The sequence below is a fragment of the Acidobacteriota bacterium genome, from assembly GCA_026393675.1.
Lineage (GTDB): Bacteria > Acidobacteriota > Vicinamibacteria > Vicinamibacterales > JAKQTR01 > JBAXOX01.
Window position 1 is genome coordinate 1 of the sequence record JAPKZQ010000014.1, and the last position, 91,402, is coordinate 91,402.

64 protein-coding genes and 1 pseudogene are annotated in these 91,402 nt (G+C 64.7%); 28 read left to right on the forward strand and 37 right to left on the reverse strand.

Going from position 1 to position 91,402, the window contains the following annotated elements; genetic code table 11:
* Window positions 1–347 precede the first annotated feature (347 nt).
* Window positions 348–1,322, forward strand: a complete 975-nt coding sequence (locus NT151_04415; protein MCX6538164.1) for a threonine/serine dehydratase — start codon at window positions 348–350, stop codon at window positions 1,320–1,322.
* Window positions 1,323–1,471: 149 nt separating this feature from the next.
* Here the strand turns inward: NT151_04415 and NT151_04420 are convergent, their stop codons facing one another.
* From NT151_04420 to lpdA, 5 genes are all read right to left on the reverse strand, one after another.
* On the reverse strand, window positions 1,472–4,048 hold the full coding sequence (locus tag NT151_04420; protein ID MCX6538165.1) for a protein kinase: 2,577 nt from the start codon (window positions 4,046–4,048) through the stop codon (window positions 1,472–1,474).
* Window positions 4,049–4,163: 115 nt separating this feature from the next.
* On the reverse strand, window positions 4,164–4,814 hold the full coding sequence (locus tag NT151_04425) for a sigma-70 family RNA polymerase sigma factor (protein ID MCX6538166.1): 651 nt from the start codon (window positions 4,812–4,814) through the stop codon (window positions 4,164–4,166).
* A gap of 161 nt (window positions 4,815–4,975) precedes the next feature.
* Window positions 4,976–5,638: a lipoyl(octanoyl) transferase LipB gene (gene lipB, locus NT151_04430; GenBank protein MCX6538167.1), complete on the reverse strand. Its 663-nt coding sequence runs from the start codon at window positions 5,636–5,638 to the stop codon at window positions 4,976–4,978.
* A gap of 83 nt (window positions 5,639–5,721) precedes the next feature.
* Window positions 5,722–7,032 (reverse strand): dihydrolipoamide acetyltransferase family protein, encoded by a 1,311-nt coding sequence (locus tag NT151_04435; GenBank protein ID MCX6538168.1) that lies wholly within the window; start codon window positions 7,030–7,032, stop codon window positions 5,722–5,724.
* A 51-nt stretch (window positions 7,033–7,083) separates the two neighbouring features.
* Entirely contained in the window at window positions 7,084–8,499 is a 1,416-nt protein-coding gene (gene lpdA, locus NT151_04440; protein ID MCX6538169.1) for a dihydrolipoyl dehydrogenase, read from the reverse strand.
* 415 nt (window positions 8,500–8,914) lie between these two features.
* Here lpdA and NT151_04445 point away from each other — a divergent pair, with 415 nt between their 5' ends.
* The 4 genes from NT151_04445 to NT151_04460 all read left to right on the forward strand — a co-directional run bounded on the left by NT151_04445 (window position 8,915) and on the right by NT151_04460 (window position 15,515).
* On the forward strand, window positions 8,915–10,303 hold the full coding sequence (locus tag NT151_04445; protein ID MCX6538170.1) for a sigma-54 dependent transcriptional regulator: 1,389 nt from the start codon (window positions 8,915–8,917) through the stop codon (window positions 10,301–10,303).
* A 289-nt stretch (window positions 10,304–10,592) separates the two neighbouring features.
* The gene (locus NT151_04450; protein ID MCX6538171.1) at window positions 10,593–12,020 is read left to right on the forward strand and encodes a radical SAM protein; all 1,428 of its coding nucleotides are present in this window, start codon (window positions 10,593–10,595) and stop codon (window positions 12,018–12,020) included.
* A 49-nt stretch (window positions 12,021–12,069) separates the two neighbouring features.
* The gene (locus NT151_04455; GenBank protein MCX6538172.1) at window positions 12,070–13,695 is read left to right on the forward strand and encodes an ABC transporter substrate-binding protein; all 1,626 of its coding nucleotides are present in this window, start codon (window positions 12,070–12,072) and stop codon (window positions 13,693–13,695) included.
* Complete coding sequence (locus tag NT151_04460; GenBank protein ID MCX6538173.1) at window positions 13,692–15,515, forward strand: sensor histidine kinase; 1,824 nt, start codon at window positions 13,692–13,694, stop codon at window positions 15,513–15,515. The genes NT151_04455 and NT151_04460 overlap by 4 nt, the downstream gene beginning before the upstream one ends.
* Window positions 15,516–15,620: 105 nt before the next feature.
* Here NT151_04460 and NT151_04465 read toward each other — a convergent pair whose 3' ends face one another.
* Window positions 15,621–15,920: an HU family DNA-binding protein gene (locus NT151_04465; protein ID MCX6538174.1), complete on the reverse strand. Its 300-nt coding sequence runs from the start codon at window positions 15,918–15,920 to the stop codon at window positions 15,621–15,623.
* Between the two features lie 185 nt (window positions 15,921–16,105).
* On the opposite strand from NT151_04465, the gene queF reads away from it, so the two are divergent.
* The 3 genes from queF to NT151_04480 all read left to right on the forward strand — a co-directional run bounded on the left by queF (window position 16,106) and on the right by NT151_04480 (window position 17,631).
* Entirely contained in the window at window positions 16,106–16,453 is a 348-nt protein-coding gene (gene queF, locus NT151_04470; GenBank protein MCX6538175.1) for a preQ(1) synthase, read from the forward strand.
* Complete coding sequence (locus NT151_04475) at window positions 16,450–16,725, forward strand: Smr/MutS family protein (protein MCX6538176.1); 276 nt, start codon at window positions 16,450–16,452, stop codon at window positions 16,723–16,725. Before queF ends, NT151_04475 begins: the two co-directional genes overlap by 4 nt.
* Before the next feature lie 354 nt (window positions 16,726–17,079).
* Complete coding sequence (locus NT151_04480) at window positions 17,080–17,631, forward strand: hemerythrin domain-containing protein (GenBank protein ID MCX6538177.1); 552 nt, start codon at window positions 17,080–17,082, stop codon at window positions 17,629–17,631.
* Here the strand turns inward: NT151_04480 and NT151_04485 are convergent.
* From NT151_04485 to NT151_04505, 5 genes are all read right to left on the reverse strand, one after another.
* Window positions 17,597–18,538 carry a hypothetical protein gene (locus NT151_04485; protein ID MCX6538178.1) on the reverse strand — a complete coding sequence of 314 codons (942 nt, stop codon included), beginning with the start codon at window positions 18,536–18,538 and terminating at the stop codon, window positions 17,597–17,599. The genes NT151_04480 and NT151_04485 overlap by 35 nt on opposite strands.
* A gap of 65 nt (window positions 18,539–18,603) precedes the next feature.
* A complete protein-coding gene (locus NT151_04490; protein MCX6538179.1) occupies window positions 18,604–20,607 on the reverse strand; it encodes a TonB family protein in 2,004 nt (667 codons plus the stop codon).
* Window positions 20,604–20,996, reverse strand: coding sequence for a BlaI/MecI/CopY family transcriptional regulator (locus NT151_04495; protein MCX6538180.1), 393 nt, complete (start codon window positions 20,994–20,996; stop codon window positions 20,604–20,606). Before NT151_04495 ends, NT151_04490 begins: the two co-directional genes overlap by 4 nt.
* 454 nt (window positions 20,997–21,450) lie before the next feature.
* Window positions 21,451–22,107 (reverse strand): peptidylprolyl isomerase, encoded by a 657-nt coding sequence (locus NT151_04500; protein MCX6538181.1) that lies wholly within the window; start codon window positions 22,105–22,107, stop codon window positions 21,451–21,453.
* Between the two features lie 125 nt (window positions 22,108–22,232).
* Window positions 22,233–24,269 (reverse strand): S9 family peptidase, encoded by a 2,037-nt coding sequence (locus tag NT151_04505; GenBank protein ID MCX6538182.1) that lies wholly within the window; start codon window positions 24,267–24,269, stop codon window positions 22,233–22,235.
* Between the two features lie 231 nt (window positions 24,270–24,500).
* Here NT151_04505 and NT151_04510 point away from each other — a divergent pair, with 231 nt between their 5' ends.
* From NT151_04510 to bfr, 3 genes are all read left to right on the forward strand, one after another.
* Entirely contained in the window at window positions 24,501–27,236 is a 2,736-nt protein-coding gene (locus NT151_04510; GenBank protein ID MCX6538183.1) for a helicase-related protein, read from the forward strand.
* The gene (locus tag NT151_04515) at window positions 27,233–30,625 is read left to right on the forward strand and encodes an N-6 DNA methylase (protein ID MCX6538184.1); all 3,393 of its coding nucleotides are present in this window, start codon (window positions 27,233–27,235) and stop codon (window positions 30,623–30,625) included. The genes NT151_04510 and NT151_04515 overlap by 4 nt, the downstream gene beginning before the upstream one ends.
* Window positions 30,626–30,857: 232 nt before the next feature.
* Complete coding sequence (bfr, locus tag NT151_04520) at window positions 30,858–31,322, forward strand: bacterioferritin (GenBank protein MCX6538185.1); 465 nt, start codon at window positions 30,858–30,860, stop codon at window positions 31,320–31,322.
* Between the two features lie 28 nt (window positions 31,323–31,350).
* Here the strand turns inward: bfr and NT151_04525 are convergent, their stop codons facing one another.
* Window positions 31,351–31,656 carry a DUF1634 domain-containing protein gene (locus tag NT151_04525; GenBank protein MCX6538186.1) on the reverse strand — a complete coding sequence of 102 codons (306 nt, stop codon included), beginning with the start codon at window positions 31,654–31,656 and terminating at the stop codon, window positions 31,351–31,353.
* A complete protein-coding gene (locus NT151_04530) occupies window positions 31,653–32,477 on the reverse strand; it encodes a sulfite exporter TauE/SafE family protein (protein MCX6538187.1) in 825 nt (274 codons plus the stop codon). Before NT151_04530 ends, NT151_04525 begins: the two co-directional genes overlap by 4 nt.
* Before the next feature lie 45 nt (window positions 32,478–32,522).
* On the opposite strand from NT151_04530, the gene NT151_04535 reads away from it, so the two are divergent.
* Window positions 32,523–33,917 carry an amidohydrolase family protein gene (locus tag NT151_04535; GenBank protein MCX6538188.1) on the forward strand — a complete coding sequence of 465 codons (1,395 nt, stop codon included), beginning with the start codon at window positions 32,523–32,525 and terminating at the stop codon, window positions 33,915–33,917.
* Window positions 33,918–33,936: 19 nt separating this feature from the next.
* Here the strand turns inward: NT151_04535 and NT151_04540 are convergent, their stop codons facing one another.
* The 3 genes from NT151_04540 to NT151_04550 all read right to left on the reverse strand — a co-directional run bounded on the left by NT151_04540 (window position 33,937) and on the right by NT151_04550 (window position 37,031).
* On the reverse strand, window positions 33,937–34,878 hold the full coding sequence (locus NT151_04540) for a 2-dehydropantoate 2-reductase (GenBank protein MCX6538189.1): 942 nt from the start codon (window positions 34,876–34,878) through the stop codon (window positions 33,937–33,939).
* Between the two features lie 113 nt (window positions 34,879–34,991).
* Window positions 34,992–35,651 carry an HAD-IB family hydrolase gene (locus tag NT151_04545; protein MCX6538190.1) on the reverse strand — a complete coding sequence of 220 codons (660 nt, stop codon included), beginning with the start codon at window positions 35,649–35,651 and terminating at the stop codon, window positions 34,992–34,994.
* Between the two features lie 315 nt (window positions 35,652–35,966).
* Window positions 35,967–37,031, reverse strand: a complete 1,065-nt coding sequence (locus NT151_04550; GenBank protein MCX6538191.1) for a M14 family metallopeptidase — start codon at window positions 37,029–37,031, stop codon at window positions 35,967–35,969.
* A 112-nt stretch (window positions 37,032–37,143) separates the two neighbouring features.
* On the opposite strand from NT151_04550, the gene NT151_04555 reads away from it, so the two are divergent.
* Window positions 37,144–37,878 (forward strand): response regulator transcription factor, encoded by a 735-nt coding sequence (locus NT151_04555; protein ID MCX6538192.1) that lies wholly within the window; start codon window positions 37,144–37,146, stop codon window positions 37,876–37,878.
* Window positions 37,875–39,650 (forward strand): ATP-binding protein, encoded by a 1,776-nt coding sequence (locus NT151_04560; GenBank protein ID MCX6538193.1) that lies wholly within the window; start codon window positions 37,875–37,877, stop codon window positions 39,648–39,650. Before NT151_04555 ends, NT151_04560 begins: the two co-directional genes overlap by 4 nt.
* A gap of 63 nt (window positions 39,651–39,713) precedes the next feature.
* Here the strand turns inward: NT151_04560 and phoU are convergent, their stop codons facing one another.
* The 8 genes from phoU to NT151_04600 form a co-directional block, all read right to left on the reverse strand.
* A complete protein-coding gene (gene phoU / locus NT151_04565; GenBank protein ID MCX6538194.1) occupies window positions 39,714–40,415 on the reverse strand; it encodes a phosphate signaling complex protein PhoU in 702 nt (233 codons plus the stop codon).
* Window positions 40,415–41,287: a phosphate ABC transporter ATP-binding protein PstB gene (gene pstB, locus NT151_04570; GenBank protein ID MCX6538195.1), complete on the reverse strand. Its 873-nt coding sequence runs from the start codon at window positions 41,285–41,287 to the stop codon at window positions 40,415–40,417. Before pstB ends, phoU begins: the two co-directional genes overlap by 1 nt.
* Before the next feature lie 57 nt (window positions 41,288–41,344).
* Complete coding sequence (gene pstA, locus NT151_04575) at window positions 41,345–42,952, reverse strand: phosphate ABC transporter permease PstA (GenBank protein MCX6538196.1); 1,608 nt, start codon at window positions 42,950–42,952, stop codon at window positions 41,345–41,347.
* The gene (locus NT151_04580) at window positions 42,952–45,183 is read right to left on the reverse strand and encodes an ABC transporter permease subunit (protein MCX6538197.1); all 2,232 of its coding nucleotides are present in this window, start codon (window positions 45,181–45,183) and stop codon (window positions 42,952–42,954) included. Before NT151_04580 ends, pstA begins: the two co-directional genes overlap by 1 nt.
* Window positions 45,184–45,193: 10 nt before the next feature.
* The gene (locus NT151_04585) at window positions 45,194–46,171 is read right to left on the reverse strand and encodes a PstS family phosphate ABC transporter substrate-binding protein (protein MCX6538198.1); all 978 of its coding nucleotides are present in this window, start codon (window positions 46,169–46,171) and stop codon (window positions 45,194–45,196) included.
* A 155-nt stretch (window positions 46,172–46,326) separates the two neighbouring features.
* Window positions 46,327–47,631 (reverse strand): hypothetical protein, encoded by a 1,305-nt coding sequence (locus NT151_04590; protein MCX6538199.1) that lies wholly within the window; start codon window positions 47,629–47,631, stop codon window positions 46,327–46,329.
* Between the two features lie 120 nt (window positions 47,632–47,751).
* On the reverse strand, window positions 47,752–48,873 hold the full coding sequence (locus tag NT151_04595) for a hypothetical protein (protein MCX6538200.1): 1,122 nt from the start codon (window positions 48,871–48,873) through the stop codon (window positions 47,752–47,754).
* A 134-nt stretch (window positions 48,874–49,007) separates the two neighbouring features.
* A complete protein-coding gene (locus tag NT151_04600; protein ID MCX6538201.1) occupies window positions 49,008–50,378 on the reverse strand; it encodes a M14 family metallopeptidase in 1,371 nt (456 codons plus the stop codon).
* Window positions 50,379–50,478: 100 nt separating this feature from the next.
* On the opposite strand from NT151_04600, the gene NT151_04605 reads away from it, so the two are divergent.
* Window positions 50,479–51,885, forward strand: coding sequence for a glutamine synthetase family protein (locus tag NT151_04605; protein ID MCX6538202.1), 1,407 nt, complete (start codon window positions 50,479–50,481; stop codon window positions 51,883–51,885).
* Between the two features lie 40 nt (window positions 51,886–51,925).
* Here NT151_04605 and NT151_04610 read toward each other — a convergent pair whose 3' ends face one another.
* Window positions 51,926–52,771 (reverse strand): class I SAM-dependent methyltransferase, encoded by an 846-nt coding sequence (locus tag NT151_04610; protein MCX6538203.1) that lies wholly within the window; start codon window positions 52,769–52,771, stop codon window positions 51,926–51,928.
* A gap of 169 nt (window positions 52,772–52,940) precedes the next feature.
* On the opposite strand from NT151_04610, the gene NT151_04615 reads away from it, so the two are divergent.
* The 6 genes and pseudogenes from NT151_04615 to bcp all read left to right on the forward strand — a co-directional run bounded on the left by NT151_04615 (window position 52,941) and on the right by bcp (window position 58,325).
* Entirely contained in the window at window positions 52,941–55,148 is a 2,208-nt protein-coding gene (locus tag NT151_04615; protein MCX6538204.1) for an aldehyde:ferredoxin oxidoreductase, read from the forward strand.
* Window positions 55,149–55,167: 19 nt separating this feature from the next.
* Window positions 55,168–55,365, forward strand: coding sequence for a sulfur carrier protein ThiS (thiS, locus tag NT151_04620; protein ID MCX6538205.1), 198 nt, complete (start codon window positions 55,168–55,170; stop codon window positions 55,363–55,365).
* A gap of 168 nt (window positions 55,366–55,533) precedes the next feature.
* The gene (locus NT151_04625) at window positions 55,534–56,862 is read left to right on the forward strand and encodes a sensor histidine kinase (protein MCX6538206.1); all 1,329 of its coding nucleotides are present in this window, start codon (window positions 55,534–55,536) and stop codon (window positions 56,860–56,862) included.
* Entirely contained in the window at window positions 56,859–57,497 is a 639-nt protein-coding gene (locus NT151_04630; GenBank protein ID MCX6538207.1) for a response regulator transcription factor, read from the forward strand. The genes NT151_04625 and NT151_04630 overlap by 4 nt, the downstream gene beginning before the upstream one ends.
* Before the next feature lie 139 nt (window positions 57,498–57,636).
* Window positions 57,637–57,768 (forward strand): annotated as a pseudogene (locus tag NT151_04635) (DNA-binding protein).
* A gap of 89 nt (window positions 57,769–57,857) precedes the next feature.
* Window positions 57,858–58,325, forward strand: a complete 468-nt coding sequence (gene bcp, locus NT151_04640) for a thioredoxin-dependent thiol peroxidase (protein MCX6538208.1) — start codon at window positions 57,858–57,860, stop codon at window positions 58,323–58,325.
* A gap of 6 nt (window positions 58,326–58,331) precedes the next feature.
* Here bcp and NT151_04645 read toward each other — a convergent pair whose 3' ends face one another.
* Window positions 58,332–61,142 (reverse strand): DPP IV N-terminal domain-containing protein, encoded by a 2,811-nt coding sequence (locus NT151_04645; protein ID MCX6538209.1) that lies wholly within the window; start codon window positions 61,140–61,142, stop codon window positions 58,332–58,334.
* A 174-nt stretch (window positions 61,143–61,316) separates the two neighbouring features.
* Window positions 61,317–61,814, reverse strand: coding sequence for a rubrerythrin family protein (locus NT151_04650; GenBank protein MCX6538210.1), 498 nt, complete (start codon window positions 61,812–61,814; stop codon window positions 61,317–61,319).
* 242 nt (window positions 61,815–62,056) lie between these two features.
* Between NT151_04650 and NT151_04655 the strand changes: the two genes are divergently transcribed.
* Entirely contained in the window at window positions 62,057–62,719 is a 663-nt protein-coding gene (locus NT151_04655) for a hypothetical protein (protein MCX6538211.1), read from the forward strand.
* Window positions 62,720–62,737: 18 nt separating this feature from the next.
* Here the strand turns inward: NT151_04655 and NT151_04660 are convergent, their stop codons facing one another.
* Genes NT151_04660 through NT151_04675 form a run of 4 tightly spaced genes read right to left on the reverse strand, consistent with a single transcriptional unit; the run spans window position 62,738 to window position 67,371 of the window.
* Window positions 62,738–63,508, reverse strand: a complete 771-nt coding sequence (locus NT151_04660; protein ID MCX6538212.1) for a dimethylargininase — start codon at window positions 63,506–63,508, stop codon at window positions 62,738–62,740.
* 4 nt (window positions 63,509–63,512) lie between these two features.
* Window positions 63,513–65,471 carry an acetate--CoA ligase gene (gene acs, locus NT151_04665; GenBank protein MCX6538213.1) on the reverse strand — a complete coding sequence of 653 codons (1,959 nt, stop codon included), beginning with the start codon at window positions 65,469–65,471 and terminating at the stop codon, window positions 63,513–63,515.
* A 10-nt stretch (window positions 65,472–65,481) separates the two neighbouring features.
* On the reverse strand, window positions 65,482–67,020 hold the full coding sequence (locus NT151_04670) for a sodium/solute symporter (protein ID MCX6538214.1): 1,539 nt from the start codon (window positions 67,018–67,020) through the stop codon (window positions 65,482–65,484).
* A 51-nt stretch (window positions 67,021–67,071) separates the two neighbouring features.
* Window positions 67,072–67,371 (reverse strand): DUF485 domain-containing protein, encoded by a 300-nt coding sequence (locus NT151_04675; protein MCX6538215.1) that lies wholly within the window; start codon window positions 67,369–67,371, stop codon window positions 67,072–67,074.
* A 170-nt stretch (window positions 67,372–67,541) separates the two neighbouring features.
* Between NT151_04675 and NT151_04680 the strand changes: the two genes are divergently transcribed.
* From NT151_04680 to NT151_04690, 3 genes are all read left to right on the forward strand, one after another.
* On the forward strand, window positions 67,542–70,067 hold the full coding sequence (locus NT151_04680; GenBank protein ID MCX6538216.1) for a zinc-dependent metalloprotease: 2,526 nt from the start codon (window positions 67,542–67,544) through the stop codon (window positions 70,065–70,067).
* Between the two features lie 221 nt (window positions 70,068–70,288).
* Window positions 70,289–75,565: a DNA/RNA non-specific endonuclease gene (locus NT151_04685; protein MCX6538217.1), complete on the forward strand. Its 5,277-nt coding sequence runs from the start codon at window positions 70,289–70,291 to the stop codon at window positions 75,563–75,565.
* Window positions 75,566–75,787: 222 nt separating this feature from the next.
* A complete protein-coding gene (locus NT151_04690; protein MCX6538218.1) occupies window positions 75,788–76,636 on the forward strand; it encodes a chemotaxis protein CheW in 849 nt (282 codons plus the stop codon).
* Between the two features lie 145 nt (window positions 76,637–76,781).
* On the opposite strand, the gene NT151_04695 is transcribed toward NT151_04690, so the two are convergent.
* A complete protein-coding gene (locus NT151_04695) occupies window positions 76,782–80,018 on the reverse strand; it encodes a glycoside hydrolase (protein ID MCX6538219.1) in 3,237 nt (1,078 codons plus the stop codon).
* A 125-nt stretch (window positions 80,019–80,143) separates the two neighbouring features.
* Window positions 80,144–80,578, reverse strand: a complete 435-nt coding sequence (locus NT151_04700) for a hypothetical protein (GenBank protein MCX6538220.1) — start codon at window positions 80,576–80,578, stop codon at window positions 80,144–80,146.
* Between the two features lie 189 nt (window positions 80,579–80,767).
* Here NT151_04700 and NT151_04705 point away from each other — a divergent pair, with 189 nt between their 5' ends.
* On the forward strand, window positions 80,768–81,850 hold the full coding sequence (locus NT151_04705) for a DUF5671 domain-containing protein (protein ID MCX6538221.1): 1,083 nt from the start codon (window positions 80,768–80,770) through the stop codon (window positions 81,848–81,850).
* Window positions 81,851–81,854: 4 nt separating this feature from the next.
* Here NT151_04705 and NT151_04710 read toward each other — a convergent pair whose 3' ends face one another.
* The 4 genes from NT151_04710 to NT151_04725 form a co-directional block, all read right to left on the reverse strand.
* Window positions 81,855–83,324, reverse strand: a complete 1,470-nt coding sequence (locus NT151_04710; protein ID MCX6538222.1) for a serine hydrolase — start codon at window positions 83,322–83,324, stop codon at window positions 81,855–81,857.
* A gap of 83 nt (window positions 83,325–83,407) precedes the next feature.
* Window positions 83,408–83,629, reverse strand: a complete 222-nt coding sequence (locus NT151_04715; protein ID MCX6538223.1) for a DNA-binding protein — start codon at window positions 83,627–83,629, stop codon at window positions 83,408–83,410.
* A gap of 40 nt (window positions 83,630–83,669) precedes the next feature.
* Window positions 83,670–85,748 carry a S46 family peptidase gene (locus tag NT151_04720; GenBank protein ID MCX6538224.1) on the reverse strand — a complete coding sequence of 693 codons (2,079 nt, stop codon included), beginning with the start codon at window positions 85,746–85,748 and terminating at the stop codon, window positions 83,670–83,672.
* Between the two features lie 44 nt (window positions 85,749–85,792).
* Window positions 85,793–88,708 carry a M14 family zinc carboxypeptidase gene (locus NT151_04725; GenBank protein MCX6538225.1) on the reverse strand — a complete coding sequence of 972 codons (2,916 nt, stop codon included), beginning with the start codon at window positions 88,706–88,708 and terminating at the stop codon, window positions 85,793–85,795.
* 136 nt (window positions 88,709–88,844) lie between these two features.
* Between NT151_04725 and NT151_04730 the strand changes: the two genes are divergently transcribed.
* Window positions 88,845–90,335, forward strand: a complete 1,491-nt coding sequence (locus NT151_04730) for a tetratricopeptide repeat protein (GenBank protein MCX6538226.1) — start codon at window positions 88,845–88,847, stop codon at window positions 90,333–90,335.
* On the forward strand, window positions 90,332–91,192 hold the full coding sequence (locus NT151_04735) for a VWA domain-containing protein (GenBank protein MCX6538227.1): 861 nt from the start codon (window positions 90,332–90,334) through the stop codon (window positions 91,190–91,192). The genes NT151_04730 and NT151_04735 overlap by 4 nt, the downstream gene beginning before the upstream one ends.
* Window positions 91,193–91,402: the final 210 nt, after the last annotated feature.

The following is a 91,402-nucleotide window of genomic DNA, read 5'->3' on the forward strand; positions in this document are numbered from 1 at the left end:
GCCCGGCATACAGGTCCCGCTTCTGCTGGAGGTCTCACGACCTCACGCAGGGGACCGCGCTACCCTACTGCTCAGCGGTTCATAGGGGTGGGCTCCTTTCATCCCACGAGGAACACGCCGCTTCACGGCGCACCAAAATGCACCTTCCGGGACGTGTCGCCGAACGCGCGTGTGGGCCCTACCCCACGCCTGTCCCGGCCCTCACGGTGCGTTTTGCAGACTGACGCCCTTCGACTTCGCTCAGGACTTCGCAGTCGGCTTGGTTCGAGGGGCCGCTTCGGAAACCGTCTCCCCGTCAACCTATCGCAGGGCGCGATTTGTTCGCGCCCCGGGTACAATACTGGCGCATGAGGTTGACGCACGTCTTCGCGGCGCGGCAGCGCATCGCGCCGCACATCAGGCGCACGCCGCTGGTCCACTCGCCGTGGCTCTCGTCGCAGGCGGGGGCGACTGTCAGGCTGAAACTCGAGTCGCTCCAGGTGACCAACTCGTTCAAGGCCCGTGGCGCGGTCAACGTCGCCGCGGCACGACTCGAACGGGAGGCCGGCGACGTCGAGCGATCACGACTGCTCGTGACGGCGTCGGCCGGCAATCACGGCCGGGCGATGGCGTATGCGTGCGAGCGCCTGGGCTTGCGGCTGGTTGTCTTCACGCCGAAAGACGCACCGCGCGCCAAGCTGGATCCCATCACGCGGCATGGCGCCGATTTGCGTGCCGAAGCGTCGAGTTACGAAGAGGCTGAACTGCTGGCAAAGCGTTTCGCCGAAGCCTCGCGCGTCACCTACATTTCGCCCTACAGCCACCCGGACGTGATTGCTGGCGCGGCCACGATCGCGCTGGAAATTCTCGAGGACTGGCCGGAGGTCGATACGATCCTGGTCCCGGTCGGCGGCGGCGGACTGGTGAGCGGCATCGCGCTCGCCATCAAGGCTGTGTCATCGCACGTTCAGGTTGTCGGGGTCGAAGCAGAGGCCTCGCCGGCCTTCTCCACCTCGCTCGCCGCTGGACGCATCACCAAAGTGACCGTGAGGCCGACCATTGCCGACGGGCTCGCGGGAAACATGGATCCCGACACGATCACGTTCGATCTGGTCCAGCGCCACGTCGACCGGGTCGTCGTCGCGTCGGAACGGGCAATCGAGGATGCGGTACGCGGGTTGATGACGCACGAACATCTCGTGGCGGAGGGAGCCGGGGCGGCCGCGGTGGCTGCGCTCGCCGAAGGCCTTCACGTCAAGGGCCGGCATATCGCGGTTGTGCTGTCGGGATCCAATATCGATTCGGCGCGGCTGGGTGCGCTGCTTACTGATCGCCGGGTCTGACCGCCTCCACCAAGGTTACGGCGGTCCGCCGAAGCTTCACGCGAAGGCGGAAGACCCGGCCTCCAGTTCTAAAGACCCGGCCCACTTCCGAACCCCGAACCCCGAATCCCGCACCCCGACTCCTGACTCCTGACTACCGTCTACAGCCCCTACCGGGCAGGTGATTGTTCGAGGAGTCCTTCGAGAATCCTGGTCGCCTCACCCCTGGCACGGGCGTAGCTGGCCTCGAGTGCCGCCACTGATGAGATGACACCGGGATTGGCGGTGACGTTCCGCCATGGGAAGAGTCGCTGCTGAATTGCCGCGCGTGGGCTCATCACGCCGTTTGTGGCTCCCCACATCCGCAGCACTCGATCAGAGGCTGCGGCACGCGCGATCCATGTCGCTGCCCGTACTGCATCGCCAACGGCCGCCGCAGTCATGGCGGCGCAGCGTGCCCATGGCGCCTGATCATCAGCCTTGTCGGCCTGCGTCACGATCTGCTGTTCGAGCCTGAGGCCTTCGGCGCGATCCGCGCCGACCATGTGGATCCCGGCCAACATCGCCCACGCGTCGCAGGCGGCCGGATACAACCGTGTAATACCAGTGAGGGCGGTCGCCGCATCGGCCGTGCGGCGATCGAGCATCAGCGAGGACGCGAGCATCAGCGCGGCCGGAGGCAGATCGGCGTCACGCCTTTCCGAGCGCGGCGCTGTTGCATCGCCGCCGAGCGGGCGCACAATCCGCACGCGGGCCCGCAGGGTGTCCCACCACGGCAGTGACGGCGCCAGCGCCTGACCCCGCGCGGTTTCGACCATCGCCTGGTCGAACTCGCCGAGCGCGATATAGCCGGTGGCAAGTTGATAGCGCGCCAGCGGCGACACGGGATCCAGCTCGATGACGCGCCTGGTGAACCTCATCGATTTGGCCGGATCGACATCTCTCAGGAGCTCCGCGATCGCCCAGTACGCGGCGACGTACGATCGGTCGATCTCGATCGCGCCACGCAACCTGATCAGCGCTTCGCGCAGCGTTGGTGATGACAGACCGAGCGCGAGCTGAACGGGCGCGGCATCCGGGTCGGCTGTCGCGGCTTGCTCCGCAGCCTCGCGCATCCGTCTCGACACGTCCGCGAAAGCGAGGCGACCCTCGAAGGCGGCGCCAATCGACAGCGCCTCCACCAGTCCGGTCTGCGCTTCGAGCATAGAGGAATCGGCGGCGATCGCGCTTTCGAACAACTGCACGGCGCGGCTGGCATCCTGGGCTGCCATTGCGTCACGCGCCTGCAGGTAGGCGTCGAAGGCCGCCGGATCCACGATCCGGAGGGCGGCGCGGCTGGTGGCGGCAGACTGTTTGAAGGGAATGCCTAAACGTTCCGAAACGTCCCGGGCTATACGCGTTTCAAGGGCAATGATGTCGGCGGCCTGCGCGGTGTAGTCCCGATTCCAGATCGTCTGGCCATCGGCCCGATCCACGAGGCTGAGTCTCACGTTCAGCTTCTTCCAGTCCGGATCGGCTGGCGTGACCATGCCCGCCAGCGCCACGCTGGCCTGAACGTCCTGGGCCACTGACTGGGGCGAGCGGCCGGCAAATGCCCGGATCGACAATCGCCCGAGGGTCGTCACGCCGGTCATCTGACCGAGTCGCATCACCAGGTCTTCCGCCAGTCCAGGCCCGAAGTACGGCCGCGTGGCTTCTCCGCCGCCAATGGTGAAGGGCAGCACGACGACGAGCGGGGTCGGCCGTGGACCGATGTTGCGGTGCCAGGTCTGCCGCAGAACATCCTGCCAGTGCCAGGCGGCCAGCGCCGAGGCGGCAACCAGCAGCAGACTCAACAGTCCCGTTCGGACCCATCGTGCGCCCGCTTGTCGGGCGGGCACGGGCCGATCGATCGAGGCATCGTGGGCGCGCACGGTGTCGGATGCAGCGCGCAACTCCGCGGCCATCGCCGCCACGCTCTGGTACCGATCAGCAGGGTTCTTCGCCAGCGCCCTGGCGACGATGGCGTCAAGCGCGATCGGTACGGCTGGGTTGATCATGCTCGGAGTTGTCGGTGTCGACTGCACGACATTGAGACCGATGTCGCTGGCGTTTGATCCGCCAAACGGCTCACGTCCCGTGAGCATCTCGTGGATGATCGCGCCGAGCGCGAAGATGTCCGTCCGATCGTCGATCGCCTGACCCAGGACCTGCTCGGGCGACATGTAGCCGACCGCACCAATTCCCAGCGCGCTGCCCCGTTCGGCCAGGCGCGCCGATGTCTGGCGGGTGTCGCCACTGTCCCGTTCCCATGCCGTCAGGCCAAAATCCAGAACCTTCGCGTGGCCCTTCGGTGTGACAAAGACGGCAGTGGGCGTCAGTGCGCCGTGGATGAGTTGGCAGGCATGCGCCTCGGCGAGCGCGTCGGCCAACTGCAGGGCCAGGTCGAGCGCGCGCCGGATGTTGAGCGCGTGGCCGGATCCCAGGGCCGACAGCTTCTCGCCCGACACGAACTCGTACACCAGGTAGACATGGCCTTCATGTTCGCCGACATCGAACAGCGTGGCGATGTTGGAATGGGAAAGCGTGGTATACGGCCGGATGCTGTCAATGAAGCGCGTGCGGTGCAGCGGGTCGGGCGTGACATCGCCCAGCACGCGGACCGCCACCGTGCGGCCGATGCGCGTGTCGCGCGCGCGGTAGACGGTTCCCAGCCCGCCGGTGCCGACAACGCCGAGGATGTCGTAATGGCCGATTGCCTGGCTCATGGATGGTCCACGAGATTGCAAGTTCCAAAAAGTGCGCACCCGCGCGCTTCTTCGGACGTGTATCGGCCGATCCGGCCTGATTGATTAATTCCGGGAAGGGGAAAAAGACGCCGCACTATGCCGCGAACATGGCCGACCGGTTCGCCCGGTGCATCTCGAGCCCGCCCTGGAATTCCGCCAGGCGCGCCCGGAGAAACGCGCGGCCACGGTGCAGCCGCGACTTGAGGGTCTGTTCCTTGATGCCGAGCCTCGCGCTCGCCTCTTCGGTCGAGAGCCCCTGGATGTCGCGCAGAATGACCGGCACGCGATAGATGCTGGGCAGTTCGGGCAACGCGCGCGCCAGCTGTCGGCGCACCTGGCCGCGCAGCAGGGCCTCATCGGCCATGTGCGACCAATCCGGGGTTTCACGACGAATCTGGCCGCCGTTCTCTTCGACATCGGCCATCAGATCGTGTTCGGATACTTCGAAATAGGACGCACTTCGCCTGGACCTGAGCCTCGACATCGCGGTGTTGAACGTGATGCGGTAGATCCACGACGACAAGGCGGCATCTCCGCGAAACGCGTCGATGCGGCTGTAGACCTTCATCAGCACGTCCTGCGCGATCTCTTCAGCATCCTCCGGCGTCTTGACGTAACGCATGGCCAAATGCTGGATCCGCGACCGGTAGATCGCGTCGAGTTCGGCCACTGCCGATTCGTCGCGCGCACGCATGCGCGTGACCAACTGGGCATCCTTCACGTTCTGAGCAGGGACGGCGGTCATGGTTCTCTTCCTCGAAGTGAGGACCTGGTCAGCAATAGATTCGCCATCCTGGTCCTAGGTTCCTGATTACGCCCACCCCATTATCGCCCCTTATTCCGACCAATTCAATCGTATTTTAAGAGGGCCTGTAACACGCTGAATACACACTGTTTATTGGACACTCAATTTGTCGGCGTGCGCTGAAAGACGTCGCAGAATGCCGCGATCAAATGATCTTCCGCCTCACCAATCGGGAGGTCGCGCCCGGTGAGGCGCCGCAGCGAGGTCACACCACGGTCAGAGATTCCGCACGGGACAATCAGTTTGAAGAAGTCGAGATCGGTATTCACGTTGAAAGCAAATCCGTGGCTGGTCACCCAGCGCTGGATGCGGACGCCGATCGCCCCGATCTTCTCCGCTCCCACCCACGCTCCAGTCAGCCCCTGGATTCGCCTGGCCTCGAATCCGTAGTCGGCTGTCACCCGAATCATCACCTCTTCGAGATCTCGCACGTAGCGATGCACGTCGCACCGGTCCGGCTTGAGGCTCAGAATCGGGTAGCCGACGATCTGACCCGGGCCGTGGTAGGTCACATCGCCGCCGCGACCCGTCTCATGGAGTTCGACGCCCAGTTCGGCAAGTCTCTCAGGCGTGGCCAACACGTGCTGCCGGCTCTCCCCTGCTTTCACGCCCAGCGTCAGAACGTGCGGATGCTGCAGCAGGAGCAGTTCGTCACCGATCTCGTCAGCGATTCGCCTGGCGACCAGCGCCCGCTGAAGCTCGAGGCCTTCGGCGTAGGAAACGAGTCCCAGGCGTCTGATGGTGAGCGGACGGACGGAAGACATGGGTCAGGGATTGGGGATTGGGGATTGGGGATTGGAGCAGTCTGGTAGCTAACCCCTAATCCCTAACCCCTAGTCCCTGGTTTTCACACCGCGCTCGAATCGAAACTCTCGAGCGCCTTCTTCACGTAAGACATGTACTCATCCGCCACCGCGCCGTCGATGATGCGGTGGTCGTACCCAAGCGACAGGTACCCTTTGGTCCGGATGGCAATCATGTCGTCGACGACGGCGACGCGTTTCTCGATGTGGCCCACGCCCATGATGGCCACCTGCGGCTGGCTGATGATGGGCATCCCGAACTGCGCGCCAAACACACCGGGGTTGGTGATGGTGAACGTCCCGCCCTGCACCTCTTCGGGCTTGAGTTGTTTTGCTCGCGCGCGGGACGCGAGGTCCTGGATGGCGCGGCTCAGGTCCAGCACGTTTATTTCCCCGGCCCGTTTGATGACCGGCACGATCAGACCCCGATCAAGCGCGACGGCAATGCCGAGGTTGATCTCTTTCTTGTAGACGATCGTGTCACCGTCAACCGAACTGTTGACGACGGGTACGGCCTTGAGCGCGTCGACCGCCGCCTTCATCAGAAACGACATGAAGGTGAGCTTGACGCCCTGCCGCTCGTACTCGGCTTTCTTCGCCTCCCGGATCTTCACGATGCGCGTGTAGTCGACCTCGAACACCGAGTGCACGTGCGCTGAGGTCCGCTTGCTGTACACCATGTGCTCGGCGATCTTCTTGCGCATCACCGACATCGGGACAACCTGGACGTTGTCGCCTGGCTTGAATGCCGGCAAGTGAGGCGTGGCCGGCGCCGCGCGTGGCGCGGCGGCCGGTGCGACGCCGGTCGCGTCGCCAGGCGCCTTACTGATGTGCGCGAGGATGTCCTGCTTGGTGACGCGGCCGCCAAGTCCGGTGCCGGGAATCGTCGTGATGTCAACGTTGTGCTCGCCGGCGATCTTGCGCACGAGCGGAGACGACTTTATGCGCCGCAACTCGTCGCCAGACAGCCCGGCACCAGTCGACGCGGCCGGCTCGGCCGCAACGACCGCGGGCGCCACCGTCGCAGCGGGCCCGGGTGCAGCAGCGGGTACCGGAGCCGGGGCGGGCGACGGCGGCGGAACTTGCGTCGCCTTGACCGGGGCGGTTGCGACAACCGCCCCCACCTCGCCAATCACCGCAACGACCGCATTCACCGGGACGGTCTCGCCTTCCTTCGCCCGCACTTCCAGCAGCACGCCCGCCGACGGCGATGGGATTTCGGCATCGACCTTGTCGGTTGAAATCTCGAACAACGGCTCGTCGCGATCGACCCTATCGCCGACCTTCTTGATCCACCTGACGATGGTGCCTTCGGCGATCGACTCGCCCATCTGGGGCATTACGACGTCGGACATGAGGGACCTCGCATGGACAGCAGCTCGGAAGAAGAAGCCAGTGAAACCCCATCACGCATGAATCGCCGCCCCGTGCGTCGCGTGCGCGGCCTCGCCGACCGCCTCGGACATCGTCGGGTGCGCGTGAATCGTGCGAATCAGTTCCTCGACCGTGCTCTCGAGCCGGAGCGCCAGCGTGGCTTCGGCCACCAACTCCGTTGCCCGCGGTCCAATGATGTGCACGCCGAGCACTTCGTCGTACTTCTTGTCGGCCACGATCTTGACGAGGCCATCGGTCTCGTTGGCGATCCGGGCTCGCCCCAGCGCGCCAAACGGGAACGTCCCGACCCGCACATCATAGCCTCGTTCAACCGCCTGCTTTTCGGTGAGGCCGACGCTGCTGATCTCGGGATCGCAATACGTGCACTTGGGCACCTGGTCGTAGTTGATCGCGTGAAACGGCTGGCCTGCCAGCCGCTCGGCCAGCGCGATGCCCTCGGCCGTCGACAGGTGGGCGAGTTGCAGATGTCCGGGCGTGCCAAACGTGATCACATCACCGATGGCCGACACGTCGGCGACGCTCGTGCGGAACTGCTCGTCGACCCACACGTAGCCCTTTTCGAGCTTCACGCCGGCTTCCTCGGCGCCAAGCCCGGCGGTGACGGGACCGCGTCCGGTCGCCACCAGCAGATACTCGGCCGACAGTTTCTGCGTCGAGCCATCCGGCATCTTCATGTCGAGATCCACGCCATCGGCCTTCGCCCGGGCGGCGGTGACGGTGGTCGACGTATGAAACGTGATGCCCTGCTTCTTGAACGCCTTCTCCAGTTCGACCGAAATGGTCTCGTCTTCGAGCGGCACCAGGTGCGGCAGCAGTTCGACGATGGTGACGTCGCTGCCGAACCGCTTGAAGACAGTCGCGAACTCGACGCCAATCGGTCCGCTGCCCATCACGACGATGGACTTCGGCACCTCGCGCATGAAGATGGCCTCGTCGCTCGTGATGATGCGCTTCCGGTCGAGCTCGATGCCCGGCACGCTCCGTGCGCTCGACCCGGTGGCCACGACGATCTGGCGCGCAGTGAGCACCTGGGTCTCGCCGCCGGTTACCTCGACTTTGCCGGAGCCCGCCAGCCGCCCGCTGCCCTTGATCCAGTCGATCCCGTTCTTCTTGAAGAGGTACTCGATGCCGCGCGTCAGGACCGTCACGATCTTGTCCTTCCGCGTCTGCACCTGGTTCATGTCGATGCGGGGCGGCTCGGGGCCGAGCACCAGTCCCCATTCCTTTGCGCCCTGCGCGATCTTGAGCGCATGGGCATGCTCGAGGAGCGCTTTCGTGGGGATACAGCCCCAGTTCAGGCAGGTGCCGCCGAGCGTCTTCTGCCGCTCGATGACGGCGGCCTTGAGGCCGAGCTGCGCGGCACGGATCGCGGTCGGGTATCCGCCGGTGCCGGCACCGATGATGATGACGTCGTACTGGTTGGCCACGGATGGCTACTCCTCAGGTAGATCGCGAGCGGCACGAACGACACGGCGTCGGGCGCGGGCGAGGCTTCATCAAATCTGTTTCCGGAGGCTTCAGAAGTTCACGTTACTGGGAGGCTTGCGGCACTGTCAAGCAAGCCACGGTGATGATTGTGGCGACACGCAAGACGGGTTTCCCGGACATGGGGAGGGGGGCGCTGGCACCCAGCACTCCCGGGCCCGCGTTGGACGAAGACGGGACCCCTACCGCGCGATCTAGCACACTGAGTGCGGCGGCGCGCATTTATGTGTGGCATTCACGCACAGCCCGGCTCTTCTTGACGAACTGTGCGCCGGGTCACGACGACGGTGCGATAATGGCGCGGTCGGAATGGTCGGTTCCGTCCCGCTCTGGCCCTGGAGATGGAGGGAGTTACGCGTGGCGTCCAGCATGAAAACGGTCCTCATCGTCGACGATGACGAAGGGATGCGCGACACACTGACGGCGATCCTGCACCGCGACTACCGCGTGCTGCGGGCATCGACCGGCGAGCACGGGCTGGGCGTCCTTAATCGCGAAACCGTCGACGTGATCCTGCTGGACGTCAGGATGCCAGGCATCAACGGGCTGGATGTGCTGCGGCAGGTAAAGGAGACGCAGCGGCTGGTCGAAGTCATCATGATCTCGGCCATCAATGAAATCGAGACCGCCGTCCAGGCGATGAAGCTGGGCGCGTACCACTACATCACCAAGGATTTCGAGTACGACGCCGTCCTGTCTCTCGTGCGGAACGCGTGTGAGCGGCTCGATCTGAGCCGCAAGGTGATGACGCTCTCCGCGCAGGTGGCCGACGAGCGCGAGCGCCAGTTCGTCCAGGGCCCGAGCGTCAAGATGCGCGAGATTGCGGAACTGGTGCGCAAGGTGGCGGGGCTGTCTGCCACGGTCCTGATCCTCGGCGAGAGCGGCACCGGCAAGGAACTGATCGCGCGGATGATTCATCGCGAATCCGACCGGTCCGACGCGCCGTTCCTGCCGGTGAACCTCGCTGCGATTCCGGGCGAGCTGGTCGAGTCGGCGCTCTTCGGCCACGAGAAGGGGTCATTTACCGGGGCGGTCAGGCAGCAACTGGGCAAATTCGAAATCGCCTCTGGCGGAACGTTGTTTCTCGACGAAATTGGCGAACTGAAGCCCGACGTGCAGGCGAAGCTGCTGCGTGCCATCCAGGAATCCGAAATCGAACGCGTCGGCGGCACCAGATCGATCAAGGTGGATCTGCGAATCATCGCCGCGACCAACGTCGATCTCGAGAAGGCTGTACGGGAAGGCCGGTTCCGCGAGGATCTCTACTACCGGATCAACGTCATTCCGTTGAAGGTCCCGCCTCTGCGGGAGCGCATCGAGGATATCCCGGAGCTGGCGCTCTTCTTCCTCTCGCGCTACAACGCGAAATTCAGGAAATCGATCCGCGGGATCAGCGACTCGGCGCTGGCGGTGCTGCAGGCGTATCGATGGCCTGGCAACATCCGCGAACTCGAGAACCTCGTCGAGCGGCTGGTCGCGGTCTGTGATCAGGATGTGATCGAGAGCGAGAATCTGCCCTACGAGTACCACCTGGAGTCGCTCGTGAAGCCGGAGACCGCCACCGAGGCGCTGCTCGACAAGGCCTGTGAGACCTTCGAGCGCAATTTCGTCCTCCGGGCGCTGGAGCAGTCCGGCTGGAACGTGACCGCCACGGCCAGGACCCTCGGCGTGCCGCTGAGCACGCTCAAACACAAGATGGACCGCCTCGACATCCGCCAGATTGCCAGGAAACTGCGCAGCATCTAGCCGCCTGGACCGCATCCTCAGGTTGCAAAAATTGTAATCGTCCTGACGGTTCTGGTATCGCAATTTCTGCAACCGCCCGGAGCGCCGGTTGCGGCTGACAAATCCGTCATCTGCACACAACGGCACAGCCGCTCCCCGGCATGATGCCGCGACCTTCGATAAACACGCCTAATTGTAGGGAATCGCCGGATCCTGCTGCCCGCCGTTGCAGACCGATGCGCAGGGGTGCTGATCGGCCGGTTGTTGGCCCAACGGTTGCATTTATAATACGGGTGGAGATTGATTGAACATGCAGCCCTCCGCGTTCAACGTTCGAGTGCCCCTGCCGACGGGCGACGTGTTCCTGATGAACACCTTGACCGACGCGCAGTTGGTCGTCTCGAGCGACGCGGCGCGACTGGTCGAACAGCCGAGCGACGCCGACGCGAATGCGGCGAACTCTGGCGAGGACGTGCGCGATGCGCTCGCGACGTTTACCGAACACGGATTCCTCGTCCAGGATCACGCCTCCGAGCAGGCGGCCCTGGCGTTGCGCTTCAGAGAGTTCCGCGAAGACACCTCGCAGTTGCGCATCACGATTCTGACCACGCTGCAGTGCAACTTCGCCTGTGAATACTGCTACCAGGGCGACCGCGTGGATGCCGGACGTCCGGCCCCGACGATGTCGATCGAGACCTCGGCCCAGGTTGCGGCGTGGATCGCCAGCCAGCTAGATGCGGTCGGTCCCCGCCGGCTGGTGCTCACCTTCTTCGGCGGCGAACCGCTGCTGAACACCGCCGCGATGTTCGACCTCGCCGAGCGCTGCTGGCAGGCGACTCAGGCGAGAGGCGTGCAGCAACTGGTCAACATCATCACCAACGGCCTGCTTCTGTCTCCCGAGATCGTCGACCGGATGCTGCCGTTCAGGCTGAACGGCGTCAAGGTGACACTCGACGGCGACCGCGCCACCCACGATCGGGTGCGACCGACACGCGGGGGCCACGGCACCTTCGATCGCATCATCGCCAACATCCGGCGCGTGGCCGACAAGACGCCGATCGCGATTGGCGGCAACTTCGACGCCGCCACGGCTGAGCGCTATCCCGCGCTGCTCGACTTCCTCAAGGACCAGGAGTTCGCCGGCCGCATCTCGAAGGTCGCGTTCAAGCCGGTGATTGCGCCAAAGTCCGCGCAGACGCCGACAGGGTTGATTCCGCTGACGGCCGTGGGACCAGATCGCCAGCCGCTCAACGGCTCATGTATGAGCGTTGCGGGCAGCGGCAGCGCCGGGGTTTCGGCGTGCGACAGCTGCCACTTCGCCGACGAGCAGATGGCGATGCTGCGCGAAGAGACCAAGCGGCGCGGCTTCCCCACCGCCGACGGCGTGCACATGGGCCCGTGCGAGCTGTACCGGCGGCACTCTCACACGATCGGACCGGACGGATCACTCTACGCGTGCCCCGGCTTTACCGGCGACAACGCGTTGGCGGTTGGCCACATCAGCGCCGGAACCGACGGCGTGCAGTCCGAGGTGGCCTCACGTTTTGAGCGGCTCGCGCCCTGGCGCCAGTGCGGCGACTGCTCGTTCATTCCGGTGTGCGGAGGCGGTTGCGCGGTCGCCTCCCACGCGGAACTTGGTGACATGGAAGCGCCGTCGTGTCACAAGCGTGCGTTTGAATCGGCGTTGGTTTCGCTGGCGGAAGATGCCGTCAGCGCTTTGGCTGGAGGGGTACAATGAGGATCACTGTTGTGAAGCGCGGCGAAAAGCCCCCGATCGATTTCTGCCCTTGGATGATCAGCGTCCCACCAGAGGACAGCAAGTAGCGCGGCGACCACGCACACCCTGGGAGGGGGCAGGCAGTTGCTACGCCCGCGCGATTTGCATCGCCTCGGGCATCGTCTGGGCACTGTCTGCCCTCGCGTGCGTATCCGCCACGCCGCCCCCGCCGGCTGCGGGGCCGGCCACCATCGTCATCGGCATTCCGCAAAGCCGCCAGCTCGATCCCTTGCACGGCGTTCGCTCCCTCGCCAACTGGCTCGCACTCGAACGACTCACCGGCAACGATGCCAGCGGCAGAACGTCTCCGCGACTCGTCGAGAGCTGGTCGGAAGTCGACAACGGCCTGACCTGGCGTCTCGTACTCAAGTCGCAACTGCGGTATCAGGACGGTACGCCGCTCGTGGCCGCCGACGTCAAGCGCCAGATCGATGAGGCGCGCGGTGTTCCAGCCGGTCAGACACTCAGGGTGTGCGTGCCCGATATCAGGGACATCTCGGTCGCTGGCGATCGCGAGGTCGTGATTCGGCTGAACCGCCGATGCGCGTTCCTGCTCGACGATCTGGACATGACCATCACCCGGCCGGCCGTCGAGAACCGCCCGGATGTCGGGACGGGCCCGTTTGCGATCACCTCGTCGACCAGGGACGAGATCGTGCTGGGGGCGAACCCGTACTACTATCTCGGCAAGCCTGCGATCAGCCGGGTTGTCGTCAAGGCGTATGACACGCTGAGAACCGCATGGGCCGAAATGATGCGCGGCCATGTCGATTTCCTGTGGGAGGTCGGGCCGGACACGGCCGAGTTCCTGCGTGACCAGTCGAGCGTCCAGGTGCGTTCGTATCTCAGCTACTACGCCTACACGATCATCATGAACTCGGCGCGGCCAATCTTCCGCGATCCCACGGTGCGACGGGCGCTGAACATCGGCGTCAACCGCGCGGAACTGCTGCAGCAGGCGCTCAAGGGCCAGGGCCTGGCCGGCGACGATGCCGTCTGGCCTTCGTTCTGGGCGCGCGATAGCAGCGTGCCGACATGGCGGTACGACCCGGCCAAAGCGGCCGGCCTGCTTGAAACCGCCCGCCGCGGCAGTGGCATTCGGACCAGCGGGTTGAAAGCCGGAGCGCCGGCGCTCGAGTTTACATGCCTGTTGCCGGCGAACTTCGCGATCTATGAACGCCTGGCGTTGCTGGTTCAACGCCAACTGCGGTTGGTCAACGTCGAGATGCGGATTGAGGCGCTGCCCGCAGATGTCTACAACCGGCGCATCGCGATCGGCGATTTCGACGCGGTGCTGACCAACCTGGTCGGTGGGCCATACCGGACGATTCACTACTGGTTCTGGCATTCGCCGGGGGTTTCGAAGCGCTGGAACTTCTGGGGCTATCAGGATGCAGCCGTCGACGCGGCGCTCGAGCAGATGCGCGATGCGCCAGACGATAATGGCACACGCACCGCGATGAGGGCGTTGAGTCTCGCGCTTCGTGAGAACCCGCCGGCAATCGTGCTGGCATGGGGCGACACGGTTCAGGCCGTCAGCCGCCGGTTCGCACTACCGGACGGCGCGGCGGGCCGGGATGCGCTTCACAGCCTGAGCCGGTGGCGAATGCGGAATCCCGGGGGCGTGCTGCCATGAGGACGCTGCGCGTCAGATTTGCCGTCATGCTGGCGACGGCGGCCGTGGTGCCGCTGCTCACGTACGGCGCGGTGTCGCTTTATTCGCTCAGCAAAGGCACGCGGCTCACCGTGGAAGCGGGCAACCTCAACGTCGCGCGCCAGGTCGCCGAACAGGTGCGGCGCTACATCTCCACGAACCTCCAGATTCTCCAGGCGCTGGCCGCAGACCTGGAGAACACGAACCTCACTCCCGAGCAGACCGATCGCATCCTGAAGAACTACGTCCTGCGTTTTCCGGAGTTCCGCGAACTCACGGTGGTCGACGGCTCCGGAAGCGCCATGGCGACCAGCCGCCTGGGTCCGCCAGATGTCCTGAAGGCCCCGGAGTTCAAGGAACTCACATCGGTTCGATCCAGGCTGGGTGCGGCGGCCGGCGGGACGATCGTGGATGGCGTCCGGATGTCGCCCGTATTCGTCGACGGCGACATGTTGCCGACCACGCTTGTGGCCGCGCCGTTAGGCCGCGGTCAGCAACAGGCCGGATGGCTTGTCGGCGAGTTCAGCATAGAAGAACTCTGGCGGATGGTCGGCCGCATCCGCATCGGCACATGGGGCTACGCGCTGGTCCTCGGTCCCGGCGGCGAATTGCTCGCGCATGGCAATCCCGAGGAGCGGTCGAGGGTCGCCACCGACGCTCTCGCACGGACACAGGGCGGCGGGCCACGCGGCAGCGATCCAACCACCAACGCGATCGTCGATCAATTACGCACGGCTGGCCGGGATCAGGCGGTCGTGCGGGAAGACGAACGACCCACCGGCGGGCGCCTGCTCGCGGTCGGCGTCGGCATTCCCGATCTCGGCTGGACGGTCGTCGTCTCGCAGCCGACGCGGGAGGCGAACGCGGTGGCCGAACGCTATCGAGACACGCTGGTGGCCGCCATCAGCCTGGCGCTGGTGATCATGATTCTGGTCGGCTCGGTGTGGGGCCGATCGCTCATCACGCCGATCACCGCCCTCATCAAGGGCACGCAGGCCATCGCCGAGGGACGACTCGACGAGCGGGTCGCGATCGAGTCGAAGTCGGAACTCGGGAGTCTGGGTGCCGCGTTCAACGGGATGGCCGATCGCCTCGTGGAACTGCAGGACAACGTCCGCAAGCAGGAGCGCCATGCGATGTTCGGACGCGTGGCTGCCGGTTTGGTGCATGACCTGTCGCACCCGTTCAAGAACGTCCAGAACAACTGTCGGCTGATGCTCAAGATGCACGACGACCCGGAGTACCGGGAGATGTTCCGCCGGACCGTCGATCGCGAGTTCGGCACGATCAAGCGCGTGTTCGAGGATCTCCGCAACATCGCGCGGCCGATGCCGCTCGAGCACTTCCCGCTCGACGTCAACACCCTGGTGGCCGACATCGGTGAGTCGATGCGCGCCAACGCCGACACGGCGGGCGTAGCGCTCAGTGTGGAACTGGGCAGCACGCGCCTGTACATCCTGGGCGACATGTTCGCGCTCGGCCGCGTCTGCCGGAATCTGGTGTTGAATGCGATCGAAGCCACCCCGCCACAGGGCAGCATCGTGATGACAACGGCTGCCCTCGACGGAAAGGTCCAGATACGCGTGGCCGACACCGGATGTGGCATCCCGCCTGAGCGGATCGTCACCATGTTCGAGGATTTCGCGACCACCAAGCGTCAAGGCCTCGGTCTCGGCCTGGCCATCGTCAAGAAGATCGTCGAGCAGTTGGGAGGAACGGTCAGCGCGTCGAGCGAGGTCGGGCGGGGAACGACGTTCGTGCTGGAGTTCGGGCGAATCTCACCGCCGGAGGCGGCAGGATAGGATTGGCCGGATGATCGGTCGCGTGGCACGGTCTGGCACCAGACCAGACCGCAGCCACACGACGATCAATTGCGAAACGCAGGCCTGACGGCCATGCGTTCCTTGTTACTTGCGCGGAAGAACGGCGTCCTTCAGCTTCTTGGCAATGCGCGCCTTGACCACGGTCTTGGCCGGGATCTTGATGGGCTCACCCGTCGCCGGGTTGCGCCCCAGGCGGGCCTTGCGCTTCTGGATCACCAACTTCACCATGTCGGGGAGCACGAACTCGCCCGAGCGCTTCAGTTCCTTCTCCGAGAGCATGGTCAGCTCTTCGAAGAACTCGCGCGCCATTACCCGCTTCACTTCGAAGCGCTCGGCAAAGTGCGCAAACAGTTCCGACTTGCCCATCCTACGGGCCTCAGCCATTGCTTCTCTCCTCGTCAAAGCGTGCGCGCATTGTCCTGCTGGATGGTCTGCCGTGCGCGCTGCCAGCGACCTCAGGAGTCGTCTCGAATGTCGTTGCATGCTAACGCGCACGATCGGCCAGTGTCAATCGCTCAAATCGCAGATGTGGCCCTGATTTCGGCCTCCAAGTGATAAAATCCGCTCCGATGTCAAGTGTCACTATCGATACATTCCCGAATCCCCGGCCGGGCCGCGACTACGAAATTGCGATCAGCGCGCCGGAGTTCACGTCGGTCTGCCCGATGACCGGACTGCCCGATTTCGGGGAAATCCGGATTACCTACGTGCCCGACCAACGCTGCATCGAGTTGAAGGCATTGAAGTACTACCTGCTCGACTATCGAAACCGGGGCATCTTCTACGAGGCGGCCACCAACCAGATTCTCGACGACCTGGTGGCGGTCTGCCAGCCGCGCCGGATGACCGTGGTGGGCGACTTCACCGCACGGGGCGGCATCAAGACGTCGGTGTCCGCGACGTTCGTCAAGCCGTGACCGAAGACGACCCGTTCATTCTCCCAATTGACGGTACGCTCGACTTGCACGCGTTCAAACCGGAGGATGCCCGATCGCTGGTCGACGACTACGTGCGCGCCGCCCACGAGGCCGGTGTGCTGGAGATCCGCGTCGTGCATGGGCGCGGCAAGGGCGTGTTGCGCGGGATTGTGCAGGCCACGCTCGACACGCACCCGCTGGTCGAGGCGTTCTGGGACGATACGGCCTCTCACCTGGGGGCTACGCTCGCGAGATTGGTTGAGCGAGCGTAGGGAGTCGGGATTAGGGGGTCGGGATTCGGGATTCGGGAAACACGCGGCCTGAGCGCTCGTGCCCCGGGGGGACGGCTTCCGCAGCGGCCCCTCGAACCAAGCCGACAGCGAAGTCCTGAGCGAAGTCGAAGGGCGCCAGTCTGCAAAAAGCGCCGTTAGGGCCAGGACCGGCTGCGCGATTAGCGCGACCGTGAGGTCGGCGACGAGACCCGGTAAGGCGCGTTTTGCCGGCTTGAGTGAGCGGGGACGCGGAGGAACCGTCGTCCCGCAGGCACGAAGCTGAGAACCCAATCCCGAATCCCGAGATGATCCGCGTCATACCATCGCCTCGACGCCGGTGGTTCAATGGAGTGTATGAAAGCCACCGAAGTCCTGATGCACGAACACGAGCTCATCATGCGCGGCGTGGCCGTGCTCGATCGCATGGCCGAAAATGCCGAGTCCGGTCAACCGGTCCCGGCCGATCATGCCGAGGCCATCATCGAGTTCATCCGGAAGTTCGCCGACGGGTGTCATCATGCCAAGGAAGAAGGGGTATTGTTTCCGGCGATGGAAGCAGCTGGCATGCCCCGCGACGGCGGCCCAATTGCCGTGATGCTCGCCGAGCATGACGAGGGCCGCGCGGCGGTCAAGGCCATGTCGGCGGCGGTTTCCGCCTTCGGCACCGCTCCGGATGCCCCGGCGCAGTTCGCGCGCGCGGCACGCGCCTACGCCAACCTGCTCACCAATCACATCTACAAAGAGAACAACATCCTGTTCCGGATGGCCGACAACGTGATTGGGTCCCACAAGGATGCCGAGATGCTGCAGGCCTACGACGAGCACGAAGCCAGGGTGACAGGCCCTGGCGAGCACGAGCGCTTCCACAAGGTTATCGAGGGGCTCGAAGCCGCATACTCGCGATAGATAGGGGTTCCCGCCTTCGCCGGCCCATGCCGACACCGGCTTCGGCGTGGCGAGCTGGAGTCAGGGTTCGGGGGGCGGTTCCCTCACCTTGTTTTTCGAAGTCAGCTTGACTGATGCCTTCGTTGACACGAATCGACGTGAACTGCAGGGACGCCCTAATAGCGCGGCCGTCTGCAGTCGTGATCGTATCGGTCATTCGCGTTGGGAAGCGGATTCCCGCAACCTGCCGATACTCATCGTAGACCACGCGCCTTGACGCGGTACTTTCGATCGGCGGTTCGGCGCAGTCCCCCTCAGTGAGATTGTCGACGTAGCTGTATGCCTTGGGCAGAAAGCTGGACGAATCGACTTCCAGCAGGATTGCGAACCCGCCTTCGGTGGTGAACACGACGGGCATGCTTCCGGTCTTGTCTGGCTTCCGAAGCGTGGCACGTACTTTCAGCGCGGACGGCACACGAATGAGCGTCGTCAGAGAAATCGTGACAAACGTCTTCGTTGCGTTCTTCCGCGACATCGCCTTCGTCGCGTCGCTCGCGTCGGGTCTCTGCACATAACCGGACGGTCCGTCGATCGTAAACGTCGGGCCATTGTTGTTCCACTGGAAGCGATCCGGCAGGAGGATGCGGTATGTGAATGAGGCATCTCCCCGAGATCCCTCAATGAGTAGGGACTTCACCTCCAATAGCGTCTTCTGTCCACCCAACGCAGCACGAACCTTTTCGAGAACGTCATGAACAGGCTTCGTGGCTTCTATCCCCGCGACAACCTGCATCTCCTCGGTCGGCGTGATGGGAGACTGTCGGCAGGATCCCGTTGATGGCGAACCGAACAAGTCTGATGGCCCGGACCAGGCGAGGGGAAGCGCAGCGCTGAGGGCCAGGGCGATGACCACGGCGATTGATTTCATGAGCCTCCTTCAGTCGGGGGACAAGATAAACCTGATGGCGACGTGATTCGTTTCTGACAGCGGCTTCAGGCAGTTGTGTCGCCCGGTCGAACCATTGTGTTCGTCAATGCACCCAGAACACGCTCTTGCTGGGCTCCGGCGACGAACTTGACCGTCACCTCGATCCGGCACTCCTGCGGGATGCCGTTCAACCGCACCGGCGAGAACTGCCATTGCCGGACCGCCTCGAACGCTGATGCAGCGAATGCCGGGTCGGCCCCGTCGTTTGCCCGCATGTCTTTCAGGAATCCGTCGGTGCCCAGGCGGGCCTCCACCACCACTGTGCCGGAAGCGCCGTCGGTCGCGTGCGCCGATGGAAACACCGGCTTCATGTCGACCAGCTTGGTTGGCGGCGTGACGCACCCGCCGGTCGTGGACTGACTGCAGGGGTCGGCGTCGGACGCGGCCGGCTTGCGAAGTTGAAGACGGACAGGCGGCATCGCGGCTCGCGTCGAGGCTGGCGTACCAGCACCGCCGCCCTGGACGACGACCGTCTCGGAGAGCGACCCGATCTGCGCAACCACGTCTTGCGTCACTTGCTGTCCGGCTGCGAGGACGATTCGCCCCTGTTTCGTGAGGAAGCCTGGCTTCTTCACTTCCACCTGATACTCGCCTGCTGGCAGGCCGGTGATCGAAAACTGGCCTCCTTCGTCGGTCCGCACGTCAACTCTCTGCGCCGTGGCACTGTTGACCAGCGCGATCGTTACGCCGGACATCGCGCGTCCCGTCGCATCCATCAATGTCCCGGAGCAGCCCGCCGGCGGTGTCTGCCCGGCGATTGGCAGTGTCTTGGGAACGACGGCCAGGGAGACATCGCTAACACGCAGTTGTGTCTGCACGCTCGCTACTGGCTTCAGCTGATAAGCCACCGTCGCTGGTGCATGGGAGTCGTCGCTGCCACGCAGTTGCGTCTGCATGCTCGCGACCGGCGTCAGCCGATAAGTCGCCATGGCCGGTTGATCGGCTGGCAGCAATTGATCGCCGGATATGGATCGGGTGGTGGCCGCGACGTTCGACGGCGATAGCGCGGAGCCAGGATCATTCGAAGCCGCGACGACGCCCGCGATTGGGATCGTCACTCCGAGCAGTCCGACGGCGACCGCGATGCCGGCCATCCGGGTCAGGGGCGCGTGGTTCAACCTTGTATTCAGCATGACGCGTACTCTCCTTTCGAGGTGGGACGGCCGCGCCATGGCAGGCGCGGGAAACACTGAACGGCGCGTATGGGTGTGCCTGAAGGCACGCGCCACGTCCAACAGGTGCGTCGCGTACTCAGCCGCGTTGGTTCCCATACCCAACACCGCATCGTCACAGGCCTTCTCGCTCTCGTGCCGAAGACGTCGGCAGGCGATCCAGATCAGCGGGTTGAACCAATAGATGCATCGGAGGAACTCGGCGGCCATCTGCACGGCCCAGTCGCGACGCTCAACGTGCGCCAATTCGTGGCCGAGCACGGCGAGAACCCGATCCGTGGGCCATTTGCGAGCGGTTCTGGGCAGGATGACCTTCGGGTGCGCGAGTCCCCAAGTCACCAGCAGAGTGGGGTGGTCGGTTTGGAGCAGGCGCACGGGAGTTCTTGGCTTCCGCCGGTCCGACAGGGCGGTGACGATGTCGAACCAGGTGCCGTCCACGACCTGACGCGACCGCCATGTCACCCATGCCAGCCGGCCGAATCCCACGAGAAGCAAGGCAAGGCTGACCAGGACACCCGCGAGCCAGATTCGCTGTAGCGACGGCAGGGTGACGGTTCGCGGCCCGCTGGTTGAACCAAGACGGTTCTCTGTTGCCGGGCCATCGATCAGCCATTCAGAGTTCATCGGGCCGGCCGCGCCCGAGACGTCGCGCTGATGGGTCGTCAAAAACGCCGTCATCGGCATCTGCCACGCTGGCGCGATCAGTTGCACGACAGGTATCGCCGATGCGCACGCGATGGCCAAGGCGAGCACACAGTGGCGGAGCGCAGCCGATTGCCTTCGCAGGGCGGCCGCGGTCAGGAGCCCGACGAGGAGAACGGCGGACACCTTGATCATTGCGAGTCTGCTTTCCTGGCCTTGGCGACCAGTTCGGCAATCCTCGCGAGGTCGTCCTCAGACAGCCGCGTGGCTTCGCCCCCCAACACTGCGGCAACCACCTGCTCCGACGAGCCCTCGAAGAAGGTGTGCACGAGGTGCTTGAGCGCCGACTTTCTGGCTGCGTGGCGGGACACCGCCGGCATGTAGACGTACCGAAGGCCTTCTTCGTCGTGCCTGACGTGCCCTTTCTCCTCGAGCACGCGCAATTGGGTGCGCACCGTGGAGTAGTTGGGATCACCCGAGAGGTCCTTCATGACGTCGGCCGCGATGGCGCGTCCGCGACGGTACAGGATGTCCATGATTTGGCGTTCGCGGCGTGTCAGAACGAGGTGTGTGGCTGTGGTCATATGCTATTTTTGTAACACTTCTGCTATACATATAACACCACGTCCTGGCAGTGTCAACCGTCACGTGGACCGCGACATTCCACGGAAGTCCGGACGTTTGCCGGGCTGGAGCCCGGCGATCCCAGGCGTGTCGCGCTATCAGGACCACAGGCCGGGCTGTCCGCCTCCGCGCCGAAGCGCTACGGCGAGCCCTTGACGTAGCTCAACGAGCGAAGTCGGGGAGCCCGGCAATCCCGGGCGTGTCGCGCTATCAGAACCACAGGCCGGGCTGTCCGCCTCCGCGCCGAAGCGCTACGGCGAGCCCTTGATGTAGCTCAACGAGCGAAGTCGGGGAGCGTGGCGATCTTGGGGAAATGCCATAGGGGCACGGCATGCCGTGCCCCTACACAAACCAAGCGAGCGGAATTGCGGAGTCGGGAATCGGATCCGCCCCGAATCCCGGAGAGGTGCGGGGTTACTGCTCGATCGTCGCCTTCTTGATGTAGTCCTGCTTCGGGAACTCTTTCGTCAGGTACGTATTGCCCTCCATCTGGATTCGGCCCTGATCGGGACCTGTGCCCCTCGGCGCGCCTTCGCCGTACTCGGCGTAGAGTTTCTCGACGACGTCCATGCCAGACGTGATCTTGCCAAAGGGCGCGAATCCCTGCGAATCAAGGCCGGCGTTGTCGCGGTAGTTGATGAACACCTGCGTCGTCCGCGTGTCGGGAGATCCGCCCATCGCGTAGGTGAGATAGCCGCGCTTGTTGCTCTCTTTGACCGGATCGACGCCGATCGTCGCGCCGCGCCAGACAGATGACACGGCCGGATTGCCGTTGATCCCGAACTGGGCCATAAAGCCCGAGAGCACGCGGAAGAAGCGGCAGTCGTCGTAGAACCCGTTCTTGACGAGGTTGTAGAACCGGTCGGCGCCGAGCGGCGCCCAGTCACGGTGCACCTCGACGACAAATGAGCCGGCGCTGGTCTCGAACTTCGCCTTATAGACCGTTGGCGCTGTTTCCTTGAGGGCGCCCGGCGTCTTCAGGCCACCCGTTGCGGGCTGCGCACACGCCACGGCAGCCACGGCCAGCATCATCATCACAGACATGAACACGGCAAACGGTCGAACTCTCATGATTGACTCCTCCAGAACCCAATTCCATAACCCGTTCTTGCCGCCTTCGCCCCAAGATTCGCGCTTTGGGCTACGGCGAGCCAAGGCTTCGAGGTGAGACGCTCACGCAGGTTATGGAATCGTCTCTATTTAGTCCAGCGTCCCATCCAGTCCAGAAACGTGTGATACCACAAGGCGCTGTTCTGCGGCTTGTTGATCCAGTGCCCTTCGTCGGGGAAGTACAGCAGACGCGACGGCACGCCCTGGCGCTGCAGCGTCGTGAACAACTGAAGACCTTCGCCGATGGGCACGCGGAAATCAAGCTCGCCGTGCGAGACGAGCGTCGGGGTCTTGAAGTTCTTCGCGTAAGTATGGGGCGACCACTTCGCGTAACTCTCCGGGTTGGTCCACGGCATCCCTCCCAGGTCCCACTCGGGGAACCAGAGTTCCTCGGTGACGCCGTACATGCTCGTCAGGTTGAACACGCCGGCGTGTGAGACGATCGCTTTGAAGCGATCGGTGTGGCCGAGAAACCAGTTCATCATGTAGCCGCCGTAGGAGGCGCCCGCCGCGACCTTCCGCGTGGCATCCACGTAGGGCAGCTTCTCGGCGGCGTCGACGCCCTTCATCAGGTCGTCGAACGGCTTGCCGCCCCAGTCGTTGCTGATCTCGTCGGTGAACTTCTGGCCGAAGCCCGTCGACCCGCGCGGATTCGGCATGAAGACGACGTAGCCCGCCGAAGCGAACACCTGCGCATTCCACCGGTAGGTCCAACCGTCGTTCCATGCGCTCTGCGGGCCGCCGTGCACGAGATAGAGCAGCGGGTACTTCTGTCCCTCCTTGAAGGTGTTCGGCTTGACGATCCAGGCCTGCACTTTCGCGCCGCCCGCGCCCTCGAACGTCACGGCTTCTCCGGCCTTCAGGCTGAACTTCGCGAGAAACTCCTTATTGATTGCGGTGACCGCCGTCACGGCTGTGCCATCGACAGCGGCCCTGTAGATCTCGGCCGGCGCGGTCAGCGATTGACGTGTGAAGACCAGCGTCTTTCCGTCGGCCGACACCTGCACGTCGCCGTTCGAGCCGTCCTTGAGGATGAGCCTGGGCGCGCCGCCAGTCAGTTCGGCCCGATAGACTTGCACGCCGCCATCGTTCTCAACCGTCAGGTAGACGGCCTTTGAGTCGGGCGTCCAGGCCCAGCCGTCGACCGGCCGATCGAAGTCCCCGGCCACAATCTTCCGCTCGCCGGTCGTGCGATCGACGAGGGTCAGCGTCCACTTGTCGGCCTCGAATCCGGCTCGCTGTTGCGATCGCCACGACAGGTACTTCCCGTCTGGCGAGTATTGCGGCCCGGAATCGGCACCTTTGCCGGTTGTGATCTGTTTCGGTTGCGCGCCCGGCGTCTGAAAATCAAGCGTGAAGATATCGCTGTTGGTGCTGACGGCCTCGACGGGATCGGTCTTGGTCGCGTACGCGATCTCCCTGGAGTCGGGCGAGAAGGCGTAGTCGTCGGGTCCGCCGAGCGAGAAGGGCGGCACGTCTGATCGACCGGGCGTCAGATCGCGCGGCGGCGCCGAACCGTCGGCTGGCATAACAAGCAGGTGGCTGTAGCGTCCATCTTTCCAACTGGTCCAGTGGCGGAACAGCAGGTTGTCGACGACGCGCGCCTTCGTCTTGGCGGCCTGCTGCTTCTTCAACAGCGAATCGTTGCACGTGGCTTCGCCGACGACATTACCGTTGCATTCCGGAAAGACGTCCGACACAAACGCGATCCACTTGCCATCGGGCGACCACGTCACGCCGGATGCGCCGGTCGACAACGTGCCGAGTGCACGCACAGTGCCCGTGCCGAGCGTGTAGATGACGATTCTGGAATCGGTCGTGTCGTAGGCCAGTTGCTTGCCGTCCGGCGACCAGCGAGGCCGGCTTCCCTGGATGGTCAGCGCTTGTGCCGAGACGGGCGGCACGAATGAGATCTGAGTACGTCGGCTGTTGCCATCCAGGTTGACCTCGATGGCGACGTACGCGATCCGCGTGCCATCAGGCGAGAGCTGCGGGTCGGAGATACGCTTCAACTTCAGCATCTCCTCTACCGTGAATGGTGGAGGGGCCTGCGCCCACACGACTGGCACTGAGGCCAGGACGATGGCAGCGAGAACGAGAAGAAACAACGCGCGGCGATTCATGAGTGCCTCCTGCGTCGATCGAGAACCTGAGTGCCGGGTCTGACAGCCTCCGCCAAGGCTACGGCGGTCAGACCCGGCACCTGGCGAGAGCGTTCTGCCCCGTCCGGCCGAGGATAGCACGGGGATTGCGTAGGCAAACCACGCCACGCCGCGAATGCCCGCAGATCGGGCACATATGGCCAGGGACGTTGCAATTTCTGTAACGCGGATGGCGCGCGGTGATGGCAGAAAATGCCACGTCACATTCCGGGCGAACTCCTTGCGGTGCGGGGCGCCATCTGGCGGCTTCGCAGCCAGACCCTCCACGCCGATTGCACCGAGCTGGAACTCGAGCCTATCGAGCCGGACAGTCGCGCCGACATGACAGCCGACCTGCCGTTCGAACCCGCCGACCCGGGTCGCGCCCCGGCCACGCTGGAGCGTGGCGATCCCAGGGAAGCCCATGTGGGCATCTCGGCACAGCAGCCGGGAGTGGGGATTCGGGCGAACCGTGTCGGGAATGAACTCCTGGGAACGCCGGGCTCCAGCCCGGCCCGCGCCCACCAGGCAGCGCCTGGGTCCGGCCTGCCGGTCAGGCCGGCCGGCTGCCCGGACACACGAACACGTGTGCTGCTCGAACCGTTCGACCGGCCCGAGTCGATCGCCCGGGTGCCTGCCCCGGTCGTCGTCACGCGGCGCGCCTGGATGGTGGCGCTGCTCGACGCGCTCTCTGGTGAGCGCCGGTGCGACCAGCTCTCGGCACCAGTCGCGGCCGCCATCGACATCCTCCCCTACCAGCTCGAGCCCGCGCTCGCGATGACGGTGCGCGGTGTGCCGCGCGTGCTCCTGGCTGATGCGGTCGGCCTCGGCAAGACGATCCAGGCGGCGCTGGTCATAGCCGAACTGCTCGCGCGCCGCGCGTTGCAGCGCGCGCTCGTGCTCACGCCGTCCGGGCTGCGCGACCAGTGGGCCGGGGAACTCCGCGACCGGTTCGGCCTCGAACCGACCGTCGCCGACGCGGCCTGGTTGCGCGCCGCGCGCGCGGATCTGCCGGCGTCGGTCAATCCATGGTCCGTCGGCAACCTGATCATCGCGTCGATTGACTTCGTGAAACGCCCAGACGTTCTCCGAGGTCTCGATCATCTTAACTGGGACATCGTCGTCATAGACGAGGCGCATGCCGCATCAAGCGACAGCCTGAGGCGCGCAGCCGCGCATGCGCTTGCACGCCGGGCTCGCCGGGTACTGCTGTTGACCGCCACGCCCCACTCCGGCGACCAGTCGGCCTTCGATGCGTTGTGCCGGATTGGCGCGGCCGCGGATGACGAGCCCATTGTTCTGTTCAGGCGATCGAGAACAGACGTCGGCTTCAAGATCCCGCGGCGTGTGCATTTACTGCCCGTGCGGCGGACCGACGCGGAGCGCGAGTTGCACAGACGGCTGCTGGCGTACGTGAGGAGAATCTGGCGCGAGCGCAGAGGCGAGGCCGGATCAGACGCGAGGCTGGCCACAATCGTCCTCCTCAAACGCGCGTTCTCGAGTATGGCGTCTTTGGCCGAGTCGCTCGAATTCCGGCTGGCACATCTGGCCGACCCCGTCTCGGCGCTCGTCGCGCAACTCGACCTGCCACTCGACGCAGACGCTTCGTCGCTCGACGACACGCCGATGGTGTCGCTGGTCTCGCCAGGGTTTGACGACGAGCCTGAAGAACGGCGTGTGCTGGCGTCGCTTGTCGAGTTGGCGCGTGCAGCTGTCGAGACCGACAGCAAGATGCGTGTCCTTGCCCGACTGTTTCACCGGGTGTCGGAGCCCTGCATCGTGTTCACGGAGTACCGCGACACGCTGACGGCGATCGAACGCGCACTGCCGGCTGGCGTCTCGCGCGCGATCCTGCACGGCGGGCTGGATCGATTGTCGCGGGCCGAGGCGGTTCGGCAGTTCGTCAGTGGTGCCGCGCGTGTGCTGCTCGCGACCGACGCCGGCGGCGAAGGCCTCAACCTCCAGGCCACGTGCCGCCTGGTCATCAATCTCGAACTGCCCTGGAATCCCATCCGGCTCGAACAGCGCATCGGTCGCGTCGACCGGATTGGCCAGCGGCGCACGGTGCACGCCATCAATCTGGTCGCAGCCGGCACCCACGAAGCGAGCCTGCTCGCCCGCCTGGTCCATCGACTCGAGTGCATTCGCGACACACTGGGTTCGGTAGACGAGGTGCTCGGACCGGGCGGCGACATGACCATCGCATGCGTCCTGGCTGACGACCCAGGCGCTACGGCACCCTGGTCGCAGCAGCCAGCCCTGACGCCGGCGCCGCCGTTTTCGCAGGTTGAGCGCATGTCGCTTGACGAGGAGGCCCGGCATCAACGCATCAACCTGATCGAGCATCGCGCGGTCCGGGCAGCCCTCGCACGCCGCACGCGTCCCCGGACTCGTGGTCGCGGCATGGCGTCCGGGCGATGCGCGTTGCCGAAGGTCGCGGCCGTTTCCGTGCGCCGCCTGCGCGGTCGGTTTGCGCAACCTGGCGCACTCGCCGTGTACCGCGCCACGACGGTTGACGGGGCGGGCCGGCTGGTGGACGAAGCACTTCTGCCTCTCTTTACGCCGTTCATGCTTCCGCACCTGCGCCGCCGGAGCGACATCGTGGCGATGGCGCGGGAGTGGCTGTCGGCGTTTCGCCCGGGATCCGATGCGCTGGCCCTGCGGTGCGCTACTGAACGCCTCGACAGGACGCGCGACATGCACGCGCAGGAGATGGCCGCCGGTCTCTCGCGGTCACGCGCGCAAGGACTTGTCTCGATCGGCGAGGGGCTGATGATCCAGGGCGGTCTCTTCGATCGCCGGACCGAGCGCGAAGCCGGCGAACGACAGCGCGAAACAGAAAAGGAAGACACATCGACATCAGTTCCGGCGATGACGCCCGGAGCACGAAACGACATCGCCCTGGCGCAGCGCCCCGAACTTCAGTTCATCCTGATGGTGACGCCGTGACGCCGCGCAGCCACCTCGGCCTGCCCGGTGTCACCGGCACGCTCGTATCGGGGGTCTTCGCGGAACGCCGGCTCACCGACATGTTCGCCGGACAACTCGGCGAGTCGACTCGCCAACGCGCATGTCACGCCATCGGCTCGTGGTTCAGACGACACGGAAGCCGGCTCGGCCCAGCGTCGAGCCTGCGCACGCTGGCCGGTTCGGGAGCCGGTCCGCTCGTCCAGGCGCTGGGATTTCACCTGTGCGAAAGCCGGGACCAGACACGCGGGAGGATGCTGCCCGCCGTGGCACATGCGACTGGTGCAACGCTGCCGGTGGCGATCTTCCAGTGGGGCGAGCCGATGGATCGAAGCTGGACTGACATCGCGAGGCTTGCTGTGCACGCCGGCACGGAATGGGTCGCTTGCTTCAACGGCCGCAGCCTCCGACTCTGCGACGCCCGTCGCACCTACGCCCGGGACTTCATCGACTTCGACCTCGAAGTGGTCGCGGCCGCTCCGGCGTCGTTCGCGCTGTTCTGGGGACTGCTGCGACCAGAGGCGCTCGGCGAACTCACGCGGCGCATCACTGTGGAATCAGCCCGCCACGGCGTGGCGGTCTGCGCGTCGCTGCGCGACGGCGTGCGCGAGGCGCTGGCGCTGTTGCTGCAGGCATTACTCAATGCCAGCCGCGAAGACCCTTACCGTTCCGCCAGTTCGGCGCATCGGGACGCAGTCCTCGAACAGGCGCTCACGATCATCTACCGCATGTTGTTCCTGTTGTTTGCCGAATCGCGGGGCCTGGTGCCCGTGTGGCATCCGGTGTATCGCGCCAGCTACACCATCGAAGCGCTGCGCACGCAAGCCGAGCGCCCCGGGGGCCGGCGGGGTCTGTGGGAAGCGTTCCAGGCGCTCTCGCGTCTCGCACATTCCGGCTGCCATGCAGGCACGCTGCGCGTCACGCCCTTCAACGGCCGTCTGTTCGCACCGGCTCGGACGCCGCTCGCCGAACGACGCCGGCTCGACGACGACCTGGTCGGGAACGCCCTTGTCGCGTTGACGACGAATCCGGGTGCCAATGGCCGCGAACGGATCTCGTTCCGCGATCTGGGAGTCGAGCAACTGGGCGCCGTCTACGAAAGCGTGCTCGACTACGAGCCCGTCATCGCACGCGCACCGCACGGGTCATCGACCGGCGGGCGTGGTCCAACGACTGCGGTCGGCGTGACGCTGGTCGCCCAGCGCGATCGACGAAAGGCGAGCGGGACGTTCTATACACCGCAGAGCATGACGGACTACCTGGTCCGGCAGACGCTTCATCCGTTGGTGTCGAGCGCCACCGCGGAGCAGATTCTCTCGCTGCGCGTGCTCGATCCCGCCATGGGCAGCGGAGCGTTCCTCGTCTCCGCGTGTCGGTACATGGCCTCGGCATACGAGCAGGCCCTCGTACGCGAACGGGGTTGGCTACCGGCCGACGTCACCGAAGCCGATCGCGCCGGATTCCGCAGGCTCGTCGCACGGCGCTGTCTCTACGGCATTGATCTGAATCCGATGGCCGTGCAGGTCGCTCGCCTGTCGTTGTGGCTGGCCACGCTCGCATCCGATCGGCCGCTGACCTTTCTTGATCATCATCTGGCGGTCGGAGACAGCCTGCTGGGCGCATCGCTCGACGATCTGGCGCGGCAACCGCCCGGCGCGGGGCGATCGCTGCGAGGTTCATCCACGCTGCCGCTGTTTGATGAAAGTGACGTCGGCTCGACACTCGAACGGGTGCTGCCCGTGAGGAACCAACTCGAAAGCGTCGAAGACGATACGGCCGAGGCTGTCCACGACAAGGAACGGCTGCTGGCCGGGTTGTGGTCGGCGTCGAGTCCGCTCGTCCCGCTCAAGCGAGCGGCCGACCTCTGGTGTGCGTGCTGGTTCTGGGACGCGGGCGAACCCACGGCACCCGACGGGCGCGAGTACGCGGACCTGCTGGCAGCCGCGCTGCACGGCCAGTCGGCGCTGCCGAAACGGCTTGTCGAATCACGCCTCGCGCGGGCGAGGCGCATCGCCGAGGGGCGGCGCTTCTTTCACTGGACCCTCGAATTCCCCGAGGTCTTCTTCGACGGCGACGGCCGGCCCGCCCGCAACGGAGGGTTCGACGCAATCGTGGGGAACCCTCCGTGGGAAATGCTCAGGGGTGATAGCGGTCCCGACGACCAGCGCGAGAATCGGCGCGTCTTCGCCGCACAGGTCACGCGATTCGCCCGCGCGGCCGGCGTCTACGGGTCTGTCAATCACGGCCACGCGAATCAGTACCAGTTGTTCATCGAACGCAGCCTGCGCCTGGTCCGTCGGGGCGGACGGGTGGGCCTTGTCGTGCCATGGGGACTGGCATCGGACCACGGATGCGCCGATCTTCGGCGCCTGCTATTCGAACAGTGCAACACGGATCGACTCGTCGGCCTGGAGAACGCTGCCGGGATCTTTCCTATCCATCGGGGTGTGCGCTTCCTGCTGTTGTCCACAACGGCCGGCACACCAACGCGGCGAACGCGTTGCCGATTCGGCGCACGTGATCCGTCCGAACTGGACACGATTGTGTCTGGCGCCGCGCGGCGCCTCAGTCGCGACTCCGCCGTCACCATTACGCCGGAGTTCTTGAAGCGCGTGTCCGGACCCGGCATGGCCATCCCCCATCTGCGTACCCGGCAGGACATGCGCCTCGTCGAACAACTGGTCGAACGCTTCCCGCCGCTTGCGGACCGTCGCGGATGGGGTGCAACGTTCGGGCGGGAACTGAACGCCACCGACGATCGCGGCCTCTTCACGACCAGCCCCGGCGACATCCCCATCGTCGAAGGCAAGCACGTGGATCCGTTCGTCGTGCACGTCTCGGAGTGCGACCAGTGGATCGCCAGCCCGGAAGCGCTCATGCCCCGAACTGTCTGGCGCGCCGCCAGGCGTCCGCGACTCGCGTATCGTGATGTCGCTTCGTCTTCAAACCGCCTGACGCTTATCGCCGCGATTCTGCCGCGCCATACGATGGCCGTCCACACGGTGTTCTGCCTGAAAACGCGGATGTCGCTTCGGGATCAGACCTTTCTGTGCGGCATGCTCAACAGCCTCGTCGCCAATTACCTGGCGCGGCTGTGGGTGACGACCCATCTGGGCACAACGACAGTGGAGCGATTACCGATGCCTCGACCCGACGCGCTTTCGGATGAGTACGCGCGCATGGCCGCACTCGCACAACAGCTTGGGCGACCCAACCGCGACTGGAACGCGGTCTACGCCAGGCTCCAGGCCGTGGCGGCACGGCTGTATGGCCTGTCGCCAGAGGATTTGCAGCTGGTGCTTGGTTCCTTTCCGTTGGTGGATGACGCTATTCGGCGGGCCGTCGTTTCGGCTTTCGTGGAGTTGGGATGATGCCGTTCGGCGGGCCGTTATGGCAGCCGTCCCGGAGTTGGATGGGACCTCCATAGAGAGGTAAACTTACGGGAGACGGTTTCAATAGCTGCGTAAGCGGCCCGTACTGCGGCCGCCTTCGCTGGCGGCTTCGGCGAGCCAAGGCCGCGAGAACGGGTTTTGAAACCGGTTCTTAGCAGTTGTCGTCCTATTTCCCACCGGATGCCGGTGGTTCATACCGCAGGAGACCGCCATGAAAGGGAACCCGCAGATTCTCAAGGTGTTGAACGAGCGACTCGCCGAAGAGTTGACGGCCATCAGCATGTACATGGTGCACTCCGAGATGTGCGCCAACTGGGGCTTCGAGAAGTTGCACCAGGCCTTCGAGAAGCAGGCCATCGACGAAATGAAGCATGCCGAGATGCTGATCGGGCGCATCCTCTTCCTCGAGGGCACGCCCACCGTGTCGAAGCTCAATCACATGAAGATCGGCGCGAACGTCACCGACATGATCGTCGCCGACGAGGACGCCGAGTCTGGCGCCATCAAGAACTACAACGACACGATTGCCGCGGCCGTCAAGGCCGACGACAACGGCACGCGTGAACTCATCGCCAAGATCCTGCTCGACGAAGAGCGGCACATCGACTGGGCCGAAACCCAGCGCGAACTGATTGCCCAGATGGGGCTGCAGAACTACCTGGCGAATCAGGCGTAACGGCGCCGATCGCCGAACGCACCCTCGGCTAGCGCCACGCGACCAGGAGGCTGCCGGCGAGTACCAGCAAGACCGTCGCTGTCAGGCCGGCAAACAGCCAGTCGCGGCGCCCGGTGTACTCGATGACGGATACGAGTACGCGCAGCGCGGGCGTGGCCATCAGAATGACAAGGCCGGCGCGCAACAGCCAGTCACCGGCTGAGTGCGCCGGCCACAGCACCGCGAGCGTCAGTCCCAGCGCGAGCACGATCGTGCTCAACCCGCTTCCGATCAGGAGCACGCGGCCGAGAATCCGTTCCAGTTCCTGTGTCGACGCTGCCGGCGAGTGGGTCATTTCGCCGCCCTCACAATCATCAACACCGCTACGACCAACAGGATGCCGCTCATGATGAGCTTGAGCCTTCGAGCGCGCAGCCGCATGGCGAGCCGCAGACCCAGTCGCGATCCCGCGAGCACACCGAGGACGGTCGCGGCCGCCAGCGTCGGAAGGATGTAGCCTTGCCCGTAGTAGATCACCGCCCCGGCCGTGGCGGTGACGCCAATCATGAAAGCGCTTGTCGCCGCCGCAGCCCGAAGCGGCACCCCGCACCACGCGTTGAGCACCGGCACCTTGATGATGCCCCCGCCCAGGCCGAGCAGCGTCGAGACATTCCCCGCCACGAGCGATGCCAGTAGCGCCAGCCGCAACCGCTTCACGCGGTAGATCACCGTGCGGCCAGCCTCGGCGTCGTAGAACCTGCCGCCAAGCATGCCCGGATCCGCATCGGGCTCGGTAATCACGTTGCGGCGATCGAGCCTCGTCAGCATGACGCCCGCGACGGCGCAGGCCACGACCGCGAACAACCACTCGATCGTCCGTTCTGAGAGATACCGTGCCGTCAGGCCGCCCATCAGACCTCCAACGGCGGTCGCGATTTCCAGCACCAGTCCGAGGCGGAGGTTGATGAGCTGTCGTCCAGCCGAGTGCGCCGACACCGTGCTCGATGTGGCAATCACCGTGATGAGGCTGATGCCGACGGCGGTCTTGATGGGCAACCCCGCCGCCAGCACGAGGAACGGCACCAAAAACACGCCGCCCCCAAGGCCGAGCAGCGCGCCCATCGTGCCTGCAACGGCACCCATCACGATCATCAATCCCAGGAACAATGGCGACATCGCTTGACTCGCATCACCCCAGATACTACCCTCGCCCCGGTTTACGTGAAACAGACACGTCACATCGTGGCTCGGCGATTCTCCCTTGCGCGAGGCGCGCTGTTGATGGTCGCGTCAGTTGCGCTGTTCCATCTTACCCACATGTCCGCACAAGCACTTCCTAGCGCCGATCTCGTGGTTCGCAACGCCCGTGTCGTCGTCGGTGATGGCCGCATCATCGTCGCGGCTGACGTTGGGATGCGAGCCGGGATCATCACCTTCATCGAACCAGCCGGTGCGAGGGATTCTGGCGCAGGATCCGCCAGGGTCGACATCTCTGGCGCACGGGTGGTCGACGCCGCGGGCCGCACGGTGATCCCGGGACTGATCGACGCGCACGTACACGCCGAAGGATGGACGCTGCCGGTCTTCCTCAAGTACGGCGTCACCAGCGTCCGCGACCTGCATAGTGACGGCCCCTTCATCTTCCCGCTCGCTAAGGACGACAGTCCTGCGCACCCGCGCATCGTGACGTCGGGACCGTTGATTGATGGCGTGGGCAGCTTCCGGAAGAACGCCGTCCAGGTGGCGAGTCTCGGCGAGGCGCGAGCCGCCGTGCGCCGGCTCGTCGACCAGGGCGCGGCCGTCATCAAGGTCTACACGCGGCTCGACCCGGTCCTGATTGCGGCGGTCGCATCCGAGGCACGAGCCCGCGGGGTGCCAGTAGCCGCGCACCTCGGCTTTGCCACCGCGACGCAGGCGGCCGACGCCGGCGTCACCAGCATCGAGCACCTGAGCGGCATTGCCGATGCCGCTTTCGATGACCCGCAGCGACTGCTGGCCGCGCATCAGGACTTTCTCGGCGGCTGGACGGCCTTCGAACTCGAGTGGCAGCGCATTCCGTTCGCGCGCCTCGAATCGGTCGCAAAGCAACTGGTCGCTCACGGCATCGTCATCGTCCCCACGCTGGCGCTCCACGAAGCATTTGCCCGCATGGCCGATGCCGACTTGATGAAGGATCCCGCGCTCTCGGAGGTGCCAGAGAGCGTCCTCAAGGTCGGATGGAATCCGGCCGACATCATGGGACGCGCGAAGTGGACGGCGGCCACGCTCGCGGCGTTCAAGCAGACGCTGCCCATCCTCCAGCGCTTCGTAGGTGTGTACGCGCACCTCGGTGGCCGGATCGCAGCTGGTACCGACACGCCGCAGCAGTTCGTCGTCCCAGGCGTGAGCCTGCACCGCGAGCTGGAACTCTACGTGGCATCAGGACTGACGCCGGCGCAGGCACTCAGGACCGCGACGGTCGAGGCGGCCACACTGCTCGGTATTCAGGATCGGGTCGGGCTGGTCGCGGTTGGCAAAGCGGCGGATCTCGTCATCCTCGACGCCGACCCGCTCGCCGACATCCGAAATACGCGCAGGATCTGGATGGTCGTCAAAGGGGGGCACGTCATTCCGTAGGGGCGACGCATGCGTCGCCCTATGGTCTGCTTCCCCCGGCCCAAGGCTTCAGAACCGAGTAGAGCGCGCTCATGATTGGCGTGGGAACACCTGCCGCGCGGCTGCGGCGAACGACCGATCCGGCCAGCGCCTCGAGTTCGATGCGCTTCCCCATCTGTAAGTCAATCAGCAACGACGAACGCGTGGCCGCCGGTAGCGCGGTGACGTAGTTGGCGACGTACTCCATCAGGCTGGCGTGATCGCGAATGCCGACACCCTCGGCCCGCGCGACGCCCTCGACCTCGCATACCGCCGCCATGATCTGCTCGTAGATGAACGGATCGTCTCTGAGCGGACCGATGGGCAGACGCGCCGCGCCGGTAAACGCGGCAAACGGCGACAGGTAGATAAACTTCTCCCACATCGCGACGCGCGCATCGGCCACGGCTTCGGCCTGAATGTCGGCCGCAGTCATCACGGTGGCTATCCGCTTCACGCGCTCGGTCACGGTCGCGCGCTCACCGAACGCCTCACCAAACACGATGCGCCTGTGTACGCCGGTCTGTTCAATGAGCCCAGGCAGCGAAAGGGCCGTGGCAATGTAGGTCGGGCCGCCGAGGACGCGCTCCTCGCCGACCACGGTGGCCACCTCGTCTATGGAGTCCACCCCGTTCTGCAGCGAAAGGACCACGGTAGCCGGGCCGAGCAGGGGCTTGAGCCGCGGAAGCACCGTCTCGTTGTCGTACGTTTTGACGGCCAGCAGGACGACGTCGACCGGCCCGACCTTCGCCGGGTCGTCTTCGGCCTGCGCCCGCACCGTAAAGTCGCCCAGCGGACTCCAGACCATCAGGCCCCGCTCCCGGATGGCCCTGAGATGCGCACCTCGCGCAAGAAAGCTCACTTTTTGACCTGAAACAGCGAGTTTCGCCCCGTAATACCCGCCAACGGCTCCGGCCCCAACGACCGCAAAATGTATCGACATATCGGCAACTTACCATACGTCCGATCACAGGTCGTCATTCCGGCGAACGCCGGAATCCAGTCAGCGTACCTCTCTGGATGCCGGCTTCCGCCGACATGACGAAGAACCGGTCGTCAGTCGAGCGAGATGATGGGCCAGCCGCGCGCTTCGGCCTGCGCGCGGAGCTGCTCATCCGGATCCACGGCGACCGGGTTGGTCACCTTCTGCAGAAGCGGCAGGTCGTTAATGGAGTCGGTGTAGAACCAGCTCTCGCTGTAGTCAGACAATCTCTCGCCTCGGGAAGCGAGCCACTCCTCGAGCCTCATCACCTTGCCCTCGCGGAAGCACGGCGTTCCCCGCTCCCGTCCGGTGAAGCGCCCATCAACTTCCTCAAGTTCGGTCGCCAGCAGATTCTTTACGCCGAGCATCTCCGCGATCGGTCCCGTGATGAACCGGTTGGTCGCCGTGATGATCACCTCGACGTCTTCGCGGTAGCGTTCGATGAGCGCCCTGGCGCCAGGGCGGATCATCGGCAGCACCTTTGACGTCATGAACTGCGCGTGCCACGCGTCGAGCTGGCTGCGCGAGTGGTCCGCCAGCGGCTTCAACTGGAACGCGAGAAACTCGGAAAGGTTGAGCACGCCCGCCTTGTACCGCTCATAGAACTCGAGGTTGCGCGCCTCGTAGGTGGTGCGATCGAGCACGCCCACGTCGATGAGCATCTGGCCCCACTCATAGTCGCTGTCGCCGGCGAGCAGCGTGTCGTCGAGATCGAACAGCACGAGGCGTTTCATCCGGGCTTCCGTCTCCTGCCGGGACGCGGGACTTGAGGTTCCCGCCTTCGCCGGCCCCAGTGGCGAAATGCGGGAGGACGGTTTCCGGAACGGCCCCTCGAACCAAGCCGACAGCGAAGTCCTGAGCGAAGTCGAAGGGCGTCAGTCTGCAAAACGTGCCGTGAGGGCCAGGACAGGCTCGGGGCTAGGGGCCCCGATCGTAAGGTCGGCGACACGTCCCGGTAAGGCTCGTTTTGCCGGCTTGTGTGAGCGGGGCCGCGGAGGAAACCGCCGTCCCGCTCACGCCGGCGCGATTCGTCGCGCCCTGTCTGAGGGTCAGCGTTTGACGACGCCGATGTTGGCGATGGTCTCGCCTTTCGTCATCGACGGCACGGCGCGGATGAAGAGCACCTCGCCTGCAACCGGCGCGCGTGCCTCGAGAATCACCTTGCCAACGTAGTCGGTCACGTAACCGATCTTCATCCCGGCTTCGACCGTCATGCCACGTTTCACGAGCGGGTAGAAGATGCCCGTCTGATCGCTGGTCACCGCCGCGATCTTCTCGACCCACACAGGATTCTCGACGACGGCGGCCACCCCCGAGAGCATCTTCAGGTGCCGCATGACGTTGACCGAACCGTTGACGAGCGCGGCGATGTCGTCGGTGTCGGTCGTGCCGGCGTGCCCGGCCTCGGCAGTGATGGAGGGTTTGCCGCGCGTTGATGCGGTGTTCTCCAGGTAGCGCGAGGCTGCGGGGTCTTTCGGTCTGTCGGCGGAGATGATGATGTGATCGAGGCCAAAGGCGAGCACCATCTCCTTTGAGATGGCGTCCTGGCGCGCGTTGCCCGTGACAGTCCAGTAGGAATATGGCCGCAGGCTCTCGTCGATGTCGCCGCCGTGCAGATCGATCAGGTGGTCGCACTGCTCGACCACTTCCTTCGTCATCAGGAACGACGCTCGCTCGGTTTGCGTCCCGTCCATCTTCCCGGGATAGAACCGGTTCATGCTCTTGCCGTCAACCGGGTTGACATGCGCGACCTTCTGCTCGAACGACGCGACATTGACCAGTGGGACAAGGATGACGGTCCCGGTGATCTCGGCCGGATTGAGCGTCTGGATGAGGCGCTCGACGGCAATGATCGAGCTGTACTCGGTACCGTGGGCGCCGGCAACAATGGCGAGAACAGGGCCAGGCTTCGCGCCGTGCACGATGGCGACAGCAATGTTGGTGGCGGCATCGACGCCGGCCGGCACCACGATGGCGCCGGTTGCCTTCTGCCCGCGCGTGGCGGTGGCCGTGCCGACCTTCATGGTCGGGTGAGGATCCACGGCTGGAGCGGGTGCCTTCTGCCCCGGCGCCAGCGTGATCGTGAGTGCCAAGAGTGTGGTTGTCAGCATCATGCGCCCCCTGATCCCGGAATTTTCTTGAGCCGTTGGCCGTGACCGGCATGAGCATACCAGTTCCAGCCTGGGCTGGAGCCCCGGAGGGGCTGCGCCCTTGTATACTCTTCGCATGAGTCGCATCCTCATCGTCGAAGATGATGACGATATCGCCCAGCTCGTGCACCGGTATCTGACCAGGGCCGGCCATATCGCGGACGTGGTCCGGGCTGGAGACGAGGCCCTGTCGCGTGTGCGGGAACGCACTCCAGATCTCATCATCCTGGATCTGATGCTGCCGGGTCTCGACGGACTCGAGGTCTGCCGCGCGCTCCGCGCGTCGCCCGGCACCCGGGCCCTGCCCATCATTATGTTGACGGCTCGGTCGGAGGAATCGGATCGCGTCGTCGGCCTCGAACTGGGCGCTGATGATTACGTCACCAAGCCGTTCAGCCCCAACGAGCTTGTTGCGCGGGTTGGTGCGCTGCTCAGGCGCGCCCAGCGATGGGCCGAGTCGGGCGAGCCCACGCTCAGCTTCGGCTCGATCGTCCTTGACCGCGATCGCCATCGGGTCACCGACGAGAACCGCGACGTACGGCTGACGGCCAAGGAATTCCTGCTGCTTGAGTACCTGCTGCAGCACCGGGGCCGCGTCCTCTCGCGCGACCTGCTCCTGACCGATGTCTGGGGGTACAGGTACACGGGCGGCACCCGCACCGTCGATGTTCACGTCCGACGCCTCCGCGAAAAGCTCCCGTTGCTTTCCGATGCCATCGAGACGGTCAAGCAGTTCGGTTATCGCCTGATCGAGCCAATCGGTCTTCACGACGAAGACGCCGTGCCCGGCACGGGGGGATCAGGGCGGTGACATTCAGGGGCCTGCGCGGACGCACGTTCCTGGCGGTGTTCGGGGTCGCCGCCATCGCACTCGTTGTTGCGACGGCCCTCATCCTGTCGTCGCTTCGCACGCAATTGCTTCGCGCCATCGAGCGCAGCCTTGTCGCCGAGGCCCGGATGGCCGCCACACTGCTCAGCGAGCATCAGACCGACGGGTCGGTCGCTGCGCTCGATGGCGAGGCTGATCGCGTCGGGGCGATGACCTCCGCACGGGTCACCTTCGTGGCGCCCGACGGCCGGGTGGTCGGCGATTCCGCCGAAGATCTCGCCGGCCTGGCCAAGCTGGACAACCACAACGCACGTCCCGAGATCGTGACGGCGCGACATGTCGGGTTGGGAATCGAGCGGCGGCACAGCGCCACGCTCGGGATTGACCTCCTCTATGTGGCGGTCGCCGTCAGGCACCCGGTCGTGTCGATCGTGCGGCTTGCACTGCCATTGACCGATGTAGATGAACAGGTCAATGCGATTCGCCGCGGACTGCTGCTGGCGCTTGGCGTCGCGCTCGCCTGTGCCCTGGGACTGGCGTGGCTGTCGTCGTTGCTGGTCGCCCGCCGGGTCGACGCGATTGCGGTGGTGGCCCGTCGCTACGCCGGGGGCGATTTCTCTCATCCGTCGCGCGACTACGGCAGTGACGAACTCGGCACCGTGGCCCGCGTGCTGGATGCCACCGCCCGTGAACTGGGAGGCCGGATTTCGGAACTGGCCCAGGACCACGCCCGCATGGAGACCATGCTGGCCGGCATGCTCGAAGGCGTCGTGGTCGTGAACGAGCAGGGCCACGTGCATCTGGTGAACAACGCCGCGAAGCGACTGCTGCGCATCGAGGGGCAGGTGACAGGTCAGCCCTATCTGGACGTTGTTCGGCTGCCCAGTCTCGGCGACCTCATCGCGAGCGGCCTCGAAGGCCGCACGCCGGATGGGCTCGAGTTTTCGCCTCCGCGTGACGTCAATCGCACGGTCGTCGCGCGCGTGGCTCCCATCGGGACGTCGGGTTCGAACGGCGCCGTGCTCGTCCTCCACGACATTACCGATCTGCGCCAGGCTGATCGGATTCGACGCGATTTCGTCGCCAACGTCTCTCACGAACTGCGCACGCCGCTCACGGCTATCCAGGGCTATGTTGAGGCGTTGCAGGACGAAGACGCGCCGGAACCAGACGAGGCCCGCCGCTTCCTGGAGATCATCGCGCGCCACGCCAGGAGAATGGAGCGGCTCGTGCACGACCTCCTGCGGCTGGCGCGGCTCGAGGCCGGTCAGGAGCCGGTTGAACGGGCGCCGGTCTGGATGACGTCGATATTCAACGAAGTCGTCACGGAGCTGGAGCCCGCCATCGCCGCCAAGCGGCAGCGGGTCATCACCCATGTCGATGCGGCGGCAGCCACGCTGCTGACCGACACCGCCAAACTCCACGACGCTATTCGGAATCTCGTTGAGAACGCGGTGGCCTACGCGCCGTTCGACACGACGATCGAACTGACGGCGGCCCCCGATTCCGGCGGGACACCGGAGGCGCCCCGCACGGTCGTCACGGTGGCCGACGATGGCCCCGGAATCCCGGAGGTCGATCTAGTCCGTATCTTCGAGAGGTTCTACCGCGTGGACAAGGCCCGCTCGCGCGAATCAGGCGGCACGGGCCTCGGCCTGTCCATCGTCAAGCACCTCGTGGAGGTGCTGGATGGGGATGTGCGCGCGGCGAATCGCCCGGATGGCGGCGCCATCTTTACGATTACCCTGCCATAACGGGATCGAAGTGCTTCGCGCAACATCGACTACCGACGGCGGGCCCCTGTGGCCGCCCGGCCCTCAAGATTCCTGGCCGGCCGCTCCCGTCCCGGGTTCTCCGGCATCCCCCCGGCGGTGACGGACGTCCAGGGCCTCGACAAGGAAGATCGCGTCTTCGGCCATGTTGGTCGCGTGGTCGGCAATCCGCTCGAGGCTGCGGCTCACAATCACCAGTTCCATGCCGCGCTCAATCGTGCCGGGATCCCAGGTCATGTGATCGAGCACGATGCGCAGCACGCGGCTCTTCATGGCATCCACCTCATCGTCCTGCCGCAGCACCTCGCGCGCGATGGCGGCGTCCCGGTCGAGAAACGCCGTGAGGCCGTCGCGGACCATGGCCAGTGCCCGCTGGGCCATCGTCCCAACCTGGATCATCTGCGGAAGCGCTGGTTTGTTTATCAGACGCAGCGCGGCCTCGGCGATGTTGACGGCTTGGTCCCCCAGTCGCTCGAGATCTCCGTTTGCCTTGATGGTGGCTACGACAAATCGCAGGTCGCCGGCCTCCGGGTTCTGGAGGGCCAGCAGGAGCAGCGCGCGCTCGTCGACCTGGATCTGCAGCTCGTCGATGTCACGATCGCGATCGATCACGAAACGCGCCGAGTCCGCATCACGATCCACGAGCGATCGGACGGCCAATGCCAGCCGTTCCAGCACGAGATCGCCCATCCACGAGACCGTGCGGCGCAGTACGGCCAGATCTACGTCGCGTTGAAGGCGTAGCATTAACCGAACCTCCCGGTGATGTAGTCTTCGGTGTGTTTTTCGCGCGGGTTGGTAAACAGGTCCGCGGTCCTGCTGTACTCGACGAGCCTGCCCAGCCAGAAAAATGCCGTAGAATCCGACACGCGAGCGGCCTGCTGCAGGTTGTGGGTCACGATCACGATCGTATAGTCCCGCTTCAGCTCGAAGATCAACTCCTCAATCTTGAGCGTCGCGATCGGATCGAGCGCCGAACAGGGTTCATCCATCAGAATGATCTCGGGCTCGATGGCAATCGCGCGGGCAATGCACAAGCGCTGCTGCTGACCGCCCGACAGTGAGAGGCCACTGGTATGCAACCGGTCCTTGACTTCGTCCCAGAGCGCTGCGCCCTGGAGTGAGCGCTCGCAGGCCTCGTCGAGCGTCGCTCTGTCTTTGATCCCTGCAATGCGCAGCCCATAGACGACGTTCTCGAATATGGACTTCGGCAACGGGTTGGACTTCTGAAAGACCATACCGACGCGCCGCCTGACCTCGATGACATCCGTCGTCGCCGCATTGATGTCCTGCCCGCGCACCAGGATGCGTCCCGTCACGTGGACGTTGTCGATAAGGTCGTTCATCCGGTTGAAGCAACGCAGCAGCGTGGATTTGCCGCACCCGGATGGCCCGATCAAGGCGGTCGCCTGCTTCTCCGGCAGGTTCATGGTGACATCGAAGAGCGCCTGGTTGGTTCCGTACCAGAGGTTCGCGTGATCGACCACGATGGCCGGCGTGCCGGCCGCCTTCGCGCCCGGGTGCTGCCGGTTCGCCTCGGCTTGCACGACGGCCTCGGCGCCGACCGTGACGCGCATCCGGAAGCCGGGGCTTTCAGTTGGTGTCTGCACGTCAGTCATGCCGTGTCCTGAGTCCTCAGTGAATGAAGTCGTTGTCATGTTCATGAATCGAAGGACTTAGAACGCCGACGTCTGGTACTTCCGCCGCAGCTTCGTTCGGACGATGATGGCTGTCAGGTTCAGCAGCACGACAATCACCAGGAGGAGCACGGCGGTGGCATAGACCATCGGTTTGGCCGCTTCGACGTTGGGACTCTGGAAACCGACGTCGTAGATGTGAAAGCCAAGGTGCATGAACTTGCGCTCGAGGTGCAGGAACGGGAACGTCCCATCGAGCGGCAGGTCTGGCGCCAGTTTGACGACGCCGGTGATCATCAGCGGCGCAACCTCGCCCGCGCCGCGCGCCATGGCGAGGATGAGACCAGTGAGGATGCCTGGCGCCGCGGCAGGCAGAACCACACGCAGGATTGTCTGAAACTTCGTGGCGCCAGTCGCAAGTGATGCCTCGCGCATCGATCGCGGCACGGCTGCCAGCGCTTCCTCGGCTGCGACAATCACGACGGGCACGGTGAGCAGCCCGAGGGTAAGCGAGGCCCAGAGGATCCCGCCGGTGCCGAACGTCGGAGTCGGCAGGCGTTCGGCGTAGAACATCTGGTCGATCGTGCCACCGACGAAATAGATGAAGAACCCGAGACCGAATACGCCGAAGACGATTGAGGGCACACCGGCGAGATTGTTGACGGCGATGCGGACGATTCGGACGAGCAGTCCCTGCTTCGCGTATTCGCGCAGGTAGAGCGCGGCCACCACGCCAAACGGCACGGCGACGCCGCTCATCAGGAGCACCATCATCAGGGTGCCGAAGATGGCCGGGAAGATGCCACCCTCGGTGTTCGATTCGCGCGGGTCGCCGCTCAGGAACTCCCACAATCGGCTGGCGTACAGGCGGGCCCGATCGATCCTGGTCAACTGGTTGGCCCGGTAGGCGCGGAACACGTCGAGGGTGGCGAGGTCCTTCTCGCGGCCATCGGCGACCTTGACGGTGACGCGTGTGCGCGCAGCTTCCTCGGTCTGCTGCCCGAGACGCTGCTCGAGCAGCGTGTACTGACCTGTCAGCGCGGCGGTCTCGCGCTCGAGGCGCTCGCGGGCGGCTGGGTCCTTCTTGAGCGCCAGCCTGGCCTGCTCGATGCCGGCATCGACGGCGCCAATCTCGTCTCGCTCGAGGCGACGGATGGCGGCCCGGTCCCGTTCGGCCTTGTCGATGAGCGGTACCAGCGCGTCCCATCCGGGACCGGCCCCCTGCCCGATCGTGCGATCGCCATCGGTGACCTTGACGACTCGCCCAAGGAGCGGCCCGTATTCGCGCCGCTCGAGATAGACCGCATCGGCCGGCCACGCGCGCGCCTCGATCTCGGCCTCGTCCACCCACCGGTAATCGGCACCGAAGAGATCGCGATTCCCCAGCTTCAACTGGATCCTGAAGCGCGGCAACGGCTCTGGCGCTCCGGGCGTGGGGATGATCTCACGCCCCGACATCTCGCCAAGGAGCACGGTGCCGTTCTTGAGCGTGAGCTCGATCAGCCGGCCCGGCCAGAAGTAGCCGAGGCCGCTTGTCAGGATGAGCGCGATCATCCCGCTGATCATCAGCAGGCAGACGCCCAGGCCCGTGCCGGCCAGCCAGATGGCGGGGTCGCCGCGCCGGATGAGGTCGCGCAGGGCGCTCATCACACCGCCTTGTACCGCTCGCGCAACCGCTGCCGGATCACCTCTGCCACGGTGTTGACGAGGAACGTCAACACAAACAGGAGCGACGCGGTGAGAAACAGCGTGCGATAGAGCGTGCCAGCCTGCGGCGACTCGGGAATCTCGACGGCAATGTTGGCGACGAGCGTGCGCATGCCGTTGAAGATCGACCAGTCCATCAGCGGCGTGTTGCCTGTGGCCATGAGCACGATCATCGTTTCGCCCACCGCGCGGCCGAAGCCCACCATGATGGCCGAGAAGATCCCAGGGCTTGCCGTCGGCATCACGACCCGGACCGCCGTCTGCCACCGGCTCGCGCCGAGGGCCAGCGACGCGGCCGTCAGGTTCGACGGCACGCTCGAGAAGGCGTCCTCCGAGATCGTGAAGATGATCGGGATCACCGCGAACCCCATTGCGAGGCCAACGACGATGCAGTTGCGCTGGTCGTAGGTGAGGCCCAAGGTTTCCTTCAGCCAGAAACGGGCGTCGCCGGTGAACAGCCACCGCTCGAGCGACGGCCCCATCTCATGCGTCAGCCATACGGCGGCCAACAGCATGGGCACAATGACGGCCAACTCGGTGCCGGGGCGGAGGCGCGCCAGGATCCTGCGCGGAAGCACGCGCCACACCAGGACGCCCACCGTACCGAACAGGGGCGCGACAACAAACAGCGCGGCCATGGCCACGAGGTTCTTTTCAACAATCGAGGCGAGGTAGAGGCCGGCCAGAAAACCGATCACGACACTGGGCAGAGCGGCCATGATCTCGACGGTTGGCTTGATCTTCGCGCGGATGGACGGGTGCACGAACTGTGACGTGTAGAGCGCGCTGAGCACCGAGAGCGGCACGGCGAAGAGCATCGCGTACAGCGTGCCCTTGATGGTGCCGAAGATGAGCGGCACCAGGCTCAACTTCGCTTCCACGTCGTCGGTGGCGCCGGTGGACTGCCAGACGTACTCGGGCTTCGCGTAGCCCTCGTACCACACCTTGCCGAACAGGACCGTCCAGCTGGTTTCCGGGTGCGGATTCACAATGGCGAAGCGGTCGACAAGGCCACCTCGTGCGGCAAGCAACCCATCGGCCTTCGGCGTGATCAGGAGCGCGCGAACCACCTCACCAACAGAGACGTCGGCCAGCACGCGCTCTGACGTGAAATGGCGCAGGATAATCGTGCCGTCGCGCCCGGCCGTGGCGAAACTGCGCTCGCGCCCCGACATCGCGATGGCGACAACCGCGCTCGACTGCCGCTCGTAGGTATGAGCCCGGACCATGACCGACGCATTTTCCGCGCCCAGCGGAGCACGGAACCAAGCGGACACACTGCCGTCCTCAGTGCCTGCCACCCACGACTTGCCGCCGAGCACCCATTCGAGGGCCGTGATGCCCCCGCCGCCAACTGGCGACACGTCGGTCAGCCGCATGTCTGGTTGAGGGATCCAGTGGTAGACATTGCCGCGATCGGTGCCCGCAATGAGTGCGCCGTTGCGGCCGAGGCGAATCGCCGTCACGCGCTGGGGTGCGGGAACGGTGAGGATGGCACGCCACTCTTTAGCGTCGGTGTCGGTCCACCAGTAAGCGATCTCGCGGTCGGTCAGCAGGGCCGCCACGAACTTCTGCCCCTCCTGCTCGAGGTACGACACATCTCGGACGGGACGCTTCCCCGGATCAATCTCGACCAGCCCGCGTTCCCGAAGATCGATGGCGAGATCGACCATCTTCTGCCCTTGGTACTGCGGGGTGAAGCGGATCTGCATCAACGACACGCAACCGTCGCTGGTGCCGGCAGCCACGAAGTTGCCGAGCAGTGTTTTCGATGAGGCGGTGATCGTCGCCGCACCGAGCCCTGGAACCGGCAGTTCGCGGGCAGCCGCTCCAGAGTCGTAGCGGTAAAACACCAACCGACCGTCCGGCTCCACCGTGTAGATGTACTTCCGGTATTCGTCCGTACCGAAAACGGGAAGGCTGGCCGCTCCGACGGCGTACGGCCGGCTGTCGAGACGTACCTGTCCGGAAGTGGAAAGCGTCGCCGGCTTGAAGAGCGGCACAGCCTGCGCGGCAATGAAGACGAGAATGCCGAGCACCGCGATGATGACACTGACGCCACCGAGCGTAATCACGCCCACGGCCGCGCGGTCGATGCGCTTGAGGCGGCCGATCCGCCTGGCGGCACCGGCCATTCTCGCGCGCACGCTCGGAATCGAAGCGTCCATCATGAGATGGAAATTACTTACTGATCTTGGCGATTTCCTGCTGGCACTGGGGGGCAGAGAGCGGCATATAACCGTCCTTGACCACCACCTCCTGGCCTTCCCTGCTGAAGATGAGCTTCACGAATTCGCCGACGATCGGGTCGAGGGCCCTGCCCGGGGCCTTGTTGACGTAAATGTACAGCAAGCGCCAGAGCGGGTACTTTCCGCTCTTCACATCCTCGTAGCTCCCATCCGAGGTCGCCGACGTCGCGGTTTCCGACAGCGGGACCGCGCGCACGCCAGACGTCTTGTAGCCGATGCCGCTATAGCCCATGCCGAAGCGATCCTCGGTGACGCCCTGGACAACCGACGCGGAGCCAGGTTGCTCTTTCACCGTGTCCTTGTAGTCGCCGTTCTTGAGCACGTGCTCCTTGAAGAAGCCATAGGTGCCGCTGGCCGAATTGCGCCCATACAGGCTGATCGGCCGATTGGCCCAGTCGCCGGTCAGGCCCAACTGGCCCCAGGTGGTGATGTTCTCCTTGTAGCCGCGGGTGCGGTTCTTCCCGAAAATGGCTTCCACCTGCGCGAGGGTGAGCGACTTGATGGGATTGTCCTTGTTCACATAGACGGCGAGGGCGTCGTAGCTGGTCTTGAGTTCGGTCGGCTTGTAACCGTACTTCGCCTCGAACGAGTCGATCTCGGCGGTCTTCATCTGGCGCGACATCGGGCCGAACTGCGACGTGCCAGCGATCAGCGCGGGTGGCGCCGTGCCGGACCCCTTGCCTTCGACCTGGATCTTGACGCTCGGGTAGAACTTCCGGTACGTCTCGGCCCACAGCGTCATCATGTTGTTCATCGTGTCGGAGCCAACGCTGGTCAGGCTGCCCGAGACGCCGCTGACTTTCTGGTAGGACGGCAGCATCGACGTCAGCATCCCCGAGCCGGCCTGGGCGCCGAGCAGCGTCATGCTGGCAGCGGCAAGTACGAGAGCCATCAGTGCACGTTTCATCAATCGTTCCTCCACAAACCTCCGGCCCGATCTCCGTCGATGTCCACCTCCGATGCTATCGGGCGGCCTGGACGGGGAGATTGCGCCGTTGTTAAATCCGGGTAAATTCGTGCGGTGGGGCGGGCCTCACCGACCCGCCCCGTCCGCATCGCATGCCTCTACCAAGTCCAGAACCACGTCACGCGGAACACCATGTCGTTCCTGGCAGGAGCGGTCGCGCCCGCCAGCGGGGTCCCGTAGTTGACCCACTCGATGTTGGGGCTGAAGCGGACCGACGGGTGGATGTAGTACTCGATGCCCGCGATGCCAAGGTTGAACGGCGCACTCTTGTAGATGGGCAGATAGTCGATGCCGGCGGCATCGGGGTTCGCGTTCGAGTGGTCGAACCTGCCGAACACGCTGAACTTGCTAGGCTTGACGATCCACACGCCGAAACCCGATACCACGTTGATTGTAACGACGGGGTTTGTCGTGCCTTCATTGGGCTGGCGGGTGTGGTGGAGATACTGGATGCCCACCCGGCCCTGGGGCGTCTGGTACCCCGCGATCGCCTGCAGCGTCAGGCGGTTCGCCGAGAGCGGCTTGTAGTAGTAGCCGTAGAACCCTTCGGCGACAAAGCCGGGGTTGGTGACGTACCGCACGGCGAAGCGGACGGCCTTGTACTTGTCGATCTCGGAGTTGTTGCCCGAGTCGTTCGCGAATTGGGCCGTGTACTGCAGGGTGTTGTCCTGATTGAGCGGGCCGGAGAGGCTGACGCCGAAATCGCGCGACGAATCGATGCGGTAAAGGTCCTCCGGCGTCTTCTCGATGTGGCGCAGGCCGAACAACGTCTCGTTGAAATCAACGTTCGGTGTCGGCTGGATGCCCACGGTCACCTGGTGCTTGCCGTGGTAGGCCCACTTCACCCACGCGTCCTTGATGTACGGGTTGATGCCGGCTGTCGGCGATGTCAGCTTCCCGTTGCTGTCGGCTTCGAGCCGGAACCGCATTGAGACGGCCGGGCTGAACGTCCGGTCGTAGGTGAAGTACATCCGGCGGAACCAGAAGCCCTGCTGCGTGTTGAACGCTGCCACATTGTCATTCTTGAAGTAGTAGTAGTCGCCGAACATCAGGCCGCTGAACTTATCCGGCGACGGCGCGGGCGGCGGTGGGGGCGGTGGCTCGGGCACGGCCTCCGACATTCCATGCTTGAAGAAGAAGAGCTGCAGCGCACGCTCGCTGTCGCCGATGACCGTCTCGCCGTTTGGACCGGCGTTGAGCTTCGTGATGCCGACGCCCATCTCGCCGCTCGTCTCAAAAGCGTCGGCGCGGGCCGCCGAATTGAAGACGTAGATGCGGCCGTCCTTGGCGATTTCCTTGTAGTACAGACCTTGCGCAAGCAGGGGGCTGGCGGCCAGGACGACAACTGCCACGACGAGCAGTGCCAGGATGGCGACGCGGCCGGGACGAAGAAGACGACTCATGCGTTCATGCCTCCATGCAGGTGACGTGTCCTGCGTTCGGACACCAGCATATGCATGACGTGTTGCTGCCACGTCGCACCGGTGTTACGACGGGGTTAATTCAACGGAGGGAGCGGAGAGCTACCAGGTCCAGAACCACGTCAGGCGGAGCACCAAGTCGTTGCTGGCAGGGGCCGCCGCGCCCGCCGTCGGCGTCCCGTACTTCACCCACTCGACGTTCGGGCTGAAGCGCACCGACGGGTGGATGTAATACTCGATGCCCGCCACGCCCAGGTTGAACGGCGCGCTCTTGTAGATGGGCAGGTAGTCGATGCCGGCGGCGTCTGGGTTCGCGTCCGAATGGTCGAACCGGCCGAACACCGTGAACTTGCTCGGCTTGACGATCCACACGCCGAAACCCGACGTCACGTTGATCGTTGTCACCGGGTTCGTCGTTCCCGCATTGGGCTGGCGGGTGTGGTGGACATACTGGATGCCCACGCGGCCCTGCGGGTTCTGGTACCCCGCGAGCGCCTGCAGCGTGAGGCGGTTCGCAGCGAGCGGCTTGTAGTAGTAGCCGTAGAAGCCCTCGGCCACAAACCCGGGGTTGGTGACGTAGCGCAGCGCGAACCGGACGGCCTTGTACTTGTCGAGCTCCGAGTTGTTGCCGGAATCGTTGGCCACTTGAGCCGTGTACTGGACGGTGTTGTCCTGGTTGAGCGGGCCTGAGAAGCTGACGCCGAAGTCGCGCGTCGAGTCGATCCGGTAGAGGTCACCCGCTGTTTTCTCGATGTGGCGCAGGCCAAAGAACGCGTCGACGAAGTCAAGCGTCGCGGTCGGCTGGATGCCAATCGTCACGTGGTGCTTGCCGCGGTAGGCCCATTTCACCCAGGCGTCCTTGATGTTCGGATTGATCGCGACTGTCGGCGATGTCATCTTCCCGTTGCTGCTCGCCTCGAGCCGAAACCGGGTGGAGATGGCCGGGCTAAACGCGTGGTCGTAGGTGAAGTAGATGCGGCGGAACCAGAAGCCCTGCTGCGTGTTGAACGCCGCCACGTTGTCATTCTTGAAGTAGTAGTAATCGCCGAACATGACCCCGCTGAACTTGTCGGGCGACGGCGCGGGTGGAGGCGGTGGGGGCGGCGGCTCGGGCACCGCTTGGGGAATTCCCTGCGCGACAAGCGAGCTGGCCGCCAGGACGACAACTGCCACGACGAGCAGTGCCAGGATGGCGACGCGGCCGAAACGAAGAAGACCACTCATGCGTTCATGCCTCCATGCAGGTGAGATGTCCCGCGAACGAAAACCAGCACATGCAGGGCATGTTGCCGTCACGTCGCACGGATGTTACGGCAGAGTTAATTCCTGGGGGCGGCGGGCCGGGCGGCCCGCCAGGGTCAGTATCGGATCACCTTCTCCACCTTGTACCGATCCTCCTCCGGCCTCAGCAGGACCAGTTCGGCCGGCTCTCCCTGCGCGACGACGCGCGGGGCGCGCTTCGCCTTCCAGTCGGGCAACGACACGACATCGCCCGTCTTGAGGGCAGGGTCCCACAAGGGTGCCACCACAAGACCCGTCGCATCGATCGACTCGAGGGCGCCCATCGTGTGCAGGTCACCCAGATCCTCGATGCGCGCGGAGAGCCTCGTCACACGCTGGCCGTCCGCCATCCGGACGCCGCGCGTGGCGACAATGCCGACATCCGCCACAAACGGCGCGACGCCCGTTCCGGGTGCCACCGTTGCGTTGCGAATCAACACATAGAAGAGATTCGTCTCGTTGATGGGCAGGGTCTCATAGCGCCGCTTGTCGGCCTGCTCGACACGTTTGGTCGCGAGCGCATCGAGCGCCGTCATGATAGCCACGAAGTTGAGCCGAACCAGGTGCGGATCGGGCTCGGCCGCCGGCCACGCGCCGGTCTCGATCAACACGACGCTCGTCCCCCACTTCGTCAGGTTGTCGCCAAACGCTCTCACCTCAAACTCATCGTCATATCGGGCGACGCGGCCCGGAGCGAGCGGTTCAAGCGCGTCGCGAATCACCGCGCAGATCTTCTTGGTGAGCAGGCGCCCGACTGATTCGGTCCGCGCCTCGTCAAACGCCACCGAGAGCAGTGAAATCGACGCCGGCTGGCCGGTCTTGCCGGCCTCGGTGCGCCAGTTCTGGTTGTGCAGGTTGAAGCCGATTGGGGCCTTCACCCGATCCCGGAGCGCCTTCAGCGCCTGGCCTTCGGGAGTCTGGAGTCGCAGCCCGTCGCGGTTGATGTCGATGCCTTGTGCGTTGCGGCGCTGGAACCGCTCGGCGCCGTCCGGGTTAAGCATCGGCACGACGTGGAGCGTCAGGGCGCTCAGTATTCGGGCGATCGCGGGATCGTCCCGGTGGCGCCGCGTGTATTCGAAGATGTCGAACAGGGCCGCCGTGGCCGTTGGCTCATCGCCGTGCATCTGCGACCAGAGCATCACGTGGAGCGGCCCGGTGCCGAACCAGATGTGATTGATGGAACGTCCCTCAACCGAGCGGCCGATTTCCTCGAGTTGAAACAGGTCCGATCCGATGCGTTGCACGTCGCGGAGCTGGACCTCGACGTCGGCATGACGGATCAGTGGCGGCACCGACCACGAGACGTGTTCCTTGTCCCAGGCATCGACCAACTGCTGTGGCGTGAACGACGGCGGGATGGGTCGTGGCGTTACCTGTGCGTTGGCGTGAGACCAGGCTCCCGCCACCACGATGATCAGGGCACCGGCAGCAAGTTTGACGCGATTCATGAGTGAGCCTCGCGGATGGTGGTGGTTGACGTGGAACAGCATAGCCGATCGAGTGCGGGTCACGGGTGTCCGGGGTAAGATAGCGGCCCGGAGTGCCATCATGACGCATCATCCTTCTTCCGCCGCCACGTCACCGGAGCGGTCCGATCCAACGCAGACGCTTCGCCGCCAGATCGGAAAATCCCCGGCGTCGTGGGCCGTTGACGATCTTGTCGCGTTTGTCCGCGATCGCCGTATTCGCGTGCTGTCGCTGATGCACGTGGGGGGAGACGGATGGCTGAAGACGCTCGACTTCGTCCCGCGCGATGCCGAACACCTGGCGGACGTGTTGGCCGGCGGCGAACGGGCCGACGGGTCGAGCCTCTTTGGAGATCTCGGAATCCCAATTGGCGCATCCGACATCGTGATGCGGCCGCGGTTGTCGACAGCATTCATCGATCCGTTCTCGCCGGAACCGACGCTCGCCGTCCTCTGCAGCCACTACAACCGCCAGGGCGAGCCCCTGGCCGAATCGCCGGACACGCTGGTTCGGGCGGCCTACAAACGCCTGGTTGAGAACACTGGCGTCGAGTGGCAGGCGCTCGGCGAGATCGAGTTCTTCCTGGGCCAGCGCGGCGAAGACGCCCAGGTCTACGGCGCGAACGAACGCGGGTACCACGCCAGTTCGCCCTTCGTGTTTGGCGAGGCACTCCGGCGGCAGGCCCTGACGCACCTGGCCGAGATGGGTGTGCCTGTGAAGTACGGCCACTCGGAAGTGGGCTACGTCGAAGCCGATGCCACCGATTCGCGCGTGTGGGAACAGCACGAGATCGAGCTATGGCTCCAGCCGCTGCCCGAAGCCGCCGACGCCGTCGTGCTGACCGAATGGGTGCTGCGCAACCTGGCGCAGCGCAATGGGATGCTCTGCAGTTTCGCGCCGATGGCGCGCCAGGGTCACGCCGGCAGCGGCATGCACTTCCACTTCGCGCCATGCTCCAACGGCACCTTCCTGCCGCACACGGGACCGGACGGCCGCCTCACCAGTGAGGCCAAGTGGCTCATCTGCGGCCTGGTCACTCACGGCGGCGCGCTGATGGCGTTCGGCAACCGCAGCCGCGACTCGTTCATCCGGTTGAGCCAGGGCAAGGAAGCCCCAAGCGTGCTGACATGGGGACGCTACAATCGCCGGGCGCTTATCCGGATCCCGATCGTGCCCACCGATGCGCAGGGACGGCCGACCAGCGCTGAGACGATTGAATTCCGCCTCCCCGACGGATCCACCCATCCGCACCTGCTGCTGGCCGGCGTGGCGCAGGCAGTGGTCGCGGGCAAGTCGACCCCGGATCCGGATGGATTGCTCGATCGCACGGCCGTCACGGCGCACGGGGCCGCATCGGTGGCGAACCGCGTGCCGCTGACGTTTGCCGAGATCGCCGATCATCTCGTCGGAAGCCGCGCGGTGCTCGAGGCCGGCGGCGTGTTCACGTCGAACCTGCTCGATCGGGTCATCGCGCTGCTCAGAGCGTAATAGGGCGGCCACAGGGGGCCGCCCCTGCGAGATCGGGGCACTAAGTCTGGGCGACGATGATGGGATGATCTTCCATCGCGTTGCGCAGCAGCCTGACGAGGTCGCGCGCCATGGCGTCCTCGGCGAGTGGCCCCGTTTTTCCAAGTCCGAAGATCTCGAGCAAAGCCCGCCACATCTTCGATAGCGCCTTCAGCGGCCGTTTCGAGTGCGCAGCCCGTCCCCACGCGGCCCAGCCATCGCCATCCAGATCGAACCAGGGAATGGCGTACGCGATGGGCTTGATGCGCACATCCGTGAACCCGGCGTCCACACACCAGCGCATGAAGTCAGTGGCGACAATCTCCTGCTCGGTGACGCCAAATTCGCCCGTCGCGCGCGTCGAATGACCGGCGTCGGCATGTCCCCGGCCTGGCTCCGAGAAGGCCACCTTGCCGCCAGGTTTCAACACCCGTCGGATTTCAGCGAGCCCCTTCACCATGTCAGGAACGTGGTGGAACGCATTGAGGCACACTGCCTTGTCGAAGCTCGCGTCCCGAAACGGCAGGTGCTCCAGATCTCCGGCGACCAGCCCTGGTTTCGCGCCCATCCGATCGCGCCCGAGCTTGAGCATGTCGAGTGCGATGTCGATGCTCACCGTGTCAATGTTCAGGCGTCGCAGCCATTCCGACACCCAGCACGAACCGGCGGCCAGATCGAGCACGCGCTCGCCCGGAACGGGCGCCAGACACCCGATCGCGACGGCGAAATCATGGATGAGCGACAGGCTCTCGCCGACCATGTTGTGGCCGGGCGGGGCAAACGGCTTGGCACGCTCCCAGGGCTCCGAACCCGATCGGGACAGGTAGGCCTTCTCGGCGCCTTTCGTCCCGCGAGTGTCGTCTGACATGTCTGGCCATTATAGGGCCGCCGGGGTGGCTGAATCTGGGGCGATCAAGCCGGCGGGAACCCCGTGATAGACTGGCCCTTGCCTCACTGGTGAGGTTCGGTTGGCCACGCTTCGCCCCCCATCGCCGGCCGTCTCGCCGCCCGCCGACCCCACCGGAGGAGAGAACTCCATGTCTGTGACCTACGACTACAAAGTCCGAACCAACTATACCGAAGACGTGCCGAGGCTTCGCGCCGCGCATCGGATCCTGGCTGAGTTTCCGTTCACGCCAAGCCTGCCCGAGAAGGGCTACACCAACCGGACGCTCTTCATCGACCTCGACACGATGACCATCAAGGAGAAGGCGGTCACCAGGGAGATGGTGGACATCTTCACAGGGGGGCGCGGTTTCGGTCTCTACTACCTCTGGCATGCGACGACACCGACGACGAAGTGGAATGATCCGGACAACGAAATCATCATCAGCCCTGGTCCGCTGGCTGGCAACACGCAATACGCGGGATCGGGCAAGTCGATCGTCGTGACGATTTCTCCCGAAACCGACCTGCCGATCGACTGCAACGTGGGTGGCTACTTTGGGCCGCTCGTCAAGTTCTGCGGCTTCGACGCGGTCGAGATTCGCGGCAAGGCAAGAAGCGAGACCGTCGTCGTCATCGACGGCCCGCGCGGGATCATCCGCTTCGAAGAGGCGGAGGAAGAGACGCCGGATAGTCATATTGCCGGCGAGATCTTCACGCACATGTACGCCGACGATGTGAAGGACATGCAGAACGTGTCGGTCGTCTCGGCCGGCAAGGCGGCGGAATCCGCGTATATCGGGTGCCTCAACTTTTCATGGTACGACCCGAAGCGCGCCGCCGTGCGCCTCAAGCAGGCGGGGCGCGGCGGCACCGGCACGGTGTTCCGCGACAAGAAGCTGAAGGCGCTCGTCGTGCGGGGCTTCAAGATGAAGGCCGACCTGAATCGCGCGGCCGACTTCCCCGTCACCGTCCAGGTCGGCAAGAAGATCAACAAGGAGATCCACGACCACGACGACGAGCAGTGCCACATGCGGCGGCAGGGCACGGCGCATCTGATCGAGGTGATGGACGCGTACGACCTGCTCCCGGTGCACAATTTCCAGTACGGCAAGCACCCGGACACGCCGAAGATCGACTCGCAGGTGTGGGACAAGCGCTTTACGCAGGGCATTCCCGATCATTGCTGGTACGGCTGCGGCATGGGTTGTTCCAAGGGCGCCGATGGTCATCACGTCCGCACGGGCCCCTACAAGGGCCACATCGTCACGGTGGACGGCCCCGAGTACGAGAACGCTGCCGGTCTCGGATCGAACTGCGGGCTGTTCGATCCCGACTGGATGCTCGAGGTGAACTTTTACTGCGACACGTACGGGATCGATACGATTTCGTACGGCACGGCGTGCGCGTTCGTCATGGAATGCTATGAAAGAGGCATCCTGAACAAGGAGCGCACCGGCGGTGTCGAACTCACGTGGGGCAACGGCGAGGCCGAGGTGGAGCTGCTCCATCACATGTGGCGCGGCGAGGGCTTTGGCGTCATCGTCGGCAAGGGTGTGCGCTACATGCAGAACCTGTTCATCAAGAACGGGTGGGGCGACCCGCAGCTCATTCGCGACATCGGCATGCAAAACAAGGGCCTCGAGTTTTCACAGTACATGTCGAAGGAGTCGCTGGCGCAGCAGGGCGGGTACTGCATGACCAACAAGGGCCCGCAGCATGATGAGGCGTGGCTCATCTTCATGGACATGGTGAACAACCAGATCCCGACCTTCGAGGACAAGGCCGAGGCGCTCTACTACTTCCCGCTCTTCCGCACATGGTTCAGTTTGCAGGGCCTCTGCAAGCTGCCCTGGAACGACATCGAACCGCCGGATAATCACGAGAAATATCCGGGACCCGAGGCCGCGAAAGTCCCGGAGCACGTGGACAACTACCTGGCGCTCTACACGGGCATCACGGGCAAGCCGCTCGACAGGGCGTCGCTGATTGATCAGTCGGCGAGGGTATACAACTTCCAGCGCGTCTTCAATATCCGCAGGGGATCAGGGCTCCGCGAGCACGACATGCCGCCGTACCGGGCGATGGGGCCAGTGACGAAGGAAGAGTACGAGTCGCGCGCCGATCGCTACGACAAGCAGCTCAAAGAGATCGTCGGCGTCGATCCCGCCGGCAAAACGACCGAGGAGAAGATGAAGCTGCACCGCGAGTGGCGGATGGATCGCTACAACAAGCTGCTCGACGCGGTATACAAGCGCCGCGGCTGGACGTCCGGCGGTGTCCCGACACTGGAGCGGCTGAAAAGCCTCGGGATCGATTTCCCGGAAGTTGTGGAGTTGGTCAAGCCGCATTTGGGATAACAGTGGATTTTTGCGACCGATGCTGACCGTCAATGACGAACCGCTCGAGTACGACGCAGGGATGACCGTCGCCGACATCCTCAGGAAGCGCAACTACATCTGGCGCATGCTGGCGGTGTTCGTCAACGGCACGTTCGTCCGGCGCGGCACGTACGACAAGACGCCGGTGCCCGACGGCGCCGAGGTCAAAGTCATCCACCAGATCGCGGGGGGCTGAGCCCGGACACCATTTTGATTGAGGGCGGCCGGGCGTCTCTCCTGACGGATCCCGGGGTCTCTTCGGCCGTGCATCTTGATCTGGAGGCCGGGTCTTCAGACCAGGCGCAAAGGCATATCCCCCTTTCCGGGGATGCGGGGCCTCGCCGCCGGGCGTAGACTCCGCATCATGATCTCCATCGTCAATCCCGTCCGCATCAACACCCGCGTCGTTCTGCGCGTCTACGCGGCGGTCGCCATCGTGCTGGGCGTCGTGCTGGTCGGCTGGGGGCCTGCCTGGTTTGGCATTGATCTCGGCACGTTCCTCTTCTACAAGGCGGCGCTGGTGCGAGTTGTCGGAGCGGTCATCGTGGCCGCGGGCTGTGTGGCGATCGCGCTCGGTCGCGTGGAGGATCCGGAATCGCGCCGGCGAGGACTTGGTTGGATGGCGCTGGGCCATGGCGTAGTCGCCGCCGTGGTTCTCAGTCAGCATGTCGCCATCTGGGGCAGTGCCTGGTCGGGTTCAGCGACAGCAATACTGACCACAGTGGCGGGGCTGCTCTTCTACGTGTGGCAGTTCGGCGAAGGAGCCGGCCCGCAGATCTGGGGGCGGATGGTCTCCCTGTTTGGCGACGACGACGTCTCCGCCACCTACCGCCTTCGTTCGGGGTACGAGCAGAGCATCCGTCAGGCCGCCGCGCAAGAGGAACGGAACCGCCTTGCCCGCGATCTTCACGACTCGATCAAACAACAACTGTTCGCCATCCACACGGCCGCTGCGACGGCTCAGGCGCGATTCGATGGCGAGCCGACTGGAGCCCGTGTGGCCATCGATCAGATTCGCGACTCCGCCCGTGCGGCCATGAGCGAGATGGATGCCATGCTCCAGGGCCTGCGTGCCGCGCCCCTCGAAAACGTCGGTCTGGTCGAGGCTCTCAAACAGGCATGCGAGGCCCTCGCCTTCAGAACTGGCGCCCATGTTGAATTCACACCAGGCGAAATGCCGTCCAGTTTGACGTTGCCGCCGGGCGCACAGAACGCCATCTTCCGAATCGCCCAGGAGGCGCTTGCCAACATCGCACGTCACGCTCGAGCCAGTCACGTCCGGGTCGCGCTGGGTGGCAGCCAGGGCGACATCGAATTGATGGTCAAAGACGATGGGTCGGGATTCGACCAAAGCCGGCCGGCACACGGCCTGGGCATCTCCAATATGCGCGCCCGGGCAGCACAGCACGGAGGACGCATAGAAATGATCAGTCAGCCTGGCGTCGGCACCCGTGTCCGCCTCACAATGCGTGGCGCTGGACCTGACGCGGGTGATGCAAAGTACTACGGGAGACGGGCGGCGATGTTCGGCATGATCGCGTTCATCAATCTCATGATCGGGCTGGGGCTATCACGTAGCGAGAATGATCTTCTGATCATGAACATCCCGGTGTCGATCTTCATGCTCGCCGGGTGCGCGCACGATCTGCTCGCGTACCGACGCGTGCGCAAGGCCCCCGAGACCCGCCGATGAGCACGATCACCGTCGCCCTCGTCGACGATCACCGCGTCGTCACGCGCAGCCTCAAGAGCTACCTCGAGTCATTCCCGGACTTTCGCGTGGTGGGCATTGCGGCAAGCGGAGAGGAACTGCTGGAGCACCTGTCGGAGTGGCGGCCGCAGGTTGTCGTCCAGGACCTGCTCCTGCCTGGCGGCATCGACGGCATCGAAACAACCCGCCGCGCACTTGCCCGGGAACCCTCGGTACGGGTCGTAGCGCTCACGGCGTCGATCGACGAGGGACGCATGATGGCCGCGTTGCGGGCGGGTGCGACGGGCTATGTCCGTAAGGATGCGGAGCCGGAGACGTTGCTCGCGGCCATCCGCGCCGTCGCCCGTGGCAAGACGTTCATCGATCCATTCGTGGCTCGCCGTATTGCCGAGGATGCGACTGCCCACGAGGAGTTGACCGCCCGTGAGCGCGAAGTGCTGCGGCATGTGGCGTTGGGCCTGTCGAACAAGGACATCGCAGAAGCGCTGTCGGTCAGCGAGGAGACCATCAAGACGCACGTCGGTCACTTGCTCGGTAAGCTGGGCGTGGAGAATCGTGCACAGGCCATCGTGCAGGCGCTGAAGCGCAGCCTGATCTCGCTCGACGAACTCGATTAGCGGACAGGACTGTTGTTGGCGAAACTCCCCTCTCGTTCAGGGATTGGCCGTCGGTGTCTTGATTCGGATGGATCCTCCGAAGGTGGCAGAGCGTCTCTAATGAGACGCCATTACACGGAGAGAAACCGCTATGAAGAAGTTCGGGTGGGAGGGCGCCGACATGGGCACGGCAACGGCCGCGCGTGCCATTGAGCCTCTGTGTCAGCTCTGGTGCATTCCGGGATTCCGCGAGAACCGATGGACGCACGCCTTCAAATTGCTGACGCTCTGAATCGTGAGCCCGGCCGGCCTGGAGACACCCGCGACCACGGATGTCTTCCCCGCCCCTGCTAGCATCATCATGCACCCTTGGAGATCACCATGCCGCAACTGAAACCTGGCGATAAGGCCCCCGCGTTCTCGCTCAAGGACCAGCAGGGGAAATCCGTGAAGCTCTCTGCATTCAAGGGTCAGAAGGTCCTGATCTACTTCTATCCGAAGGCCGACACACCGGGCTGCACGAAGCAGTCGTGCAATGTGCGCGACGCGAGGCCAACCTTCGGCAAACTGGGCGTCGCCGCCATCGGCATCAGCCCTGACAAACCCGAGGCCCAGCAGAAGTTCGACACCAAGTTCAGCTTGGGTTTCCCGCTGCTGGCCGACACGGATCACGCGGTGGCGGAGGCATACGGTGTGTGGGGCGAGAAGTCGATGTACGGACGGAAGTACTTCGGCATCGTCCGCTCGTCGTTCCTGATCGACGAGAAGGGGAAGATCGCGCAGGCGTGGTACACGGTCTCGCCCGACGAGACCGTGCCACTGGCCATCGCGGCGCTGAAAGGCGCCTGAGTACGTCTACTGCCTCACTACACGTTTGTCGCCGACCTGCTCCCGTTCGCGGTTCAACTCGACGATATCCACGCTCTCCGACGCTTCGCCGAGCAACCATCGGCAGAAGTAGTCGGCGCGCACCATGTTGAAGTACGCGCCGGCCGTCGCGTAGCCGTGCCGCTGGCCGGGCAGCACGACGAAGTCGAACCGCTTGTTCGCCTTGATCAGAGCATCGATCAGCCGGTAGGTGTTCGCCGGGTGCACGTTGTTGTCAATATCACCGGTCGACAACATCAGGTGGCCTTTGAGGTTTTTCGCCAGCTCCGAGTTCTTCTCGATGTTGTACTCAAACGTGATGTTGCCGTCCTTGTCGACGACTTCCTTGACGCCTTGGTGCTTCTCGCTCCACGTGTTGTTGTAGATGTTGTTTTCGTGGTTGCCTGATTCCGACACCGCCACCTTGAAGAAGTCCGGGTACACCAGCATCGCAGCCGTGGACATAAACCCACCGCCCGAGTGGCCCCAGATGCCGACCTTGTTGATGTCGATGAACGTGTTCTTGCGGGCGAGTTGCTCGACCGCCGCCTTCTTGTCGGCCAGGCCGTAGTCGCGCAGGTTGCCGTAGCCGTAGTTGTGGTACCACTTCGAGCGCTGCGGGCTGCCACCCCGGTTCCCCACTTCGACGACGATGAAACCGAACTGCGCCAGCGACATGCTGCCGCTGCGCGGGTTGAACGTCTTGGTCACGCTCTCCTGCTGCGGGCCAGGATACACGTAGAGGATGACCGGGTACTTCTTCGCCGGATCGAAGTCGAACGGCTTGTACATCACCCCGAACAGGTCCGTGATCCCATCGTCGGCCTTCACCTTGAACGGCTCCGGGTACTTGAAGCCCGCGTCGACAAGCGCGCTCACGTCCGTGGTCTCGAGTGGCGTGACCAGCGTGCCCATCGCGTCGTAGAGCGAGGATGTCGGCGCCATGTTGATGCGCGAGGCGTTGTCGACGAAGTACCGGTTGGAGTCCGCCATGTTCGCCGCGTGCGACGCATCGCCGGGGTTGAGCAGCTTGAGGCCCGTGCCGTCGAGATTCACGCGGTAGAGATGGGGGTAGTAGGGATCCTCGCCGGCCTCCCGGCCAAGCGCGGAGAAGAAGGCGACGCGGAGTTTCTCGTCGATGCCATCGACACTGGTCGTCACGAACTCGCCAGACGTGATGGCATTCTTGAGGGCGCCTGTGGCGGCGTCGTAGAGGTAATAGTGCCCCCACCCGGTCCGCTCGGACCAGTGCACCAACTCGATGCCCTTGTTGATGAGGCGCAGCGGCTTGGTGTCGATGTACGTGTTGAGGCGCTCCTCGATGAGGACCTTGACGTCTCCCGTCTCCGGATTGGCAACGCAGATGTCGACTCTCTTCAGATCTCGACTCGTGCGGGTGAAATAGAGCTTGTCGGCGGTTTCGCTCAGCCACTGCGGTGGCGGAGGCGCATCCGGTCCGGCGGCGGCACCGCCGCCCTGGCCACCGCGGCCGCCGCCGCCACGCGTCGGCATGTTGGCGATCGACACGGTCTGGTCCTTGAACTTCTCGATCTTCGTCTTGACCATCGCCTTGGTGTCGCGATCGAACACATTGAGTTCGGACTGCGGCACGTTGGCTTCGCCGGGCATGGCGTAGCGGTAGGTCTCGAGCTTGGGCCTTGGTGACGCCAGCGAATCGATGACCCACAGGTCCGCGACCTTCCGTTGGTCGCGGCGAACCAGGGCGAACTTCTTTGAATCGCGCGACCACGTCACCATCACGGCAGCCACGCGGGCGTTCTTATCGGTTGCGGCCTGGTCGCCTTCAGTCTGCTGGTCCTCTTCCTGCTGCTGCTCGATCTGGCCGCCGACCGGCGCCGTTCGCGCGTAGCTGTAGTTCTCCTCGCCGTCCTTCGTCAGTTGCACTTCGACGATCTTGGGATCGTCGGCCTTCTTCTCGGCGAGCGCGAAACTGGCGGCATCCATCATGAACAGGTTGTGGTTCCGCGCGAAGATGATGGTCTTCTCATCGGGCGACATCTGCACCCACCGGGGTCTCCTGGGCGCCCGATAGTCGTCATCAAGCAGATCCAGCGCGCCGGTGGCGAGGTCGTACTCGAAGTGCAGCGTCCTCGGGCGCGGCGGAGGCGTGGCCGCGCCAGGCCTCTGGCCGGCCTGGCCCGTCTGCCCGCGCTGCTGCTGCTGTTGCTGGGTACGTTGCTGCTGATCGTCGTCGTCATCGGTGCCAGCGTCGCTGGTTTCGACCGGGACGTACTTCTTGACGACCGCTCCGTCCTTTTTCACGGCCGCCGCGCCCTTCTTGTCAGCCGCAGGCGGCTCTGGCGGCGCCGGTTTCTTCGGTTTGACGATCTGGGCATCACGCGGCACGGTGACGTCGAACTGGAAGGCCGAGTCCTTCTTCACAAACCTGATGGTTGTAAACGGCAGATGCTGCGCGTCGTAGGGCTGGAGCGTGATCGCGGTCAGCGTCGCCGCCATCTTCGCGTGATCGAAGAGCGGCGCTCTGATCTTCTTGACTGCGTCAACGATAAGGAACTTGCGACCGTCGCGGGTCTGATAGCTGTACCAGAAGCGGTCGCCGCTTTCGAGCCATCTCGGCGTCACAGAAGAATCGAAGACGAGCCGGCCGACCTTCTGTGTTGTCCACTGAGAGGCCAGGTCGTAGTTCGGCTTCGGCGTGGGCGGCGCTTTCTGGGCGCGAGGTGTAGCGGCCGGCATCACGGCAAAGGCGAAGGCGAGGCCGCACACGACGAGCAGGCGCGACAGGCTCGAACGCTGGTGAGCTACGGACAGGAACATGACCGACTCCTTGTGAGATACGTGATCACTCGAGGACGGAATGGGCGCCGGGCCGGCTGGTGTCGGCCCGGACTGGACGTGCGAATGAATGGAGATGGTTTCAAAGCCTGCGTAAGTGGCCCGTTCTGCGGCCGCGAGAACGGGTTGTGAAACCGGTTCTCTGGACGCGCGAGACTAGATTTCGACAAACCGGGATTTCTTCGCGCCACAGATCGGGCATTCGTCCGGCGGTGTCCCGAGTTCGATGTAGCCGCAGATCGGACACAGATAGAAGTGCGTCTCGGCCAGATCCCGGCCCTGCAGGACCGCATCGAGCGCCGCCTGGTACAGCCTGGCGTGGACGGCTTCGGCTTCGACGGCATAGCCGAACATGCGCTTCGCCTTGTGCCCTTCGGCTTCGGCGGTCGCCAGCATCGGCGGGTACATCTCGGTGAACTCATATGTCTCGCCGCTGATGGCGGCCTTCAGGTTCTCCGCGGTGGACTGGATCGCGTCGAGCGCACGCAGGTGCCCTTCGGCGTGAATCCGTTCCGCCTCGGCCGTGGTCCGGAACAAGCGAGCGATGCTCGGAAGTCCCTCCTGCTCCGCTTTCGCGGCAAATGCCCGGTATTTCTGGTTCGCCTGACTTTCCCCGGCAAATGCGTCTTTCAGATTGTCAATGCTTGTCGGCATGAATTGCCCTCCCGGTTGTCGATGGAGAATGCCACAGCGAGCGGTCGGTTGACTGCTCAGGGTCGCATCCTGTCGAGCTGCGGCCGGTGGGCGTTCTCACCAGCCTGGCCGGGGGGCCAGCACGGGCCGTATTGTAGACGTGACCGAGCCAAAAAGCATGTGCTATGGTCGTACAGTCTCCGCGAGGAGAGGTTCGCAGCCAGCGACATCTTCCGGAGCCATCCGTAGACAGGAGTGCTCTCATGCGACATTGGTTGGCGCTCACCACGTTGGTGCTGGCCCTTCTTGCTGGCCCGGCCTGCAAGAGCAAGCAGACGCTGCCGCCCGTCGCTCCATCTACTCAAGCGGCGGCCATACAACTGGGATTCGCGGCGGGTAGTATGGTCGCCCAGGGGTCGCAGCCGATGGAGCTTCGCAAGGAGTCCGCGCTGGGCTTCGCCCGCAGCGAAGCCGATCTGCTCACCTTCATGGGCCGGCTGCAGCTCTCGGAGACTGATGCGGCCGCCGTCGCGTCCGGCATGCTCGATGGCTTTGCCGATCCGAATCCTGCGCGGGGGTCTCAACTCATCTCCGATGCGATGAACCAGGTGATGGCTCGGCTCGAGGTGAGTCCGTATCCGGAGTTGCTGTGGGCATTCAGAGTGGGATACACGGTCGGCCACATGGCCGAGACCGTCAACGTGCTGACCAGGGGCACACCTCAACCAGAGCACGTCCAGGCTTTCGCGGTCCTGACAGCCAAGGACCGGGAGACACTGCAGGCGGACCTCGACCAGTCGGGCTTGCCGGCCGAGCTTTATGACCCCATCCAGGCCACCAACATTGAAATACGGTCCGTGTCAGACCTGCTTGCGATCACGCGGGCCTGCCGGAAAGTCAAAGGCATGGTGGCCCAGTTGCAGTGAGAATTGGGGCCTGGCCCCTCATGGTTCGCCTGCGAAGACCAGGCTGCAGCAGGTCACCGCGCCCTCGGCCTTTTGCAGCTCCGACACGTCGACAGGCACGACAGTGATTCGGTGTGCTTCGAGACGGGTCCGTGTGCGAGGGAATGACGATGGGTAGATCAGGCGGCCGCCGACAAGCAGACCGTTGGCGGCGTACGGTTCGTCTGGATCGACGTCAATCACCGTGAACTGGCCAAATAGCGACGGGTCGACCCACTGCGGATTGGCGAGCAGCGTCCGATCCGCAACCTGCGTCACGGCCGACTTCAGGTGCAGGCACCCGGTGACCGGCACGGCCGTAACCGTATAGCCGTAAGGCCAGACGACCGCGCGTAACTGCATGATGCCCGACTGATTGCTGCGGCCCGAAAGGCCAATAAACAGCCGGTTGTCCAGGCGCAGCACGTCGCCGCCCTCCAATGTCCCCGGGGCTTCCACAAACCAGATTCGCCGGTAGGCGGCGAGCGCTTCGGCGACAGACATCGTCTCGGATCGTCGCGACTGGACGCCCGGCCTGGTGACAATCGCAATCTCGTCGAGCACGATGGCGGCGTCTTCCACGAAGACCGAATCCGGCAGGGCGGCCTGCGGCGGGAGCGACACCACGTGGCAGCCCAGCGCCGCCAGCGCCTGCTCGTACGCGAGATGCTGCGTGCGTGCGCGGTCCACGTCAATGCGAACGCGCGGCAAGTGCGTGAGCTCACACTCGCCGATCGCGGCGCAGACCTGCCTGGTGATCGCGACGGGCATGGCGCTACGCGTGTGCCTTCTTGTGCTCGTCGATGAGCCGCTGGACCACGTCCGGTTCGGCCAGCGTCGAGGTATCGCCCAGGCCCTCGTACTCCGACGAGGCGATCTTCCGGAGGATGCGGCGCATGATCTTGCCGCTCCGCGTCTTGGGCAGGCCCGAGGCGATGTGGATGACGTCGGGTGCGGCAAACGCGCCGATCGCGTTGCGCACCTGCTGCTTCAGCGCGCCGACCAGTTGCTCCGGGTCGCCGTTCTGATACCCGCTGTTGAGCAGCACGTAGCAGTAGATGCCCGTGCCCTTGATGTCGTGCGGATAGCCGACGACCGCTGCTTCCGCCACCGCTTCGTGCGCCACCAGCGCGCTCTCGATTTCGGCCGTGCCAATCCGATGGCCGGAGACATTCAGCACGTCATCGATACGGCCGGTGATCCAGTAGTAGCCATCTTCGTCCCGCTTCACGCCGTCACCCGTAAAGTAGTACCCGGGGTATGTGCTGAAGTAGGTCTCGCGAAAGCGCTGGTGATCGCCCCACACCGTCCGCGCCTGGCCCGGCCACGGCGACGCCAAGCACAGCGCGCCCGACACGCCATTGCCCTCAAGCGGCTTCGACGTGGTCAGGTCCATGACCACGGGTTTGATGCCGAAGAACGGCAGCGTGGCCGACCCGGGCTTGGTGGGCGTAACGCCCGGCAGCGGCGTAATCAGTACGCCCCCGGTCTCGGTCTGCCACCACGTATCCACAATCGTGCAGCGCTTGTCGCCGCACACGTCGTGGTACCAGCGCCATACCTCGGGATTGATCGGCTCGCCGACCGTGCCGAGGATGCGGAGCGATTCGCGCTTGTACTTCTTGACCCAGCTGTCGCCCGCCTGCGCGAGCGCGCGCAGAGCCGTCGGCGCCGTGTAGAGCACGTTGACGCCGAGGTCGTCCACCACCCGCCAGTAGCGGCCCGGATCGGGGTACAGCGGCGTCGACTCGAACATTACCGTCGTCGCGCCGTTGGCGAGCGGCCCGTACACGATGTAGCTGTGCCCGGTGACCCACCCGATGTCGGCAGCGCAGAAATAGATGTCCCCCGGGTGATAGTCGAAGATCAGCCGGTGCGTGAAAGCGGCGTACACCAGGTAGCCGCCCGTCGTGTGCATCAGTCCCTTGGGCTTTCCGGTGCTGCCCGACGTGTAGAGCACGAAGAGCGGGTCCTCGGCTCCCATCCACGCATTGGTACAGGTGGATCGCTGCTTATGACACTCCTCGTCCAGCCAGTGGTCGCGACCGGCCCGCATCTCCACGTCGCTGTCGGTTCGCCGCGCCACGAGCACGGTTTCGACGAGCGACATGCCCTCGATGGCCCTGTCCACAGTCTTCTTGAGTGGGACCTTCTTGCCGCCGCGCAGACCCTCGTTGGCCGTGACGACGATCTTGCACTTCGCGTCGATGATGCGGTCGCGAAGCGAGTCGGCCGAGAAGCCACCGAATACCACCGAGTGCACGGCACCGATGCGCGCGCAGGCGAGCATCGTATACACGAGATCCGGCATCATCGTCAGGTACACGCACACCCGATCGCCCTTCCGGACACCGTGGCTGAGCAGCACGTTGGCCACGCGGCAGACGTTGTGCTTCAGCTCGCGGTAGCTGATGTGCTGGTACACGCCGGGTTCGTCTTTGACCCAGATGATGGCCGTGTGGTCGCCAAGCTCCGGCAGATGACGATCAATGCAGTTGAACGACGCGTTCAGGCGGCCACCCGAATACCACGAGAAATCGACCTCCTCGTAGTCCGAGTCGAGCACGGATTGCCAGGGATGGAACCAGGTGAGGGCCTTCGCCTGCTCGCCCCAGAACCAGTCCGGGTTGTCGAGCGACAGGCGATAGAGCCGCTGGTACTCCTCCATACTGCGGATGTAGGCACGCTCAGCGATATGAGGTTTAACGGGGTAGACGTCACTCTGGTTCTTCATGGGGGCTCCTCTACTCCGCGCCAATACCGAGGTACGTTCGCAGTTTCTGGTCGTCGAAGGCCGTCTCGGCGCTATCTTCCTTCGTCATCAGCGACACCAGAATTGCCACGATGAACGAGACGCTCATCGAGACGATCGCCGGATTCCGGAGCGGGAAGTACGCCGTCGTGTTCTTGAGCACGTCGACCTGGATCGTCGGGCTCAGGATGATGAGCAGCACGGTGAGAATCGACCCGGTAAGGATCGACGCCACCGCGCCGGCCGTCGTGAACTTGCGCCAGACAATCGACAGCAGCAGTGCCGGGAAGTTTGCGCTGCAGGCAATCGCAAAGGCGAGGCCGACCATGTACGCGACGTTCTGCCCCTTGAAGACCACGCCCAGCAGCACGGCGACGATGCCGAAGAACACCGTGGACCAGCGCGCCACCCGCTCCTGCTCGCGCTCGGTCGCCTTGCCCTTCTTGAGGACGTGCGCGTAGATGTCGTGCGAGAGCGCCGACGCGCCGGCCAGTGTGAGGCCGGCCACGACCGCGAGGATCGTCGCGAAGGCCACCGCGGCAATGAAACCCAGGAACGGCGTGCCGGCCAGGCTCTCCGCCAGCAGCGGCGCGGCCATGTTCCCGCCCGTGTCGATCCTGGTGATCAGTTCCCGGCCGACCAGCGCCGCCGCGCCGAAGCCGACAATCGGGATGATGATGTAGAAGTAGCCGATGAACCCGGTCGCGTACAGCACTGACGTGCGCGCGGTCTTCGCATCAGGCACGGTGTAGAACCGCATCAGGATGTGCGGCAGACCCAGCAGGCCAAGCATCAGAGCGATCCCCAGCGAGACCACATCCCACGCGTTCGACACCTGCCCCCCCGGTTCGAGAGCAGCCTGTCCGTACTTGGACACCACCGCGGAGTAGAGGTGGCCGGGGTTGAAACTGAACTGGGCTAGAACCATCACGGTAAGGATCGTGACACCGCCGAGCAGCAGCACGGCCTTGATGATCTGGACCCACGTGGTCGCGATCATCCCACCAAACAGCACGTACGCCAGCATGATGGCACCGACGATGATCAGGGCCGACTCGTACGAGATGCCGAACATCAGCGTGATCAGGTTGCCAGACCCGACCATCTGAGCACTCGTGTAGAAGAGCACCGTCAGCACGCCGCCAATGGCGGACGCAATGCGGACCGGCGTCTGCCGAAGCCGGAAGGCCACGACGTCGGCAAAGGTGTACTTGCCGAGATTGCGCAGCGGTTCCGCGACCAGGAACATCAGCGCGGGCCAGCCGACCAGCCAGCCGGTGGCGTAAATCATGCCGTCATAGCCTTTGAGAGCCACCATGCCCGCAATGCCGAGAAACGACGCGGCGCTCATGTAGTCGCCCGACAGCGCCAGGCCGTTCTGCAGCGCGCTCACGCTATGGTCGGCCGCATCGAACTCCTTGGTGGAACGCGTTCGTCTTGCCGCCCAGTAGGTGATCGCCAGGGTGATGACGATGATGACCAGGAAGAACGCAATGGCCTCCGTTGTGGGGGTGCCGAGGGTCGTTTGCATCTCCTGCGTCTCCGGGCGGATTCCGGCGTGGCACTCAGAGTCGAGCGGCGCCTACTGGACCTTGCTCTTCAGGTCGCGAACTTCCGGGTCGTGCACACTGTTGGCCCACGCCACGTAGACGGCGGTCAACACCCACGACAGCACGATGACCGCCACCCCGAGCGGGATCCCGAGCGTCGTCACCTCGCCAATCTTCTGCGCCATCAACGGTTTGTCCACCGCGATGAGCACGATGTAGCCGTAGTAGATCACGAACAGCGCAATGGTGAGGATGACCGAGAAGGTCCATCGCTTTGCCACCATGCGCTTGAACTCTGGCGAGTCCAACATCTGGCGGGCGGCCTGTTTCATTCCAACCTCCGAACGCAAGAACCAAGAACCGCGACGTCAGCCGAGACTATGCTTTGCCGCCGAGGCGCGTCAAGGTGACGAGGCCGCTCCAGCGAGTCCACTCTGATGGCAAGCGCCTTCCATCCGGTAGTACACTGCCCGCTCAAGGTATCCACAACAGGAGGTCTGCTATGCCCGGTCCACGGGTTCTGTCCGTTGCCGCCGCTTTTCTGCTGGTCGGTCTGGCCGTCAGCGCGTCCGCCCAACCGCCTGCCGCCCGCCGCGGTGATGCGGGGCCGTTGCCAACGATTGAAGAGAAGACCGCCAACATGAAGAAGCTGGACGGGTACTTCCCGCTGTACTGGGACGACAGAACGGGCCAGCTCTGGCTCGAGATCTCGCGGTTCAACACCGAAGTGCTGCACAACGTCGGTTATGCGTCCGGGCTGGGATCAAACGACATCGGCATCGACCGCGGGGCGCTGGCCGGCAACCGGATCGTGTTCTTCGAGCGCGTGGGCCCGAAGGTGCTGATGGTCCAGCCGAACAACAAGTTCAGGGCCCTGACGATCAACCAGCTCGAGGTCAAGGACGTGCGCGATGCGTTCGCGCGGTCGGTGCTGTGGGGCTTCACCGCCGCCGCCGAATCGTCTGGCGGCCGTGTGCTGGTTGATGCCACCGACTTTCTCGTGCGCGACGCGACAAACATGGGCGCGCGACTGCGGCCAGGCAGCTATCGCCTCGATTCGACGCGCAGCACGATCTCGATGCCGGCGACACAGAACTTCCCGAAGAACACTGAGATTGAAGTCGAGCTGACTTTCACACTCCAGCCTGGCGCCGGGGGTGGAGGAGGATTTGGCGGCGGTGGTGGCAGGGGCGGCGGCGCTGGCGGTGAGTTCCTTGAGGGCGTGGGCGCCGTGGCGTCGACCGGCGAGGCGGCGAGCATCCGCGTTCATCATTCGCTGGTCGAGTTGCCCGACGGCAACTACAAGCCGCGCGTGTGGGACGTGCGGTCGAGTTTCGGCGAGCTTGCCTTCGAGGACTACGCGGCGCCGCTCGGCCAATCGATGACGGTTCGTTATCTGCGACGCCACCGCCTCCAGAAGGTGGATCCGAAAGCCAGGATCAGCGACCCGGTGAAGCCCATCATCTACTACGTCGATTCGGGCGCGCCCGAGCCGATTCGGACGGCGCTCCTCGAGGGCGGGCGCTGGTGGAATCAGGCATTCGAAGCTGCTGGCTACCGCTACGCTTTTCGGGTTGAGTTGCTGCCCGACGGCGCCAATCCGCTCGACATCCGCTACAACGTGATCAACTGGGTGCACCGATCGACGCGAGGCTGGAGCACGGGCGGATCGGTCACCGATCCGCGCACCGGCGAAATCATCAAGGGCGTGGTCGAACTGGGATCACTGCGCGATCGCCAGGATTACCTGATTGCCGAAGGTCTGCTCGCACCCTACAAGACGGGCACCGAACAGGCGCCGGAGCTTCGCGACTGGGCCATTGCCCGCATCCGGCAACTCTCCGCGCACGAGATCGGCCACACGCTCGGCCTCGACCACAACTACTACGACAGCGACATGGGCCGGATCTCGGTCATGGACTATCCGTTTCCGCTCGTGACGCTCAAGACGGACGGCACCCTCGACTACTCGAAGGTCTACGCCGTCGGGATGGGCGAGTGGGACAAGGTGGCTATCACGTATGGTTACCAGGACTTCCCCGCTGGCACGGACGAACCAAAGGCGCTTGCCGCCATCCTGGACGAGGCGTGGAAGAAGGATCTGCGGTTTCTGACGAACCAGGACCTGGGCGCGCATCCGAGGGTTGATCAGTGGTCGAACGGCACGGACTCGGCGGCCGAGTTGAACCGGCTGATGGACATCCGCCGCGTGGCGCTCAAGAACTTCGGCGAGAACGCCATCAAGAAGGGTGAGCCGCTGGCGCTGATGGAAGAAGCGCTGCTGCCGGTGTATCTGCATCACCGCTATCAGGTGGAGGCCGCGGCCCATACGCTGGGGGGCCAGCACTACATCTACGCCATGCGGGGCGACGGACGCGAACCGTTCACGTGGGCGTCGGGCCCCGAACAGCGAGCCGTGCTGAGGGCGCTGCTGGCCACGCTGAAGCCGTCGGAGCTGGCGCTGCCGGAATCCGTCGTGAAGCGGTTGCCGCCTCGGCCGTCCGGCTATCGCATGCACCGCGAGCTGTTCCCACGCTACACCGGCATGACGTTCGACGTCATCTCTCCGGCCGCTGTCGCCGCCTACCACACGATATCGAACATCCTCGACGACCAGCGCGCCGCGCGCATCGTCGAGCAGCACGCCGTCGATCCGACGCTGCCCGGGCTTGACGAAGTCATCAACGAGGTCCTCACGGCCACGTTCGGAGCCACGCCGGCGACGGCGTACGAAGCTGAGGTCGCGCGGGCCGTTCAGCGCGTGGTGGTGGACGAGTTGATGGGACTCGCGGCAAGCGCGGAAATGCCCCAGGTTCGCGCGATAGCCACCCTGAAGCTGTCGCGAAAGTTCAACGAACTGGCGAAGCTCACGCCATCGGATGATGGCGAGGCCGCGCACGTGGCGCTGCTCGGTCTGGACATCAAGCGATTCCTGGACAATCCGGAGAGCTACAAGCGGCCCGCGCCGCCAGTCGTGCCGCCCGGCGCACCCATCGGGGACACGCCGTACGATTGGATCCGCAGGTAGCCGCTCGCCCCGGGGCCTGACCCCGTTTTGCGGGATGGCGCGCGGGCCTCGCGGTGATCGCCAGGTTACGGGACGGTAACAGCCGCGAAATATTAACTGGGACGGGTTCATTGCCCGCGCGATTCGTGGATAATGAGCCCGTCCCTCGTTTGTTGCGCGCCGGATCGGAGAGGCCACTCCGCCGGCGGGCCGAATACCGTTCTTCCATCCTGGGGTCTGTCATGTCATCCATGCGCGCGTCGTTCCATCCTCGGACCGGTCTGCCTGTCCGCCGGCTGGCCGTCGGCCTGTTTTGCGTGCTGCTGGCGCTTGCAGTCGTCCACGCGGCGATTGGAATTCCCACAGGGACGCCATACTCGCAAACGTTCGACACGATCGGCACGACAGCGACCGCAGCGCTCCCGGCCGACTTTCGAGCGGACCGCACCACCACCACTACGTCCAGCGACATGCGCAAGGTCGGCACGTTTGCGGCTGCAGGTACAGCCACGACGCAGGTGGGCGGCGCCAGCCTGGGCTCGTCGGTCACTAACGGCATCTATAACTTCGGATCGGGAACGACGCCCACCGGGCCCGATCGGGCGATCGGGTTTCTCGCCTCTTCGGGTGGGACTGCGAGCGGCAACCTCTACGCGCAACTCACGAACAACACCGGCGGACCGCTGTCCGGCCTCCAGATTTCCTACGACGTCGAGAAATACCGCAACGGCTCGAACGCGCAGGGCTTCCGCATCCAGCTCTTCTATTCGACCGACGGCACGAGTTGGACCAACGCCGGATCGGACTTCCTCACCGCTTTTGCGGCCGACGCGAACAACAACGGCTTCGCAACCGCGCCCGGCGCGACGGTCAGTGTGACCAACAAGACGCTGTCGGTCGCCATTCCCAGCAACGCCGCGTTCTACCTCGCGTGGAATTACTCGGTGTCCAGCGGTTCGACGGTAACCAACGCACAGGCCCTCGCGATCGACAACGTCTCCATTGTCGGCGTTCCCGGCGGCGACGCCGCGCCCAGCGTCAGCAGCACCACGCCCGCCGCGAGCGCGACCAACGTCTCGGTCAACTCGACCATCGCCATCAACTTCAGCGAGAGCGTGACGGCGTGGGCGAGCGCGTTCAGTCTCGAATGTCCGGGTGGTTCTCCACAGGCGTTCACGCAAACGGCATCGCCCGCCACCACGTTCACGCTGACGCCGACCTCGCCGCTGCCGGCCGGCGCGACGTGCGCCGTGAAAGTGACGGCCGCTCAGGTCACCGACACAGACACCGTCGATCCGCCCGACAACATGGTGTCGGACTACAGCTTCACGTTCACGACGGCGAGTCCGGCCGACGCGGCGCCGTTCGTGACCAGCACGACGCCGGCCAACGGGGCCGTGAATGTTGCGGTCGCCTCGCCGATCGTGATCAACTTCAGCGAGAGCGTGACGGCGAGCCCCGCGGCGTTCTTGCTTGTGTGCGGGGGCGTTCCCCAGGCACTCGGGCAGAGCGTCGGGCCGTCGGCTTCGTACACGTTGACGCCCACGGTGGCCCTTCCGTACAACGCGTCCTGCACGGTGTCGGTCGCGGCCAACCAGATCTCCGACACCGACACGAACGATCCGCCCGACAATCCGACCTCGAACGTGACGTTCTCCTTCACGACGCCACCCCCTGGCGCCGGCAAGGTGATGATCAATGAGGTCGACGCGGACACGCCAGGGTCGGACACCGCGGAGTTCGTCGAGCTCTACGACGGCGGCGTCGGCAATACGCCGCTCGATGGCCTCGTCGTCGTCTTTTTCGACGGCACGTCGACCGGCTCTGGCAACCAGTCGTACGCGGTGTTCGATCTCGACGGCTACACCACGGACGCGAATGGCTACTTCACGATGGGGAACCCCGGGGTCCCTGGCGTGAGCCTGTTCTTCGACCCCGGAGCGTTCGGGCTGCTCCAGAACGGCCCTGACGCTGTCGCGCTCTACATCGGACACGCCAGCGAGTTTCCCAACGGCACGGCCGTGACGACGACGAATCTTCAGGACGCGATCGTCTACGGCACGGACGACCCCAGCGCGTCGGGGCTTCTGCCGCTGTTGAATGCCGGCCAGAAGATCGTGAACGAAAATGCGACCGGGAACAGCCAGACGCAGTCGAGCCAGCGTTGCCCGGCCGGCATGGGCGGCTTCCGAAATACGTCGCAGTACTATCCGGGCACGCCAACGCCCGGAACCGCCAACAGCTGCCCGGCGCAGCGGCCGGCGAGCGACGTGGTGATCAGCCAGATCTATGGCGGCGGCGGCAACACCGGCGCCACCTACGCCAACGACTACGTCGAGCTGTACAACCGCGGCAACGCACCCGCAGACCTCACCGGGTGGTCGCTGCAGTACGCCTCGTCGACGGGAAGCGGCTGGGACTTCAACAAGCAGCCGCTGGGCGGCACGATCGCGCCCGGCAAGTACTACCTGATCGCACTGGCGTCCGGAGGCGCGAACGGCGCGACCCTGCCCGACGCGAATATCTCCGGCCAGATCAACATGGCGGCGGGAAGCGGCAAGATTGCTCTCGTCAGCAGCTTCACCACCTTGACCGGCAACTGTCCGATTTTCGACCCGACCATCGCGGACCTCGTCGGCTACGGCAGTGCCGACTGCGGCGAAGGTTCGACCACGACGTCGGCGGGCAGCAATACGACGGCGCTCTTCCGTAAGAACAACGGCAGCCTCGACACCGACAACAACGCGAACGACTTCGACGCGCCGGCGGCGCCGAATCCGCGCCGCACGGCTCCCATCGTCGAGCTTGGTCCGAACGTGCTGAGCACTGACCCACGCTCGAACGGTGTCAACGCGCCGCGCGATGCCACGATCCAGGTGACCTTCACGGAGCCCGTTGACGTGGACTCCGGCTGGTTCACGCTGACGTGCGCGACGAGCGGTTCGCATTACAGCGCCACGTTCGCCGCGGGCTTCGGCGGCAAGGATCACTACATCACGCCGAACGACAACTTCACCGCCGGCGAGCAGTGCACGGTCACGATTCTGAAGGACCGGGTCCACGACCAGGATTTCGACGACAGCGCTCCCAACACCGACACACTGCCGGCTGATTACTCGTGGGTCTTCACGGTGGCGACGGGCACGGAGCCGCCGTATCCGGCCAGCGTCCACCTCACCATGGGCAACCCCACCGCTGCGGGCTCCGATCCATCGAACTACCTGATGGAAAAGCCGGAGTTCGCACTGTCCTACAACAAAGATCTCGGCCGCCCGAACTGGGTGAGCTGGCACCTCTCAGACGAGTGGATCGGTACGCTGACGCGCGTGGACACGTTCCGTCCCGACCCGCAGGTCCCGCCGGACTGGTATCGCGTGCAGTCGTTCGACTTCTCGGGCAGCGGCTTCGATCGCGGCCACATGGCGCCAAACGCCGACCGCGACAAGGAAACGTCGATCCCAATCAACCAGGCGACGTTCCTCATGTCGAACATGGTCGCGCAGGCGCCCGGCGCCAACCAGGGCCCGTGGACGAAGTTCGAAAGCTACCTCCGCACGCTGGTCGAGCAACAGGATGAGCTCTATATCGTGTCGGGCCCGGCCGGTGTAGGCGGCACAGGCAGCCTCGACGGCGTGACGACGACGCTCGCCGGTCGCCACGTCACCGTTCCGTCCGCGACCTGGAAGGTGGCGCTGGTGCTGCCCAAGGCCAGCGGCGACGACCTATCGCGCGTCAGCTGCTCGACGCAAACGATTGCGGTGATCATGCCCAACCAGCACAGCATTGGAAGTGATCCCTGGCAGAACTACCTGACGACCGTCGATGCTGTGGAGGCGTTGACTGGGTACAACTTCTTCTCCAATCTCCCGGAGCCCTATCAGCGGTGCATCAAGGCGGGCACGAACGGCAACAACCCGCCGCTCGTGAAGGGCAATCAGACGATCAGCTTCCCGCAGCCGCCGGACGGCACCTACGGCGGTGCGCCGTTCACGGTGTACGCCACCGGCGGCGCATCGGGGAACCCGGTGACGTTTACGGCGTCGGGTGCCTGCGCTTCCACCGGGTCTTACGGCGCGACCATCACGACCCTCGGGGTGGGCTCGTGCACCGTCACGGCATCACAGGCAGGCAGCGACATTTACAATGCCGCCGCCGACGTCGTGCGGACGTTCACGATCAACAAGGCGGCGGCCGCGATTGCCGTCACTGGCTACAGCGGCACGTATGACGGCGCGCCGCACGGCGCGACCGGGTCCGCCGCCGGAGTGAGCGGCGAAGACCTTGGCGGTCTGCTGCATCTCGGTCCGACGTTCACGAATGCACCGGGCGGCACTGCGCACTGGACGTTCGACGGCAACGCCAACTACTCCGTCGCGAGCGGCGATGTTGCGATCGAGATTGCCAGAGCGACCCCAGCGTTTACGGCGCTCTCGTCGCCGACGATCGAGGCGGGAAGCGCGTCGACTGTGATCGGGGGCACGCTCGCGTTCGGCGCGCTTGTCCCGACCGGGACGGTGGCCGTCACGCTCAATGGCGTCACCCTGAACGCGCCCGTCGCGGCAAGCGGACAGTTCAGCGCAACGTTCGTGGCCGGATCGCTGTCGGTGGCGTCCAGTCCCTACGTCGTGTCGTTCGCATATGCCGGCGACACGAACTTCAATGGTGCGGCGGGGTCGTCGTCGCTTATCGTCGTCGACACGACGGCGCCGACGATCGACGCGCACGCGAATCTCACGGCGGCGGCCACGTCCGGGTCGGGCGCGGTGGTGACCTACGCCGCCCCGTTGTCGCACGACGCCGTTGACGGCAATGTGCCGGCGACCTGCGCGCCGGCCTCAGGCTCGACGTTCCCGCTCGGGACGACGACCGTCACGTGCAACGCGACGGACGCGCACGGCAATGCCGCGGCGGCCGTGACGTTCACCGTCACCGTGTCGGACACGACGGCGCCGGTCCTGACGCTGGCCGGCGGCAACCCCATGACCGTCGAAGCCGGCGGCACCTTCGTTGACCCGGGTGCGACCGCGACCGATACGGCCGCCGGAAATCTGACCGCCGCGATTGTGGTCTCGGGCGCTGTCGACACGGCGCACGTGGGGACGTACCAGATCACGTATACCGTGTCGGACGGCTACAACACGGCGTCGGTCACGCGCACCGTCATCGTCGTGGATACCACGTCGCCTGTCCTGTCGGCGGTCTCACCGACCGAGTCGATACTGTGGCCTCCAAACCACCAGTTCATCACGGTCGGCCTTGGCTACACGTTCGCCGACAACAGCGGCGCGGCGGCATGCTCGGTCGGCGTCCTGAGCAATGAGCCGGTGAATGGAACAGGGGACGGCGACACGGCGCCCGACTGGCAGGTGATCGATGGCACAACCATCCAGTTGCGCGCCGAGCGGGCCGGCGGAGGGTCCGGTCGCGTCTACACCATCAGCGTCACCTGTCGCGACGCGTCGGGCAACACGGCGACGAAGAGCACAACGGTGAGCGTGCCCCACGATAAGGGCAAGTAGATACCTGGGGACGGGTGAGTTATCCACAGATCGTGTGGAAGACTCACCCGTTCCCTTTTTCACATCTCAACCCTGACCCATCGGCCCCCGACGACCCCTCCCATCCACTCCCAAGCTGTGACTTTTTTCTGATTTCGCCGGCATTGGCCGCTTCGGCCTCATCGTGCGACGACGGCTGCCGATTACCGAAACGGCGAGGTGATCTGCCCGAGAGGATTCGTCATGGCACAGAAAGTCGTTCCGTGGGTGTTGATTCGTCTGGATGCGTCGGTGCTGGGCATTGAATCGTCGTCGGTCCGGGAGATGCTGCTCCTCCCGCGCACGACGGCGATCCCGAAGGCCAGCCCGGAGATTCGCGGCGTCATCACGCTCCGAAACCGCGCGATCCCAGTTGTCGACCTGCGTAGGCTGCTCGGGATGCCTTCTCTTGGGGAAGACGCGGCCAAGCTCAACGCGTTGCTCGTCCAGCACGCCGAAGACCACCGGCGGTGGCTCGCGGAACTTGAAGCGTCGGTCAAAGAGAACCGGGAATTCAAGCTGACGCTCGATCCGCACCAGTGCGCGTTTGGGAGGTGGTACGACGCGTTCAAACCAACAAGCGTCGTTCTGGAAAGTCACCTGAAGCGGTTCGATCATCCGCACAAGGAGATCCACGCCCTGGGCCACACGGTCGGCGGGATGGTCAAGGCCGGTCGATTCGACGAGGCCCACGCGCTTATCGATCAGGCGCATCGGGGCACGCTCGCGACGCTGATGCAGTTGTTCGACGAAACGCCCAAGATCCTCGCAGAGATGAATCGGGAGATGGTGATCGTCCTTCGGGACGACCACTGTGTCGTCAGCGTAACCGCCGACGCCGTGGAGTCGGTCGAAGCCATCAGGCCTGACACGGTCGCGGAGATCCAGTTGCCGAACGGATCGCGCGGCTCGGGCCCTGTGACACGCACGGCCAGAACCGCCAAGACCGACAAGCTGATTCTGATTTTGGACGCCAGGCACCTGTTGAGCGAATTCTCGAACGTTCCGGTACCGGCTGCGGCCCCGGGAATGGCTCACGCGACGGCTGCGTAGCCGAGGGAAATGCATCGGGGTTCGGGGTTCGGGGGGTATGACGGGCGATTTCCTGGGAACGCCCGGGCCGGGCTCCAGCCCGGCATGCCACCGGCCACGCTGGAGCGTGGCGACCCCAGGACGCCAGTCTGAGGCCTTCTGCTGCCTACCTCACCACGATCTCCGCCAGTCCCGCCTGTTTCAGCTTCGCGTTCAGGGCCGGCAGATCGTTTTTCTTGATCTGCTCCCACTGCGCCAGGAGCGGTGTGAGCGCGTCGGTCAAGCCGCGTGCCGCAGTCACGTTCTGACTGGGCGGCGCGGCGTCGGCTTCCTGAAGCAGGCCGAACATCAAGGCGAATTCGCCGTTCAGTCGTCCGAGATCGCGCCGCACCGGTCCGGCGCCGCGCGCGCCCCTTTGCCCGGTCGCCTGCCCAGCCAGCGGCGCCAGTTTCTCCTCCACCACGGCAAAGGCAGCCACCACGGGACCTGTCGCCATCTTCTCTTTCGCCGCATTCAACTGCGCGCGGAGCACGGCAGCCTGTTGGAGCACGTCAGCTGTCTGTCTGACGCCGTCGTACATCTGCATCGACAATGTGAACTGCTGCTGCAATCCTGCGAGCGACGTCTTGACGCGCGGATCCATCTTCACGGTCAACGGCTGCTTGAAGCTCCGGCCGGCGACAGTCAACCTCACCGTATACACGCCGGGCAGCACAAATGGCCCCCGCGGTTCGCGCGGTGTGTTCCGGAAGATCGCGGAGATCGGATACTCGAACTCAGAGACCGCAGGCGGTGCCAACCGAACGTCCCATGTGAAGCGGTGCAGCCCGGCCGCTGCTGAGAGCACCTGTGGCGGCCGGATCCAGTAGTCGGGGATGTTGCGACCCTCAATCGGCGCCTCCGGCACATCGTCGCTCGAGTGTTTCCTCACGACCTTGCCGGCGCCATCGAGAATCTCGAGCGTGACCGGCCCGGCCGCGGCGGTCTTCAGGAAGTAGTTGATGATGGCGCCATCGGGCGGGTTCTGCCCCGCTGGTTCGTCGGGCGGCAACGGCGTGTCGGTGTTCTTGTTCCAGCGGAAGCGCCACGCGTCCTGCGGTTTGAATAGATGCGCGTCGGCCGCCATCACCTGTTCGCTGATCTGCCGCAGGGGGTTGATGTCGTCGAGAATCCAGAATCCCCGTCCGTGCGTCGCGACAACAAGATCGTCATCCTTCACTACCAGGTCGCGCACAGAGGTGGCCGGCATGTTCAGGCGCAGCGACCGCCAATGGTCGCCGTCATCAAACGACACGTAGACGGCCTGCTCGGTACCAGCAAACAGCAGTCCCTTGCGCTTCGGGTCCTCGCGCACCACGCGGACGATGCCCCCATCCGGAATGCCGCTGGTGATGTGCGTCCACGTCTTGCCGCCATTGTGCGTGCGATAGATGTGCGGACGCACGTCGTCGAGCCGCATCGTGTCGATGGCAGTGTAGGCCGTCAGTTCGTCGACGTGTGAGGCGTCCATGATTGACACCTTCGCCCACGGTTTCAGATCCGGTGGCGTCACGTCCTTCCAGGTCAGGCCCCCATCCGCCGTCGTGTGGATCAGGCCATCGTCGGTGCCCACCCAGATCCGGCCGAGCCTGAGCGGAGAGGGCGCAATCGTGTAGATCACGCCACGCTGGGACACGGCCGATGCCGCGGCCGCCAGGTACTTCCCGACATTGGGTGGGATCTCCCATGACTTGCGCGTCAGATCACCGCTCACCTGCGCCCACGACTGGCCGCCGTTGACGGTCTTCCACAGCGTGTTCGACGCGAAGAAGAGCACGCGCGGGTCGGCCTGTGAAAACACCACCGGTGCCGTCCGCACAGTTCGATAGTCGTCGCCGCGCAGCGGCTTCGGGCCGACGTTCTGCACCTGGCCGGTGCGCCGGTCATAGCGCGTCAGCTTGCCCCCGTAGACGAAGTTGGCGTTCAGGGGATCGGGCACGGCATAGCCGTACTCCTCCACGCCCACCGGGTGCCACTCGCGGAACGTGATCTGCCCGTCATCGCCGCGGGTCTGCACACACGCTGATCCGCTGTCCTGCTGGCCACCGCACACACGATACGGAAAGTCGTTGTCTGTGTTGACGTGGAACATCTGCGCCGTCGGCTGAGTGTACCAACTGCTCCAGGTCGCGCCGCCGTTCACGGTGATGACGGCCCCCTGGTCGACGGTGAGCGCCATGATGTCGGGGTTGTCCGGGTTGATCCAGATGCGCTGGTAGTCGTCGCCGCCTGGCGCACCGCGGATACCCGTAAACGTCTTGCCGCCATCGGTCGACTTCCACGTCACGATGGTTGGGACAAAGACGATGTCCGGGTTGCGCGGGTGGACGCGCACATCGGTGGCATCCGAGGGCCGCGCCACGACGCGCTGGTCGTCGCACACCCGATACCAGCTCTCCCCGGCATCGTCTGATCGGTAGAAGCCGCTCTGGCGTGCCTCGACAACCGCGTAGAGACGGCGGGGATCGCTCGGCGCGACGGTAATGCCGATGCGGCCGAGTCCCTCGGCGTTGGTCGGGAGGCCTTTGGTGAGCGACTTCCACGTGTCACCGCCATCGGTCGACTTGAACAGGCCGCCGCCCGGGCCGCGCCATTCCGCGTTTTCCCAGGGGCCGTGACGCGCCTCCCAGAGCACGGCGTAGACCGTGTCGGAGTTGGTCGGATCGAAGGCGAGATCAACGCCTCCCGTGTTCTCGTCCTTGTAGAGCACTTTCTGAAACGTCGTGCCGCCGTCGACCGAACGGAAGATGCCTCGTTCCTCGTTCGGGCCGTAGGGATGGCCGAGCACGGCCACAAACAGCCGGTTCTGGTCGCGTGGGTCGACGATGATCTGCGGAATCTGCTGGCTGTCGCGCAGGCCCAGGTGCGTCCACGATCTGCCGCCATCGTTGGATCGGTAAATACCATCGCCGGTGGACAGGTCGGGGCGCTGCATGCCCTCGCCGCTGCCGACATAGATCCGATTGGGGTTCGAGGGCGCCACGGCGATCGCGCCTGCCGATCCGGTTGGCTGGTCATCGAACATCGAAACCCACGTCCGCCCGTAGTCCGTCGTCTTCCACACGCCACCGTTCACCGGGCCGATGTAGAACACGTTTGGCTGTGACGGCACGCCCGCGAGTGCCTTGGTACGGCCGCCGCGGAAGGGGCCGATGTGACGCCATCGGATCTCGCTGAACAGTCCGGGCGCAAACGGCACGTCGGCCACTGGGCCTGAATCGGCGGCCGTTGCGGCGGTTGGGGAGGCGCTCTTCCGATCTGGCGGCGCTCCGCTCTTCTGTGTTGTCGCGCCAAGATCCGAAATCAAGGCAAGCGCTGTCGCCACGACGACCGATGACCATACGACAAACCGCACTGAACGCATCGGTCCCTCCCGGTTGAGTTTACCCTTCGACCCGAGTTGAGCGGCACACCAGGCAGCCTTCTCCGAAGCCGTGAGACGAGGGCCTACCCTTCAGCTGCCTTCCTCCACTGAAGTGAGCTCAGGGCTTACGTGTTCGTTCGTCCCTGCTCAGCCGCGATACGTCCGGCCTGTTCCGCGCACGTCGCACACAGTCGTGCCCCGACGCGCAGCATGAACGCCTCATCTTCGGTGACCGGCGCGCCACACCAGGCGCAGGCTTCCGTGGGAACCGATGCGACGGCGGATTCCGCCACGAGACCTGGCGTAAGAAAGTGGAACTCGCCCTCAATTACGCCCGCTATCCGGCCTGCGTCGGCGCCCGCCGGGGCGTTGATGAAGGCTTGCGCCCTGTCAAGGTTGGCGACATCAAAGACGAAGAACACGTTGTTGGGATCCTCGATGTCGCGCCAGAGATTCGTGAGCGACAGTCCCGCTTCGCGATGCGCTGGCGCATGCGAGTCGAAGACGGCCTTCCAGGTGGAAAAGTCGGCCACGCGGTTTCGACAGAACAACACCGTCATCTCTCAACTCCCGAGAACCACGTCCACGCGGGCGGTTGGACGGCCTCGATGCCTGATATCGCGTCAGTGTAACGTAGTCACGCATTTTCATGGATCCACAGACCGCCCTCATGACATCCTCCGGTGCTCGGCGGCATAATGGAGCCGTCGCTCGCGGGCTTGAGCGCCAACCGGCCGAGGAGGGCATTCATGGACCAGCAGCTTGCAGCGTTTATCGACCATGCCCGGGCCAAAGGCATGGACCATGCAACGATTCGCATGCTCCTGTTGTCGGCGGGGTGGAAGGAAAAGGACATCGCTCGGGCACTCACGGCGCAGGCGCTCGATGTCCCGGTGCCGACACCGCCCGATCTCGGCGGCGCGCGCGAAGCGTTCATGCTCGTGTTGACGTTTGCCGCGCTCTACACGGCCGTCAGCTACGCGCTGACGCTGATTTTCAGCTACGTCGACCTCAAGCTGCCGGATCTGGCGACCACACCGTACGCGCAACTGCAGTCGGAAGCCGATCGGGCGGTCATCCCCGTGGCCATGGCCGCGGTGTTCGTGGCGTTCCCGCTGATGATATGGTTGTCGTCGACGCTCCTGCGCGAGATGAGAGCCATGCCCGACAAGGCGCGCAGCCCGCTTCGGCGCCAACTGACCTACCTCACGTTGTTCCTGGCGGCCGGCATGATGGCCGTCGACGTGATCATGCTGGTCGCGTACCTGCTGCAGGGGGAACTCTCAACCAGGTTCCTGCTCAAGGTTGCAGCCGTGCTGATAGTGGGCGGCGCATGCTTCACCTACTACCTCAAGTCGCTCAAGATGTCGCACGACCAGATGCAGAAGACCACGTTCCACCGGTGGTTCGGCTGGAGTACGTCCATCATCGTAGCGGCGAGTCTTATTGGCGGCCTGTTCGTCGTGGGACCGCCGGCGACCGAACGGCTCAGGCGGTTCGACGCCCAGCGGGTCGGCGACATCAAGATCATCTCCGAAGAGGTGTTCAACGTGTCGGTCGGACCAGCCTGGCGCAACCCTGCCACGCCTCTCACGTTGAAGCAACCACTGCCCCGGTCGCTCGACGAGGTGCTGGCGGCGGCACGGCAGCGCCGACCACGCATCTCCGATCCGAAGACGGGAACAGCCTACGAGTATCAGGTACTGGGGGAATCCACGTTCCGGGTGTGCGCCACCTTCGAGCAGGCACGCGACGAAGCCGGAGATGTGGCCTGGAATCATCCGGCGGGACGCCGCTGCTTCGACTTTGACGCGCTGAACCCGCGCCGGTGACTATCTATTTCTGTTTCGCAAACAGGACGCCCCGGATTCTGCCGGCGTCGACGGTGAGGCCGGCGACTCGGCCGCCAGCATCCCGTTCGAAACGAAGCGTCGAACCGGCGCCGCGGAACTCGTCGCGCGCGCCCGCCTGCAGGGGTACTCTGGTTCGCTGCACCCCGCGCGTCAGCCATAGAAACTCGCCGCCCTCGACCGACACCCGGTACATCGTCTCGAGTTCGTCGCTGTAGTAGGCGCCGGCAAATCCCGCGGTTTCCGCCGCGTTGTAGGCGGTCGGTGGCCCGGCCGCCGCTGCCCCGCGTTGAGCCGATGTTCCAGTTGGCGCCGGTGGCGGCTGCGTGAACACGTCCTTCAGATAGACGTCGGCCACGCGCCGACTCAGGGCGGCCGGATTGATCGCGCTCGCGTTGCAGAGCAGCGCCGCCGAAAAGTGCTGCCCGCGAAAACGGATGATGTGCGCCCGAAAACCTCCGAGCGCGCCCGCGTGTTCCACAATCGGCAGCCCCCGGTAGGTGCCGACCTGCAGCCCCCACGCGTAGACGAGCGGGCTTCCGCCGTTGAGCTTGCCTGGCGTCTCCAGTTGCGCGATGACGTCGCGGCCGCCGACACGGCCTGTATAGAAATTCTCGTCCCACGCAAGCAGTTCGTGGACGCTCGTGAAGAGCCCGCCGGCGCCGGCTCGCTCGTTCTGAGGCGTGTTGAGTCGAATGGCCCCGAGCGCAGTCCGATCGTAGGCCAGGGCGCGATTCTTCACGAGCCTGCCCAGATCTGTATGGAAGTGCGTCGCCGTCATGCCGAGGGGCGCGAAGATATTTGCGGCCGCGAACTCCGCGAAGCTGGTATGCGCCGCGCGTTCGACCAGCAGGGCGAGCATGGCGTAGCCCGAATTCGAATAGAGATGCTCATCGCCCGGCTTGAAGTTGAGCGCCTTCTGGCGCGCGAGGATCCGCAGCACGGCATCGTTGTCGAACGCATCCTCGTCGCGCCGGCCGGCGATCGACATCAGCGTGTTGATGTCGCGAAGGCCGCTCGTGTGATGGATGAGATGCCTCACCGTGATCGGCGAGCCATAGTCCGGAAGCTCGGGAATCAGCTTCCTGATGTCATCATCAAGGCCGAACAGCCCTTGCTTGATGGCGAGCGCCACGGCCATCGCCGTAAACTGCTTCGACACCGATCCGGCATAGAACATCGTGTCGGCCGCGATCGGCACGTTGTGCTCGATATCGGCGGAGCCGAAACCGCGCTCGTATGCGATCGTCCCGTCCTTGTACAGCCCGACCGCGCAACCCGGAGAATCGGGACTGTCGAACGTGGCAAACACTCTGTCGACATCGGCGGCCCATGCCGGGCGCGCCGGCGCCGCCTGCGGGCCTGGCGCCGCTGCGCGCATCGACACATCCACCAGCACGGTGGTCACAACAACCCACGCCAACAATGCCCAACGGCGCGGCCGGCGGTTCGACATGATGCATCTCCCCTGACTGGATTCCGGCGTTCGCCGGAATGACGACTTGGTGGCGTCATGCCGGCGAGGCGCGGACGCGCGTGCTAGCTCTCGCCTTCGCCTTCGGCGGCGAACCACATGATGTGGCCGCACTGCTCGCAAATGAACGTGTGAGCGGATCGGTTCGCCCAGTCGAAGTTGAAGAACGTGGCCACCCGCGTGTTCAGCAGGTACGCACGGGTGAAGAATTGCGTGCCCTTGCAGATCGGACACGCCAGTTGCCGCCCACGCACCGATCGCGGCGCGGCCTCGTTATCGTGGCTCATCGACTTCCTCCCGCGTCAGGCGGGTCCGCGTCTTCTCCCGTCAGCGGGCGCCGCCGGTCAACTCCGCGACGAGTCTGTCCGCCCCGTACAGCTTCTTGAGTCCCTCGATGATGCCGGCCGAATGCACGCCAATGGCGCGCGACCCTTCGGCGTCGTCAATGTACATGTAGCGATTGGGCAGCTTCTGGATGTTGCTGTCGAAGTTGACGCCCACGACCTCGGCGTTGCGGTTGATGATGGGCGTGCCCGAGTTGCCGCCAATCGTGTCGGCCGTGTAAACGAAGTTGAATGGCGTGGCCAGATCGAGTTTGGTTCGTCCCTCTCGCCAGCGCGCCGGAAGCGTGAACGGTGCCTTCTCGTTGAACGCCGCCGCCCGCTCGTACAGCCCGAAGAACGTCGTCCTGTACGGTACGAGCGTCGAACCCAGCTCGTAGCCGAGGACCGTGCCGAACTCGAACCGCAGGTTCGAGTTCGCATCCGGATAGACGGTCTTTCCGTAGGCGGCAAACCGCGCCCGAGCGATCTTCTCGCCGGCGCTCGACTCGACGCTCTGAATCTTCTCCTCCTGCCAGGCGCGCAGCCCGCGGATGATCGGTTCGACGCGACGCGCCAGATCGATCAGGGGGTCAGTCGACGCCTTGATGGCTGCCGGACCACCTTCGATAAGCGCCTTGCGCGCGGCGACGTCCGTCAGCTTCGTTCCGGCCAGCACCTGTTTCGCCAGGGCGGCTGGTGACTGGCCTCCGAGCGCCGCTTTCACAAACGAATCAGCGGGCCCGAGCGTCTTGAGCCCCTCGTCGAGCCACGCCGTCAACTGCGCCTCCTCCATGTCGAGATAGATGGGCGCCGAGGAAAACAGGCTGAACTTCAGGCCCTCCAGGCGTGCGTCGGTGAATTCCGGATAACGCTGTGTACTCGCCTTCGGGATCTCGTCGGCGTAGCGAACGATGGTCGAGGCCATTCCCGCGAGGCGGGAAGCCGTGAGGTTGGAAAAGGCGATGCGCTTGGCATAGGCAGGAAGCGCCGCGTAGGCCATCGCAATCTGATCCCACGCCGGTGCGTACAGCTTCTGCCACTCGACAGTGGCCGCCACCTTCGCCCGGAGCGCGGATTCGTCACCTTCCTTCTTCTTGAAGATCCGCGGATTCTTCAGCCCATCCTGCTGGCCGATGAGCCGCTTGATGGAGTTCTCGAGCCCCAGTCGCGGCGTCGATCCGCGACGGGCCTGTTCGGCACCGAGCGCCTGATAGCGGACGAGCGCGTCGCGTCGCGACGTCCACACCTGCATCTGGAGGGGGTTGCCAAGATCGCGCTGATACTTGAGCTGGCCGACCGTCAACAGCCGCGCCGTCGCACCCGGGTAGCCCGGGGCGAAGATCAGCTCGCCCTCGGCCGCACCATTTTTCGACCACTTGAGAAAGTGCTCGCTCTTGAGCGGCTGGCCGTTCTCGTACACACGGAAAAGCGTGATGTCGAAGTTCCAGCGCGGATACGTGAAGTTGTCGTAGTCGCCGCCGAAATAGGCGATGTCCTGTTCGGGCGCGAACACGAGCCGGATGTCCGTGTACTTCTTGTTCCGGTACAACCAGTACTCGCCGCCACTGTAGAGCGTGATGACCTCGCACTTGAGGCCGGTCTGCACCGAACATTCCTTCTCGACAGTGGCCATCTCAGCCTTGCGCTGGGCATTCGCGTCCTTGTCGGTCGCGCCGGCCTTCACGGCCCCTTGCACGCGTTTGGTCACCTCCTCGTAGGACACCAGCACGTTCGCCTCGAAGTCGGTGCACGTGAGTTCCCCTTCGCGCGTCGCGGCGTAGAACCCGTCCTTGATCAGATCGCGCTGCGGCGTCGAGAGCTTCGCGACCTGGTCGCGGCCGACATGCTGGTTGGTGAGCAGCAGACCGTCCGGCGACACAAACGAGGCCGATGCGCCCGAGACACGCACCGCCGACAGCCGGATGTGCTCGAGCCACTGATCGGTGATGTCGAACCCGTACTTCTCCTTGATGAGTTTTCGCGGCGGGTTGTCGAAGGTCCACATGCCCTCGTCGCCGACTAGACCAGTGACTGTCACCGCGAGGATGACGGCAACGAGCGAGATGAACACGGCGCGTTTCATGATGGCTCCAAGGAGGCGATGTGGCGGATCTTGCTTCCGGCTTCCTATTTCCCCGCATCCAGATGATTCCAGTTCAGGATCGCGTTGAAACCGAGGAAGAACGTCCCCTGCGTCTGGAAGCGCCAGAACGGCCGGATGGCGAACATCACGACATGGCCCGCGCCGATGGGCGAGTCGATGACCTGGGCGCGCCCGGCGAGCGCCTCGCCGCCCACCAGCACGCCCGACAACAGCATGTCGTCAGCGTTGAGCGGAAACCGCAGGATCACGCGCGGGGCATCCGCGCCAGCCGCGAAACCGCCACCCCTGCCGCCGCCAACCGCTTGCCCTGAGCCTGTCGAAGGAGCTTGCCCTGAGCTTGTCGAAGGATCCCACGGCGACAGTCTCTGGGTCGCGGCCGCGTTCGGCGACACGTTCATTCCCACGCCGGGAATCTGCGCGCCACCACCGCCACCCCCACCACCTCCACGACCGCCACCGCCGCCACCGCCCACGGCCAGCACCGGATCCTGGCTGAAGTACACCGGGATCTGCGCCCCGTCGTAGCCATACATGATCGGGCTCTTGGCGTCGGCCACGATCCCGCGCATGATCGAGCCCCGCACGAACAGACCCTGCGGGCTCTCGATGGTGACGCCGCTGACGAGGTTATAGTCGGGGAAGATCGTCGACGTGGCGCCCTCGGTGATGAGCAGTCCGCCTTCCTTGACGAACTGGTAGAGATTCATCAGGCCCTCAAAGCCCATCCCGCCGCGGATGTCATCGGCCTGATCCTGCACGCCGAGATTCGGCGTCAACTCGGACTTCTTGTACGGCACCGGATCGGCGCCGGTCTTCGGGATCCCGTTGACCTGCGACTGCGCCGTGCCGCCGACGTGCGGAAAGACGATGACGTCGTACCTCGCGTGGAGGTTGCCCTCGCGCAGCTTGATGTCGCCAAAGTAGGTGTACGGCACGCCAAACGCGTCAAACGCTCCCCGCACCCATCCTTCATTCTGCGTGTTCGACCACGAGTGCACGTACCCGATGCGTGGCACGTCCAGGTTGTGCGTCTTGACGCCTGGAGCCGCAGCCACGGCCCATGCCGACAGCCCGAGATCCTTGAGCGTCGCGTCGAGTTTCGCGCGATCCCCGCTCGGGATGATGAACGCCCCGGCCTTGAACTTGTGGCCGCCGGCCTCGAAGTCCTCTTCGGCGGCCTGCATCTTCACATCGGCATGCTTGAAGCGGAACGTCACGATGCTGTTGTCGCTCGTGTGATCGACGATGACCACCGGCCCCGTGCCCTCAATGCCGCCCGGCGCCTTCACATCAGCCGCGATGAACGCCATCGGCTGGTCGAGCACGTTCTTCTCACCCACCGGCACCACCGACACATTCCGCATCAGCTGCATCGTCCACCCGGTGTCGTCGTAGGGACGGGGGTTGGCGGGCGCGTAGTTCTGCAGGCTGAAGTACATGTCAGCCATCGTGCGGTACGGTTGATCGGCGCGGACGACGTAATCGCCTGCCGCCACACTGACGGATCCCGCCTTGAACGCGGCGTTGGCGCGCGAGATCTCGAGGCCCTGGCGCCGGAGTGCATTGACGAGATCGGCAGCCTCAGCCTTGCGCCGCTGTGTGGCCGGGATGACCCAGGCATACGGGGCCTGCGTCTTGCCCTTGTCGAGCGCGCGCTTGTTCTTGAGCCAGTAGTTCTCGAGGAACATCTCGCGGTTCTTTGCCACGTAGTTGAGTGCGATCAGCAGCGCCGATTCCTGGATGTTCGTGTTGTTGCGCGGGCCCCACTTAATCTGCGGGAGCGGCGGATTCGCGCGGTACCATTCCCGGCTGGTGGCGTTGGGGCCCATCCGCAGGTTCTCGACGATGTCCGGACCGTAGCTCTGAACCTCGTAGAAGCGGCCCACCGCGTTCTTCGTGTGGGCGATGAAGAACATGTAGTTGGGCACCCAGCCGTCGTAGAAGCCGTAGGTCCACACGCCGGGCACGTTGCGCTTGGCCATCTCCATCACTTCGGTGTTGGCCAGCGCCCACCACTCGTTGATGGTGATCGCGTCAACCGCTTCGTTGTACGGCCCGGTGCCGGTCGATGCGTAGAGGTAGTTCGACGCTTCGTGCAGGTCGTGAAGAATGGTCGGCTTCCACTCGAGGAACGTCTTGTTGACGTTCTGGGTGAGCTTGAGCATCTGGCCCATCGCGTCGCGGTTGTCGTCGTGCGCGACGTACTTGCCCCAGTACACGAGCGGCGGCCGCTGCTTGCCGGTCTTCTTGCCGTAGTAATAGGTGTCGACGTGCTTCTCGCGGCCGTCAACTTCAACGACCGGCGTGATGAAGACAATCACGTTGTTGCGGATATTCTGGATGAACGGCGTCTCTTCGACCGCCAGGCGATACGGCAGTTCGATGAGCATCTCGGGGCCGCCGGTCTCGCCCGAGTGCATGCCGGCCGTCACCCAGTAGATGGGCTTCGACGTCTTGATGAGCAGCTGCGCCTGGGCCTCTGTCGTCTTGCGGGGATCGGTCAGAGCCGCGAGATTGGCCTTGTAGGTGTCAAGCGTCTTGATCGTCTGCTCGTCGGCCACCGCGAGCAGCACCATGTCGCGGCCTTCCTCGGTCTTGCCAATCGTCCAGTACTTGAAGCGCGGCGACGCCTTGGCGAGTGCCTCGTAGTAGCGCTGGATGTCTTTCGCGTAGGTGAGTTCGCCGGGTGTTCCAGGGATGCGGCCCAGGAACTTGAGCGGCGACGGGATCTTGTCGCTCGCCGGCATGTGGTCTACCAGGTCCGTGCTGATCCGCGGATCCTGCGTGTACTCCTTGATCAGCTTCGTGTAGGCCTCGTCCAGCTTCTGGGCGGGCGCGGTCTTGGGCGCCTGGGCCGGCACCATCAGCGCTGCGCAGAGGACGAGCGCGCAGGCAAGGAAGGTGCGTGTGCCGATTCGGCGGGAGATGGCCGCTTTCATGGTGTTTTCTGCTCCTCTCGAGCGAAACGTGAACGGGAGCCGCGACAACTGCCGGGCCAGGCCCGCGTCAGTGGGACGTTGCAGGCGTGCAATCGGGCGTTATAGCACAGGATGCGGCGGAGACGTTAGCGGCACGGTGGCCGATAAACGGCATGGCGGCAAGCGGCGTGGCGGCGGCGTGGCGCCACGCCGGTTTGTGGGCTATATTGGGGCCGCCCCGGGCATGCCGACCATGCACCGCATCTATCCTCCTGGTCGCGTTGGCCATGTGTTCCGCAACGGACGGCACTGGACCGCTCTCGCGGTCCTGGCCTTCGCATCGGTCGTCTTCGCGGGCGACCGGGCGCGGTCCGCGATTCCCTCACCGGTCATCCTGTACGCCTCGCGCCCGGCCCCAGCAACCCAGGGTTTGACCGCCGACTATCGGATTGCGCGGCTGCGCGCCTGGACGGACGCCGTCTATCAACACCGACCAGGCGCAGCCGATGCGCCGGTGTTGGCGATCCTGCGATGGCAGCAGCGCGAGCTCGTGTCGGTCCTGGACGATGTTCGGGATCTTCTGAGCCGGCTGGCCGCGGTCTACACCCGCGGCCGCGGGGCGGGCAACCGGTTGTTCGTCACCCTTGCTGACGCGTCGTTCACGATGCAGGACGTCAAGTCGATGCTACGCCTGACGGAGGATGAGATCACACATCGCGACCCGACTCGCTTCGTCAAGCGAGCGGCGATCCTGCAAATGGACGCGGCCATCGTCATCGGCACCGAAGGCGTCGCATACCAGACCCGTGCCCCGGTGTCGGATCCATCCGCGTTGATCGTGGCCAACGACGGCCAGAGCGCGGGCAGAGTGTTTGTCAACGAGCACTGGGCATTCGGGCGCATGCTGCTCAAGGGCGTCCAGCCGGATCCCGCCCGCGACGAGATGGTGAGACTCTGGTACTGCACCGCGGCCGCTGCGCTGCATAGCCAGTCCGCGTTCGGCGATCTCGCCATCCATCTCGCCGCCGCGCAGTCGCTCTTCCGGAACGACGCCGATCTCCTCTTCTACAACGGCGCCATGCACGAATCGTTCTCGGGCGAGCGGATCCAGACAGTGGTCCGGGAGCTCGTCACTTCGAAGGGCGCGCGGCCGAACGTGCCGAATGCGGACACCGAGCGGGCGCTGGCCGCGTCGTTCTTTGAGCAGGCGCTCGAACGAAACCCCGATCTGGTCGAGGCCCGGCTGCGACTCGGGCGCGTGCGCGGGCTCCAGGGCCGCCACGACGAAGCCGTGTCCCATCTCAGGTTGGCGCTGGCGGCCACCGGCGACACGCTCCTCCAGTACTACGGTCAGCTGTTCCTCGGGCGCGAAGAAGTCGCGCTCGGGCATCGCGCCCAGGCACAGGCGGCCTTCGAGCGCGCCGCCGCGCTGTACCCGCGCGCACAGTCCCCGCGCCTGGCGCTCAGCCAGTTGGCACGCGCTGCGGGTGACCGGGCCGGGGCCCTCGCATCGTTGCGCCAGGTCCTGCGTGGCTCCGCCACCACCGAGGACGATCCCTGGTGGTTGTACGACACGGCGGCGGGCCGCCACATGAATGTCCTGCTCGCCGAACTGTGCAAGCCGTTCCTGGCGGGAGTCGACCGATGATCTGGCGCCGCCCGCTGGCCGTAGTCCTCCTGGTGGCCGCGATGCCGATTGTCGCCCACGCGCAGAAGCCGACGTTCGCGAGCCGGGTGGAAGCCGTGCGCGTCGACGTCCTCGTCAGGGAGCGGGGGAAGCCAGTCCGTGGCCTTGGCCCGGGCGATTTCGAAGTGTTCGACAACGGCATCCGGCAGGAGGTGGACCTCGTCAGCTTCGAGCAACTGCCGCTCAATGTGGTTCTCACGCTCGACATGAGCGAAAGCGTGATCGGCGAGCGCCTCCAGCACCTTCGGGCCGCCGGCCGGGCGCTCCTGGTCGGGTTGAGGAAGGGCGACCAGGCCGCGCTCGTCGGCTTCGGCCAGTCAGTCACCCTGGGCGCGGACCTGACCACGGACATCGGGCGCGTGCGCGCCGCGCTCGACCACGAGCAGTCGCTCGGCAACACGTCGCTCGTCGACGCGAGCTACGCCGGGATGATGATCGGGGAGTCGGACGTCGGCCGGGCTCTGGTGATCGTGTTCAGCGACGGCCTCGACACTTCCAGCTGGCTCGAGCCCGACGCCGTGCTCGGCATCGCGAAGCGGTGCGACGCGGTCGTCTACGCTGTCTCGGTGGGCCGATCGCAAAGGGCGGGGTTCCTGAGCGAGCTCAGCGAGCAGACGGGCGGACGATTGTTCGAAATCGAATCGACGAAAAACCTGAGTGCGGTTTTTCTCGAAATGCTTGACGAGTTTCGCCAGCGCTACGTGGTGGGCTACTCGCCGGCCGGCGTCCCCATTGACGGGTGGCACAAGCTCACCGTGCGCGTGAAGGGCCGGGATGCCGCGGTGAAGGCGCGGCCGGGGTACCTTGCGGGCAAGTGAGCAGCTTTTCGCGGGATTCCGGTTTGCGCCGGAATGACCACCGTTCGTCATGCCGGCGGAAGCCGGCATCTGGAGTTTCTACATTTGCGTCGGTATGTGATATATAGTGTTGACATACCGACTCTGTTGTGGCATCCTGCGGGTACGATCACCGCAGGAGCTGCCTATGCCCGACGACTCGCTCAAAGACCTGATTCTTGGCACGGTGGA

Bases quoted from the DNA above. Each gene is read 5' to 3' on its own strand.
- NT151_04605 (MCX6538202.1), top strand. From the start codon at position 50,479: ATGACGCATCATCCTTCTTCCGCCGCCACGTCACCGGAGCGGTCCGAT.
- queF (MCX6538175.1), top strand. From the start codon at position 16,106: ATGTCAAGTGTCACTATCGATACATTCCCGAATCCCCGGCCGGGCCGC.
- NT151_04715 (MCX6538223.1), bottom strand. From the start codon at position 83,629: ATGAGCCACGATAACGAGGCCGCGCCGCGATCGGTGCGTGGGCGGCAA.
- NT151_04495 (MCX6538180.1), bottom strand. From the start codon at position 20,996: ATGACCACAGCCACACACCTCGTTCTGACACGCCGCGAACGCCAAATC.
- bcp (MCX6538208.1), top strand. From the start codon at position 57,858: ATGCCGCAACTGAAACCTGGCGATAAGGCCCCCGCGTTCTCGCTCAAG.
- NT151_04425 (MCX6538166.1), bottom strand. From the start codon at position 4,814: ATGACCGCCGTCCCTGCTCAGAACGTGAAGGATGCCCAGTTGGTCACG.
- NT151_04625 (MCX6538206.1), top strand. From the start codon at position 55,534: ATGATCTCCATCGTCAATCCCGTCCGCATCAACACCCGCGTCGTTCTG.
- NT151_04690 (MCX6538218.1), top strand. From the start codon at position 75,788: ATGGCACAGAAAGTCGTTCCGTGGGTGTTGATTCGTCTGGATGCGTCG.
- NT151_04610 (MCX6538203.1), bottom strand. From the start codon at position 52,771: ATGTCAGACGACACTCGCGGGACGAAAGGCGCCGAGAAGGCCTACCTG.
- NT151_04460 (MCX6538173.1), top strand. From the start codon at position 13,692: ATGAGGACGCTGCGCGTCAGATTTGCCGTCATGCTGGCGACGGCGGCC.
- NT151_04720 (MCX6538224.1), bottom strand. From the start codon at position 85,748: ATGAAACGCGCCGTGTTCATCTCGCTCGTTGCCGTCATCCTCGCGGTG.
- phoU (MCX6538194.1), bottom strand. From the start codon at position 40,415: ATGCTACGCCTTCAACGCGACGTAGATCTGGCCGTACTGCGCCGCACG.
- pstA (MCX6538196.1), bottom strand. From the start codon at position 42,952: ATGAGCGCCCTGCGCGACCTCATCCGGCGCGGCGACCCCGCCATCTGG.
- NT151_04645 (MCX6538209.1), bottom strand. From the start codon at position 61,142: ATGTTCCTGTCCGTAGCTCACCAGCGTTCGAGCCTGTCGCGCCTGCTC.
- acs (MCX6538213.1), bottom strand. From the start codon at position 65,471: ATGAAGAACCAGAGTGACGTCTACCCCGTTAAACCTCATATCGCTGAG.
- NT151_04600 (MCX6538201.1), bottom strand. From the start codon at position 50,378: ATGAATCGCGTCAAACTTGCTGCCGGTGCCCTGATCATCGTGGTGGCG.
- NT151_04660 (MCX6538212.1), bottom strand. From the start codon at position 63,508: ATGCCCGTCGCGATCACCAGGCAGGTCTGCGCCGCGATCGGCGAGTGT.
- NT151_04710 (MCX6538222.1), bottom strand. From the start codon at position 83,324: ATGTCGAACCGCCGGCCGCGCCGTTGGGCATTGTTGGCGTGGGTTGTT.
- NT151_04415 (MCX6538164.1), top strand. From the start codon at position 348: ATGAGGTTGACGCACGTCTTCGCGGCGCGGCAGCGCATCGCGCCGCAC.
- NT151_04650 (MCX6538210.1), bottom strand. From the start codon at position 61,814: ATGCCGACAAGCATTGACAATCTGAAAGACGCATTTGCCGGGGAAAGT.
- NT151_04505 (MCX6538182.1), bottom strand. From the start codon at position 24,269: ATGAATCGCCGCGCGTTGTTTCTTCTCGTTCTCGCTGCCATCGTCCTG.
- NT151_04530 (MCX6538187.1), bottom strand. From the start codon at position 32,477: ATGTCGCCATTGTTCCTGGGATTGATGATCGTGATGGGTGCCGTTGCA.
- NT151_04700 (MCX6538220.1), bottom strand. From the start codon at position 80,578: ATGACGGTGTTGTTCTGTCGAAACCGCGTGGCCGACTTTTCCACCTGG.
- NT151_04450 (MCX6538171.1), top strand. From the start codon at position 10,593: ATGCAGCCCTCCGCGTTCAACGTTCGAGTGCCCCTGCCGACGGGCGAC.
- NT151_04490 (MCX6538179.1), bottom strand. From the start codon at position 20,607: ATGATCAAGGTGTCCGCCGTTCTCCTCGTCGGGCTCCTGACCGCGGCC.
- NT151_04525 (MCX6538186.1), bottom strand. From the start codon at position 31,656: ATGACCCACTCGCCGGCAGCGTCGACACAGGAACTGGAACGGATTCTC.
- NT151_04695 (MCX6538219.1), bottom strand. From the start codon at position 80,018: ATGCGTTCAGTGCGGTTTGTCGTATGGTCATCGGTCGTCGTGGCGACA.
- NT151_04550 (MCX6538191.1), bottom strand. From the start codon at position 37,031: ATGATGCTGACAACCACACTCTTGGCACTCACGATCACGCTGGCGCCG.
- NT151_04590 (MCX6538199.1), bottom strand. From the start codon at position 47,631: ATGAGTCGTCTTCTTCGTCCCGGCCGCGTCGCCATCCTGGCACTGCTC.
- NT151_04465 (MCX6538174.1), bottom strand. From the start codon at position 15,920: ATGGCTGAGGCCCGTAGGATGGGCAAGTCGGAACTGTTTGCGCACTTT.
- NT151_04680 (MCX6538216.1), top strand. From the start codon at position 67,542: ATGCCCGGTCCACGGGTTCTGTCCGTTGCCGCCGCTTTTCTGCTGGTC.
- NT151_04540 (MCX6538189.1), bottom strand. From the start codon at position 34,878: ATGTCGATACATTTTGCGGTCGTTGGGGCCGGAGCCGTTGGCGGGTAT.
- NT151_04580 (MCX6538197.1), bottom strand. From the start codon at position 45,183: ATGATGGACGCTTCGATTCCGAGCGTGCGCGCGAGAATGGCCGGTGCC.
- NT151_04685 (MCX6538217.1), top strand. From the start codon at position 70,289: ATGTCATCCATGCGCGCGTCGTTCCATCCTCGGACCGGTCTGCCTGTC.
- NT151_04480 (MCX6538177.1), top strand. From the start codon at position 17,080: ATGAAAGCCACCGAAGTCCTGATGCACGAACACGAGCTCATCATGCGC.
- NT151_04630 (MCX6538207.1), top strand. From the start codon at position 56,859: ATGAGCACGATCACCGTCGCCCTCGTCGACGATCACCGCGTCGTCACG.
- NT151_04725 (MCX6538225.1), bottom strand. From the start codon at position 88,708: ATGAAAGCGGCCATCTCCCGCCGAATCGGCACACGCACCTTCCTTGCC.
- NT151_04705 (MCX6538221.1), top strand. From the start codon at position 80,768: ATGGACCAGCAGCTTGCAGCGTTTATCGACCATGCCCGGGCCAAAGGC.
- NT151_04675 (MCX6538215.1), bottom strand. From the start codon at position 67,371: ATGAAACAGGCCGCCCGCCAGATGTTGGACTCGCCAGAGTTCAAGCGC.
- bfr (MCX6538185.1), top strand. From the start codon at position 30,858: ATGAAAGGGAACCCGCAGATTCTCAAGGTGTTGAACGAGCGACTCGCC.
- NT151_04655 (MCX6538211.1), top strand. From the start codon at position 62,057: ATGCGACATTGGTTGGCGCTCACCACGTTGGTGCTGGCCCTTCTTGCT.
- NT151_04735 (MCX6538227.1), top strand. From the start codon at position 90,332: ATGATCTGGCGCCGCCCGCTGGCCGTAGTCCTCCTGGTGGCCGCGATG.
- NT151_04555 (MCX6538192.1), top strand. From the start codon at position 37,144: ATGAGTCGCATCCTCATCGTCGAAGATGATGACGATATCGCCCAGCTC.
- NT151_04420 (MCX6538165.1), bottom strand. From the start codon at position 4,048: ATGAGCCAGGCAATCGGCCATTACGACATCCTCGGCGTTGTCGGCACC.
- NT151_04435 (MCX6538168.1), bottom strand. From the start codon at position 7,032: ATGTCCGACGTCGTAATGCCCCAGATGGGCGAGTCGATCGCCGAAGGC.
- NT151_04670 (MCX6538214.1), bottom strand. From the start codon at position 67,020: ATGCAAACGACCCTCGGCACCCCCACAACGGAGGCCATTGCGTTCTTC.
- NT151_04500 (MCX6538181.1), bottom strand. From the start codon at position 22,107: ATGAGAGTTCGACCGTTTGCCGTGTTCATGTCTGTGATGATGATGCTG.
- NT151_04615 (MCX6538204.1), top strand. From the start codon at position 52,941: ATGTCTGTGACCTACGACTACAAAGTCCGAACCAACTATACCGAAGAC.
- lipB (MCX6538167.1), bottom strand. From the start codon at position 5,638: ATGTCTTCCGTCCGTCCGCTCACCATCAGACGCCTGGGACTCGTTTCC.
- NT151_04485 (MCX6538178.1), bottom strand. From the start codon at position 18,538: ATGAAATCAATCGCCGTGGTCATCGCCCTGGCCCTCAGCGCTGCGCTT.
- NT151_04510 (MCX6538183.1), top strand. From the start codon at position 24,501: ATGCCACGTCACATTCCGGGCGAACTCCTTGCGGTGCGGGGCGCCATC.
- NT151_04595 (MCX6538200.1), bottom strand. From the start codon at position 48,873: ATGAGTGGTCTTCTTCGTTTCGGCCGCGTCGCCATCCTGGCACTGCTC.
- pstB (MCX6538195.1), bottom strand. From the start codon at position 41,287: ATGACTGACGTGCAGACACCAACTGAAAGCCCCGGCTTCCGGATGCGC.
- NT151_04545 (MCX6538190.1), bottom strand. From the start codon at position 35,651: ATGAAACGCCTCGTGCTGTTCGATCTCGACGACACGCTGCTCGCCGGC.
- thiS (MCX6538205.1), top strand. From the start codon at position 55,168: ATGCTGACCGTCAATGACGAACCGCTCGAGTACGACGCAGGGATGACC.